Below are 115343 nucleotides of genomic sequence, written 5' to 3'. Positions count from 1 at the left end.
AATCTTATCAGCTGTTGCGCAGCCGAAAACCGGATAGAAACCATCCCTTCAATGAAGAACAGCATATTGATGGTTCAAATAATTCAGTACACCAAGCTATAGACGATCAACACAAGAGGCACTGTATTCAAACCGTTTTAAAAGCGATGAAGCCTGATGAAAGCCTCGCTCTGAGGTTATTTTATCTGTATGAGTACAGCATCAAAGAAGTTTGCGAAATAACCGGCTGGAGCAATTCAAATACAAAGGTAATTTTACACAGAGCAAGGAATAACATGAGAGAAAAACTATCCAAAAATTTCAACCTGAAACCGGAAGAGGTGTAGTGATGACGGAAGAGGATAAACTGTTTAAAGAGTTGTTATCGCACGGAGAGGAGAATTTACCTTTTCCCGATATTGAAGATGACGTGATGCTGAATATTGAACGCCTTGAGTTGGAAAAAAAGGCAATTCAGGAAGATTATCAAAGAGGAGTGGCCTTTTCATGGTTCTTTTTTATCGTTGGCATAGTCAGTGGCATTGTTCTGATGAGCTTGATTCCGCAGATGGAATTTCAGGTTTCACCAAAATACACAGATACAATCTTGTTGGTTTTCCAGGTTGGGTTTATTCTATTTGTATTGACACATTTCGAAAAGCTTATGAGTATGACCCGGAAAAATATCATGAAATTTTAGTATTGGATTGAAGGAAAGTTTGATGCTCTGAGCTACAACCTGTGCAACGGGGCGCCTATCTCTTTGATTTTTATGTTAATCAGGCATGGTATTTTTACTCTTCAAGCCTGTAACTAAATAGCTATAAAGAGAGACTTATAAAAATACCATATCTATCAACGCTGAGTATAACCGCCTCAAAATTCCATAAACTTCGAACAACGCTCTCTGTTCGGCGGAATCAATTTTGAGGTACATTTCTAACCCGGGGTTGAAACCCCGGGCTATGAGTGTTTCACCCCTACGGGGTTTAGGATTTATAGTCTGTCTATTCTCAGCTTATTTATGCATTATTTGATCTTATATACTCTACAAATGGCGTAGCCATGAGTTCACATTTTAGCCCACCATTTCAATGGTGGGTATCTCAAGGATAAAATAATGAAAAGCCCTGTAGGGGCGACCCACCCCCCTGCCCCTCCGCCGCAAAAGAACGCCGCAAGGAGGGGAGCAATCTTTACGTAATATTGTAAACCAAAAACCAGAAGAGTGCTCCTTATATAGATACCATGTCTCAGCCACCACCATTCATCTCGCATGGATTAAACATGGGTAGAGAATAGCTTTAACCATATATAGTTGCCGAACAGAAAGACTTTCTTGAGACGCTATTCAAAGATGAGGCGATATAAATTTAAATGTATTATCAGATTATATCTCAACCCCGAGTCGGGCGATTCACGGCACGTTTTAAAATACCATCTCTTTAATGTTATGAGTCCATCATCCCATCGGGATGAAACATGGGTAGATATTTAGCCTGAAACCTATCCGCCGTCGAACAGAGGGAGTTGCTTGAAGCGTTAATCAATGATGAGGCGGTTCCCAGCAAAATAAGTTTTGAAAATAGCCACCTTATAGAGTATTCATCACCCGAACCGGGCAATTCGGGGCGTGGTTATTTCTCTATCCGTTCTTCCAGCTCGTCGAGTAGGTTTTCGCAGCTTCGTTGAACCATATCAAACACATTGTTGAATCCGTCCATACCGCCGTAGTAGGGGTCGGGCACTTCGGCGTTGTTACCGGCTTTCGGGTCGAACTCGCGCATTAATTTAACCTTGTCGGAATAGCTGCCGTTACCGTCTAAAGCCAGAATGTTTTGGTAGTTCTCCCGGTCCATCGCTAGAATCAGGTCAAATTCGTACAGGTCTTCGGATTCAAATCGCCGGGCTCTGGATTTGAGCTCAAACCCTCGCTCATTTGCCACTTTTTGTGCCTTGCTGTTGGCAGGCTCCCCGATGTGGTAGGCGGACGTCCCGGCCGAATCGATATAGAAATAGGACTGAAGACCGCGCTCGTTCACCAAGTGCTGCATCACACCCTCGGCGGTCGGGCTGCGGCAGATATTACCGAGACAGACGAATACGATTTTGTATGGATTTTCTTTGGTGATGCGGTTTGAATCAGGCATAATTAGAATAGATGATGTTCTTTATAATTCAGACTCAATTATAAGGTCTTGACTCAATATTTTAAACAAAACTTTAACCTGACTTTCTCCGTCTTTTTCTCCTCCTCAATACAATTCCCAAACCCGTCATCAATCTGGCCCAGCGGGCAGAGCTTTTCGTCATCATCGGGGTCTTCACCCGGATCGCACGATTCGAAAGGGTCGGATGAACCGCCGGGTACAATGGGTTCCCACGGATTAGGATCAGATGGATCTTTCGGTGGAGCAGGAGGTATAGGTCAGTGTAAGTCCTAACCGCCACCGCCGTCGTCGCCTATGCATTCTTCAATTTATGAGATCACTTCCAGTTCCGGTCTTTCGACTCAGGTTACTAGTGAGAGATGATACCTGCTAAAGTATCATTACTTCCGTATATACGTACTCATTGAAAGTCCTACACCAATATTATATACAAGGATAAGTCTTTTTTCAGTCTGTGTATCGATTATATAATTTTTCTGATCATCAGGATTTTCAATATTGATCAGCACCAATTCACGTTTAGTTAATCCAGAAGGAGTAGAAACTTCTCGGATTGACCAGTTGTAGGTTTTATATACGTTGTTTTTATAATAAGTGGTAAGTGTATTTTCCGCATGATATACCCACCGATTTTCAAATGAGCTTCCTTCTGCCACCCATGTTCCAACTATTTCATCTGATTTATTAGAGGAGGTCAAAATGAGATTTCCGATAAGAAATAACAGTACTGATAACACAGGTTTAAACATATTCTCCAGTGCTCATATAGATGATTTCATTTTTAGGCCAAGTCTTGAGAGTAAGATTGTAAAGTGACGTGAAAAGCTGTTTTCCGACAAATGAATGATATGGATAAACAGTCAATGAAATTGACTATCGAATGAGTTGATGAGTATTCTGCGATTATTCTAATCCAAAATTGCTGTTTGTAAACTTCAGCCAAAAAGGACTTATTAAGTTGAATCTAAGGACTCACAAAGTATACAATTTCTGTTATAGTATTTGTGTTGGGATCTATTTCTAAAATCACTCCAGTATCCTTTTCAGTACATCTAAATGCTATAAAAGAATACGATACATATTGAGATTCACCGATAATAAGATCATTCCCGAAAGCCTGCTTAAGACTGTCAATTGTATCCCCGACTTTTACAGTATTGCCCTGGATAACGACTGGCCACTGGTTGCTGGTTATGGTAATTCGTGTAACATATGTTTGGATGTCATAGGTAAAACCTATTCGGAAATCTACATAGTTAAACGATCTGCTTCTATTCTCACTGAGCTCTTCTACAGAACTGTAGTTACCTAAAAGGCGCTGTACATTTTGGGATTCTGCATTTGTAGCATTTAACTGTTCTATGGTTTTTCCGTTGAATTTTATTGCTTCATAGTCGTCGCACGGAATGATGTTTACAGCATCTTGGGCTAGTGCGAGACCTGAAGATATCGAGATTAGTATAATAAACAGAGTTTTCAGAAGATGAACCATTTTAACTCCCTATCGAACTTTCTATTGCAGAATTTGCAATCCAAATCATTGTCTGTTTTGGCGCTGCTTTTTGTTCGACAGTATATTTAATATTGTTTTCAAACCAAATCAGTTTGGCTCTATTGCAGAAAGCATTACAGACAGATTCTATAAAATACCCTTCAATATTTTTCCTTAAAGATACTTTTTGGCTGTTTTCAGGCTGCTGTTCTTCCTCAACGTCTTCTCCATGAACTGCTCCAACAATGCAAAAGTTATTCCAGTTACATTCAGGCAGAACTGAAATTTGAATCGAATAGCGGTTTGCAGGTGTATCATCAACGAGTGCATAAAGTTGCTGAGGCTCAGTCAATTCATCGGCATCCAAAAAGGATGGCAAGCGAAGTGGGATGGTTTTGTCCCTAAGTTCTGGCATTATCGGTTCAAATACTTGATAGCCTGTATGAATCGTATCCTGATGAGCGGTTGCTTTTTCAGTAGCATAATTATCAGTCCAGTTTTCCCGATCAAAAATTAAAAGCCGCCCCTGAGGTATTGCCAGCAGTGTTAGAACCCCATTCAGTCCTTGGACTACGTAGCACTGATTTGGCACATTCTGACCACGACTTATTTCTAACATTGCAAAATCTTCTTCATTGTCAGCAGTTTCTCCCTCGCATTCATCCACGATTTGCCAAGCTCTTTCACTTACCAATTCATCATCTGAATAGGTGAAATGTTGACTACCTTCATTAAACTCCCAAATGTATGTTGAGTCATTCTCTGCATACCATTTTCCAAGAATCATTTCTTCTGGATCGTTGACGTTGAAATCAATAATTGAGCTGAAGAATATTGTTAAAAGGAGTAACATACCTGAGGTGGTTTTCCATCTATTTAACAACTTCAATAATTGATTCATAAAAGTAATTTCCGTTAGTGTTTTCACCATGCGACAGGAAGCGGCTGAACCCAATTCTGCAGATTTTAAATCAATTTCATACAATTCCTTGCTGAAATTAATGAATCTTTAACAGATCTGTTCCTACTCCCCTCACAAAACTTTAACCTGACTTTCTCCGTCTCTCCCTATATATTCACCCGCTGATGTAATCCGGGGAATAAATTAGGATGCAGTGAATGGTATATTCATTGCAAACCTTTTCGTATATTTAGTGCTTATAAAATTTTCACAGAATGAACGATGTCGTTCAATATGGCTAAAAAATTCGACGAAGTTAAACAGCTCGCTTACCCAAAAGCGGAAGTGGAGATCCTGAATTGGTGGAAAGAGAATAAGATTTTTAAGAAAAGTCTGACCTCCAGAGAGGATGGGATTCCGTTCACGTTCTATGAAGGACCTCCCACTGCTAACGGAAAACCGGGTATTCACCACGTAATGGCAAGAACCGTGAAGGATCTGTTCTGCCGCTACAAAACGCTGAAGGGTTTTAGGGTAGACCGCAAAGGCGGATGGGATACGCACGGACTCCCGGTAGAGATTGAAATTGAGAAAGAGCTGGGGCTCGAGGGGCGCGCTCAGGTTGAGGAGTACGGCATGGCAGAGTATAACGCCAAATGCCGAGAGAGTGTCCTTAAATATAAAGATCTCTGGGACGAGCTGACCAACCGAATGGCTTACTGGGTGGATCTGGATGATCCCTATGTGACGTTCGAGAACGACTATATCGAATCGGTCTGGTGGGCATTTAAGCAGCTCTATGATAAAGGACTGGTGTATCAGGGATATAAAATTCAGTGGTATTCGCCGGGCAGCGGAACCGTGCTCTCTTCGCACGAGGTTAGCCTGGGATATAAGGAGACGCAGGATCCTTCGATCTACGTGAAATTCCCGCTGGATGCCGATGAAAATGTTTTCTTCCTTGCCTGGACCACAACTCCGTGGACCATCATCTCCAATATGGCGCTGGCCGTGAACCCGAAACTGGAGTATGTAAAGGTGAAAGTGAGTGAGGGCGACCAAACTGAATTTTACATTCTGGCCAAAGACTGCCTGGAAGATGCCCTGAACCACGACTACGAAATTGTAGAGAGCTATAAAGGATCAGACCTGATCGGCTGGACTTACAAGCCGATTTTTGATTATGCTCTCAAAGAGTTTGAAAAAGAGGATGCCTGGAGAGTCATCGAGGCGGATTACGTAACAACAGAAGATGGTACCGGTGTGGTTCATACAGCCCCTGCATTTGGTGCAGATGACTATACCACGTGCCAGGATGCGGGAATTCCGATGTTCAACCCAATTAATGAAGAGGGGCGATTTACCGAGCAGGTCCCCGATTTTGAAGGGCAGTGGTTCAAGGACGCCGACAAAGAGATTAACCGCGCCATTAAGGAGAAGAACCGGATGTATCACCATGACGTGTACGTGCATAACTATCCGTTTGACTGGCGCAAAGGTACCCCGCTGATGTCGTACCCGGTGGAGTCGTGGTTTATCAGAACCACCGCCGTGAAGGATAAAATGGTGGAACTGAACAAAGATATTAACTGGAAGCCGGAGAGTACCGGAACCGGACGTTTTGGCACCTGGCTCGAAAACAATGTGGACTGGGCCGTTTCGCGGCAGCGCTATTGGGGAACACCGATTCCTCTCTGGGTGAGCGATAAAAATCCGGAACACATTGAGTGTGTGGGCAGCGTAGAGGAGCTTCGCAAAAAAGCGGGAATTTCCGAAGATGTGGAGATCGATCTTCACCGTCCGCACATTGATGAATTTACATGGGAAGGCCCTGATGGCGGAACCATGAGGCGAATTCCAGATCTGCTGGATGTCTGGTTCGATTCCGGTTCGATGCCGTGGGCTCAGTGGCACTACCCGTTTGAGAACAAGGACAAATTCAAGACCAACTTCCCGGCCGATTTTATTGCCGAAGGTGTGGATCAGACACGCGGTTGGTTCTATACGCTTCACGCGCTGGCTACCATGCTGTTTGATAAGCCTGCATATAAAAATGTAGTATCCAACGGACTGGTGCTCGACGCCAACGGCGAGAAGATGAGTAAGTCGAAAGGGAATTCTGTGGATCCGTTTGAAGTGATTCAGAAGTATGGAGCCGACACCGTTCGCTGGTATATGATGAGCAACTCCTCTCCGTGGGAGAATCTCAAGTTCAGCGAAGAGGGTTTGCAGGAGACACAGCGTAAGTTTTTTAATACCATTGTAAACACCTACTCATTCTTTGCGATGTATGCGAACATCGACGGATTTACCTACTCCGGATCACCGCTGCCAAAATCGGAGAGAACGGAGATGGACCGATGGGTCATTTCCAGGCTCAATACAACCGTTAAATCGGTTGATGAATTTTTGGATGAGTACGAACCGACCAAAGCCGCCCGTGAAGTGGAGCGGTTTGTGGAGGAATTAAGTAACTGGTACGTTCGCCGGAACCGGCGCCGTTTCTGGAAAGAGGGCAAGAGCCTGGATAAAACAGCCGCTTATCAGACTTTGTATGAGTGTCTGGTCAGCCTGGCGAAGATTGTCAGCCCCACTGCTCCGTATCTGGGTGAATGGCTCTATCAGAGATTGAATGAAGTAACCGGACAGGACGAACAGTCGGTTCACATCTCATTCTATCCAACCGTTGAGGAGACCGCTATTGACAAACAGCTCGAGCGCCGCATGGATATTGCACGAACCGTAAGCTCGATTGTGCTTCGCGTACGGAATCAGATCGATATTAACGTGCGCCAGCCGCTCTCAAAAATCATTCTTCCGATAGATAAAGAAGAAAGAGCTGTGGTTGAAGCTGTAAAAGATATTATATTAGATGAGGTAAACGTTAAGAATATTGAGTTTGTGGATGATGACTCTGGAATCGTCAGCAAATCGGCCAAGCCGAACTTCCCAGTTTTAGGGAAGCGACTCGGTAAAAAGATGAAGCCGGTGGCTGCGAGAATTCAGAATTTATCTACAGATGAAATATCTGAATTCGAGACGGAAGGTGTAATTGAGCTGGATCTGGAAGATGGCGATACGGTACGTATATCATCCGGAGAGATCGAAATTCAACGATCCGGTTTGAAGGGATGGTCGGTAGAAACCGAAGATGGCATAACCGTTGCCGTTGACACGGATATCACACCGGAACTTCAGAAAGAGGGACTTTCCCGAGAGTTTGTGAACCGAATTCAGAACATGCGTAAAGAGGCTGACTTTGATGTGACCGATCGAATTGTGATTGGATTTTCCGGAAACAAGGAGATCGAAGAAGCGGTGGAAGCAAACCGCAATACCATCATGTCGGAGACACTGGCCGGAGAGATTACCCCTGAACCACTAAAAGTATCTGATTTTGTAAAATCCTGGGATATCGAAGACCGGGATTGTGAAATTTCGATACGAAGAATTACTAACAAATAATCATCAGCATTATGGCATCTTCAAAGGATTCCAAGACAAAGGAACGAATCAGTCCGTATAACGACGAAGAACTGGAGTACTTCCGTGAAATTATTCTCAAAAAGCGAGACGAGGCTGAGCAGGAGCTGAACGCACTGCAGAGTACTCTGCGTGAAAGCATGGAAAACTCTTCCGACGAATCGGCTTACTCATTTCATATGGCAGATGCCGGCACGGATGCTCAGGAGCGTGAAAAGACGTATATGCTTTTCAACAGAACCAAGAAGTTTATCCGCTATCTGGATGACGCTTTGGTTCGAATCGACAATAAGACTTACGGCGTTTGTAAGGTTACCGGCAAAAAGATTGCCAAGGGCAGACTGGAAGCGGTACCTCACACTCAGTTGAGTATAGAGGCTAAACTAAAACGCAGGTAGAGTCTACATTTTGTCAGAAAAAGCAAAAAAGCTGCTTATTTTTTCAGTTCCGGCGGTTATTGTTCTGATTATTGATCAGATCACAAAACACATCGTTCGAACATCACCGGACCTTCACAGGGTTGATCTGATTGAGGGGTGGCTGGCTTTTAATTTTACTAAAAATCCAGGCATGGCGATGGGGATGGACTGGCTCTCCACTCCGGCGATCAGCGTCATTGCCATTACGGCCACGGTTGGGATAATCGGCTATATCATCTATACGTTGAACCGGGCAAATTATGCCTACTTGATCTGTATGGGGCTGATTATTGGTGGTGCGCTCGGCAACATCTACGACCGTATTTTTATGGGAATTGTTGGCGGTTACGGCGGGGTTCTCGATGGCCATGTGGTAGACTTTATCCACTTTAACCTGACTATAGGGGATACTCCTGTTTTTCCTTATATCTTTAATGTTGCTGATATTGCGATCAGTACTTCCATTATTGTTTTACTGCTCTTCCACAAGTGGATCATGCCGGTTGAGGATGAAGGGGAGAGTGATATGGAAATGATGAGTGAAACAAGAAGTGATGAGTCTCCAAAAATAGAGAGTGCAGATCAACAGTAACCAGTTGGCAGTTTGCGTTTGGCAATTAATGAGCCAGATTCGCTTCTGAGACCTGCTGTGTGTTTTTTCACAGTCCCGAGAATTCGGGAAGACCTGAATTTATTCCAGCATCAGCTTTTTAAGAAACCCTTCCTTCGATTGAGGTTTGTCCAGTTTTTCTTCCGGATGGTCCGTGTCGATATGATCGAGCGGAATGGCTACTTCATCTACCATTTCCAGGCCAAAGCTTTTTAGTCCAACCCGTTTAACCGGATTGTTGGTGAGCAGACGCAGCTTGCGAATTCCCAGCATGTGCAAAATCTGGGCTCCAACACCATAATCGCGCGAGTCCATTTTTGACCCTAGCTTAGACCGAATCTCTTCCTTGTTAAGCCCGTCATCCTGCAGACGAATAGCTGTGATTTGATCTACAATGTTAAACTCACGGCTCATCTGATCCATATATAGAACAACGCCGTGATCCGATTTAGCGACCATCTTCAGGCTCTCGTGGAGCAGGCCGGTTTTGTCACTTCGCTTGCTCCCAAAAATGTCGGCAAGAGGATTTGCAGAGTGTACACGAACCAGAACGGGATCCTCTTCGGTCCAGCTACCTTTTGTAAAGGCGAGATGATGTTCGCCGGTCAGCTTCTCTTCGAAAACGTGCAGATCAAAATCGCCATGGATTGTTGGCATGTCTACGGAAAGAACTTTTTTAACAAGCGATTCATGCTTCATGCGGTAAGCAATCAGATCTTTGATTGTTACCAGCTTCATATCAAACTTTTTGGAGAGCTCAATCAATTCGGGAAGCCGCGCCATCTCACCGTCGTCATGCATAATTTCACAAATGATTCCGGCCGGCGCACAATCTGCCAAACGGGCAAAATCTACGGCTGCTTCGGTATGACCTGCTCTTCTCAGAACTCCGCCTTCTACACTGATCAGGGGAAAAACGTGTCCGGGCCTGCGAAAATCGGAAGGGTGTGCCTTCGGGTTGATAATCTCCTTGATGGTATTGGCACGATCGGGTGCAGAAATCCCGGTTGTAGTAAGTTTCTTGTGATCTACCGAAATGGTGAATGCGGCTTCATCGGGATCAGCTCCCTCAGTTACCATGTAATCCAGATTCAGCTCATGCGCACGGTGGCGGGTAATGGGTACACAAACCAAGCCTCTGCCATGCTTCACCATAATATTAATGGCTTCGGGCGTGACCTGATCTGCAGCCATTAAAAAGTCTCCTTCATTTTCGCGGTCTTCATCATCTACTACAATGATCATCTTGCCCGCACGAATATCTTCAATAGCTTCTTCTATAGTATGGAAAGGAGACTGTGTCATGATAGAGTATGTTTCCGGATTACCCGGTTAAAATCAAATTACTTCTTATTTTTATTAGGATTTACATCCGTGATGGATCCTTTTTGGAAACGGGCTTTCACGCCACTGTCAATTTCAAGAAGTACGGTGTCTTCGTCAATAGTGTTAACCGTTCCAATCATTCCACCGGATGTTACCACTTTATCACCCTTTTTCAGTTCACTTACTTTTTTCTGAATCTCTTTCTGCCGTTTGCTTTGCGGGCGAATGATGAAGAAATAGAATACAAAGAAGAGGGCTCCCAGAAAGATCAGGTTAATCATTGCGCCGTCGCCACCGCCTTCGGGTGATCCCATCAGAAAAAATACATTCAAAAATGTCATATCAAAGTTAATTATTGGATTAAGATTTCAGCTTTGAAAGATACACTTTTTCCCATGGGTGAGCAATTCACTCTGAGAGTGTGATAAGTTTTATCAAATAGTAATTGGAAAAGAGAAATACCTCTTTATTCTTTTTTGGTAGACAAACCAAAGGGTAGATAAAGAGGGCATGTGCCCACAAGACTTGTTAAAATAAATACAGCTGCCAAAATACCGAGAATGATGGCTACGGTTCCGGATATTAGTCCGGTAAAATAAAGTACAGCCACAACCAGTGCGACAATTACTCTCAAACCGCGATCGATGTTACCCATATTTTTCTTCATAATAAGACTCCAGTGTTAGGTGTTGATAAGAAATTGAATTCCAAAACCGATAGCTGTGATGATCAAAATACAGATCACACAGACTGCAATGAATTTCAATATGTTTGATTTACCGGTTTTCATTACAGTGGATTACGTTTAATCGGATGAATGAAATACCGGAACGAACTCTTTCAGGGGCAAGGGTTCAGACTTTGATATGTCATTTTCTCCGCGTTCCAAAGTCATTTCGTACTTAACCTGATCGTTTCGGTAGTAGCGCTTTTGATAGTAAATTGGTTTTTCGCCTATTGTATATGTGATTCTGTCTATTAAAAAGAGTGGAGTTTTAACAGGTATATCCAACTCTTTGGAGAGTTCTTCATCGGCGACTGTGGCCGACATGCGATAACAGCCTTTGGTTATCTCAATATCGTAATCGTCCTCAAGAATTGAGTAGATCGTTTTCTCCTTTAAGGCTTCTTCCGAAAGCAGTTGTCCGTAAAAAATGGGAAGCCAGGAGATGTCGTATGCAATCGGTTCACCATCACCCAAGCGAAGTCGGTCAACGCGCAGAACCTTTATATTCTCTTCAATGTTGAGGCGTTCAGCCAGCCACTTGGGTGGATTGATAACTTCAAAAAGCTTAACAATGGAAGAGGCTTCAAGGCCTGCTTTCTTCATGTCTTCGTTAAAATCGGTCAGCTTAACCAGGTTGTGTTTTTTTCGGTCGTCACTGACAAATGACCCCAGGCCCTGGCAGCGATATATCAGTTCGTCATTTTCGAGGGATTGGAGGGCACGACGAATGGTAACGCGGCTGACATCAAACTTTTTGGCGAGTTCATTCTCAGACGGAAGCTTTTCATCCGGCTGATATTCACCCTTCTCTATCTGATCAATTAACCACTGCGTGATCTGCGCGTGGCGCGGTATTCCTTCTTTTAGAGTCATATCGAGTTTATTTCTTTAATACTAAATATAGTAAAATAAAAAGTATACATCAATACTTGTATTAACAAGTAATATTTTGTTAACTTAATGGTATACCAAAAAAATAAAATAAGAGCTATGGAAAAGTTAAAAACAGTTTCAGGAAAGAATGTTGAAACAATAAAAGCACGTCCTTACGCTAATCATCATCAGTTTTTAATAGTTGGTGGTGGAACAGCCGGAATTACAATAGCTGCTCAATTGCAGAAAAAGTTAAGCAAGCCGGATGTTGCAATTATTGAGCCTTCGGATGTGCACTACTATCAACCAATGTGGACATTTAATGGCGCCGGGGTATTTCATAAAGAGAAGTCGAAGAAACTGATGAAGGATGTAATGCCGTATGATGTGGCATGGATAAAAGATTATGTTGTTGCGTTTCATCCGGATCAAAATATTGTGGAAACAGACTGCGGAAAGTTTTTTTCCTATGAGTATTTAATTGTAGCACCGGGTATTCAGGTAGACTGGGATGCCATACCGGGACTTGCTGAGAATATCGGTACAAATGGTATTTGCAGTATCTACTCGTATAATCAGGTAGATTATGTGCACGAGTGCATCAATAATATGAAAAAAGGGCGTGCTCTTTTTACACAGCCGGCCACAAAATTTAAATGTGGCGGTGCCCCTCAAAAAATAATGTACCTCTCGTCCGATACCTGGAAGAGAAATAATATATTGGACGATATTGATGTGAAATTTACCAGTGCGGGATCGGTCATATTTGGGGTTGAAGAAATCAAGGATGCATTAGGTCCCGTTATTGAGCGGTACGGTATAGACGTTAAACTTCTGCATAACTTGAAAGAGATTAAAGCAGATGAAAAGATTGCTGTTTATGATATCCTGAAAGATGGCAAACCGGTAGATGAAGTGGAACTTGAATTTGATATGATCCACGTGACACCACCTATGAGCTCGCCTGACTTTATCAAGAATAGTCCGCTGGCTGATGCCGAGGGATGGGTAGATGTGGATAAAAGTTCACTTCAGCATAACAAGTATCCGAATATCTTTTCACTTGGAGATGCCGGGAGTACACCCAATGCTAAAACCGGGGCTGCCGTGCGTAAACAAGCTCCTGTAGTAGCAGGTAACCTGATATCCTTGTTACAGAAAGGAAAGATTAATGATAAACTCTCTTATGACGGCTACGGTTCGTGCCCGCTAATAACCGGATATAACAAACTGATACTCGCTGAATTTGACTACGACAACAATATGACACCTTCATTTCCAATTAATCAAGCAAAAGAACGGAGAAGTATGTACCACATGAAGAGAGACTTACTACCTTTAATGTACTGGCATGGAATGCTTAAAGGAAGAGCGTAATGCTTTTAGGTAATCATAAACAGGTGAATAGAAAAGATCTATTACACTTGTATTGACAAGTAAATACATTTGCAGTATATTTGAATTGTAACAATAAAAAACAGAGCAATTAATCATGTTAGACTTTTTATATCAACCGTGGCCCTGGTACGTGGCCGGCCCGATCATTGGGTTAACCGTTCCCATTTTACTGCTGCTGGGCGGCAAGATGTTTGGTGTATCGGCAAACCTTCGTCACGCCTGTGCAGCGTGTAACTTCGGGAATATTGAATTTTTTAATTACGACTGGAAATCAGCCGGCAGATGGAACATAACTTTCTTGGTAGGTACAGTGCTGGGAGGGTTCCTCGGCGGATATGTATTTGCAAATCCGGAGCCGATCCAGTTGGCAGCATCCACAATAACCGACCTTCAGGCATTGGGTATTCAGGACTTTAACGGACTTGTGCCAAATGACTTGTTTGCATGGGATATGCTTGGAACAGGTGTTGGTTTGACCGTATTGGTTCTTGGAGGATTTTTGGTAGGCTTTGGAGCCAGATATGCAGGAGGATGTACTTCAGGTCATGCCATATCAGGTTTATCTGATCTTCAGCTTGCATCACTCATTGCAGTGATCGGATTCTTTATCGGAGGCTTGATCATGACCTTCTTCATCTACCCAATTATACTTGGTTAATGAAGCTAAAGACCTGTCAGCGTCCCGACTGTTGTCGGGATCTGACAGCGTCAAGAAAAGCATAACGAAAAACAAGAAATTATATAACCGAACACTTTCAGGTTCCGACTGTTGTCGGAACGCTGAAAGGTTCTAAGACTTACAACACATGAAATTTTCAGAATATTTAAAATACTTATTAATCGGTACAGGTTTTGGCTTTGTACTGGTTAAATCAGAGGTTGTATCCTGGTTCAGAATTCAGGAGATGTTCCGGTTCGATTCCATTCATATGTACGGAATTATCGGACTGGCAGTGATCGTGGGCATCATATCCGTTCAGATTATCAAAAGAAAGAACATGAAAGATGCTGAAGGAAATCCAATATCGATTCCTCCTAAAGATGCATCGCAAGTAACCAGATACATCGTAGGTGGATCCATCTTTGGATTAGGCTGGGCGCTTTTGGGAGCCTGTCCGGGACCAATGTTTGCACTGCTTGGAAGCGGGTTGACCATTATGGTGATCCCAATTTTAGCAGCTTTAGCAGGTACATATACATACGGACTGCTAAGAGACAAAATTCCTCATTAAGTTGAAGAGGTAGTAAAGAAGTCCCCTCTTGAGAGGGGATTTAGGGGTGTGTTAGAAGATTTATTGATGAGCAAATAACAGAGATAACATCCCCCCGGAGCAATCGCTTAACGCGATTACTCATCCCCCCTTCAAAGGGGGAGGATTTTTAAGAATATTTAAAAACAAAACAATAAAGGTAGAACAACATGTATTTCAAACAATTCTTTGATGAAAAATTAGCACAATATGCGTACCTGGTAGGATGCCAGGCGAACGGTACTGCTGTAATCATCGATCCGATGAGAGATATCGATCAGTATATCGACCATGCAGCAAACCAGAATCTAACCATTACGGCTGCTGTGGATACACATATCCATGCCGACTACATTTCAGGTCTTCGCGAATTCGCAGAGCGTGGCGTAAAAGTATACGCTTCTGACGAGGGCGACAAAGACTGGAAATATGAGTGGTTGAAGGGAAGTGATTATGACTATGAATTCCTGAATGACGGCGATGAGTTCAAAATCGGAAACATCACAATCAAAGCGTGGCACACACCGGGACATACTCCTGAGCACCTCAGCTATTTTATAACAGATGGAGCCGCTGCGGGCGAACCGATGGGTGTGGCTACAGGCGACTTTGTATTTGTGGGTGATGTAGGACGTCCTGACCTGCTTGAATCTGCTGCGGGACAGGAAAATGTAATGGAGCCTTCTGCGCGAACGCTGTTTGGAACAGTAGAAGAGTTCAAAAAGCTGCCCGAGTATATGCAGGTATGGCCGGGACACGGAGCAGGCAGCGCATGCGGTAAAGCACTGGGTGCAATTCCTGAAACAACAGTAGGGTATGAGCTGAGATATAATAACTCTCTGAAATCAGCCAGCTCAGAAGATAGTTTTGTGAACTTTATTCTGGAAGGACAGCCCGAGCCGCCACTCTATTTTGCGCGCATGAAGCGTGACAACAAAATTGGTCCAGCTCTGATTGGCGGTCTGCCACAGCCAAAACGACTCACTCTTAACGAACTGAGAGGATTGGTAGGTAAAGAAGAGCCTATTATTCTCGACACAAGAGAAAAAGAAGACTATGTAGCCGGACATATTCCGGGATCACTGCTGTCGCCTTTAAACAAGCAGTTCAACACGGTAGCCGGATCATACATCACCGAAGACGATCAAATCTATCTGGTAGTTAGCGAACATCAGCTTACAGAAGCCGTTCGTGACCTCTACAGAATTGGATTGGATAACGTGGTAGGTTATGTAACTCCACGAGATATTCTGATGTACAAAGATCAGGGTGGCGACATGGAGAAACTGGATGTAGTGAAATTTGAAGATGTTGAAAATCTGGATAGCAACGAACTGGTTGTAGACGTAAGAAAAGCATCTGAATTTGAGGAGTCTCATGTTGACGGTGCTGTAAACTTTGCACACACCAGACTGCTTCCAAACAAAGAGAACATTCCTTCAGGTAAAAAACTCTATCTGCACTGCATGACAGGCGGAAGATCTGCTGTAGCTTCAGCATTCCTGAAGAGAAAAGGATTCGAAGTTGCTCTCATCGACGACGACTTCGAAAAATACATGAGCAAAGTTAAAGCATAAATAAGAAATCAAAGAACAGGCCGGCAGCGTAAAGTTGTCGGCCTTTTATACTCAAGTGGAGAATTTAAAAACACATATCAAAAATTTCGTACCGATAGTAGATACGCTTGGATCGTATAATAAAAGCGCATTTAAAGGAGACTTAAATGCCGGTGTAACCGTGGGTATCATGCTTATTCCTCAGGGAATGGCGTACGCGATACTGGCGGGTTTACCTCCGGTCTATGGGCTCTATGCTTCAATCATACCATTGGTTATTTATGCGCTGTTCGGCACATCGAGACAGCTGGCTGTAGGTCCTGTAGCCATGGTTTCACTTCTGGTAGTTGCGGGAGTCGGTGAATTTGCTGAAGTAGGGAGTGCACGTTTTATCCAGTTAGCGATATTAACTGCACTGGGTGTTGGCCTGGTTCAGTTTTTAATGGGCCTATTCCGGATGGGATTCCTGGTAAATTTTCTGTCTCATCCAGTACTAAGCGGGTTTACATCAGCTGCCGCTTTGATTATTGGTGCCAGCCAAATAAAAAATTTAACCGGACTCGAACTGACAAGGACAAAACAGGTTCAGGAGATTGTCATAGAAACGTTCAGACGATTCACGGAAATTGAGCCGATTACAGCTGCCATTGGTATCGGTTCAATAGCTGCGATTATTCTGATTAGAAAATGGAAACGGACATTCCCGTCAGCTTTGGTTGTTGTTGTGGTTGGTACGGTATTAACGGCTATGTTTGGGCTGAATCAGCACGGAGTGGCTATCGTAGGAGAAATCCCAAAAGGATTGCCGACGTTCAGTCTGGAATTTTTAAATCTATCTGACGCTCGAATTCTGATTCCAACTGTGCTGATCATTTCATTGGTGAGCTACATGGAATCGATTGCCGTGGCAAAAGCGATTGCCAACAAACACGGTTACAAAGTAGATGCCAATAAAGAGCTGATTGCGCTGGGAGCCGCAAATATCGGGGGTTCATTTTTCCAGGCATTTCCAACAACGGGAGGATTTTCAAGAACAGCAGTCAATGATCAATCCGGCGCCAATACAACGATCGCATCGATTATCAGTGCGGCAATTATTGCACTGACGGTTCTGTTTCTGACGCCCCTGTTTTACTATCTGCCAAGTGCAGTACTGGCCGCGATTATTATGGTGGCGGTAGCGGGACTGTTTGATATTTCGGAGATGAAGCACCTTTGGAAAACAGACAAACGTGATCTTGCAATGTTACTGGCAACGTTTATTGCAACGTTGGCACTCGGTATTGAAGAAGGAATCGCTATTGGTGTGGTACTCTCACTGGTACTGGTGATCTACAGCAGCACGAAGCCTCACAGTGCAGAACTTGGAAGGCTTGGCGATTCAAAAAATTATCGAAATATCAATCGATATACGGAAGCAGAAGTAGATGATGAAGTTCTGATCTATCGATACGACTCCTCACTCTACTTCGCCAACGTTGAACATTTCCAGGAGTCTCTCTTTCGGATAATTGAACAGCGGGGTGAACAACTGGAATTGGTTATCCTCGATGCCTCAGCCATCCACTCTGTCGATTCAACAGGAGTGCATATGCTGAGCGAGGTGATAAAGGATTTAAGACAGAGACGAATTGCGTTTTTTATAGCCGGAGCGATTGGCCCGGTGAGGGATAAACTGAAAAAATGCGGTATTCAGGAGGCGATGGGTGAAGAGAATTTTTTCTTTGACGTATCCGGAGCTGTGGCGTACTACAAAGATCAGCCGGAACGAATTAAAAAGACGTTTTCTCCCTGTCAGACAAACGTGTAACAAGCCGCTTTTATACTGAAATAATATGTAGCAAATAGACTATTCAGAGATATGGAGACAGAGATTATTATTGTGTTGACCATCATGGCCTTTACCATCTTCATGCTGGTTACGGAAATTATACGGATTGATGTTACTGCACTCATTACCATGCTGGCGCTCAGCTGGACCGGGATTTTAACAACAAATGAGGCGCTGGCAGGGTTTTCGAGTAATGCCGTTGTGGCAATGATTGCGGTTATGATACTTGGTGAGGGAATGGCCAAAACGGGCATGATGTCCCGATTTTCGAAATGGCTTTTGAAGCGGGTTGGTTCGAATAAATCATCCATTCTGGGTTCGCTCTCGCTGTCTGTCGGAACACTCTCGGGAGTGATTCAGAACATCGGAGCTGCGGCACTGTTCCTGCCCAGCATCATGGATATTTCCCGCCGAACAAAAATATCAGCATCTGTGCTGATCATGCCGATCGGTTTCGCTGCGATTATTGGTGGAACGCTCACCATGGTAGGATCCGGTCACCTGATTTTGACAAACGACCTATTGGCAAATGCAGACCTGGATCCATACGGTCTGTTTGCAGTAACCCCGGTGGGAATCGCGCTTTTGGTTGCGGCTGTTCTCTTTTTTGTGCTGCTGGGTAAATATTTTCTTCCTCAGGAGAGCACTGAAGGCGAGTCTAAATTAACAGAACAGGAGAAGATCATAGAGGCGTTTAGCCTGAATAAGGATATCCGATATTTCCGGGTTGAAAACAACTGCGAACTGACCGGAAAAACGATAGAACAGAGTGGGATATGGAGCGATTACAATATCAACCTGTTGGCTCTCCGTGATGGAAATAATACACAGTACTCTCCCTGGCGCGAAACGGTTTTAAAAGAGGGACAGGTAGTTGCGCTTTATGGTGAAGTGGATGATGTGAACCGTTTTACGGATGACAAGAAATTAAGCGCAACAGAAGATCACATTATTTTTGAAAGTATTGAAGATCCCGAAGAATCCGGATTTGTGGAAGTAATTGTTCCGCCGCGTTCAGATTTGGTCGGTCAAACGATTCGGGAATTCTCTATGAGAAAGCGATATGCTGTAGAGCCGATTATGTTGTTCAGCCAGGGGGAAAACGTTGATGATGATTTTTCAGACCATAAAATTAAGGCAGGCGACACATTCATCATATACGGAACATGGAAAAATATTAAAGAACTACAGAGCAGTGATCCGTTTATAGTGACTACACCGATTTCTGCCGAGATGAAGGACCCTTCTAAAACTTGGCAGGCCGCCGGAAGTTTTCTGCTGGCTATTGTATTGGCAATGAGTGGATTTTCCATCTCTATCGCATTTCTGACCGGCGCCGTGATGATGGTTCTGACCAATGTCATGTCCATTCAGCAGGCATACAAATCCATAGAGTGGAAAGTGGTATTTCTGCTGGTCGGTTTGATTCCGCTTGGTACAGCCATGCAAAACAGCGGCACGGCCCAGTTTCTGGCAGAAAATGTAATGAGCGTTATTGAGGGAAGTCATCTGTTGGTGCTGCTGTTTACCGTTGGAATACTTTCAACCGGATTTTCTCTGGTGATGTCGAATGTAGGAGCCGTGGTGGTATTGGCACCGCTGGTAGTAGGCATTGGCGCCCTTGCCGGTGTGGATCCGCGTCCATTGGTACTGCTTGCCGCTGTTAATGCCGGTAACTCATTTGTGCTGCCAACGCATCAGGTAAATGCTTTGATGATGTCGGCCGGAGGATATAAAACCAAAGACTACTTCAAAGCCGGAGGCGGAATGACGATTGTGTTTCTGGTGGTATCGGTACTGTTCTTTTACTACACCTTCTTTTAAAATTGAAGAAAGAACAGTAATGCATAATGAGCTATTAAGTTCTCCCTTTGAAGGGGGACAGGGGGATGAAAAGAAATACAGTTTGGGAAAAACCAAATTATGGTAAATGCCAAGTAGAAAATGAACACTGAAACCATCAAACTCGGTCTGAAAGAGAACTGGAAGCAGTTTTCTCTGCTGGTTATGATCAATGCGTTTGTGGGGGGGATGGTTGGCCTGGAGCGAACCATACTGCCTGAAATCGCAGAGACAGAATTCGGTATTGCAGCTCGCACGGCGATCTTTTCGTTCATTGTTGTATTTGGAATTACCAAGGCAGCATCGAACTATTTTGCCGGACGATTTGCACAGCAGTACGGCCGGAAGAAGATGCTTATAGTGGGCTGGCTTTTCGGTCTTCCGGTTCCATTTATATTGATGTTTGCGGGAAGCTGGAACTGGATTATTCTGGCCAATGTGCTGCTCGGGATAAACCAGGGACTGGCGTGGTCGGCCAATGTGATTATGAAAATCGACATTGCCGGTAAGAAAGACCGCGGTCTTGCGATGGGTTTGAATGAATTTGCGGGCTATCTGGCCGTTGGAGTCGTCGCCTTTTTGACAGGTTGGATCGCTTCCGAGTTTGGACTAAGACCGTATCCGTTCTATCTCGGTATCGGAATGGCAGTCATTGGGTTGATTATGTCGATCGTATTAGTGATTGACACCGAGCCGTGGGTGAATCTGGAAGCAAAAGGAGCTAAAACCAAGAAGAGTGAGGGCAGTCTTTTCTGGAAGGCATCGTTTGCCGACCGAAATTTGTTTGCTGTATCACAGGGCGGAATGGCCACCAACCTGAAGGATGGAATGGCTTGGGGAGCATTCCCGCTGTTTCTGGCTGCAGCTGATCTGAATATGGCTCAGATCGGAGTGGTTACAGCTATCTATCCTGCTTTCTGGGGGATTTTTCAGGTCGCAACAGGAAAACTTTCGGATTACACCGGGAGGAAGCAGATGTTGGTAGCCGGGATGCTTGTTCAGGCCGTGAGCTTGCTTATTTTTCAAATGTTGACCGGATTTTATCAATTTCTGGTGGTTGCGGCCCTTCTTGGAATCGGAACAGCGATGGTTTATCCTACATTTATCGCGGCAGTAGCCGATCTGGTTCATCCGCAGGATCGTGCCGAAAGTGTTGGAGTGTACAGGCTTTGGAGAGATGGCGGATATGCGGTAGGTGCTGTTGTAACCGGTGTAATTGCGGATGCATTTAATCTCTCACTGGCCATAACCGTTACCGGAGTTATCAGTTTGATGTCTGCGGGCTTTATTGCCTTTGGAATGAACAAATTGAACAGACCGATTAAGTCTGCTGAAGGATGATGAGTATTAAATGGATTTGATTGGCAAAGTTCTTAAGGAGCAGGAAGTTTAATCAACTGCTAAAAGAAATTTATGCAAAGAATATTAATCGTAACAATTGGAATCATAATAACAGGAATGATCATGTTTAGTTTTTTATCTCGATCGAATGGCATTGATATCAGTGCCCAGGAGTTCAAAGAGAAAGTAGAAGAGGAGAGAGGTGTGGTGATTGATGTCCGCTCTAAAATGGAGTATGACGAAGGCCACCTGAAATTAGCCGATGAGCTGATTGATTTTAACGCCGGTGAGTTTCACAACAAAGTGGACTCTCTCGATAAAGACAAAACCTACTACCTCTATTGCCGATCAGGAAATCGAAGCGGACAGGCCGCCCGACTCATGAAAAGCAAAGGGTTCGAAAATGTCTACAACGTCGGCGGATTCGATGACCTGGCTCGAAATGGATTAGATACCGAGTAATACTCAACGCTCCGTCAGATTGCTACCCGCGGTCAGCCGGATATATTATTAGGACACTCGTGGCACGACTTTGAGGCGTGCCACGAGTACGTCTTAAGCGGTATAACGGGTTGAACAGAAATCAAAAGCAGATAGATAAAACAATGGATTTAAGCATACCCAAAAAAGAACTGGAAGAGATCGAATCCGCCATTCAGAGTGAAGAGAGTGTAGTTGGTATCGATGCCAAGAAAACACACGTGATTATCATCCATATGCTCCATCAAATTCAGCAAAAGCTGGATGATCTGGAAAGCAGAATTGAGAAACTGGAGAAGTGAATAAATCCCCGTCAGACCGCTACAGTCGGTCAGACGGATAGACAAAAAATCAAGAATAATCCGTCTAACCACTTGGAGCGGTTAAAAGATTTTTTCTCAAGGCCGCGGAACGTATGTGAATTCCTGAAGGAATGAACATCTGCTCAACGTTCTGCGGCCTTTCTTATTCCGTACCTAACGGCACGGGGAATTGTGTTGGGTTTTTGGAATCTACCCATATTTCGTCCCAAATGGGACGATCCTAAGAAAGGATTTCTTGAGAATACGGGATTCATTGTACTATGAAAGACGGCACTAAAGTGGTGTTCAACCCACTGATTTGGTATAAAAAATGTGACTGATCATTCGATATCTAAATTTAACTTTGTCCCGTAGGGACTAAACATGGGTAGTAGAAATAGAGAGGAGTCATCTGAAAATAGCGTGCCTTTAGGTACGCAATACGAGTTTCTGGATCCATTACGGAATGAAGAATTGTGTTGGGTTTTTGAGCTCTTCCCATATTCCGTCCCCAATGGGATGGTTACCAAATCCTTCGTAATCAAAAAAAACTTTGAGTTCTTCCTATGTGTTAAAAACTTGTCCCTTAGGGACAAAACATAGGTAGATAAAATGAGGAAACATTTTAAAAAGCGTGCCGTCAGGTACGCAATATGAAGGGCTTATTTTGTTGGGAATATTGAATTTGTCTATCAATGAATATCATCGTGTGTTTTTAACCGGGTCATTGTTCTAAATAATAATGGTGTATTTCTTTTCAGAAATCTTCAACCACTCCTGCGCCCTCCTTGGAAAGGAGGGGAAATGACATCAAATACAAGCTTTCCTGGAACTCTATTTCTTGGTTGCAATCCCGCGAATGACAACTGCCTCACCGTGATGATATTTTCCTTCTATCAACTCAACCTTTTTCTCCTCAAACAGATCTACATTCACACCTTTCAATAGCGATCGAAGCTCATCGTAATCGAAAAGCAACTCCTTTGATTTTGGTCCGCCGGATTCTCTTCCAAGCTGTTTTTCAGAATAGAGCTCCAATATGAGAATTCCACCGCTTTTTAGACTGTTAATTACTTTATTGAGAAACGGTTTAAAAACGTCTTTTGGCAGATGAACAAAGATTAAAGCGGCAGCATCGTACTCATTTTCAGGCAGTAAGATATCCTCGGCAAAAGAGACCTCGTAGCGAATGTTCGCTCCACTTTCTGATGCCAAAGCGAGTGCTTTTTGTTTGGCTTCTTCACTATAGTCGAAAGCAAAAACATCCCATCCTTGCTTGGCGGCATAAACTGCATTTCTTCCCTCACCCTCGGCCGGAAGAAGTAACTTGCCGGGTGTCATTCTGTCTAGTGCTCGCTTGAAAAATAGATTGGGTTGTTTTCCGTACACGTACTCACTATCCGAGTATCGGTTGTTCCAAAAGTCTTTCATGATGAATGATTATTTATGAAATCGAGTAGTTATTAGACCTGACAGGTTTCGAAAACCTGTCAGGTCTGTCAGGTCTGTAAATCTAAAAATTACTTAGCTATGAAAACGATTACCAATCTTATCTCTTAACAAGTCTGCCGGCTTAAATCGATCCCCATGTTTGCTTTGAAGCTTCTCCATACGCTCAACCATTTTCGCAGGAGTTTCTCTGTCAATATACCGGAAAGGTCCTCCCAAAAATGGCGGGAAGCCCAACCCCATGATAGCGCCGAGATCACCGTCTGTCGGACTCTCCAGAATTCCTTCCTGAAGGCAAAGCACAGCCTCGTTCACCATCACCAGTGCAAGACGTTTCTGAATTTCATTTTGGTCAATTGATTTTCGGTCCTGTCCGCCAAAGAATCCATAAATCTCACGATTCACTTCTTTCTTTTTCGAGCCGTCTTCGTAAGTGTAAAATCCTTTTTTGTTCTTGCGGCCCTTATAGCCGGCATCCACAAGCTCTTTCGCCTTCTTGCTGGTTTTTGCGCCGCGGGATTCAAACTTATCACTGAGCACTTCCGCGACATGTGCGCCAACATCGATTCCTACCTCATCAAAAAGAGCCACCGGTCCGACCGGGAAGCCAAACTGTTTCATCGCCTTGTCCAGATCCTCAATTTTGGCACCCTCTTCAAGCAGTAAGAGCGCTTCATTCATAAATGGAGCCAAGATTCGGGTGGTATAAAATCCGGGGCCATCATTCACTACAATCACCGTTTTGCCCTGATTGAGTCCAACCTCGTACGCGGTAGCCGTGACCCAATCATCCGTTTTTTCGGTTTTGATGATTTCCAGGAGCGGCATTTTTTGAACGGGGGAAAAATAGTGCATCCCGATGATATTCTCCGGTCGGTCTGCTTTAGCAGCAATATCTGTAATCGGAAGGGATGATGTGTTGGAGGCGAATATGATATCCTTCGAACCATGGTTTTCAATCTCCTCGACAATACTCTGTTTCAGGTCGAGATCTTCGAAAACGGCTTCAATCACCAGGTCAATGTGTTCAAATCCATTGTAGGTTTCGGTCGGGTGAATCAGGCTGGCGATTTCATCCCGTTCAAACCTTGAAAGGATATGCTTGCTCACTTTCTTGTCGAGATTTTTCAGAATCTCAGCTTCTCCTTTCGCTGCATTTTCCACTGTTTGGTCTTTCAGCCAAACATGATATCCGTTGTCAACGCTCACCTCTGCGATACCTGAACCCATCAGGCCGGCGCCCAATACACCGATACGTTCTACTTCTTTTGCCTGATCTTTCAACGGATTCTTTTTGGCATCATTCATCGCAAAGAAGAGTTGAACCAATGCCCTCGATTCGGGAGTAACCGCAAGCTCACCAAATAATCGCGATTCATTTTTTAATCCCTTCTCTAAACCGTTTTTAAACCCAAACTCCACGCTGTCAATGATTTTGGGCGGAGCGGGATAGTTCCCTTTGGTCTGACCGTGGGTGCGTTTGCGGGCCTGACTAAAAATGATCTTTCGGCCGATTGGATTTCCTTCGAGAATCTTTTCAAAAAAGGATCGTTTATCAGGCTGCTTAGCCTTCCCATTAGAAAGTTTCTGTACAGCTTTAATCCCGGCCTTAACAAGAGCATGCTTGTGAACCACCTCGTTGGCAAACCCGGTTTTTTTGGCCTGATGGGTATACATGTTTTTACCCGTCAGCATGTAGGTGAGGGATTTCTGAATCCCAATTAGTCTTGGAAGTCGCTGCGTTCCTCCCATTCCCGGCAGCAGTCCGAGTTGAACCTCCGGAAGACCGATTTTCGTAGAGCTGTCGTCCGAGACAATTCGGTAGTGACTGGCCAGGGCCAGCTCAGTTCCTCCACCCATACACGATCCGTTGATTCCCACTACAAACGGCTTTTTCAGATTTTCGATTCGGAGCAAAATCTCATGGCCCGTCCAGCTCAGTTCTGAAAGCTCCTCTGCAGTCTCCCGCGTTTTGAACATCTCGATATCTGCACCGGCAATAAAATTCCCATCCTTTCCGCTGACAAGAACAGCTCCTTTCAGGGAATCATCAGACTCCAGCTGATCCAGAATATCGGAGATCTCATCAATCAACGCTTCATTGAGCTTGTTCACTTTCTCCCCGGGAGTGTCCATCGTGATAATAGCAACATCTTCTTTATTCTCGATCTCAAATATTTTTTGGCTGCTCATGTGTGTATGGGTTTTGAAATTTTAAAAGTCCCCTCTTGAGAGGGGATTTAGGGGTGTGTTAAAAATCTCGTCAGCAAATCATAACTTTTTATTTGGTCAAAGTGCTGAACACACCCCTTGCTCGTGATAATCGGCTTCGCCATTATCACTCACTTTTCCCCTCTCAAGAGGGGAAGTCTGACTTTCATTCTAGATAAACATTAGTAATCATTTTTCCGGATACCGTTCAATAATCATAGCATGCCCCTGACCACCGGCTGCGCAGGCTGCAATCAGAGCGTATTTGCCATTCTCTTTGATGAGCCGGTTTGTGGCTGTAGTAACCAATCGGATTCCGGTTGCGGCAAATGGGTGACCAATGGAAAGTGAGCCACCCCAGGCATTTAATTTTTCATCCGGAACTTCTCCAACCTTTTTATCCCGGTTTAAACGATTTTGGGCAAACTCATCACTTGCCAGAGCTTTGAGCACGGTTACCATTTGACCCGCAAACGCTTCATGAAATTCAAAAACATCGATGTCATCAAAGGTTAAATTCATTTCGTCCAGTACTCTGGGGACTGCAAATGCAGGGCCGATCAATAGCTCATCGCCGGGTCGCTGTGCCACATAACTGTAAGAATGTAAAATCGATTTCGGCTGGTACCCTCGTTCTTGCGCTTTCTCCTCACTCATCACCAAAGCTGCGGAGGCTCCGTCAGTCAGAAATGAAGCATTTCCGGCGGTAACGGTCCCATGCGGTTTGATAAATGCGGGACGAAGGGACTCCAGTTTTTCCATGGATGTATCGCCCCGGACCCCATTATCTGAGTCAATTAATTTCTCTCCATTTTTAATAGAAACCGGATAGATCTCTTCACGAAGTTGATCCTTAGCTTGGTCCGCGCGGTGATGAGATTGAAGAGCAAATTCATCCTGTTCACGTCGGGTTACGCCATATTTGGCGGCCATCTTATCACAACTTTCACCCATCGTTTCGCCGGTAGAGAATTCAGATATGGATGGAATTTCCGGAAGCAGATCACTCGGTCTTAGGCCTTTAAAAAATTTAAACCAATCGGTGGGTTTGCGGTATTTCTGAGTCTCCAGCAATTTCTGCCTGAATTTCTTTCTGAACCGGATCGGGATATCGCTCATCACTTCTACACCGCCAACAATGGCTCCATCGATTTGACTCAGCCTGATGGAATTCATGGCGGAGGTCAGTGCTACATTGGATGAGATACACGCCATGGAGACGGTCGTTGCCGGGATGTGATCGCCCAGGCCCGAAGCAAGAGAAACCTCCCGTGCCACATTGCTCGTATTTACATCCTGGATCACATTTCCATAGAAGAGGTGGTCGATGTGTTTGGGGTTCAGTTTAGTCTGATTGATGAGTCCTGTAACGGCAAAACGTCCCAGATCGTAGGCAGAAAATTTTTTGAAATCGGTTTGGGCGCGAAGAAAAGGTGTGCGTCCGCCATTGATGAAAACTACTTTCCGGGATTTTTTAGAATCAGTCATGGATCAGTGTAAAATTTTTCTGAATAGAAAAGAGGTAGATTAACAGTGTTAACCTGTACTATATATACAAAAAAGTTTGGGATGTCTCCACTTTCGGTTTCTCTTGCATGAACGTTAAATTGTACGCCGTACTTTACTATTTACTGCTTTTTTAATAGCGATCGCAAACGAGCAAAAGTAAGTGTAGTCGGGAGAGCCCTTCAACCCTCTATTAGAGCAATCTAATCTGCATAAAAAAGCCCAAATGAGTATATAGAAAATCACTTTAGAACCATTAGAGCAACCCGGTTACATATGCAAAAAAGGTTGTGAAAAGTTCTAGTTGGCGCAAACAAATGATTTAATGAAAAGGGAAGCTTTTCAAGGGGGCTTAGATGCGAAGGTTTTTATATGCTATTGTGATAATTGTAGCCATACTAATGTTCAGTTGTGATACTTCAACAGCACCTTTCGACGATACACTTCCAGACGAATTTACTTTAACCACAACTGCGTCACCTGAAAATGGGGGTACTGTTCAACCTGCAAACGGTGAGTTTGTGGATGGTGCCAGAATTGAACTTCAAGCTATTGAAAATGAAGGCTACCTGTTCGATGAGTGGCAAGGCGATCTGACCGGCTCCAATAATCCCACAGTGCTATTTATTCGTCGGGATCTGAATATTACAGCACTCTTTTCTGAAATTCAGTTTCAACTGAATACGAATGTAATAGGTGAAGGTACCATTACTCAGGAGATAATTGGCGAAGAAACTATCAAAGAAGCTGAACAACAGCAGTCCCCAGATGCTTCAGTTGAAAGTGAGAGGGAGATCGATACCGACAGAGACGATACCAAACTTCGAGAGAGTCTTTCCGGCGCTCTTAAGAGACAACAATCGGATGATGAACAGATATCTCAGGACCGGAACTCGTCACAATTAGAAAGCCTGGAGAGAATACAGCTGAACTCTCAGCTTTCAGCTAGTCAGGTTATAGCCAATTACAGGCTTACAGCAGTCCCGGAAGACGGATGGGTATTTGATCGATGGGAGGGAGATCTGACAGGTAATGAAAATCCGGTCGATATTGTAGTGGATGAAGACAAAGAGGTTACGGCAGTTTTTGTTCAGGATGATTTTGAGGGGTTTACTCTGCAGTTAGATATTTTAGGTAATGGTACTGTCGATATTGATCCGGAGAAGGAGTCGTACGAGGAGAATGAAGAGGTAACCCTTACTGCCACACCATCAGCCGGTTGGGAGTTTATACGCTGGGAAGGAGATTTGAGCGGGAACAATAATCCGGCCACTATTCTGATGGATGCTAATAAAGTCATCAGTTCAATTTTCGAAGAGGAAGGTTCACCTGAAATCGCTGTTCAAACCCAGCCGTCAGAGACAGTTGCAGGAAACCCAATCAACCCGGCTCCGTCTATAGAACTTTTAGATGGTAATGGTGAACCGTTATCAGGAGTGAATGTGTCGGTCAGCTTGAATAAGAGTTCGTTTGCAACGGGCAGCACAACTCAATCTTCAACTAACCAAAACGGTATAGCAGTTTTTGATGACCTTGTGATTCAAAATGCCGACTCCGGGTACCGGCTCACATTCAGTGCTGATATTGATGGTGTGTCTGACCTGCAGTCTTCTCTATTTGATATTATCGCAGCAGCCGGAGACCCCGGCAATACAAGTGCAACAGTTCCCGATGGTGTTGCCGGTGAACTTACCGTGATAGAAATTACGATCCGGGATGCATTCGGAAATAGTGTTGAGGGTGCTACTTCTGAACTATCCTTGGAAGTGATTTCCGGGGATAACACAGGAGCCTCATTTGAAACGATATCGGATGAAGGCAACGGAATTTATACCACAAGCTATACACCCACATCCAGTGGTTCTGATATCATTGAAATTCTGCTTGACGGCACCGAAATAGCAAAAAGTCCGTTTACAAGCAACGTGATCACCAGCTCTGTCAGCTCGGCCAATTCCTCAGCTTCAGTGGATCCCGAAGAGCTGCGGGCAGGTGAGACTTCGGTTTTGACCATAACATTGCGAGATAATCAGGATAATGAAGTTTCGGGAATTGAAGATGACATTCAGATTTCAGGATTAGGCAATGCAACTGCCGGACCCATCACGGAAGATGGAACCACGGGTATTTATTCAACGAGTATTAGCAGCACCACGGCCGAAACCATTACGCTGACCATAGTTGCGGATGCCGTGACGTTGTCAGAGAATCCGGAAATTACATTCCTGGCCGGTAATGCGGATGAGATTGCGATTCAGTCCGGCAACAACCAGACCGGAACCGTCACCCAGCCGCTGAATAACCCTTTTACGGTTCTTGTGACAGATGAATTTGGCAACCCTGTTGCAGGGCAAAATGTATCATTTGAAATAACAGATACGCCGCCGGCAGCGATTGGACAGAGCCTGAGTACAGAATCTGCTGTCACAAATAGTGATGGTCAGGCTTCATCCGTACTTACCCTTGGTTCAACACCCGGAACATATGAAGTAACTACCTCTGCCGGTACAGCGGGTGATGTGATTTTTAATGCCACAGCTGAATTAGGCCTTGTTTCAGCACTTTCCATACTGTTACAGCCCTCCGAAACCGAGGCCGGAACAGTAATCTCTCCTGCACTACAGGTAGAAGTAACCGATGAGGGAGGCAATCCAATTGAAGGCGTTGAAGTTACTGTTGCAGAACAGGGTGGCTATTCATTCGATTCAGGTACACTTACTAAGGTCAGTAACAGTAATGGTATTGCTGAATTTGATGATTTAGTGATTCAGACTAGCGGTAATTATACACTGGTATTCAGTACGGTTGAATCAGACGTGGATGATGTGTTATCTGATCCGTTTGATATTACGGCTGCTGCGGGAGACCCATTGAACACAGCTGTAAATGTTCCTGATGGAGCAGCGGGTGAACCAACCACAGTAACCATTAACGTTCAGGATAGTTTTGGTAATTCTGTGAGCGGTGCTGAAGCTGATCTGTCAGTTTTAGTGAACGGTGCCAATTCAGCGAATCCTGCCGTAACCGCCACCGGAACAACCGGTGAGTATACAGCTTCCTATACACCGGAGAATGCAGGTACGGATGAAATTTCAGTAGAATTACAGGGCACACCTGTTGCAGGCAGTCCGTTTGAAAGTGTGGTAACCGTAAGCGATATCAGTGCATCTGTATCAACTGTTTCGGTCAATCCGGATGAATTGGTTGTCGGTAATTCATCAGCGGTTACTGTAGAACTCCGCGATGGCAGTAATAATGCTATTAGCGGACTGGGTGATTCTGATTTCGATATCAGTGTGTCGGGAAGTGCATCAGCGGGCACCGTCAGTGAGACAACATCGGGAACCTACCTATTTAATGTGAGCAATACGACAGCCCAGCAGGTTACGGTTACGGTATCGGCTCAGGGTGTAACACTTGATGATACTCCTGCAATCGCATTTCTTACAGGAACACCGGATCAGATTACCATTACCTCGCAACCGGATCAGACCGTAGCCGGTGAACCTGTGGCGGGATCTCCGTCCATATTGCTGAGAGATTCATTTGATAATCCCGTGCCCGGAATAGAGGTTACCATCACCGAACAGGGAGGACAGGATTTTACAGGTGGTGATTTAACGGTGACAACCGATCAATCCGGTATCGCCGCGTTTGATAATGCGGTTATTTCGGAAGCCGGCAGATATAATCTTGTATTCACAGCAGAAGAAGGCCTTGTTATAACATCCAATGCGTTTGATGTAGTCCCGGCTGCGGCCGATCCGTCGTCCACAACGGCCTCGGTTCCCAACGGTGCCGCCGGTGATGTTACAAATATTACCATTACCGTTAGCGATGAATTCGGCAACCGCGTAAACAGCGAATCAGATAATCTGACTGTGTCTGTGAGTGGTGACAATGCAGGTGCAGCTGTAAATGCGATAACCGATGAAGGAAATGGTGAATACACCACCGGGTATACTCCTGAGAGTAATGGTACGGATCAAATCAACATTGAACTGAGTGGTACTGCTATCAGTGGCAGTCCATATACAAGTAATGTAATTACCAGTGATGCGGACAATGTTGCAGTGACGGCGCAGCCACAGCAAACAGTTGCCGGCCAGGTTATCGGCGGGCAACCGTCTGTATTGGTTGAGGATAATCTTGGGAACCCTGTTGATGATGTTGAAGTGGTTGTGACTCTTCAGGACGGAACTTTTGCGTCCGGGACCACCTCTGTATCTACAGATGCATCCGGAACAGCAGAGTTTAACGATCTGACGGTTAATGAATCCGGAAACTACACTCTTGAATTTAATGCCATCGGGGTTACTGAAAATGCCGTTTCTGACCCGTTTGATGTGGTGCCTGCGGCTGCATCATCCATAACTACTGTTTCAGGAAACAGCCAGTCTGACGTAGTTACCGAAACTCTCGGTGAACCGTTTGTCATTAGAGTGACAGACACTTTTGGAAATCCTGTACAGGGCGAAACCATAGAATTTGATATAACGAATACCCCTGCAGGATCAACAGGAGAAACCCTGAGCCAGACAACGGTTCAAACGGATGCATCGGGAGAAGCTACTTCTGTGTTAACACTGGGAACTATTGCCGGAACGTACTCCGTATCGGCTGCTCTGAGTGGAGTTGGTTCCGTTTCGTTTACAGCCGGTGCTGAAGCCGGGCCGGCAGACAGCTTTGAGTTTAATACCATCACCAGCCCGCAAACGGCGGGTCAGGCGTTCAGCATAACGATTACGGCGTTGGATGAATTTGACAACCGGGCAGAAAGTTACTCAGGCACGGCCACACTCAGTACCACGGCGGGCTCGGTAAATCCGGCTTCGGCCAGCTTTACCGATGGACAGGCAACCCTGGATGTCTCGGTCAGTGAGGCGGGACCCGGTCAGACCATCACGGCAGCGGACGGTGCGGTTACGGGAACCTCCAACACGTTTGATGTGCAGAGCGGCGGAGTGGATCCGGATAACTCGGCGGTTAGCGCAGACCCAACAAATTTACAGGCTGGAAATCCCTCAACCGTAACCATTGACCTCCGCGACGGCAGTAACAACCCCGTGAGCGGGCTGGCCGATACCGATTTTACCATCGGCCTGACGGGATCAGCAACAGCCGGAACTGTTACAGAAGGCACGGCAGGCTCTTATAATGTAGACATAGGTAATGAAACGGCAGAAACCATATCGGTGACGGTTACAGCAAATGGTGTAACGCTGACGGACAGTCCGTCTATCACCTATACGGCTGCGGACGCCGCTGACCTGGCTATCGTGTCAGGGAATAACCAAACCGGAACGGTAAGTGAAGCTCTTGCAGATCCGTTTGTGGTAGTGATTACCGATCAATTCGGCAATCCGGTGGAAGGGGAAACTGTGGACTTTGTTATTGATCAAACTCCGTCGGGAGCTTCAGGCCAGTCATTATCAACCACAAGTGCAACGACAGATGCCTCAGGCGAAGCTTCTTCAACACTTACACTCGGAGATACTCCGGGAACCTACACCACAAATGTAAGCTCGGGCAGCCTGACGCCGGTGAGCTTTACAGCGGAAGCCCAGATCGGGGATGCCTCACAAATGGCCGTAACCACCCAGCCGTCAGAAACCACGGCGGGTGAAGTAATCAGTCCGGCGCCTTCCGTTGAAGTAACAGATGACATTGGCAACCCGGTAGCAGGAGTTAATGTAACAGTCAGTGAACAGGGAGGATACACATTTGATGAAGGGACCACAACGGTTTCAACAAACAGTTCAGGAATTGCTTCCTTTGATGATCTTGTGATCCGGACAGCAGGAAGCTATACGCTAAACTTTAGTTCTGATGCTTCCGGGGTTGATGATGTTATTTCAGATCCATTTAATGTAACCGCTGCTGCTGCAAATCTTGCAAATACCGTTGCTGTTGTACCCGATGGCGTTGCCGGGAACTCCACGGAGATAACCATTACTCTTGAAGATGAATTTAACAATCCAGTAAGCGGAGCGGCAAGTCAGCTGACTGTAAATGTTAGCGGTGCCAACACTGCTTCTCCATCCGTAAGTGAAACGGGAACAACGGGTGAATATACTTCAAGTTATACCCCTACCAATACCGGAGCCGATGATATTGCGATTACCCTGAACGGATCTACAATTCCGGGAAGTCCGTTTACCAGCAACGTTACAACAAGTGATATCAGCGCATCCGTTTCAACCGTTACTGCAAGTCCGTCCGCACTGCAGGTTGGCAGTAATTCAACAGTTACAATTGAGCTTCGTGATGGCAGCAATAATCCGATCGGTGGCTTGACCAATTCAGACTTTACGATTAGTGAAAGCGGAGATGCTGTTTCGGGCGAAGTGAGTGAAATTAGTACGGGTACCTATCAGTTTACGGTACAAAATGAAACGGCAGAAACTGTAGCGGTAACCGTTGCGGCCGGTGGTGTTACACTTGATGATACCCCTGAAATCGTATTTGAAGCCGGCGATGTTGATATTGTGGCCATTCAAACCCAACCCGGAGAAACTGTTGCAGGTGAGCCGATTACAGGACCGCCGCTGGTACGTTTACTGGATGAATTTAATAACCGTGTTCCGGGTGTGGAAATAACCGTTTCAGAACAGAGCGGTCAATCATTCGCAAGCGGCACCCTTACTATAACTTCAAACTCTACTGGTCAGGCTGCGTTTAGTGACCTGGTAATTAATGAAGCCGGAAATTATGATCTTGTATTTACAGCATCCGGACAGGTTGGTTCTACCGTTGCTTTTGATGTTATACCCGCAGCACCTTTAGCCAGTGAAACCACGGCAAATGTGCCGAATGGAGCAGCCGGTGATCGTACTGCAATTACAATTACGGTGGAGGATGAATTTGGCAACCGCGTAGGCGGAGTGGCCGGCGACCTGGCGGTGAGCGTAAGCGGTGCTAATGATGGGGCTACCGTAGATCCAATCAGCGATGACGGCAACGGCATTTACACCACCGGCTATACGCCAACGTCCACCGGAACCGATGAGATTGCCATTACGCTGGACGGTACGGCTATTGCCGGAAGCCCGTATACAAGTGAAGTTGTAACCAGTGATGCAGAAAGTGTTGCCGTAGATACTCAGCCACAGCAGACCGTTGCCGGACAGTCGATAGCCGGTCCTCCGGCCGCATTGGTAACCGATAACCTTGCCAATCCGGTCTCAGGTGTTGAAGTAATTGCAGGGCTGCAGAGTGGAAACTTCGATAGCGGAACCACTTCTGTGGATTCCGACGGCAGCGGCGTTGCCACCTTCAGCGACCTGGTGGTCAACACGGCCGGTACCTACATCATGGAATTTAATGCCGTAGGCGTGACTGAAGATGCTGTTACACAGGAATTTGACGTGATTCCGGCAGCCGCTTCACAAACAGTTTCTGTTTCCGGAGATAATCAAACCGGTACGGTTGCCGCCGAATTGGCTGAACCATTTGTGGTCCGGGTTGAAGACACCTTCGGTAATCCGGTGAGCGGCCATACGGTAGATTTTTCAATTGATCAGGTTCCCACCGGGGCTACAGGCCAGTCATTATCTGCTGCAAGTGTAACCACTGACGCATTGGGTGAAGCCTCATCACTGCTTACACTGGGTACAATTTTGGGCGACTATACTGTAAATGCCGATGCAGGATCTGCCGGGCTGATTGTGTTTACAGCCAATGCTGAAGCCGGTCCGGCAGACAGCTTTGAGTTTAATACCATCACCAGCCCGCAAACGGCGGGTCAGGCGTTCAGCATAACGATTACGGCGCTGGATGAATTTGACAACCGGGCAGAGAGTTACTCAGGCACGGCCGCACTCAGTACCACGGCGGGCTCGATAAATCCGGCTTCGGCCAGCTTTACCGATGGACAGGCAACCCTGGATGTCTCGGTCAGTGAGGTGGGATCCGGTCAGACCATCACCGCAACAGACGGTGCGCTTACGGGAACCTCCAACACGTTTGATGTGCAGAGCGGCGGAGTGGATCCGGATAACTCGGCGGTTAGCGCAGACCCAACAAATTTACAGGCTGGAAATCCCTCAACAGTAACCATTGATCTCCGCGACGGCAGTAACAACCCCGTGAGCGGGCTGACCGATACCGATTTTACCATCGGCCTGACGGGATCAGCAACAGCCGGAACTGTTACAGAAGGCACGGCAGGCTCTTATAATGTGGACATAGGTAATGAAACGGCAGAAACCATATCGGTGACGGTTACAGCAAATGGTGTAACGCTGACGGACAGTCCGTCTATCACCTATACGGCTGCGGACGCCGCTGACCTGGTCATCTTAACCGGAAATAACCAAACCGGAACGGTGAGTGAAGCCCTTGCCAATCCATTTGTAGTGCAGATAACCGATCAATTCGGCAATCCGGTGGAAGGGGAAACTGTGGACTTTGCAATTGATCAAACTCCGTCGGGAGCTTCAGGCCAGTCATTATCAACCACAAGTGCAACGACAGATGCCTCAGGCGAAGCTTCTTCTACCCTTACACTTGGAGACACTCCGGGAACCTACACCACAAATGTAAGCTCGGGCAGCCTGACGGCGGTGAGCTTTACAGCGGAAGCCCAGATCGGGGATGCCTCACAAATGGCCGTAACCACCCAGCCGTCAGAAACCACGGCGGGTGAAGTAATCAGTCCGGCGCCTTCCGTTGAAGTTACGGATGATGTGGGCAACGGAGTCCAGGGAATCAGTGTATCGGTTTCTGAACAATCAGGAGAAGGTTTTGATTCAGGCACTCTCACACAGCAAACAGATGCTTCCGGTGTTGCTTCATTCCCTGACCTGATATTTAATACAGCTCAAAATTACACCTTAATATTTAATGCATCTGCAACCGGGGTTTCCAATGTAAGCTCAAATCCGTTTGATGTTATTTCGGCAACCGGTGATCCTCTCAGCACAACTGCTGACGTTCCAAACGGCGCGGCAGGTGAAGCTACTGACATCACAATAAGTGTACAGGATGAATTTAACAACGGGGTAACAGGTGCTGCAAGCGATTTATCAGTCAGCGTGACCAACGGGCCCAATAGCGGCGCTGCATTTGCTTCAATTACGGACAATGCGGACGGGACCTATTCAACATCTTACACACCTGAAACGATAGGAACGGACGAGATTAGTATCACACTGGGTACTGTCGATATATCCGGTAGTCCTTATTCAAGTAATGTGACAACGAGCGATGTGAGTGCATCCAATTCAACAGTGAATGCTGTTCCGGAAACACTTCAGGCAGGAACCAATTCTGAAGTGACTGTTGAGTTAAGAGATGGCAGCAACAATCCGATTTCCGGATTAAGCAGTAGTGACTTCAATATCAGCGTGAGCGGAAATGGTACTTCAAATGGGTTTACAGAAACTTCAACGAACGGCACCTATAGCTTCAATGTGACAAATACGACAGCGGAAGACGTTACGGTGACGGTTACAGCAACGGGAACCACATTAAATCAAGCACCACAAATTACATTTACAGCTGCCGACCCTGACCTGATGGTGATTACTACAGAACCGGGACAATCTGTTGCAGGACAGCCAATCGAAGGGCCTCCTGCTGTTCGTATCACAGATGAGTATAATAATCCTGTACCCGCATTTAATGTTGACGTGACGGAGCAGGGAGGAGCAACATTTACAGGGGGCAGTACAACAAGCGTAAACACAAATGATAGCGGATTGGCCATCTTTGATAATGTAGCCATTGAAACAGCAGGCCAGTACAACCTGGTATTTGCAGCAACAGGTGTAACGAACAGAACCAGTAACGCATTTGATGTAACAGCTGCTGCCGGTGATCCGTCCTCAACGACAGCCACGGTTCCCGATGGGACGGCCGGTCAGGAGACAATAATAACGATTGATGTGACCGATGAGTTTGGCAATGAGGTCAGCGGTGCGGCCACGGACCTGTCGGTATCAGTAAGCGGTGCAAACACGGCAACACCGGTGGTAAGTGAAACAGGCCCCCCGGGTGAATACACGGCCAGCTACACGCCGGTTATTACGGGCACCGATATCGTGGCGATTACGTTGGGCGGAGCTGACATCTCGGGCGGCCCCTACAGCAGTGATGTAAGTGCGGGAGCGGCGACCAGCTACAGTTTTGATACGATTACCACCCCGCAAACGGCCGGTGCACCTTTCGAAATCACGATCACGGCCTTGGACGGCAGTTCGAACACAGCGACAGGCTATAACGGAACCGCTAATCTGACCACCACGGCCGGGACCATTACACCGGGCACGGCTGAGTTCACCAACGGCGTAGCCACACTGAATGTGGAGGTAACCGATGCAGGTACCGGCCAGACGATCACGGCCGATGACGGAACGATCAGTGCCACCTCGAACACTTTTGATGTAGATCCGGGCCCAGTGAGCTCGACGGTATCCTCAGCGGGAGCAACGAGCCCGCATACAGCGGATGGAAGCGATTTCTCAACGGTAACCGTAACCCTGGCGGATGCCAGTGGCAATGGAATCAGCGGGTTGGGTGATGCAGACTTTGCCGTGAATGTGGGCTCTAACGCGGCGGCCGGAACGGTGAGTGAGACGACTACTGATGGCACTTATGAGTTTACGGTAACCAACAACACCGTCGAGACAGTGACGGTAGTGATCACCGCTGATGGAGTCACCCTGGATGATCAGCCTGAGATTCAATTTCAATGAGAATAAGCCATTGACAATTTTTTGAATTTTCTAGCGCGTTGTGGTTAACTAACCCAATCAGGAATACTATTGAAGCGCAAATTCATATTCTTGATTAAAAACCAATAGCCGCAATAAAGAAATTGAAATTTTAAGCAGAAAATATTTTTTAGAATTAAGATCTTTCATATATTTAGAGTCTTGATTCATTTAGATAACTGCTTTACAGTACCCCGAAGTATTACAAACGGGACGGTCATAAATCCGAATCAGTTTTATTGAAATTTTGGGCAATTAGCTCAGTTGGTTTAGAGCACCTCGTTTACACCGAGGGGGTCGGGGGTTCGAATCCCTCATTGCCCACATTTAAAAGCCTTGCAATGAAAATTGTAAGGCTTTTTCTATTTTTAGGATATGAGTTACTACGTTTACATACTCTACAGCGTAAGTGTAAACAGATATTATGTTGGTCAAATGTCCAATCTTGAAGACCGGCTAAAGCGTCACAATCAGGGACGTAGTAAATACACTAAACCCTGTATTCCTTGGACGTTAAAGTATAAAGAGAGATTTGAGTCGCGGTCAGAGGTAATGAAAATAGAGGAGAGGATTAAATCGTTGAAGAGTCGGAAGGAGCTTCATGGGTATATTGATTTGGAAGTCAATGAATTGAACACCCGGTAATATCCAGGCCGAACTTTGTCATTTCAACTAACTTACAATAAACTGCTTAGCACAGTTTAGAAGTTAATAAAATAAAAAAAAGCTTTGATGTTGCCATCAAAGCCTTTTTTTGAATTGATTATTAAATAAGGTGTTAATCCTCTAGGCTGCCATACACTACCGAGTGTGCGGCAATATAAATGTCACCGGTAATATCCACTTCATGAACCACTTCAGTAGGCGTTACAGAAGTGGCATTGCTATCATTGTACGGGTAATTGCCATATCCTGTGTTACTACCCGTAGGCATTTTATTGGATCCAATATAAAGATGTGTTTCTTTGAATGAAGATCCCGGTGCAGCGATATATTTGACAGTAACTTTACCATCTTGGTAGTCAATTTCTAAGTCACCGGCATACTGGCCACTGCTGAGAATACATCTTCCCGCACCTGCATAAATCGGGAAGGTATAACTGTTTCCTTCGGAAAGTTTACCGTTTGACCATCCCCATTGGTTTTCAGAAATTTCACCATCTAATGGGAAGCAGTGCGCATAGCCATCTATTGAGTTGTTATTTTGATCAACCTGCCCCGCTTGTTCTGTGCTGTTTGGACCTAACTCGCCACCGTAAGCAAAAGCAGTCTCATCGCACTCTGTTATTAAAGTCTGTGTATTTTCATCAGTTCCAATGACGCACGTGGGTTTGTCATCATCATGTCCACTATTCATTAAACCGGAAAATTCTTCAGTTTTTGCAGTGCTTCTATTTTGAACAGCATCCAGAATAAACTGAACTTTGTCTTTATCAAAGTTAACTTCTCCATTCGAACGAACCCGGGAAGGTAACTCATCAACCGGCATGTTCATGTCAAATTCCTGAAATGGAACTAAACTCCAGACTGCAACCTGAATTTCTCGCCAAGTAATTTCCGGATCTGCTTTTTGAAGAGCATTTTTCATGGTAAATAAACGGTTTACATCTGCAAACTGTTTGTCGCCGGCTGTCGAATAAACGCCTATGCCGTCATAGATTGAGTTGTCACTCGAAATAGGATCTTTCCATGCAATACAGTAGGCTTCACGTTCACCGTTCGAGATCAATGTATTCCACTCCACATTATCGATATCAATCGAAAAGAAGCTGTTTGAACCTTTGTTTACAGTAATAGAAGCGTTTTCAGCTCCCTTAATAGCAGTAACATTTGGTACTTTGTCAAGTGACTCATCAAGTCCCTTCTCAGAAATGACGTCACATGCTGAAAACGTCATAACTGTTGCAAAAATTAAAAATAGAGATGCGATTATACCCCTGGTTATCATAGATTTTCTCCCGTTTAAGATATCTTTTATTGATTGTTTTAACCTAAAGCAAACTTACTGTTCGCTTAGAACATAATTATAACTCAATGTTTGGCGATCAAAAAGTTAAATGTCTCTAATGAGATACCCTTAATATTTTAGGGTTTGTAAATAGTTTTGCAAAAGAAGTGGTTCAATTACCGGGTAAGCGTAAACATTTTACAGGAATAAGGGCAATCAAAAGGTCTGTTTTTGGCAAAAATACCCCTTTGATTTGGAATCAAAGGGGCATGGGTAGAATTTACTGCTGGATTATTTTTCAACAACGGTGATTACCGTTTGAACATCAACTGGAGTTTCTGCGATTACTGCAAATCTGGAATTATCTTCGTAGTTAAAATCTCGATAGTTGTCTTCTATCTTTTGCAGAGTTGCTGAGACAACTTCTTGGTTAAAGAGAATCTCCTCATTGGTATACATTCTGCTTGGCAGATCTGAAAGTTGTACTTGATTTAGATCAAACTCCGGATTACCGCGCAAAGACCAAATAACAAGCTGGATCTCAATATTGGTTAACCCCGGTATTTCATCTCTTAAATAATCTAAGTTATTGAAGAGGTAATTAATCGATTTCCAGCTCTCAACATTGTAAGTAGAATAGAGTTGGATGTCTTCATAAGTACCCCCGGATGAATCAATGGGTTTTTGCCAATCAATACACCATCCCTCTTTTTCCCCATTGGTAATAATGTCATTAGTATTGATACCGGAGAAATCTAATCTGAAAAAACTTTCATTACTTTTGTTAACTGTAATTATGGTATTTGAGGTTCCGGATATGACTGTGACTTCTTCAACTGTCTCAAGTGAATCATCAAGGTCGGACTGAGTCGAAACATCCTTACATGAAGTGAACAGGATAATGAATAAGGAAATAGATAGTAGATAATATAATTTTTTGCTTTCCATGATCTTTAATTTGCTTAGTGATTAAGCTCTCAATTGAGCTTTGTCTTTTATTTAAGATTAAAGACAATTGGATTAAGTTGTAGTTATGAATATCTAATCTATAGTCGGTGATAAACAACGGATATTTAGGTGGCGATAAGCTGAAAAAAGATGAGCAGATAATGAAGTTCGTAATTGTTCTACTTGTACATGATTTCAGTATTTATGAGTCTCATAAAAGTAGGGGGGGTATTCTGTATTAAGTGACTAAATTTCGATTAATGAGCAATAAGCACTGTTTATAGTATTTTTGTATTGATGAGAAGAATTAAAATCAGTTATTTTTAAAATGCCTAGTTAGTAAAAAAACGTATGTAAAAACAGGTTGAATAGTTCTGTATAAAAGAAAAATAATACTATTAATAAGCTTAGGTATTCTTCATTAAGAATTGCTAATTCTGTTTATATCTCTGTTATTTTTCGGCGCAATCGGGTATAATTGATTTCGCAGTACAGTAATAATGAATTGCCACGGAAATGAAGGTAATTCAGTTTGTTTCAAAAGATATTGAAGAGGTAACACGGTATGTCCGATATAATACGGAGCGATAGAGAAGGGAGGGGTCCAAATAATGGAAGTAAATTTGAGTTTGTACCGACCACTCCAATGTCAAATCAGGCTCAGGAAAACAGTTTAAACCCTAAATATTTAGTTTCGCTAATTTTAAAATATAAGTGGCTGATTCTGCTATTTGTAATTCTGGGTGGTACGGGTGCATGGTTTTATGCCGATACAGTAACGCCAACCTATGAAAGTACTGGAACAATACTTATTAACGCCGGGACATCCGGTGATGATGAACTTTCTAAAATCATTTCTCAAACGACCGGTGTGGGAACAAGCTCTACATTGGCAAATGAGGTTCAAGTGTTGCGTTCCAGGGATTTTGCCCGACAAATTGCCAGGTCATTGATAGAAGAGGAGCCCGGTGATTATCGTGACTTTCCTGTGCTTTGGAATGAAGATGAAAATGGGAATATAAGCAGAGCTTCAGAAGAGGCAGTTACCGGACGAATTAGAAGGAATTTGTCGATTGTCAGGCCTGAAAGGGATTCGGAATTACTAGAGGTTAGTTTTGAGAGTCCTTCACCCATCGAAACATCTCATATTTCGAATAAAGCGATGGAAATATATGTTGAAAGCTCAACACAGGAAAATCGAAGAGCGGCTGAATTGACGGCTGAATTTTTGGAAAGAGAGAAAAGAGATATAGAGCAGAAACTTCAAGAGTCTGAGCGTAGGTTACAAGAGTTTATGGACAATACCGGAATTGTCCAGATGGATGAACAGGCGTCTGGAATTGTGACCCGACAAACATCAATTGAGATGGAGCTTCAGCAGGTGAATCTGGAGCTAGAGTCTGTAAATCAGGCGATCCAAAATCATGAACAGAGAATGGAAAGTTTGAAGCCGGGATTATCGGAGCAGTTTTCTGAAGCAGTTGGCCCTCGAATTCGGAATTCACAGGAGCAGTTGGCAAGGTATGAAAGTGAACGAACACTCATATTGACCAAAAATCCGAATGTAAGAGAACGGGAAACGACCCCGCCGAGATTAAAATACCTGGATGAGGAAATTGAAAGAGTTAAAAATGAGATAAGAGAACTATCGGCTCAGCTTTTTACCGAAGATGAAGAGTATACGGGAATGGACAGCGAAGAGAGAGCCCAGATGATTGCGACCATTCAAACTCGGTTAACGGAACTTCGCATACAGCAAAATCAACTTCAGTCAAGAAGTCAAGCTTTGGCACAAAGTAAAGAGGAGATCGATCAGGATTTGAACTCTCTCCCGGAAGGAATGATGCAGTTGGCTCGCCTTCAAAGGGATGTAGCGTTAAATGAAGAGCTTTTTGTGAATGTTTCGGAGAACTACGCGGAAATGTCTGTACTCAAACAGTCACAATTTGGTTTTGGACGCATTGTTGACTCAGCTTTAACACCAACAATCCCGGTAAGCCCGAACAAAAAAATTCTTTTAATAATAGGTATAATGCTTGGGGGCATCGTTTCTGGCGGGTTTATTTTCATACGTGAGTTTATGGACAACAGTGTGAATAATTTAGAGATGCTGAAAACATCATATCTGCCTTTACTCGCTGCAGTTCCTGTACTCGACAAGGTTTCCAAAAAAAGTAAAAAATCCTTTAAGAACGGTAGCGGAAAAATCCCGGATGAATTGGTGCTACTCAGGGATCGCTCCAATCTTGCTTCAGAAGCAATAAGAAGACTTAAAAATAATTTGATCTATCAGAATGGTGATTATCCGCCTAAAACCATTGCGATTACGAGTGCAGAGAAAGGGGACGGAAAATCTACGGTCGTATCTAACTTGGCCGTCTCGTTTGCAGAAGATGGCTATAAAACACTATTAATTGATACAGATTTCAGACGTCCTAAACTGCATTCTTACTTTGGCCATGACAATGAAAGCGGTTTAACGGATTACTTATCGGGACGTATCAAGCTTGTGAAGTTGATGAAGGATACGGATATCAATATGCTCAAATTGATTACATCCGGTGGCAGACACGAAGCTCCGGATACCGTTGTGAATAGTAAGAAATTCAATGATTTCCTGAATCAGATGGAAGAAGTATTTGATATCATTATTTTGGATACACCTCCATTTGGCATTGTAAGTGATTCTACAGCGCTGCTTAAGAGAGCTAAATCTACAGTATTGGTTACAAAATACAGAAAGACCAATCGAGGAGTGTTTCAAAAAACGGTGGAAGATCTAGAACGGATTAATGCAAACATAAGTGGAATCGTGGTGAATGGATTTGACCATAAAAAAGAGACTTCAGGATACTATGGATCGGGCTATTATAAATCCATGTATGAAAGTTACGAGTCATATGTATAAAAGTAAGTCGCCTAGTGATCTTCGTAGAAATTCTATTTTAAAAATAATTTATATGCAAAACCTCATATCATACGCTGCTTTAGTAGTTGTATTATTTATAGCAATTCCGGCTCAAGCTCAATTACCCGAAACGTTAAGTGATCGTTACATTCGTGTGGCAGAAATGGGAGAGCTGGTTGATTCAGTAAACGTATGGGGCGATGTGAATAGTTCGGGGCGCTATTTGGTTCCGGAAGGAACAAATCTACCGGACTTAATTTCGTTCAGCTTTGGCTATGGGCAGGTAAGAGGCGGAGGTGGGCAAAGTAATGTTGATTGGACAAAAACTCAGGTTGAAATCAAGGTGTCTAGGTTTAATGAAAATCGGAGAGTGGTGGAAGTGGCCTACTTCAGGTATTTATACCACGATCCTGAACCGGTGGAAATGTGGGAATTTGATCTTCAGAACAACGATATCGTGACCGTAAGGGTACGGAATAAACCTTCTTTGACTGATTACGTGGGGGTGCTGGCTCCGGTTTTGAGTGTAATTACAACTACGTTGATTTTATGGGATCGATTTAGGGAGTAGATCTCTAAGAAGACATAGTCAATAGTTCCAATATTAGTTTTCAGGCTATCTTTGCAAGAAATTTAGAAATGAATATAGATACAAGAATATATATTGCGGGTCATAACGGGATGGTTGGTTCAGCGATCAAAAGAAAGCTTGAATCAGAGGGATATACCCGGCTCATTACAAGTTCCAGTCAAGACCTCGACCTCAGAAATCAGCAGGACGTCCGTAATTTTTTTGATGAAACCAAACCTGAAATAGTCATTGATGCGGCTGCCCGGGTTGGCGGCATATTAGCCAATCGGGATTATCCGTGGCAGTTTCTATATGAGAATTTAGAGATTCAGAATAACCTGATCTCTGCAGCTCACGAAAATGATATTCAGAAACTGATTTTTCTGGGTAGCTCCTGTATCTATCCAAAATTTGCGGATCAGCCACTGAAAGAGTACAGTCTTTTGACCGGCTCTTTAGAACCGACAAACGAGTGGTACGCGATTGCAAAAATTGCCGGAGTAAAAATGGTTGAGGCCTTGCGAAAGCAGTACGACAGAGATTACGTATCACTGATGCCAACGAATCTTTACGGACCAAATGATAATTTTGATTTAGAAACTTCTCATGTACTGCCGGCGATGATCCGAAAATTTCACGATGCGAAAGAAGCCGGGCACATACCTGTGGGACTTTGGGGGACAGGTTCGCCCAAACGAGAATTTCTGCATGTAGACGATGTTGCAGCTGCAGTACTTTTTTCACTTACTCACGATATGCAATATGATCTCTATAATGTGGGTACAGGAAAGGATATTACCATTAAAGAGCTGGCCTTAACCGTACAAAGTATTGTTGGACACAACGGAGAGATCGAGTGGGACACTTCCAAGCCGGACGGTACTCCCCGTAAACTAATGGACGTGTCACGATTGAAAGATGCCGGGTGGACTTATTCAATTGACCTGGAAGACGGAGTTCGATCAACATATGAGTGGTTCCTGGATAATATTGAGGATATAAAAGAAGTCAAGTTGTAGAACTGTGGAATTGTCGAATTGTTAGACTGTCGAAAAGAGATGATTTATCGAATAATTTAAAGGTTAAATGAAAAAGGGGAGGCGGTTATGGATGATAGATTTTATACTTACAGTTTTGAAAAATTAGAGGTGTGGCAAGCGGCACGAAATTTTAAGAAGACGATTTATCAGATAACCAGAAGTTTCCCAAAAGAGGAAATATTTGGATTAACATCTCAGATAAGAAGATCCGTAGGAAGCATAACCTCGAATCTGGCTGAAGGTTCAGGCAGAGCAAGTGATAAAGAGAGGGCACACTTCACGAATATTGCCTATTCCAGCGGTTTAGAAACAATCGATCACCTGATTACCGCATTTGATTTGAAATATGTATCTGATGAGATGTACGTTGAACTACGGATAAAGCTAGACGAAATTTTAAATAAGTTAAATTCTCTCTATAAGTATCAAATAGGAAGGGATGAGAATTTGAAAAATCTCGATAAATAACTTGAGAGCTTTTACGATTCGTCGATTCAACAGTTCAACAGATCGACAATCCGAACTCACAATTTTAAACGTATTTTATAACTCATGACCAACCAAAAAAACAAAACAGCACTTATTACCGGAATCACCGGACAAGACGGATCCTATCTCGCCGAGTTTCTTTTGGATAAAGGGTACACCGTTCACGGCATTAAACGTAGATCAAGCTCATTTAATACGGGACGTGTGGATCATCTCTATACCGACCCGCATTTTAACGGGCTGCCGTTTTACATGCACTATGGCGACATGACAGATGCCACCAACCTGATTCGGCTCATACAGGAGACCCAGCCGGATGAGATCTACAACCTGGCGGCTCAAAGTCACGTTCAGGTCTCGTTTGACTCACCGGAATACACAGCTGATGTAGACGGTTTGGGTACGATGCGAATGCTCGAGGCCATCCGGTTGCTCGGGATGGAGAAGAAAACAAAATTTTATCAGGCATCGACTTCTGAACTTTTCGGTAAAGTTCAGGAAGTGCCACAGTCTGAAACCACTCCATTTTACCCAAGATCACCATATGCGGTTGCTAAAATATATGCCTATTGGATCGTAGTGAACTACCGTGAGGCCTATAATATTTATGCCGTAAATGGTATTCTGTTTAACCACGAGTCGCCTCGCAGGGGGGAAACATTTGTGACCCGGAAAATTACCCGAGCGGCAGCACGAATTGCAGAGGGGATGCAGAAAAAGTTATTTCTTGGCAATATGGACGCCCAAAGAGACTGGGGACACGCCAAGGATTATGTGAAGGGAATGTGGCTGATGATGCAGCAGGATAAGCCGGACGATTTTGTATTGGCCACCGGGCAAACTCATACCGTTCGCAAAATGTGTGATCTTGCTTTTAAACATGCCGGCATTGAGCTGGCTTGGGAAGGCGAAGGTTTGAATGAAAAAGGGATCAACAAAACTAACGGTGATGTACTGGTCGAAGTTGATCCGCAGTACTTTCGCCCGACCGAAGTGGAGCTGCTGATCGGAGACCCAACCAAGGCAAGAGAAGAGCTGGGATGGGGGCACGAATATGATTTTGAAGCATTAGTGAAGGAGATGGTTGAGTCAGATCTGGCGGAAGTGCAGAGGGGTAGAACCGTAGAACCGTAGAACTGTTGAACTATTGAACTGAACCTGACAGCGTACGAAGCAGAGCGAAGTTCCTGTCAGCGTTGAGCATTTTACTCTGGAAAATTGTGTAACTGTTGAACCGGTGAAACCTGTAAGCGTCTCCGGGGAAAGGCGGGTCCTGTCAGCGTTGAGTCGTTTTGCTATGTTGTATCATTGTAGAACTGTAGAACTGTAGAACTGTAGAACTGTAGAACTGTTGAATTGTCGAACTGTCGAATTGAAATTATTAATTGACACATAAGGTAAAATCAATCACCTTCGATTCCACGATTCCACGATTCCACGATTCCACGATTCCACGATTCCACGATTCCACGATTCCACGATTCCACGATTCCACGATTCCACGGTCTACGGTTCCACAATTAAATCCAACTACATGAAAAAAACTTTCCTAACCATCATTCTGGGTATTGTCCTCAGCTCAGCCGCCAATGCACAGCTAAAAGAGGCGGCACAGCTGGCCACACTATCACCTACTATTCTTGTGATTCAAAGTGATATGGAGAACTATAAAAAGAGCCATTACATGCTGAGTACTATAACTTATATGGGGAGTTACATGATTTTGGACTCGAAGTGGAAGGCGGCGCTGCTTACAATACTGGTGGGAGCCACTAAGGAGCTGGTTTATGATTCTATGTTGGGTAAGGGAGAGCCTCTGTGGGTCGATATGAAGTGGAATACATTGGGTACAGCGCAGGGATTAACTTTTACATTTTCACTTTCTTTTTGATTAAATAGGCTGAAATTTTACTGTTGGGTATAATTGTATGGGCAGCAGAACCGAATACCCGAAAAAGAGAATGTCATGTTTATCTTCAGGAACAAAGAGACGACATGTTCAACAAGTTGAAAATTGTTTTTTTCATTGGTTTAATGGCACTCATTTTTATAGTGGGAATGGGGGTAGCACACTTTCAACTATTTCCCTATCAATACCTTTTGGGTTTGAGAACATCTCCAGTACTGGAACCGCTTAAAAATTTGGTTCGGTACACGGCCGGTTCACCGGATGCCATACCGGCTTATATTAAGAATACAGCGCTTCAGCGGCTTCTGATCAAAGAAGTACCATTGGAGAAATACCCGGTCTCGTCCTCTACGTACATCGTAGAAGCGGCCGGTATACTGCACGTTGTATCAACTCACGGTAAATTTATTTCGTTTGATTTGAACAGCTATGAAAGAGTGGAATCGGAACTGCCGCCCGTGCCGATGAACCTGGATAAACTGATTGATTCCCCGCTAGTTGGGGGCATTTCATTTGCTGAAAATCACTTCCGGGTGCTGGGAGTTTACACAGAAACAGACAATAAGGGGAAAGATCAACTCTATGTAACCCATCATCAGTATGACGATAAAGGTGACTGTGTGTCGCTTGCTGTAAGCCGGTTGGAGTTAAACGGCGAACCGGAAACCGGAGATTGGGAGACATTGTTCACGCCTGAACCCTGTATGCGTACAAGGGTAGGACAGGATGGTGAGACTCAGCGGTTTCACATTAGGCAGACAACCGGTGGGGCTATGACCTCATATGGAGAAGATAATATCCTTTTTTCAGTCGGTGACTACGGTTTTGACGGTATGATCCACGAATCATTGAGTAATCTGCCGGAAAGTATGTTTGGAAAAATTTACCGGCTAAATAAAAGAACCGGTGAAGCAACCGTATTTGCTGAGGGGTTCCGTAACCCGCAAGGATTATATACCGACAAAGAAGGTACTGTCTGGGCTACGGATCACGGACCGTATGGAGGGGATGAACTGAACATAATACGTGAGGAAGATAATTACGGTTGGCCTGAAGTGACCTATGGAATTGAATACGGAAATAAGGCCTGGCCACACAATCCTGAACAGGGGAAGCATGAAGGATTTCAGAAACCGGAGTTTGTATGGATGAATGCAATTGCACCCACGGATATCCTTCGATTGGAGTCGACTGATTCATTTAAAGAGTGGCTAGGCGATCTGTTGATAGTGTCCCTGCTGAACCGTAGCCTCCACAGGGTTCGCATCGGTGAAGATAATAGGGCAATTTACAGTGAGAGCATTGAAATCGGGCACCGCATTCGCAATATGCAGTTGCTTTCGAACGGGGCCGTAGCTTTGATGACCGATGGTAAAGTGCTTATTATTATACAAGATGGAGGAGCTGTTTATGAACCGGAAAGCGTACAAGTAAAAGATAGACTTGAAGATTTAAACAGGTATGACAGTTTTATGGAATAAGTAGACTTGAAATTAGTTTCAGTGTTAAAACGGTGCTGTAGTTGCAATTTGAGAATAAGCAGATGGTACGTCTTATTATGTGACTACCTTTAAAAATAAAAAAATAATATGATGGTAATAAGTGAAAAGATCTCTTTAATAATACCAATCTATAATGTGGAAAAGTATCTGGAAAAATGCCTTCTATCGGTAGCGAACCAGGAATATGAAAACCTTGAGGTCATTTTAGTAAATGACGGGTCAACGGATAGTAGTAGAGAAATTGCAAAAAAATTTACGGATGCGAATGACCATTTTAAATTGATAAATCAGAAAAATCGCGGCAGGTCCGGAGCGAGAAACCGCGGGCTGAAAGAAGCTTCGGGCAAATATGTGATTTTTTTAGATAGTGATGATTTCATTGACAGGCAGATGATCTCAAAGCTTTATCAACAAATAACAAAGCATAATGCAGATATCGCAAAGTGTGGTTATTTAATGTTTGAAAATCAAACCAAAAAAATTAAGAAATTTAGAATCGACATGCCTAAAGTTACCGTAATAGAAACCGGAAAAGACATGATGATGACCTATCTGAATGGTAAGATAGATATGGTTGTTTGGAACGCGATTTACAGACGTGGCCTATTTGATAAAATCAGGTTTCCCGAAGGCCTGGAGTATGAAGATCACTACATAACCCCCGAAATTCTTTCAAAGGCTCAAAAATTTGTTTACACACCGGAGATCTATTGTTACTACAGAAAAAGGAGGGGGGCAATTACGCTCGAATCTAAACCGAAAGATTTACATGATAAAGTAAGATCATTAAACAGAATTTATGAAGTTCTAGTAAAAATGGATCTGCTTGAACAAGCTTCTGGACTCTATTCTATATATTTTTATAAGTTGCTGAAAAATTATCACAATGCATTGGTGTATATTGCTCCTGGGAAGCTGAAGAAGGGTAAACTTGCAGTTAAAAGTTCAATATATGATGAAGCGTTTGATTTTGCAGTGGAAAGTGAACGTTTAACGGAGAAAGAAATAAGAATGATTCGACTGATGAAGAAATCTCACTATCTGTACTTTATTGTACAGAAATGGGATATATTGAAATCTGTTTTCAAAGAAAGTTGCAGTAGAAACAGCACTAATAGATATCCGGCGCCTAATGAAATACCGGAAAAACATATAAATAATTTATCAATGTATGCCTGATTAAATTAGATAAACATTGTGGAGCATCATTTCAGGTATGAGTATGAACATTGCATTGATCTTAATAGTATACTTTTTAGTCTGCTGCTCTAAAAATATTTTTTAGGTTTCTAGTGCGCTCTTTTATTTATCAAGATTTAATTTTTCTCCCAGAATATGATCCCATCGTTCTTCACTGAAGCGCTCCAATCCATTCCCCGGGTAGCAGGTTAATTCGCCTATATAAATTTTCCCATTTACGTTATACATATCCACTCGCAGAAAAGGTAATTCTTCAGATAAAACTGCGGCTATTTCAAACATTTTTTCTAAATTTCTCGGTTTTTCAGCCACCGTTTCTTCTAAAGGATATCCAATTGAAAAAGGCATTTTGTTCCATTCGGCATCATAAAAAGATCGGGTATGTTTTTCGAATCGCCCGTGATCTACCTGAACGTAAGTGGGTGTGCCGTTAAAACAAAAGAATTTATAATCTTCGGGCAGGGTTCCGTCTGCATTAAAAATCAACTCCTCACAGACAACCCGTGGCTGAATATGCTTGTAGGCCCACTCTTTTGACCCAATATAGTAGCTCTTTTTTAGCCAGTATCTGAAATAGTCCCGAATTTCCTTCTCTGAAATACTCTCTTTGCTGGTTTCAATAATATTCCATCCGGAACCATGTGTAGCTTTCAGCGCAAACTGTTCCGGAAGTTCACTATGGTTTATATCATCGGCACGATTGTAAACTTTAAAGGATGGGATTACATATTCAGGCCCCACCCTCTCTTTAACGATTTTTTTTGACTCTGCTTTATCCGCCATCCGAGTTAGCAGGGGATTTTTATAATATAATTTGAGCCACTGTATTTTTTCGCTGAACGTTTTAGGAGATGAAAGATTGAGCTTCTTACCCGTTCTCTTCCGATAGATACTTCTTATAAATAGACGGGGAGGCAACACCCTGCACTTCAGAGCCTCTGTTATTCTTTTGATATACTGTTTCATGAGTATTCTAATTAATACTATTTGGTGTACATGCAGTTTTCATTATTACAAAATCTGTTTTAAGCAGCCAAGATTTGCAGTTGCGAGTCCGATATACCTGTCCCAATTTGGTGGCTCTGCGTATGAATTAAAAGGTTTAAAAAAAAATTCATTTATTCTTTAATCTATTAACAAACACTTCCAAACCAGGCACACGATCTTCATTGGTTGGCCCTATAAGATTATACAATCCTGTTTTATATCTCTCAGAGTGATAAAATTCAATTATTTTGGACATTTCAAAGTGTTCCGGCTTTTTGATGCCGGGAACGATATCCCGCTGAATATACCCGTGAAAGTCAAAGTAGAGCTGGTCTAATCCTTTTAACTGAACAACCGGAACACCCATCATAATTAATTTTGCCTGGGCCTGTGTATTTCCGCAAACCGCTAATGAAATTCTTTCGGCGAACGACTCCAAGGGTTCACTTTTATCAGATATGCTAATTCCTTCCGGTAGTTCGGGTATAACCAATCTGGAATTTGGGTGAAACCGAACTTCACATGGAAGGCCGATTTCCTTTTGAATATTAATAATCGTATTCCAGGCTCCTTCATGGGCGTGTACGTTTAGGAGGATACCGGCCGGGCCACGGTGAATATTTTCTGTATCAACCGATTTAACCTCACCGATATCTCTCCAATAATATCGTTTATCCTTGTGTATTTTTGACAATCGTATACCGGCACTGTTCAGAATGACGGCAACATCTGCCTCAACCGGTAGATGCTTAAAATCTAACATAGAATACTGCCAATATACGACAGTATGTCCCGAATGCTTGCAGGCTGCGGATAGGCATATTAAATCTGGCGATAAATCTCCGATGATTATCCATGCAGACGACTGTTGCTTGGTTTGCAGCCACTTACATAAAGCGGTGTAAACAAACAATATTTCAAAATATTTCAAGGCATGCTCACCATTAAAATAGGCATTACCGGAAATGAAGCTTCTGAAAACAGTAATAAAGGCTACTATCCGCGCTCCGAATGTTGGAGAGTGGTCACTGGTCTTAGATATTTGATCTGAGTTAAGTCCTGCTGCAGTAAGTTCGTTTTCTACTTCGTCATATTTATGACCTTTTCTCGGAAAAATGATCTGTTTTGCTTCTAATGAGTTGAAATATGAAATCAAATGAAAAGCATTTCTCATACCTCTTAAAACAACCCAAAACTTGCCAAAGCCGGTTTTCTCGTAAGGTGATTCCCGGCCTGTTTGTTTATTCATGGCCAATACTGCGGGTGCATTACGGCGTTCCCGTTCACTCTGTATGATTGATAATAATCGTGTATTCAATGGAACAGCAATTCTTTAATTATAAGTAGTTTAATTCCCCAACCATCTGGGGCGGATAAAAATAAAAGTCCCCCTTTGAAGGGGAAACGAACGGAGTGAGCCGGGGGATGACTTTCTAAGTTTAGAACTGTCAATTACTAGTTTCTGATCCAAAATGAATCAACCCCCTATTGCCCCCCCTTCAAAGGGGGACACTCTTTATATTTCTACTGAATATCAAAAATCTGCACAACACCATGAATTTCATTATTGTCCTGCACGATTAAGGCAGATATTTTAAGCTCGTTCATCATCTGTTCTGCTTCACTTAGTTTAATATCCGGTTTAATGGTTTTAGCATTGGATGTCATGATATTCTCTGCCTTCAGTCTAAAGAACCGGTCTTCTTTGTTTTCCATGGCACGGCGCAGATCTCCGTCGGTAATAATACCAGTTGGGGATGAACCATTTTGCCTGACAATAACCAAACCCATTCGGCCATTCGACATGGCCTGAACCACCTCTTTGATTGGAGTATCGGCAGATACGATAGGTAAATTCTTGGAATGCATGATATCGGCAACTTTTGTGAGAAGTTTTCGGCCCAATGATCCACCGGGGTGATACCTGGCAAACTGTTCAGGTTTAAAGTTTCGCAATTCCATAACGGCTATAGCCAGGGCATCACCCATGGCAAGCGTAGCAGTGGTTGAGGCTGTGGGTGCAAGATTGTTAGGGCACGCCTCTTTAGCCACTTTTACGTCAATGTGAAGATTAGCGGCTCGTGCCAGTGTGGAGTTTGCATTCCCGGTCATGGCCACCAGGCCGGATGAGTAATCTTTTAAAAAAGGAACGATTTTCAGTAGTTCGTCTGTCTCACCTGAGTAGGAAAGAGCCAGTACAACATCATCGGGCTGCAGCATTCCCAGATCACCGTGAATGGCTTCTGCGGGATGGAGGAAAAAGGATGGCGTGCCTGTACTTGAAAAAGTAGCCGTCAGCTTCATCCCGATCACTCCCGATTTCCCCATGCCCGTGATAATAAGGCGACCTTTTGACTGAAAGATAAAAGAGACAGCATCATTAAAACTCTGATCCAATCGGTCAATCAGGCTTGTAATAGCGTCAGCTTCTATTGTTAAAGTGTTTATAGCTGAAACCTTCATGTCTTGTATGTTATTAGTATTACTTTTTTGCATTTAATGGCTCCTGAGTTTTTATTTGACATCCTGTTAGCTCTGTCTCGAGGTTATTCATTATCTTGAGTTTAAAATTAATTCTGCAAATTCCCTGAGAGCCCCGCTTCCTCCTTTGCTTTCACATACATAATCCGCAATATCCCTTATTTTTGCGGCTGCATCAGCCGGGCAGGCGGATAGACCTGCAATGCTGAACGCCGGCAGATCATTCACATCATCGCCGATATACGCGGTTTGTGCAGGGGAGATATCAAGAAGGTGGATAATTTCCGTAACGGTCTTCTCCTTATCTTTTATACCCTGATGCACGATTTCAATCCCCAACTCCGAGGCTCGTATGGTAACCATATCACTTTTTCGCCCCGTAACGATTCCAACTGTTATTCCGGACTTTTGCAATAGCTTAACACCCATCCCATCCTTAATATTGAAGGCCTTCATTGCTTCCCCCTCATGGGAGTAGTAGAGCTTGCCATCCGTAAGAACACCGTCTACGTCGGTGAGCAGTAGGGAAATTTCCCTGCATTTCTCTTGTATCGTCATGATTTGACCAACTCTTTAATCAAGGGTTCAAGCTTATCAAGAAAGAGCATGTTCGGCCCGTCCGATTTGGCTATTTCAGGATTGGGATGGGTCTCTATAAAAAATGCATTTGCTCCGAACGCTTTGGCAGCTTTTGCCATATATGGAACAAATTCTCTGTTTCCACCGGTTTTGCCACCCAGCCCCCCGGGACGCTGTACGCTGTGGGTACAATCCATTACTACGGGTACGCCATACTCTATCATGTCAGGGATATTTCGGAAATCTACCACCAGGTTGTTGTACCCGTGCATATTTCCCCGTTCAGTCAGCATCACCCGGTTATTTCCGGTGCTCTTCACTTTTTCAAGCGGATAGAGCATATCTTCTCCGGAGAGAAACTGTGCTTTTTTGATATTCACGATTTTTCCGGTCTCTGCAGCCGCGAGCAGCAGGTCCGTTTGCCGGCACAGAAATGCCGGAATCTGAAGGATATCTGCTACTTGACCCGCCTTTTCTGCTTGGTACGGTTCATGAATGTCAGTCGTAATGTAAAGGCCGTATTCTTCTTTGACCTCCGCCAGCATCTCAAGGCCTTTTTCAAGACCCGGTCCGCGAAATGAAGTCACGGCCGTTCGGTTCGCTTTGTCGAAAGAGGATTTAAAAATGAAGACGGCGTCTGTTTCATCTTGAAGCTTATTTACCTGCTTTGCTACGGTATGCAGCAACTCGATGCTTTCGATGACGCATGGCCCCAGTATAAAGGTTGTTTTACTCTCTATTTGATTGTAGAGGTTGTTACTCTGTGTACTCATTCTTCTTTATTATATAGTGTATAGTTATCGATTAATCCCATCTCTTGTGCCTTTTCAAGATCTTCCAAGGTATTGATTTCCGGTACCATTTTATCATAGGTTGAAACATAAATGGATAGACCCTCCTCCAAAGCCCGCATCTGTTCAAGTCCTTCGGCAAGTTCCAATTTGGATGCGTTTAGTCTGCTTATTTTCTGTAGCGCAGCAGCGCTGTACGCGTAGAGGCCCACATGCTGGTAGACAGGCAGGTCTTCAACTTGATTTCTAAAATATGGGATGGGGGAGCGCGTAAAAAACATCGCAATATTCTTCCGGTTCACGGCAACCTTCACCGTGTTTGGGTTGCCGATCTCCTGCTGGTCAAGCGGGCAGGCCAGTGTTGCCATGTCCGGCTCTAACCCCAGTCGATAAGGTTCAATGAGTTTTTCAATCATAGATGATTCTAAGAATGGCTGATCGCCCTGTACATTTACGAATACATCCGCATCGGGAAATTTTTCTGCAGCTTCAGCAATTCTGTCTGTGCCGCTTTGATGGTCTGCAGAGGTCATCATTGCGGTTGCACCAAATCGCTCAGCTTCTTCCTGGATCAGCTCATGGTCTGTCGCTATGACTACTTCATCTATTCCTTCTGATTGAGACGCACGTTCATGCACCCATTGAAGCATCGATTTCCCGTCAAGTTTATGAAGGATTTTATAGGGCAGGCGTGATGATTGATATCGGGCGGGAATTATAGCAGTTATATGAAATAAGTTCATTTAAAACAGAAATACATTTGTGATTTTTTTGGGTTTATACAGGCGCATATTTATTGATTAGAAAAAAAATTAGAAATTTAAAATAGATCTTCTAACTCTATAATACGACGATCGCGCTCTTTCTTTAATAAACGGGTACCCTGAGATACTTTAGATTTTGCGACCCTACTCGCTTGTAAATGTTCAATATAGATGTCTTCATTAAAACTACCATCAAAGGGAAAAATGTGAAGCATGGATGGTGGTAATCTTTGAATTTTATACCTAGCCAAATTATTGTTTTCAATTACAATTTCTGTAAGAATGACCTGGTCACTTGGAGATGGTTTAACATTTGGCCAGGATTTAAAAATTTCCGCACGCTTTTCAAGGCATTTTTTTTCCCATAATTTTAAAAAATCTTTCGCTCCTTCGGTATCATTAATCCAGATTGTACCAGAGTTTATATCACCATTTCGTCGGGAAAAAACTGCCATATCTCCCTCATAAAGGTGTAAGTATTCCCATGGATTTTTATGGATAAAAGCATCTACATCGCAATAGAGAAGCGCTCCTCGTATTTGTTGCCGTTTTTTCCTCAGCCATGTTGGTTTATAATATCTGGCAAGTTTTTGGATAAACCAATCAGGGTAGTTTTCAGGATCTTCAACTCCCGCAATTTTGTCTACACCCGGTAGCTCATCAACAGAATGTTTAATACCAAGCCGATCAAGAGATGCCCTCATTCGTTTTGCTTCGTTAGTATAAACTTTGTCGGGAGTGTGCATAGCGACTAAAGTCCCATTATTTATGTTTGTATCTGTACGTACTTGATCGTTTACTTTTTCATCTATTGGGTAATTGTGTTTTTTTATATACTCAAGAATATCGGGGAACAACTTAGATAATCTGTTTAATCGTTCGGCATGTTCTGTGCTTTTCCATGCTTTAGATATTTGATCTGTTTTTTTCTGTATGAAGCCAAAATTAGTGTTGTCGAATTTGTCTGTATTTGTTAAGCAATCTGAAAAAGATTTTGAAAATTCAATATCGGCAAATTCGGAGATTTCATCCTGTATATCGTCAGGTTTTTCTAAAAAATCTTCATAGCGAATAATCTTAAATTGAAATTTACCAGCTTCTTTAAGCCTTTCTATCTCATTAAAAGCTTTCCCTACTCCGGGTCTTGTAAAACTCTGATTGGGCTCTATATAAAAACCATAATCCCAAGACTGAAAATACTGCCATGGGATATCTGGATGAACTTCAGTTAGTAAGCTTCTTGGGTCTCTGATTATTACAATAAACTTAAGGTTCCTAAACTTACTTAACAGATCATCTATTTCATTTACAGAAAAAAGATCTGTGGGTTCATAGGTTAGAATGCTTTTCTTGAAAAGACTTTGCGTATCAAGAGCTGAAATATTTTTTTTACTGCTGAAGTTTATACTTGAAGTACAATTTCTGATGACGTCATGCAGAATGGACGAACCTCTTAAATCAGGCCCGCATATGATGATGTGGTCAGATTTATGGCCTTTTCTAAGAGTCTTTCTGAGTACTTGGAGATTATGATACCCGTGAAACCGCAAGTACTTAGTAATTTTTGTTAATTCTTTTTTAGCTCTACCAGTGATTCTTTTTATGATTTTTAACATTTAATATCGTATTTGAGGCTTTTGCCAAATTATAGCTCGGTTATATAATTATAAAATTGTGTTAGTATTTTGATTCAACCTGCATCTATACATGATTTTACATATTATTAACGCTAATATATCTGGCATGTAGCCAGTGTTGTAAAGCTTAAATAGGAACATAAATTAATGTATTGTAAAAAACCACTCAGCTGACTGAACTACCTTAACTGATGAAGTTTAATAATGCATTTACTAGCAAAAAAACAAGCAAAACATTTTTTATATAGTCAACCCGTAGTAGTCAAAAACATCTTTCAGTTGCTTCACATTTTTTGACATATTGTATTGAGCCAAAGGATCAATACGCTCAGATTCCAGTTGTGTAAACTGACTTCTAATAACAGGGTAAGCGCCTGTGATAATACAACTCACATTGTTTTTGTGGTGCATTGCTTTAAACCAAATATCATCTGCTTTAGGTGCTAAAATTTTTATATTTTTGAAATTAAACACTTCTGAATCAAAACACCCCGGAAAGTACAAAACTCCGTTTACACCAAGTGGCAGCAATTCATTAGAACAATATTCTTTCGAGTGCAACTTGTCCCACTTGGTGTATGGACTGTAATCATCGTTATCATTTTTCGTAATTCTTCGTGCCACATTACAACATATAGTTCGTGGATGTTTTTTGTGAGTCATTATGAGGTTTTCAAGCATATCCATAGGGTAGATATGATCGTCATCAATTGTAACAATAAGATCATCAGGATAATCTTTTAGTGCATGTATCAATTTAGTGTGTGGGCCGAGATCCTGGCAATATTTAACTTTCAACCCCCTTCTCATCAATCGTTTCAAAGATAGGGGCAAGTTTTCGTTGCTGAATTTGGTCTGATCCAACCAGAGTACTATCTCATCCGGTTTAAATGACTGTTGACCAATACTTTCAATTGGTAGATAAGCTGATTTTATCCTTCCGCCAAAGGTAGTCAATGATACAACCAATTTCTGTTTACGCGAATCATTGTTGAGAAGTTTTTCACTGTTACACAAAAACTTTTGCTTTAAAAGTTCTTGTGTAACAACATCTTTTGTTCTTTTAGTAACATGATTTAATAGATCAGATTCACGATGCTTTCTAAAGTGGGAGTAAAATTTCTTGATAAGTTTTTTCATTCAAGGTCATTTTTTTATTAATTATAAATGCTATTGGAACACTGACACAAATTTTAAGCATGCAGGAAAAAATTGATATCAAATAAAATGATATCTAAGGAGTAGGCACATGAGAATTCATATCATTTTACAAAGGGCCATTTTTAAGACAAAAAATTAGACATCAAAGACGCAATAACAAAAATAGTACATTCTAATTATAGCGGAAGGAAACACTCCTGCTAGATGTGAGATCAGATAATTTTGTATTAAGGTATGGATAAATTATTCAGTCCTCTGAATATATCAAGTAATCTAGTATGTTGCCTTTAGTAATAGTTTGGTTTTTCAGTTTCCAGGTCAGTTTATATAAGGGGGGATTGCTTTTCATCGGTCAGTCTTGGTTGCGGTTAACATTCCGTCTCAGCCAAACTTCCGCTGCCGGTCTTCGAAACTGGCCCAGGTTTCGGGAGCTATGATCATTCCAGTAGCTGCAGAGCTCCCTATAAAATTTGACCAATAATGGATTGCCTGGCCCAGATGCAATGAAACAGTTGGAAATAATGCGGACGCGCCCGGGCCGGTGAAGCATAAACAGACCGGCGTCCATATAGATTGGTAGCCTCTCCTCCAGCGGCTGCAAGCAAAAGCAGGTTGGGACAGCCCTACGCCTCCATAACTGATCAGTAATTTGGTGCAGATCAGATCGGAAATGTGAAGTAATCGAATTTTATGATGATCGTCTTCGGAAAGATCGATGCCGTCTATATGCTCCCATACAGAATCATTATCTAGCAGGTGGATTTTCCGTCAGGATGGTGTTTTTTGCCATGAGGAAATGCAGTATAGATTGATCTCAGAGGCCTAGCCAAAATTTTTATGACCATTTGTCAATATCATCAGAAAAAATTCATTACAATAATTTATGACAATAATTAGAAACCAATTATTTGCAAGGCACCACAATTAAGAAATTTAAATTGAATTATAAGGTTTTCAGGTCTTACCTTGAGAGACGGATAAAATTAGTGCATGTAAGTGCTCTCAAAAACAGGTATTTAAAGGACTATTTTGCTGAACTTAATTAAAAAGCTGTTCTACATACTGCCCAAGGGAGACCCGTTTAAAGTTGCGATTCTGTTTGTGATGATGTTGGTTGCTGCCGGCCTTGAGGTGATTGGGATTGGTATGATTCCGGCGTTTGTATCCATTGTGGCCTCTCCGGAACAGGTGTTGGGTTATGAGCCTTTACAGTTTCTATGGTCTGCCCTTGATATTACAACGGACCGGGATCTGCTAATATGGGGTTCAGTGGCACTGGTGGGAATTTTCATACTCAAGAGTATATATATCGTCTTCTTCAACTATGTAGAAGCAAGGTTTATCTTTAATCGGCGGTATATGATCAGTCATCGGTTAATGAGCTCCTATATGCAAGCTCCGTATACCTTTCATCTGGGCATAAATACCTCTGAACTACTGCGGAATCTGACGAGTGAAGTGAACATCATTGTCAATCACATCATGACAAACCTTCTGAAAATGAGCCGGGAAGGGTTGATGGCTGTCTCCATTCTGCTGTTCCTGTTTACCATGGAGCCCTTAATAACCATGGTGGTAATGCTTTTTTCAGGGATTGGTGCCGGCAGCTTTCTGTTTCTGACACAGAAAAAAATGAAGGCCTATGGAGAGCAGGAGCAGGGTCATCGTAGAAAAATGATCCAGGCGATCAACCAGGGGCTGGGTGGCATAAAAGATGCACGGGTACTGAATCGGGAACAGTATTTTATAGAAAAATTCAGAACAGAAGTGTACGACAGCACAAGGTTACTTGCCTGGATTCGATATATTCAGCAAATTCCAAAGCCGGTAGTGGAAACAACAGCGGTTCTCGGAATGATGATGATTTCTGCGCTGATGGTTTGGCAGGGCCGGGCGATGAGTACAATAATCCCAATCCTCACGCTTTTTGCAATGGCAACCGTAAGATTAATGCCTGCTATCCAGCAGCTTAGTTCAATGTATACTGCGGTTCGATATAATCTTGTAGCGATTGATCCGATCTATGATGATTTGACAAAGCTTGCCGAATATAGAAAGCAGTTTCTTGAAGACCGAAAGAGCGGTAAAAAGATGACTCTTGAAAAGCAGATTAAAGCAGATAGTGTAAGCTATAGCTATCCGGGAAGTGATGAATTAGCGCTAAGCAAAGTGTCTTTTGAAATTCCGCGGGGAAAGGCGGTCGCATTTGTAGGTGAGTCCGGTGCGGGAAAAACCACCATTGTGGATCTTTTGCTTGGACTGCTGGAACCGACTGGCGGAGAAATAATGGTGGATGGAAGGAATATTCATGAAAAACTTTCTGCCTGGCAGATCAATGTTGGGTATATCCCACAATCCATATATCTGGCAGATGAAACGCTTCGAAATAATATCGCTTTTGGTGTACAGGATGACGAGATCGATGATAAAAAAGTAATGGAGGCCATTGAGTCTGCATCACTTAGCGAAATGGTGAGTCGCCTGCCGAATGGTCTGGACACGATGATCGGAGAAAACGGAACCCGAATATCGGGTGGCCAGCGACAACGTGTGGGTATTGCAAGGGCGCTCTATCACAATCCGCAGGTACTGGTGATGGATGAAGCGACCTCCGCGCTGGACAATATAACGGAGAAAGAGATTACCCGGGCTATTGAAACCCTGAAGGGGGAACGTACAATTATCATGATTGCCCACAGGCTGACTACGGTTGAAAATTGCGATAGGCTCTATCTAATGAAGGATGGAAAAATTGTGGATGAGGGAAGTTATGGGGAGCTAGTGGAGAAAAATAAGGAGTTTAGAAAAATGGCGCTGGTTGAGTAGTTGAAATGAATATTAGTTAATAAGGGAATTAGAGTCTGATAGGAGTTTTTAGTTATGAATGTTAAGTTTTTAGTTGGTGGCACAATCTTCTTTATGTCAATAATATTTCATTTGAATAAATGACCTTTCGGGCGTGAACCGGACAACCGGTAACCAAAAACCGTAAACCAATAACGTCAATAGTGAACAGAGCAGAGAGAATACAACGAATTGATTATTTAGTCAGAGAAGAATCTGATTTAGGATCATTTACGGCCGAACGGATGGAGTTCAGCGAGCTACTGTTTACTGAGTTGCAACTGGTGTTAAATGAGGTGCACGGTATGAACGCGTCTCTTCGATTCTGGAAGCTCATTGTTGAAGATCATCTGCTGGCTGAAGTACTGCGAAAAGATAATTTAAGAGATACAAACTGGACAGGTAATCCGGAGTGGTACGCCGTTGTGAACTTTTCGAACTACCCAACCTTTAAAGAGAAAATAAGAAATTTGGGAGGTCATTTAATCAGGTCTCTAAAAACGAGGAAGGTTAAAGCAGAGATAAATCGTTTACTACAGAAAAAAAGTGAGATATACATAGGATTTAATGGACTACCTGTACCGGAAGTCAATAATAATGCAGCAATATTCGCACGCAGCTATCCATTTATTTTTGGAAACGGGGATAGTAAAAAAAGAGAAATTCTGAATAAGATTGCCGAAAAATATACAAGTCAGTTCCTTAGAAATATTATCCGTCGTATCCCAAAAATTTATATAGAGAACTTTAACAAGTTGTACAATAGTGTGGAGCTATATGAACCAGAGAGGAAAACGTTCCATGTACATTTGACCGATTCCCTTTCTGAAACGATGATGATTGCAAAATACAGTGAGGAGGGGGCTAAGCTGGTATGGTACCAGCACGGCTGTTACTATGGAGAGGTGGTTCATAAATACCGGGGATATTTTGAACACTCTACCGGCGATCAGTTTAGAACCTGGGGCTACAAAGAACATCCTATTGATGAACCATGGAGTGCCTACAGGCTGGAAGTATTCAGACAAAAACTTCCGCAAAATGCCGAAGAGCCAACTTATGACCTGATGCTCTGTTACGCTGCTATGGATGAGCGTAATAAGAATCGGTTTATAAGAAATACCGGCTATCTTTTGGATGAATTAGATTCGGTAAAGTATAAAAAAATTCTGGCTAGGCCGCGCCCGGTGAATAGCCGTGTATCCGCCTCAGACCAGTTTAGTTTCATATCCGACGCTCGTGTAGTTGTAGCTCCGGACGGCAGCTCTATTGCCAGGCAGGTATCGAAAAGTCGTATTGTGCTGCAGATGCGGGTTCCCTCAACCAATTTTCTGGAGTGTATATACTGCGATCATCCGGTAATTGGTTTGTTAGATAATGATCAGCCGACTGAAATCGTGACGCCATTTTATGAGCATTTTTTGAAAAGAGGTCTTCTTCACCGGGACATGGAGTCTGCCGTGCAATTTCTCAATGAGGTAAATCTGGAAAATTGGTGGACTGAGATTACCCAAAGCCGGGAATATCAGGCCTATAAGCAAACATTTACAAATTCAGACCAATTCAAAGAAACTATTGTGAGATGATCAATTGGTTGGTAAAAAAAATTACCGGAAAGCAGATCGTATTTGTTCATCGCCACAGAAATACGATTCCCATCATTGAGGATAATCAAAACAGATATATTTTTTTTGATCCCGGTTTTATATGGAAATCTATGGGCATTGTGGGAAAGCAAAATAAACTTAGATACCGGTTGATGTACCTGTTTTTGTCACTTGTGAAACCTGTTTGGATAATAAGTTTTAACTGGCTGGATAAACTTGAATCGCTCTACCTGGTTTGGGCTAATGATCATCAGAGACAGTTTATTGTAGTTCAGCACGGGATCTATTACGGCGGTATAATGCGAGATATCCAGGAAAAATATATTAAATGCAATATTATGCTGGTGTGGAGCGACTATTTCAGGAAAATGTTTCTTAAGAATAATCCGAAAAAAGAATTTCGCTGTATTTCTTTCGGTAATCCGGTTTATAATCAATATAACAGAAAATGTATTGAATATTCTGAGAATCCGGGAGACAGAATTTTATTGGTGCCGTCATTGACGAAAGGCCATCGGCTGGAAATACTTAATAAGCTTATTGAAAACTTATTGCATCTGGATTTTGAAGTTACAATCAAAGAGCACTATTTGCAGTCTCGGGAGACTAAACCGATTCTCACGGAGGGATGCATCAAAACGGAAGGGGATGACTTTCATCTGTATCGGCTGGTGCGGTCTCAAAAGTATGATGTAGTGATCACGGATGTGTCAACGGCTATGACCGATAGTATCTTTTTTAAAAACCGTGTGATCTATTTTTCTCCGGAATTTGATGGAATAGATTACAATGATAATGTGTATGAGGAGTATCTTCCCAACATAGCACATTCATTTGATCAACTGAGAAGCCGAAGTGAATTATTTTCACATATAGATCTGGAAGCGCAGGAACAGCTTCTCAAAAGGCTTGTAAAGACGGAGCACTTGTCTAACGATTTGGCACAACTGACAGAAAACCGTGATATAAAAGATTATAAATTAAATAATTTGGAAATTGATTAACTATGAAACCGACACTCTATTTACATTGCGGAATTTATAAAACAGGAAGTTCTTTTTTGCAAACTATGTTTGTCAGGAATAGAGATCTGCTGAAGAGTAGGAGTATACACTACCCAAAATCTGAGAAAGAAATGGATATGTATGAAGGGAGAATTACGGCCGGGAACGGTATTCATCTTTCCAGAAAACTGAGCGAAAAAGAGACGTCAGTGGCTGAATTGTTTTCACGGGATTTAGCGGATGCAAGAAAAATGAACTTGACGGCTGTTCTCTATTCAAGTGAACTATTATTTAATCGGTTTGCAGAGAAAGATTCATTTGAAAAATTGTGTAGTGCGGCAGATACTGTCGGTTTCGGGGGCATACACGCCCTGATTTATTTCAGAGACCCTGTTTCTCATGCTCTCTCCACCTATAAACATCGGGCTAAATATGGGGATCACCCTGATTTTAAAGAATGGTTGCAAAAAGAGTATGAAATTTATGGTTTGATTCAGGCCTTTCTCAAATATTCCGATGACTCACGGGTTCAATGGTCATGCAGAAAATATGATCGGGATTCAATCTATATGGTGCGATCTTCGTTTGTGGATTGGTTGGAAACAGAGACTCCTGAAATTCCCCGGGATGATCGGGTTAATGCTTCACTGCAGCTGAATGAAATACGTGTACTGCAGTCAATAAAAAAGAAGTGTCCCGGGTGTGAAGATTTCCTGAGAGAATCTCTTTTGACTGTAAAAACCGAAGAGAAAGAGAGTGAGAGAGGGCTTAAAGAGGAGTATACATCTTTGATTGCGGAAAGGTGGCGAGATTACGAGTTGTTGTTGCAGGCGTTAAATGCTAAAATGAGAGAGAGTGAAAAACTGACGATACAAGCAGTTGACACACCTAAGAATAAAGAACCTTTTGTAGCTCTCTCTGAAAAACAGCTGGAGGCCATAGCGGAGGGGATGACAGTTTATTGGGACGCTCAAAAGCTAACCTCCAGAATAGGGGATATTTGGGATAGAGGATTAAATAAAGTCAGGCGAAAGTGGACAGCTTCCAGGTTTTACAATAATTACCCTTCATGAGAGAGATTACTGAACATATTACCGAAGTCGGGAATCTGTACTGTAGCAATACGTATGATGGGTTTGTGAAAGACCGCACACTCTTTCCATATTTCCTGATACTTTTTATGATTAGTCCGGTGCTGGCTTTGATCTCGGGGATGTTCAGCTTCAGACAAAGAGGGGCGAAACTCATAATGATTCTTTTTTTCGGGGTTTTGGGTTACTCATGGATTATAAATCCGGGAATGGATTCGCATTCAATTATTGAAAATTTTCAGGATAGATACCTGGTGATGTCGTTCAGTCAATTCTTATACGAGACTGAAATGTTAATAACACTCAAGGGAGATGATAATATTGCCAATGATGCGTATCAGCATTTTCTGCTCTATTCTATTTCGATGATCACTGAACAGGGGAAATGGGTCATGTTCAGTCTGGCCTCAATTTTTGGATTCTTCTATGTAAAAAATGCCTGGATGGTCTACAAAGAAAGAAAAGAAGAGTGGGATTTAGTCAGTTTACTACTATTTATATTTTTTATTTCATGGATTAGTGTTATTGGAATTAATGCTCCCCGGAACTACACGGGAGGGATGGTGTTTTTTTTCGGTGCTTATTCTTACTTGAGAACCGGCAAAGCAAGCTACTTAGTATTAGTGGCAATGACACCATTATTTCACTTTATGTATTTCGCAATTGCACCATGCTTTTTTGTCTATGTATTCCTAAAAGATCGAAAATACCTATATCTGGGAATATTGGCTGTATCATTCGTTGGAACTTTAGGCTTGGCGCAGCTTGATCCAATCTTAACCTCAACTGAGTTAACTGAAAGTAGAGCTGAAATTTACACCGGAGAAAATTGGGAGGATGGCCCGCCGGGAACGTTCGAAACGAATAAAAGTTTTCATGCTCAGTACTATCGAGAAGCCGGAGAATGGGCAATAACAGGAATCTTTTTTGGGGTTCTGTTTTTGGGTGGGTATCTGAAAGATAAAAACCACGATCAGTTACAAAACGGATTGGCGGGAACCGCTTTACTTATTCTCTCCTTTTCAAATTTTATGACGGCGATTCCGGCCTTGAGCGGCAGGTCCCATATCTACTTTGGGCTGTTTGCCCTGGCATACCTGGTTCGTTTTTTCAGTTCAAATAAAATTGAAAATAAAAAACTCTATTGGTTGGTATACCTGTTCCTGCCGGCGATACTTCTTTTCCTGTTTACACAATTCAGTCGAATCGGCGACTATGCAGATTTTCGGGTTTTAGTCAGCCCCTTGCTTTACCCGTTCATTGGAGATGATCCGATTTCCATGAAGGAGTTTATCCGGACGATATTAGAATTGTAGCGGTTCATGAAATTAGCAGTACACTAAAGTGTCCAGAATTGACTGTTTACAACAAAAACAAGCAGATTTAAATGGTAAATGGTAAATGGTAAATGGTAAATGGTAAATGGTAAATGGTAAATGGTAAATGGTAAATGGTAAATGGTAAATGGTAAATGGTGTAAGGATTATGTTAAAGAAATTAGTTCTTTTAAAATTTTAAAGAGTTTCAAATTTTGAAACATTCTTTTTGAAGGGTGCAAACTCATTAATTTTTCAGATATGAAATATAGAATCGTTTTTGTTTTAACTCCTGCATTTGACCCGAATGCGGGTGGGGTGCAGCGAACAACCTTTAAGCTGGGCAATTATTTCACTAATCAAGGACACGAAGTAGCCTATTACTCCTTTTCGGTGGGTGGGCATACAGAGTGTCAATATGGAGAACTCTTTCACAGCCGGCAACCCGGTGGATGTTCGAACAGAGAAAACCTAAACTACCTGGAAGAGGTGTGTGTCAGCTTTAACCCTGACTTTGTGATTAATCAGATGCCCTACGACTACCCGATCACGGAACGGCTGGGCAAACTCAAAAAAACGCATGATTTTATCCTGCTGGGCTGTCTTCGAAACTCACTTTTCAGTGTTGTCAATAATCTGGAGAAAACCATGCAGGAGATGTTGCCGGATTCACTGTTCAAGCTTTTCAATAATCCTGTCGGCAGAAAAATGGCTTTAGAACGTCATAAATACCTTCACCGGAAATCGCTGAAACATATTTTGAGCAACCACGACCGCTATATTCTGCTTTCCCCTCCCAATAATAAAGAGTTGAAGTACTTCGTAGGGGACTTTATGCAGGAAAAAGTACTGGCCATTCCGAACAGCATACCCGAAGTACAGGATGAACCCGGTGAAAAAGAGAAGATCATTTTACATGTGGGTCGGCTAAACGATGATCAAAAAAGGTCGGATCTGCTTCTTCCGTTTTGGAAAGCATGTAAAGACCGGCTACTCGGCTGGAAATTTGTTGTGGTAGGAGATGGTCCCTACATGGCTGAAATGAAAGAACAGATCAGTCAACAGAAGATCGACAGGATTACACTGAAGGGTTTTCAAAAACCGGAATCGTACTACAAAAAAGCATCCATCTTTATGATGCCGTCTGCCTATGAGGGGTTTCCAAATACGATTTTGGAGGCCCAGAGCTATGGGTGCCCGGTTTTGGCTTACAAGAGTTATGATGCACTAAGCTGGATAGTAAACGATGGAACAGACGCGTTTTTAACAGATCCTTACAGGGTAGATGAGATGGCTGATAGTGCAGTTGCGCTTGCTACAAACGAGAAAGAGCGCATGAAAGCACAGAGTGCGGCTTTAGTAAATGCGGCTCGTTTTACGATCGATAAAGTGGGTGAACAGTGGGAAGAGCTCTTTGGTCATTTAGCTGATGTGTAAAGTAAAAAGACCAACCAATTGAATAGAAAAACGGATATAAAGTCTGATGCTAAAAAAAATTAAAAAAATTGCCCGTGATCACTTAACGAATAGCAGAGGCTGGAGAACTGATCGTAAAATTATCGTTATAGAATCGGATGATTGGGGGGCAATTCGTCTTCCGAAAGCTTCGTTGCTACATAAATTAAGTGACTGGGGGATTAAGACTGAAAATGACCCCATGCTTAGAAATGACGCAATGGCGTCTGAAGAAGATCTGGAGGCACTATTTAATACTTTGAGGGGTGTAAGAGAAAAGGGTTCGCCGGTACTTACCGCAAATACAATTGTTGCCAATCCGGATTTTAAGAGAATTGAGGCAGACGGTTTTCAGCAATATTATTATGAGCCTTTTACCGATACACTGGCAGAGTATCCGTCACATACAAATGCATTTGGACTATGGAAAAAGGGAATGGAAGAGGGCCTTTTCCATCCACAATTCCACGGAAGAGAGCATCTGCACGTTAGCCGCTGGATGAAAGGGCTTCAAAATAGAACTTCGGAAACAGCCCGGCTTTTTGATGAGAGAATATATGCGGTATGTGGTTCCGCATCGACTGAAACTCGCAAAAGCTTTCTTGCCGCCTATGAGTGGGATATAGAGGGCGATCGTACGTTTACGGCACAGTCGATCCGGGAAGGGCTACAGCTGTTTGAGTCAATTTTCGGCTATTCATCTAAAACTGCTATTGCCCCTAACTACACGTGGAATAAAGAGCTGGAGCAGGTATACGCGGAGGGCGGCGTAAAATATTTGCAAGGGAGTACCGCACAGCGCTCACCTGATATTGGAACTGAAGGCAATAAGCTTATTCGTCACTATATGGGAGAAAAAAATGAGCTGAACCAGTTTTATTTAGTACGAAACTGCCGGTTTGAGCCTACTCTTGACCCCGATATTGACAATGTTGCACGATGTTTGGAGCAAATCAGCACTGCTTTTTTATGGAAGAAACCTGCCATAATCGAATCTCACAGAGTAAATTATATCGGTTATATTGATCCGAAAACCCGGGATAAAAATTTAAAATTATTAGATATACTCCTTCGTAAAACTGTCGAAAAATGGCCGGATGTAGAGTTTATGACTTCTGACAGGTTGGGGGAGTTGATGGATGAGTCGTTATAACTCACCCCTGTCCCCTCTCTATGATTAGAGAGGGAGAACTCCATTGTTGGTTAAGATATGTTTAATACGAGAGGGGGTGATTGAATCCAATAAAAAAGAGATGTCTCGCCTGCCACCCGAAGCTTTAGCGTAGGTTGGACTACGGCCTGAACGGCATAGGCCTTCCTACCAGTGAAAGATGTGATAATTGGCTTAAATCAACGTTTTTGCCTGCTCGAACACACCCCTAAATCCCCTCTCAAGAGGGGACTTTCGGATTGTCACATCCTCAACAGTGTTGCCCGCTTTTTGGGCAAATTAGTGGCTCAACGTGACAAAGGATCTTTTTAGATAAGAAAAACCGACGTATCGGGATTGGATCAATTCAACATTCAGGTTAACGCCGGTACAATTCGGACTCACCCCCTGTCCCCCTCTCTGCGAGCAAAGAGGTAAGACTCCTTTGTTGGTTAGGATGTAAAAAATTTGGGTTACTCGATATCGCGTAATAAAAAGCCCCGGCGGGGGCTTAATATGATTAGCCCCGTACAAGCAACGTGCTTTTTCGGTGCGCAGTGCGGGGTTAGATGGTTGCGTAATCGGACCCCGAGGCGCAGTGTGATGAAAAAGCAATGAGTACATACGAGGGGTTGTTCCTCTGTACCGTGAAAGGTGACCCTTCGACTCCGATCTTCGGTTTACTCCTAACTGTGGACCGGAGTCACCCAAATCTGCGCAGAAGCTTCGGACTCACCCCTGCCTGCACTAAAGCTTCTGCAGGCAGGCCCTGCCTCCTCTCTGCGAGCAAAGAGGGGGAACCCATTCGTTGATTTGATATGACAAATACAGGTTACGCGATTTTGCATAACAAAATACCCATGGATGCCTCCTGTTCGTAACCTTGGTTTAGAATTTGTTAATTGATGCCGGTATAGTTGTAAATCAGCATCTATTCAGTTATCGTTTAATTCAAGAATAAAACAGCTTGAGCAAATGGCAGGTAGTAAGTTGATTCGGACAGATAAAGTTAGCGATTCGTGAGGGTAACCGGTTATGGGTGAGCAAAAGAAAGATGTAGTAAGAATAGTAATTACAGGGGATACTCATCTTGGGGGCGGAAGAGTAACAGAGCTTGCTCGTAAAGGTAATGTGAACTCACTGTTTGGCGAGTATGCTGACCTGATAAAAACAAGCGACCTGGCCATTTCCAACCTGGAATCACCGGTAATAAATGATGGAACCCCAATCCCGAAAACCGGCCCCAGCCTGAAAAGCCCTGCCAACGCAATGCCGGTTTTGAAAAAGGCCGGCTTTGATCTGGTAACCCTTTCCAATAATCATATTATGGATTATGGGGAGGAGGGGCTTTACTCAACGATAAAAGAGTGCAAAGCAAACGGTCTGGCAACTGTGGGCGCGGGAGGTAGCTTTGAAGAAGCATCTAAGCCTTATTTTTGTGAAATAAGCGGCTTAAAAATAGCGATTCTCAATATTGCAGAAAATGAATTTGGTACTACACGAAACGATCAGGCCGGGGGGTATGGAATGGACCCCGTACAAAATTACTATTCTATCCGGGAATGTCGGAAAGATGCGGACCATGTAATTGTGATTGTACACGGAGGACACGAACACTACGAGCTGCCGAGCCCCCGCATGAAAAAAACCTATCGCTTTTTTGCGGATGCAGGTGCTTCGGCCGTAATCTCTCACCATACGCATTGCCCGAGTGGTTATGAAGAATACAACGGTGTGCCCATTTGTTATAGCCTGGGTAATTTTTTGTTTGATCAGCCTGAAAGGGATCGTTCAACGGTATCTTCCTGGCATGAAGGGTTGATCGCCGAGCTATTGGTTTCTCAAAATAAGCTTGAAGTCAGGTATCACCCCTACATTCAGAATTACAGCACACCCGGTTTGAGAAAGATGAACCAGGATGAAAAGGATGCATTTTTTAATAAAATGGAACGCTTAAACAATATTATCAGCGATGATGGCAGGCTGGAGGCTGAATTTAAAAATTACTGCGAAAGGTCATACCGTATGTACAGCGGCTTTTTAGAGCCGCACTCAAACCGTTTACTTCATGCAATGAGGAATAGGAACCTGGCTCCCTCGATGCTCTCGGATAAGAAAAAGAGGCTGCTGCTGAACTTAACACGCTGTGAGTCACACAGGGACGTATTAATTAAAACACTTACACCATGAAAATAGCTATTCATCCAAGAAAAGAAAGTTTTAGCAAGCGATGGATTGAATACTGTGAAAAGATCGGTATTCCATATAAAATCGTAAACTGTTACGATTCTGATATTGTTCAACAGCTTGAAGACTGTGATGCACTGATGTGGCATTTCCACCAGGCAAATTCCAAAGATGCAATTTTCGCGAAGCAGTTGATGTACTCTTTAGAAACAGCCGGTAAAAAAGTATTTCCTGATTTCCATACGTGTTGGCACTTTGATGATAAAGTAGGGCAAAAATATCTTCTTGAAGCAGTAGATGCCCCTCTTGTGCCAACGTATGTATTTTATGAAAAAGAGAAGGCGATGAAGTGGGTGGAAGAGACCACTTTTCCCAAGGTATTTAAACTGAGAAGGGGATCAGGATCCGATCATGTACGTTTGGTAAAAGACAAACGTCAGGCAAGGCAACTTGTAAGACGTGCATTCGGTTCAGGTTTTAGTCAATACGATGCACCTACAAATTTAAGAGAGCGCTTTCGTCTATTTCGCCATGGTAAAACCGGTATAAAAAATGTGATCAAAGGAATTATTCGCCTTGGCTATACAACTGAATTCTCAAAGATTGTAGGCCCGGAAAAAGGTTACGTCTATTTTCAGGACTTTATTCCCGATAACAATCATGATACAAGAATTAATGTTGTTGATGGAAAAGCCTTCGCGGTGCGAAGAGATGTGAGAGTCGGAGATTTTCGCGCGTCGGGAAGTGGATTTAAACGGTATGAAAAAAAATATTTTTCTGACGAAGTTGTGGAAATTTCACAGCAATTAGCAAAAAGGTTAAACCTTCAGGCCGTTGCTTTTGACTATGTGCAGCGTGACGGCGAATACCTCATTGCAGAACTCAGCTATGGATTTTGTGATATGACAGAGGATTGTACCGGGTATTGGGATGAAAATATGAACTGGATAGAAGGCAAGTTTCACGAGCAGGACTGGATGGTGGATATGATGATGAATAAGAAATTTGAAAAAGATAGAAAGCAACAGAATCTGGATTATCAGATTCACAAAAATTGAGCATGAAGCATGCTATTTAAAAAAACAAATATCTTTGGGGGCTCCGGTGTGAAAGTTACAAATGTGTTGATATTACAGGTTAGAAATAAGTAAAATTCAGTACAATTGATATGTGTCATAAATACGAGAGACTAAAGAGGTACAAGGATAAATCAGGACTATGAAAATTGCCATTCACCACAGAAAAGACGGTTTCAGTAGCCACTGGATTGAGTATTGTGAAAAAAACAGTATTCCATATAAAATCGTAGACTGCTATAGCACATCCATTATTGATGATGTAAGGGACTGTGATATAGTGATGTGGCACTTCCATCAAACAAATTGTAAAGACATTCTTTTTGCCAAACAGCTGGTCTATTCACTGCAAACTGCCGGGAAAAAAGTATTCCCTGATTTTCATACCGGCTGGCATTTTGATGACAAGGTAGGACAAACCTATCTATTGGAGGCTATGGGGGCACCAATTGTTCCTTCTTATCTGTTTTACGAGAAGGATAAGGCATTGAATTGGGCTGATTCTACTGAATTTCCGAAAGTGTTTAAGCTTCGCAGAGGCGCGGGCTCTTCTCAGGTCCGATTGATAAGAGATCGACGTACTGCTCGTAAAATGATTAAGAAAGCATTTGGTAAAGGATTTAGCCAGTATGAACCCGGTTCAAATTTAAAGGAGAGATGGCGTTTATACAGAATAGGAAAAAACTCACTATGGAATGTTTTTAAAGGAGTTGTAAGGCTTGGTTATACAACTGAATTTGACAGGATTGCAGGCAATGAAAGAGGCTATGTCTATTTTCAGGATTTCATACCTGAAAATGACTCCGACACACGTATAATTGTAATCGATGAAAAGGCGTTCGCTATCAAACGTCTTGTAAGGAAAAATGATTTCCGGGCATCCGGCAGTGGTGAGGTGGAGTACAGGAAAGAGCTTTTTGATGAGGAGACCATACGGCTATCATTCCAGCTTGCGGAAAAACTGAACAGCCAGTCTCTTGCACTGGATTATGTATACAGTAACGGGAAGCCGATGATTGTTGAGATTAGTTTTGGTTTTACCACCCAAGTGTATGAATCTTGTGAAGGGTATTGGGATGAAATGATGAATTGGCACCCGGGACCTTTTAACCCTCAGCATTGGATGGTTGAATCTTGCCTGAAAAGCCTGGTAAAATCGAATGTATAGCACGATTGTAAGGGGGATGCAAAAGTTTAAGCGAAAGCTTGGACCATACATCACTAATCTGGGAGGATGGACAACAGACCGTAAAATTATTGTGATTGAATCGGACGATTGGGGCAGTATCCGAATGCCGTCAAAACAGGTCTTCAATAAATGCTTGAAAGCGGGTTACAGGGTTGATCGAATCGCCTACGAAAAATATGACAGCCTGGCGAGTGAGAACGATCTTGAACTGCTTTTTGAATTGCTGTCAGGGTTTAAGGACTTTAATGGTAACCATCCGGTCATTACAGCGAACTCACTCGTGGCAAATCCGGATTTTGGAAAAATAGAGGCGTCCGGATTTAAGGAGTATCACTATGAACCGATCACGGAGACTTTCAAGCGGTATCCCGAACACGGCCGATGTTTTAATCTTTGGAAAGAAGGGTTGGAGCAGAAACTATTCTACCCACAATCGCATGGAAGAGAACATCTGAATGTTTCGATGTTCATGAACGCACTGCGACGGGGCGATCGCGACGCAATATTCGGTTTTAAGCATGGTATCCCCGGATCGATTCCCCGTGGTGTAAAAGGGGGAAATAGGTACGTTGAAACGCTGAACTACAGTAGTGTTGAGGATAAAGAGGAGAAGCTGGAAATTATCCTGGAGGGGCTCGATCTTTTTGAGGAGCTTTTTGGGTACCGGTCGGATTCATTTATCCCGCCCAACTACCTATGGAGCTCAGATTATGATGAAAAGATGAACAGGTATGGAGTGAAATACTACCAGGGGAACCGCAAAATGAAGGAGCCGATACCCCAAGGTGGAGTAAAACTGCATCCCCGTACGCTGGGTGAGAGAAACAAGTATGGACAGATTTACTTGGTCAGAAATGTACTTTTTGAACCTTCGCTGTTTAAAAACGGGATTGATGATCCTGTAGAACGTTGTTTAAAACAGGTGCAGGCAGCATTTCGGATGAATAAGCCGGCTGTAATCTGCAGCCATCGGATTAATTATGTTGGATATCTTGACCCCAAAAACAGGGACCGATCTTTGAAGATGTTACAAGAGGTGCTTGAAGGGATATTGAAAACATGGCCGGAGGTTGAATTTATGACATCGGTACATATTGGTCGATTGATAACGGGTGAAGATGATTAAGAGAATACTATCCGGAAACATGTCGTTGAAAGAGCATGTTAAAAGTGCTTTTAACTACAGCACAAGAAGCAGAGGAGCAAAAAAAGCGTGGAAAAAGAGACATGGTATTGTGTTTGACAAACACCCGGAGTATAGAGAAGAAGCAACAAAAGTAAAAGAGAAGGCTCACCGGGAATACTGGTCGGATTTCCAATCCACCTTCAGGCCTGATACGCTGCGAATCTGCGAGGCGATTTCTGGTGACGCCGATCCCAAAATTATTCCGGAAGAGATCTTTCAGGCCGATATAGAGCCAAGCCTGAACAGGATACCCGAAGCGCACTATTTGGGGAACAAGAGCCTCTATAACCGTTGGTTTTCAGAAGGGATTTTTCCCAAAGATTACCTTCACAACATTGACGGAGAGCTTCTGGATACAAACTACAACAGCGTGAAACCGGAAAATCTAAAAGAGCTGGCGGAGCAGTTTCACTACCCGGCTATTCTGAAGCCGAATATGGACTCCTGGGGCGGGAATGCCATACACTTTGTTGAGAACAGTGAAGAGCTGCTCACTAAAATTAAAGAGAAAAAAAACTTTGTGGTGCAGGAAAGGATTACGCAGAACGAAATCCAAAGCAGATTACACCCCCCGAGTCTCAACACGGTACGGGTCTATCTATATAAGTCTGTAATCGATAATAAGACACATATTGTGAATATTGCACAGCGAATGGGTAACGGGGGTGCGCTGGACAACGTGGCCTCCGGGGGGCTGATCTCCCTTGTCAGGGAGAATGGGAGGCTACACGGATACGCGCTCGACCGGTACGGGCAAAAATTTAAAACTCATCCCGTTACGGGTCTGGCTTTCGACCAGGCACTGCCTGAATTTAAAAAATTGAAAAACCTTGCATTGGAAGTCGGATCCAAAATGTTCCAGCTCCGAGTGGTTGGCCTTGACCTCTGCTACGATAGCAGCGGATCATGGAGGATTATTGAGATCAACACCAAAGGGCACAGTATCCGGTTTTCACAGTATCCGGGCCAGCCTTTTTTCGGAGAGTTTATGGATGAGGTAAAGCAATATTGCATAGAACGACATTGGTCAAGAAAATAGACATGGATAGATACGATTTTTTAGCGAGATCGATTAGCAGAGTAAAAATTTCTATCGGCTCAGTTTGTACAGGGGTTCAGAATACATTAAGCCATAAGATTTCAAGGGTTAATGCAAACCACCTTCGGAGCGAGGTTGTGAAGTTTCGCAATGGAAAACAAATTATAAATACTAAATTAAAGAAAAGAATAAAGGAATACTCATCAAGCCAATTTGGAACACCCGACTACTGGCCGTGGCTGGCATATTATACAGAAATGAGAGGGGAGTTTTTGGAAGGGTGGTTACCGATTGACTACTATCGGTTTCGTTTGCTTCCCAAATGGAATCAATTAAGTGAAGTAAGTTTGTACAAAACCTTTGATTATCAGCTGTTCGGTGATTTCGCGGTAAAGCCGATTGCGGTAAAAATTTCAGGGCAGTGGTACAATTCTGACTATGAACCGCTTTCTAAAGATCATTTATCTGAAAGATTAAAGGATTACGGACATGAAGTTGTCATAAAAACCGATGGAGGCCGGGGCGGGCACGATACACAATTTGTGTCCACAGATGAATTTAACACGGATCTATTGGATGTAAACTCTAACTTTGTTATACAGCCGGCCATTAAACAGCATGAAGAGATGGCACTATTTTCGGGCAATTCTGTAAACACGATCAGGATTATCACTTTCAGGACAGATGAGGGCCCTTTGAAACCTGTTTTGACTTATATAAGGTTTGGGCGGGGTGAATCAAGAGTGGATAATACCAGTTCGGGAGGTTTATATGCAAATATTGACTCTTCCGGTTACATCTGTTCTGATGCCTACCGAGGAATGGGACTTATTACAGAAGCGAAACATCCCGAACATGGTTTTACCTATCAGGGGATGAAAATTCCCGGTTTTGCCAAAGCCGTGGAGAGTTGTGTGGCCGCCCACAAAAAGTTCCCATTCACAAGAATCATAGGGTGGGATGTATGTGTAGAAGCCACGGGTGAAGTACGGTTACTTGAGTGGAATGCGAGGAGGCCATTGATCTGGACTCTGGAACCACTCTTTGGCCCGCACTTTAAAGGCTTAATTTGAATATTAAAAACAGATGATAATGGGTATGTATATTGTGAAAAAGTTATCTCCCTTAAAGAAAAGGTTGCTAAAAAAGTATCGGCTAAAACAGTATACAAAGAAGGCGCATGGAATTCGGCAAAGTGTCATAGAGAGAACAGGCAGTGAGGTCGTTACTAAAAAAGTAAAAGATGAGATTAAAGAGTACTCAAATGACGTGTTTGGAACCCCTTCACTTTGGCCATGGCTCGCGGTTTATACTGAGATAAAAGGTGAGTTTATCCCCGGGTGGCTGCCTAATGATTACTTTCAAATTACGCTATTGGATGATTGGAATATCAAGAGGTTTTCTGAAGTAAGTGATATGAAAACGTTTTACCATATGTACTTTGATGATTTTGCAGTAAAACCATTAGCCTTAAAAGTATCAGGAATCTATTATGACCAAGACTGGAATATTATATCCATGGATAAATTGATTGACAGAATTAGGGCAGAAGCTCAAGAGGTAGTCGTGAAAAAAGATGGTGGTTTTGCAGGAAGAGATATTCGATTCTTAAAAACCAATGATCTGGGCATTAATGAATTGGAAAAAGACAAGGATAATTTTGTTATTCAGCCAGTCGTCAAACAGCATCCTGTATTATCGAAATTCCATAAACATTCATTGAACACGCTTAGAATTGCAACTTTTCTTGAATCAGACGGTTCTGTTTCATTTAAATTTGTTTTATGTCGTTTTGGCACTGGTGGGAATCGGCTTGATAATACTAATGCGGGAGGCAGATACTGTTTTTTAAATGTTGAAGGTAAGCCAGTAAGCGGTATTTTAGATTCGGTAGGATTAAATGTTGATCAGGAAAATCTTAGCCTCGCCAATTCACTCAAGACTATAAAAGTTCCATCTGTAAAATACGCAATTGAAAAATGTACCCAACATCACAGTTATTTTCCATATGTGAGATACATAGCTTGGGATGTGTGCATAGACTTGGACTCAGAACCAAGAATGATTGAGTGGAACGCAATTCGTCCGGGTATGTGGCAAGCAGAGCCTCATGTAGGGCCGATTTGGGATCTAAAATCAATAATTAATAAAACATAAATTTGAATTGCTCATTACGCTATATTCTTTGCAGGCCCCCTTTTAATCATAGATGGTTTATTTCCCGAAATTTTGGATCGAAATAGTAAAAATTCAGACGCTATGGGTTCTTCTATAACTGTTCTTTGGATAAGATAACTATGAATTTCATCGAAGGTGAATTTGTACAACATTGTAGTATCTCATTTTTTGATGAGTTTATTAAGGAGGTTATCGATTATTGCAAAATGAATCACTGGTCCTTAATTGAATAAATATGTATGATCTGATATCTAGGTTTCTATTTCGCATCAAGCGTGCTTTAATAGTACTTAATGATCGATTTGAACGATTTGCAATGTATCGTGTCTCCAGAAATGAGGCCCGAAACTTAAGGAAGCGTTTAATTAAAATCAGGGGATATAAGATTGTTAATCGTCCACTCAAGGCAGAGATTAAACGGTACTGTCGGGAAACGTTTGGCAGTTCTGCATACTGGCCGTGGCTGGCACTTTATACTGAGATGCGCGGTGAATTTATAGAGGGCTGGATTCCGGATGATGTGTACCGGTTTGAAATCCTGCCCAAGGTAAACCCGGAAATATTTGCTTCATTGAGTGATGCTAAATCAATGGATCATAAGCTTTTTCCCGGGATAACCGTTGAACCCCATCTGACGCGCATAAGGGGTGAATATATTGACAGAAGGGGGAACGTCCTTGATGAGGATCAGGTGCGGGAATATCTTATCAATTTGAATCGGGAAATTGTGATTAAACCGGACAACGGAAGGCAAGGGAAAGGAATTCTGTTTTTACACTCAAGACATATAAGAATAGATGAACTTCCTGCAGACTCTGATTTGGTATTTCAGGAAGTGGCTCGTCAGCATAAATCTCTGAGGGAAGTTTATCCGCATTCAGTAAATACTTTTCGGGTTTTAACACATATGGAAAAGAGAGGCGAAGTTGCCGTCAAGTTCATAAACTTAAGATTCGGCACAGAAAAAAATAGAGTGGATAACGTATCGTGTGGTGGAATATGGATATCTGTTAAAATGAATGGAGAGGTGAGCAGCAGTGCTTATGACGAATTTGGACTGGAAGCCGGAGAGCATCATCCGGATACAGGATACCGGTTTAAAGAATTAAGGATTCCTTTTGTTGACGATATAATTGCATGTTGTAAAGTGGCTCACAAGTCATATCCCTACGTAGGCTTGGTGGGCTGGGACGTTTATGTGAATGAAAGTGGAAGACCCATTATTTTAGAATGGAATGCTAAGAATCCATGGTTTTGGGATATTGATGCACAATTTGGCCCCCTTTTTTTGGGAAAATGAGTGACAGATCTAATTGGACATAAAAGCTATGTCACTACGTTCTGATGTATACCTCTATTTATGCAACTTCACACGTTGGTAGTCAGCGGCAGCCTACTACCTTTACTGATGATCCCTGGAAAGGAGTGAATTATAATTGTTTAGTTTTTCAAGACTAATATGTTGGGAATTATCCCGATAAGGGACGGACTGGATACTTTTTTGATGTGCTCGTGTAAAACTTTTCTTACTGAGTGGAATTGATAAAAAACAGTAAAGAGAGATTAACTCATTCTATTGAGATTTCCCAACATCTGTATTTAAGTATCATGAAAGATAATCATTACACAGAAACGCATAAGCGTTTCATTTAATAATTTTTTAAATCGAGAGATTTATATTGGAACATTCTAATCCTGTGTTAGTAAGATCTTTTTTGAATGGTTTTTAAAAAACCTTTACAGACCAAAGATTAATTATAACTAATATTTCCCTGTTAAAATCTGTAACAAATAAGTCTTTTGCAGCTCTTTATAAAACAAGTTGCCGGCAAAGTGGTATTCACTGGAACTGGACTTTTGTAGATTTTAATGAACAAACAGACTTCTATCAGATGCTCAATCCGCTTAAGAATCAGAAACGTATGAGATCCTTGAAACTATTTTTACTACTGATATCGTCAATTATAATAATACCCATCACGACCCTCTCACAGAATAAAGACAGCTTAGAGGGAGATTTCGAAGCTCTTCAGGATATCTATGAAGTGACGAACGGTCATGACTGGACGAATAATTCGGGGTGGGAAACCATGACACCTGAAAATATGGGTTCTGCATACGGTGTTACTGTAAACAATAGTGGTCGAGTTACAGAACTCCGATTATTTAATAATAACCTTAGAAATTATATTACTGACAGTAAAAATGAGCCAGTTCTTAGCGAGGATGGTAGGTATCAATTAATAGATGGATACGCACTTAAAGAGTCGATTGGTAATTTAAAAAAATTAGAATATATAGATATTCGTCTCAATAAACTTACTGGTGATATTCCTTTATCTTTTTGGGAGCTCTCTAATTTACGTGTCGCATCACTTGGGTACAGACAAGTAAATGTTGTTGATCTTGAAACAACCAAATGGCCCTATCCTGAAAAGGATGATTATATTGGAAATAAGTTTACAGGAGGTATTCCTTCTTCAATTTCAAATATGGTAAACCTTGAGCGGTTATTTTTAGAAAGGAATTATTTTTATGATACGACTATACCATCAGAGTTATTTTCTTTACCCAAAATTGAATTTATTGCGTTAAATCATAACGGACACACTGGTAATATTGATAACGTAGGAAATGCAAAAACTCTAAAAAACTTGCAAATTCGGGGTAGTGATCCTCATCATAGTAGAGGAGATAATCCAATTAATGAAATATTAACTGGCCCATTACCTGAAAGTTTGGGGGGATTACAGAACTTGCAGACAGTAAGATTTGGTGGGCAAGGTTTTACAGGTGAAATACCTCAGTCATGGTCTAATTTGCCAAGCTTAGTGTTATTGCTATTAGGTGGAAACCCCTTAAGTGGTGATTTTCCAAGTCATATTAATAATAGAAACTTACCGAAGTTGCATACATTTTCAATCAAGAATACAAATATTAAAAGTTCAATTGACCCTGAATATGATTCAAATAAGTTCAGTTATTATGTTATCAGCCAAACAGAAGTAAGTGGTAGCCTGCCTGATACATGGAAAAATTCATCAAGCCCTGGTTTTTTTAATGGAATGAAAATAATTGAGATGCAAGACCTTGGTTTAAATGGAGAATTTATTGATGATTTAAGCAGTATGTACCAACTAAGACATATTTTTGCTCATGGAAATAATTTTACAGGTAGCCTACCCTCGGATTGGCCGAGTGCAACATCTGTAGCAAGAATTTATTTATCAGATAACGACTTTTCAGGTGCTATACCTGCTACACTTGGAAACATGACAAGTACGACTTACATTCTATTTGGTGATAATAGATTAAACTCTTATGAAGTTGGTGCAATTAGTCCCGTTAATTTGGATGGCGATGGTAATTATGTAAGTGGTATGCGTGGAATCAAGACATTTAAAGTGGAAAATAATTCACTTTCTCAATCAGATCTTGACCAAATCATTCTTGATATGTGGGCAAATGTTCAATCCCGTTTGGGGACGGAATGGGAAAATTGGGGCACAAACGGAATCTTGGATATAAGTAATCAATCGACGGGGGCCGGGCCGTCCAATACGAATGAGGTAAATAATGCCATTCAGAAGTTGGAGAGCGCCGGCTGGAGTGTGAAATTTGATGGAGACAGAACGCCACAGGATAATAGTGGCGATGGTGATACTTCACCCACCATTCCCACATTAAACTCACCCTCAAACGGGTCCACTAATATTTCATTATCTCCGGAATTCACCTGGTCTAACGAGCGGGCAGATTCCTACCGGCTCCGTGTGAAAATAGCGGGGAGCTCTTCTTATGTTATCGATCAAAATGTAGATGGCACCTCCTTTACGCCATCTGTTCAGCTTCAGCACAATACGCAATACCAATGGCAGGTGCGTTCGATACAGGATGGCAACAGCAGTAGCTGGAGTTCTTCCCGTCAATTTACAACAGTTCTGGATGAAGAAAACGGGGGGGGTGACGGTTCAGGTGATGATGAAGGCAAAGAAGAACCCGGTCAAATTGATGCGCCGGTTCAGATTTCACCACAGAACAAAGCCACAAATGTACCCAACTCAATTCGCTTGAAATGGGACCCTGTTGCAGATGCAGAACACTACATTATTCATGTAACACGGGAGAATGAGAAGGGGGAGCACGAAGAGTTTTTCTATTCAGATGCTGAGGGAGTTGTGATCACAGAAACGGAGTACACCATAAACAGATCTACTCTGCCCAACCGTGTACACTCCTGGAGGGTGCAGGCCGTTATTAGAGATACAAAAGGCAGCTGGAGTCCGGTATGGCAGTTTACTACGGCCAATACAGACGAAGCTTCGGAATTCAGAACGGAATTAGGGCAAAACTACCCAAACCCATTTAATCCCACCACACAGATCCGTTTTACTATTGCCGAATCACAGCAGGTGTCCCTCAAAGTGTATAATATGGCCGGTCAGCTGGTGACAAACCTTGTTGATAATGTTGATTATTCTGCAGGTACACATGAAGTAAATTTCAATGCAAGTAATCTCGCCAGCGGGATCTACTTCTACCGGTTTATCACCGGTAGTGAGATTGTAACACGGAAAATGACGCTCATGAAATAGTTCATGGAGGGTTTAACGCGGAGACGCTAAGGCCGCGGTGATGATTTGGGTAGGTGGTAATGAAACATCTGTCTTTTTATCCTGACTTATAACATCCAAAAGCATTAGCCCGGTAATTGAGAATTGCTCATATCCCACAACACCCTGTCCCTGCGTCTAAACGCCTCCGCGGTGAACTTTTAGAATGAATATTTAGTGGGCTTGGGACTTTATTAGAAAACCAATGACTCAATAGTATTAAGAGAAATTTTTCAAGTAGAAATCAAATCATTGTATTCGAAGCCTTTCTATTGGTAGTGTGATTTCTATAGCATCTGCCGACTTTCAATTCACTCATTCTCCAATCTACCCTGAAAGTTATTAATTATATAACTGAGTGCTCATATCTGTTAAATATAACCGATAAAATCAATTCGGATATAGAAATACAATTTGATCAGACGAAGTAAAAGTTTGACAAATGCATCCTTAGAAAGGATTAATGCAATTGTTGGATGTAATCTATATTATGTTAATGTTAGTAAATTGTTACCTAAACATTAAGCGTATCAAATATAGTGACTAACGAAAGTGAATACGGCGCTATTTATAGTTCAACATAATTTCAGAAAGAGATGGTCAATTACAAGGGAAAAAATTTTAAAGACTTCATCAGAGATGGGTCAATTAAGTTAAAATTGCTTATTGGGAAACACCTTATGGCTCCTCTCCAAAAAAAAATAAATTCAGTTAGATACAATCACTTAGCTCCAACTGATAAAACGATTTACATAAACATTGACGACATTTATGGATGGTGTCCTGGGTCATTAAAAGGCTTAAGCTATCAGGGGCAAGTTTTATCCGGAGATTGGGATTTAAATATTATACCAAAAAATGAAAGATTAAAAACGTTCTCGAAATATATTGGGATCTATGAAAGATATATTGAGCAGAAAGAGTGGATTGAAACAACGTTATTTCAGCATTATAAAAGTTTGTTAAAGAAGAACAGGCAGGTCCTGGGCCGAAATTCAATAAAAGAGATTGAGGCATACTACGAAGAAAATATTGATTCTCTTTTTACTGCAATAAAAACAATTGGAATATTGCCGGCCGGAAACGGTGACCCAGGGATTGATCCCCTGTATGTGCACATAGGCAGAAACGGGGAGTTTTTCTATACGGTTGAGGGAAATCACAGATTGTCAATGGCAATTGTTCTAAATATTGAGAAGATACCTGTGCAAGTCTGGAAAAGACATAAATTATGGCAAGAGAAGAGAGAGAAAATATTGGGAGATAGATTAATACCAAAAAATCTGAAAAAATACTTAAATCATCCTGATATTATAAGTGAATTAAATTCATCAGATAATGTGCTATACACAAAAAAATTGGCGGAAGAGATTGCCTAAGTTAAGGTAAATTGTGTTGAAGATTATAAACTCAATTCTTCTATCTAACCCTTAAGACGACATCTTCTCATTAATTTAGTGCTAAAATTTAAATGAAAGATCCGGATTTATGCGATTGGAGCTAAAAGAAAATATAAAAAATTTTTTGGTTGATAAGAGGCATCAATTGCTAAAAAGTGAACTGAAAATTATAGTTAATCCAAACTTGATCCATCAATATGGGATGCCATTTAAAAAAGGAGATAACCTTCGTAAGTTTATTTTGAGGAGGGATAAACCGTACTATTTGACGTTGAGAAAGCCATTGTTATTATCAGGTAATTGGGATTTGGACGTGATGCTATTTAAAAACTACAGCACATCTATTTTTATTCAAGAGCTTGTTGAAAATGATCTAGATTATACAAGATGCAGGCGCTATCAAGATATGATCGAAAGAGTCAACCGAGGCGAAGTGAAGGAATTGAAAGGCAAAAAAGTAGTTTTAGATTCAGTGGAAAGCGTTAATATGCATATGCAATATTATGTTGAAATTATTAAAAGTATGAGTAAGAATGGTTTTATAGAAGGACTTGCAAAGGATTCAGTAAAGGTAATGATAGGGAGAGACGGGAGTCTAATAAAAGAAGAGCATGGTCGTCACCGTTTAGCAATAGCACAAGTTTTAGATCTTAATGAAATAACTGTTAAAATAACTCATATCCATCCGGAATGGGTTAAAAAATATCAAATTAACGGAATGTCTAGTTCTGATATTAAAGTAATAAAGTGGGCACTTAATAATTTGAAAAAAATGGAAACAGTTGTTTAACTAGTTTTTTACAAAAGGACTGATTCTAAATGCGCAAAAAATTTAATGTTGGCAGGATAGGGTGCCAATGAGACGGAGAGTAAAATCGGTACAAAAAAGTCACTAAAATAACACAGACGAGATTGTACCTTTAATAGTTTTACAGGTATTATGTTGACGTATTGTTTTAAGCCTTAATAATTTCCTACATAACACTGATATTGACATTAAATAAAAACAGACATTTAAAACATTGATGAGAAGTTGAATAGTAAGCAATTCAAAAAGGAAATCTCTCGACACCTAAACAATTGGCGGGGCTGGCGAACAGAACGGAAAATTATTGTTATAGAATCTGACGACTGGGGGAGTATCTGCATGCCCTCTAAAAAGGTGTTTGATTCGTTGTTGGCAAATGGGATTCGGGTTGACCTGTGCCCGTATGCTACCTACGACTCACTGGCAAACGAGGATGACTTTGATGCACTTTTTTCGGTCTTGTCGGGAGTTCGCGACTCGCGCGGCCGGCCGGCCGTGATTACTGCGAACACCATTATGACGAATCCCGATTTTCAGAAAATAGAGGAGTCAGAATTCAGAGAGTACGGCTTTGAAGTGTTTACGGAATCATATCAAAAATATCGATCTTCATTTAATCCATTGGAGTACTATCAACAGGGAATGAAAGCCGGCATTTTCTATCCACAATTTCATGGAAGGGAACACTTGAATATCAAAGAGTGGATGAAACAGCTTAGAGATCCGGGATCCAAGTACAGAAAAGCTTTCAATGAAGGCGTGAACTGGCTGGGTTCTAAGTATAATCCCCGTAGTGGCATTAATTTAAGAGCAACATATGATACAAATAATTCTTCTGATCTTGATACCCAAAAGGCGGAACTGAAAGAGGGGCTTGATCTCTTTAAAGAAATATTTAAAATGAACTCTGAGAGTTTCATCGCACCCAATTATATTATTCATTCTGATCTGAATGGTACTCTGAAAGAAAATGGTGTTCAATTCATACAGGGTATGAAATACCAAGTTTTTCCAAAACTGGGAGCAAATAAACATGAGATGAAACGACGAATCCAGGGGGGGATGAACAGTTCTCAGCAGATAAATCTGGTTAGAAATTGTGAGTTTGAACCGTCTCAATATTCACAAACATATGATAGCGTTGGTGAGTGTATGAAAGGAATTAATAATGCATTTCTCTGGAAAAAACCGGCGATAATTAGTGCGCACCGCCTCAACTTTATTGGTAATATTCATCCGGAGAACCGGACGAGAAACCTGAAAAAGTTCAAGGAGCTTCTATCTCGTGCTACAAAAAAATGGCCGGATATTGAGTTTATGACATCCGTGGAATTAGGCAAGCTAATGAGTGACCGGTAAAATGAGTGATGTTGGATCATTATAATTTGCCTGATTCAGTCATAAAATACTATTCTTATTGTTTATAAATGTAGCGCTATGCACATTTAATTATATTTAGGAAATTTCAGTTTTGTCTTCATTATATGTTGCGTTGTAGAACTGTAGAACTGTAGAACTGTAGAACTGTAGAACTGTAGAACTGTAGAACTGTAGAACTGTAGAACTGTAGAACTGTAGAACTGTAGAACTGTAGAACTGTTTGATTTACAGGCAAGAATTGCATAGGTGTGACGGAAAATTATTGCAAAATATATTATAAAGCTCTTCAAAGGGTATAAATAAGGGGATGAGATAAATTCAACATGATGGCCGGGAAACGAAATATTTTAATATTGATGCCGTCACTTCGGGCCGGAGGGGCTGAACGGACACTTATTAATTTACTGCATAAAATCGATTCAAATCGTTTTAATGTGGACCTGTTTGTTGTTTCCAAAAAAGGACCATACATAAAAGATATTCCTGACTATGTAAACACAACATTTTTTTTTAAGAATGATTTTATTGCACGGGTATTCGGTTTCATCCACAGGCAGTATAGCATTGATTGGTTTTTCAAGAGAAAAATGCAGGCAATTGAAAAGTCCTATGATGTGGGCATCTCCTATTTGGATGCGAATTTTACTGATCTGCTCTTTTACTCGGAAAACATAGAGAAGAGAGTAGCTTTTATTCATAGTTCATATAAAACACATGATAACTACGATCGGTTCTATAGCAAGGAAAGCTATAACCGAAAATTGAGGAAGAATCGTTATTCTATGCTTGATGCGATTTACTTCGTTTCTGAAGATGCCATGGAAGAATTTATAGAGGTTTTCGGTAAGTATCCGAAAATGGATGTGATTTATAATATGGTAGATCGTGAATCTATCATAAGTAAATCCAAAATTAATGATGGGGAAGAAACAGAGGGCTCATTTCGCTTTTCAGCAGTGGGAAGTCTTATGGAGGTAAAAGGGTTTGACCGGTTGATAAGGGCAGCAGGTATATTAAAAGATGAAGGTTACCGGTTTACAATTGAGCTGGCCGGAACAGGAGAGGAGGAAACGAACATTCGCAGATTGATAAAAAGTCTGAAGCTTGAAGATACAGTAATATTGCATGGGTTTTTACCCAACCCGTACCCTTTAATAAAAAAAAGCGATGTATTTGTGATGAGCTCTATCTCTGAAGCATTACCCACGGTTCTTTGTGAAGCAATGATTTTGGGTGTACCTACCGTTGTGACAAATTGTTCAGGATGCCGGGGACTGGTCAATAGCGGTGAGTATGGATTGATGGCAGAACAGGATGACGCTGACTTGGCAGAAAAAATGAAACAATATTTAGAAAACCCTCACCTTTTGGAGCACTATCGAAAGAAATCTATTGAGCGTTCAAAACTTTTTGATGATGAACGAGTCTTAAACTCATATCATGAGATATTTGAGGGGAATATTTAATTTTTGATTAAAGTATTTGGAACCTTGTTTTAAATATAAAAAAAGATTGAAAGAATTTGATTGCCGCCTTGAGTTCAGAGTGTAAATAACCATAATTTATAAAAGTAAAATTGGGTGTAGATAGTAAATTTTGGTTTGAAAAATTGTTGAAAATTGGTTTTTTGAAATTTATTAATACCTCTGAATACCCTATTAAAATATAGAATTAATCAATTCGTGAATAGAAAAAAAGTAATATGTCTTGTTATTCCAACACTGCAATCCGGAGGAATGGAGCGTGTAATGAGTGAACTTGCTGGCTTTTTTTCTGCAAAGCATGATACTAAAGTACATTTAGTACTGTACGGAAAAGAACGAGAACTTTTTTATGAAGTGCCTGACGGTGTTCAAATACATCGGCCAGATTGGACATTTAGTGATAGATGGAGAACACTTCACACGTTGAAAACTTTAATGTTTCTTCGGCAAAGGGTTAAAAGTGTTGATCCTGATGTAGTATTGAGTTTCGGTGAATATTGGAACAGTTTTGTTATAATCTCACTTTTAGGGTTAAAAGTGCCCTTGTTTATTTCTGATCGGTGCAGCCCTGCTAAAAATCTCAACACCCCCCACGAACTCCTCAGAAAAATATTATACCCTGGTGTTTCGGGAATTATATCACAAACTTCAAAAGCAGAGGTTATCTACAGAGAGAAAGGCTATAATAAAAATATACGTACTATTGGTAATCCCGTACGTGAGGTTGATAAGAAAGGCAAGGTACCCGACAAAGAGAATATTGTCTTAACTGTGGGGCGATTAATCTCTACGAAACATCATGAACGGTTACTAACCATATTCCGGAATGCAAACCCGGGAAATTGGAAGCTCGTCATCGTTGGAGGAAATGCAAATAAAGAAGATGGAATGACTCGCTTAAAAAAAGTGATTGAAGACAATGGTTTGCAGGAGCAGGTTATTTTAACGGGGAAAATATCGGATGTTGATACATATTTTCTTAAAAGTAAGATTTTTGCATTCACCTCCAGTTCGGAAGGATTCCCGAATGTGATCGGTGAGGCCATGTCAGCCGGATTGCCTGTTATTTCATACAACTGCATAGCAGGTCCATCGGATATGATTGAAAATGGTGTGACCGGCTATCTTGTGGATCTTTTTGATGATAAAACATTTAAGGATAACCTTGAAAAGCTGATGAATAATGAATCTCTGCGACAGCAGATGGGTGAAGCTGGTGAAAAAAAAATACAGGCTAATTCAGTAAGTGGAATCGGACAACAAATCTACAGATTTATTACAACTACGCCAGAGCCATCATAATATGATTATATTACAAATCAATACGTCTGTAAATACGGGCAGTACCGGTCGAATCACGGAGCAGATTGGCCGAAAAGCAATTCAAAACGGCCATATTAGTAGTATTGCTTATGGTGTATCAGGCAGCGAGGATAGTCGATCAAAATTAATCAAGGTAGGCTCGAGGCCTGAAATGATGCTTCATGGTCTTAAAACCCGGATGTTTGACCTTCACGGTTTTGGGTCAAAAAATGCAACATTGGCTTTAATTGACAAGATAAAAATAATTAAGCCTGATGTAATAGGGTTGCACAATCTTCACGGTTACTATCTAAATATAGAGGTGCTCTTTAATTTTCTGAAAGAGTCTCAAAAGTCGGTGGTTTGGACTTTTCATGACTGCTGGCCATTTACCGGTCACTGTACATATTTCGACTCAGTAGGCTGCAAAAAATGGATCAATGGGTGTTATGATTGTCCCAAAACAAGGTTTTATCCTGCGAGTTATGGTCTCGATAACTCAAAATGGAACTATGAAAAAAAGAAGGAACTATTTAACGGCCTGGAAAATCTGCGGATAGTAACTCCATCTCAATGGCTGGCAGGGCTTGTAAAGAAATCATTCTTAAAAAAATATCCAGTAGATGTGATCCATAATGGAGTAGACATTGATATTTTTACACCGCAGGCAAAAGAACTGCCTTCAGGTTTTGAGCAGGATGAAAGGAAAATAGTGCTTGGTGTAGCCAGCGTCTGGGATAAAAGAAAAGGTCTCGAGGATTTTAAGAAGCTGCGACAGATTTTGGACAAAAGCTTCCGGATCGTACTAGTTGGGCTAAATAATGAGCAGCTCAGCGACTTGCCATCCGGAATTACAGGTATAGCCAGGACTGAGAATGTTCATCAGCTTGCGGCTCTATATGGGTTAGCCGAGGTATTTGTAAACCCTACCTGGCAGGATAATTTTCCGACTACAAACATTGAATCACTGGCTTGTGGAACTCCTGTTATTACTTACGATACAGGCGGAAGTCCGGAGTCTATTAATAGGCAAACGGGAAAAAAAGTTGATCAAGGAGATATTACAGGGATAAAAAATGCTATCGTTGAAATTGCAGAGAAAGGGAAAAGCTTCTATAAAGATAAATGCAGAGAACAAGCTATCAGTCATTATGATAAGAATGATAGATTTCAGGACTACGTGAATCTTTATGAGGAATTAGTGACAATTCAGATTAAATGATTGAAATTATGAATGGTTTTTCTCGCAAAAGGGCACTGCAATAATGCATTATATATTGTTACCTTCTGTAATTCAATTTTCTAAGTATAAAAGTCACTGGAGTTTCAGAATTTAGTATTTGCAATCCAAACTATGCTTCGGAGTCTAAATTTGAAGTATATACAACCATCAGCTTGAACCAAGAATATTTTATAATCATGACTTTTATATTTTTATAAATACTATTCCTAATTAATAATCTATCTTGTGGTTCCAGAACTTTTTTATCCACCAATACTTCTCGTTTAAATGATTGCAGTCATATTAAAAAATAATAAACATAAATAGACTCCTTACAGTACTTCATGGTCATTGTTTAAGACATTATAATTTAAGACAAAGTTAAAATCTATGATCTTAAATAGGATGAAGTAATTGAGTGGAAAAAACTGAATAGAGATCTTGGTCTGATGGGACTCCTGCTTCTTTTTAGAAATGATTGCATAATAAATTTCACAATTAGAATGCTAAATTAAATTCGCAAAAAGAAAAATACAAATGAACTTCTGGACAATATCACTTTTTGACCCCACACCTTACGACCAAGTGGGTGAGCTTCGATTTATTCAGATTGCTAAAGCGGCGAACAGGGCGGGCCACAGTGTAACCCATTTTACCAGCACTTTCCACCATCCCTCCAAAGAGCACCGATTTAAACAGAATACAACCATTGAGGAGAATCCCGGCTACAGCATAGAGTATATATTCTCAAAAGGATACAAAAAAAACATTTCACTTGAACGGGTACGTGCACACGCGGACTTTGCGGATCGATTGATGGAAACACTGAAAAAAAAGCCTCGACCTGATGCCATCTTTATCAGTATGCCACCTCTCAGCTCTGCGGAAGCAGTAACAGAGTGGGGAAAGGCGACAGGGATTCCGGTTTTTGTGGATATTATAGATCCTTGGCCCGATTCATTTATCAAGGATGTACCGTCATTTTTAAAACCTCTTAGCCGGTTTTTTATCCGGCCATTTTTCAAAAAGCTTGAGAGAATTTTGCAAAACAGCACGGTGGTTACATCGATCTCTAATGGATATCTTGATTGGGCGAGATCCCGCTATGATGGAGTTAGGAAAACGGCTTGCTTTTATCCCGCCTTAGAGCTCGATAAGATTCAAGACCAATTGTTGAAGCTCTCCGGGAAAGAGGTTAGAAATGAAGATGTACTGAGAATGGTCTACGTGGGCAGCCTTGGGAGCTCTTACGATATTCCCGCAATTGTAAAAGCGGCGGCGGTATTGGATAAAAAACATCCGGGAAAAACTGAGTTTACTTTAGCCGGGTCGGGACCACAGGCGGAGATTGCGAAAGAGTATGAGAAGAAATTGACCAACCTGAAGTACCTGGGAAGAATTTCTGACGAAGAGCTGCTGAGGCAGTATTACTTATCAGATCTTGGGCTTTTGCAACATAAAAATAATCTGACGCAGACGGTGACTTATAAGCTGTTCAGCTATCTTAGTGCAGGTCTCCCGATTCTGAATTCGCTTCAGAGCGAGATGGTAGAGATTATTGATTCCAATAGTGTGGGGATGAATAATATGAACGGAAATGTGGAAGAGTTGGTGGCCAATATCGAGAGTTTTCTGTTTGACAGAGATAAACTGAACCGGTATAAGAAAAATGCTATAGATTTAACACGGGAAAAAGGAGATTCAGGTAAAGTATATTCCGAGCTGATCGAAATGCTGGAATCTGCCACAATAAAGACATGCAAACCATCGGTTAAGGTTGTTAAGTGATATGAAAATACTGATTACTGATGCAGACTCAAGAAAGGCATATGATATTATCAATATTTTAAAAAATGTTTATAATTATGATCTAATCCTATTTTCATCCAGTGGAATTCGCTTTCCGCTTCCACTTATTTATGGTCAAAAAGTGTATAAACTTCGGAGCGATAACAGTGATGAGTTTACCAGGGATCTTAATAGTGCACTCGATGAAGAGAGAGAGACAGATGGGAATTTTTGCTATATGGCGGTTTCGGAAACGCCTACACTGCAATTGTACGGCTACCTGGAAAGAAAGGAAAAGTATTCAGCCGCGATTAACTCACTGCTTCCCGATATCGATTCGTTTCAGCTTGCCCGGAATAAAAAAATTTTTCAGGAGTACTGTGAAACTCATTCTCTCCCGGTTCCCAGATCATATAATGGGAAGATAATATCAGATCTGCAGAAGGAGTTCAGGCCGGTTATTGCCAAGCTGAATATCGGAGCAGGTTCGGTTGGAATGAAGTATGTGGAGGAGAAAGAACAGCTTTATCTGCTGGAGGACATTGATCACAGCGAATACCTGGTGCAGGAGAAAATTGAAAGCGACAGGAAAATCTACGGCGCTTTCTATCTCTGTAAAAATGGTGAGCTGATTTCCTATCACGGCCACCGGCGTATTCGCACCTTTCCTGAAAAGGGAGGAGTAACGGTTTACTCCAAAGCGGATTACAATCCGGAAATAAGGGATGCGGGTGCTGATCTTTTAAAGAGACTGAACTGGAACGGCTTTGCGATGATTGAATTTATGTACGACCTAAGGGATCACACCTGGAAGATCATTGAGCTGAATCCAAGATTATGGGGATCTGTCATGCTCTCAGAGTTTTGCAATGCATCCCTGCTTGAAAACTATGTGAGACTTTGTAGTGGGGAGCAACCTGTTCAGGAACCGATAGAAACGGAACGCTTTATCCGCTGGATCTTTCCATTTGACCTGCTCAATTTGATAAAAGGAAAAATAAGAGTGGCTGAATTTTTTCGCTTGAACCGTCACAATACCTGCTATATTAACTTTACATACGGGAAATGGCACAAAAATCTGATTTTTCTGCTCTTTTTCACATTTAATAGTCGGTCGATTACGCGCTATTTTAAAAAAGTTTTCTCATGAAAGAGCAGATGATTGTTTTTGATTTTGATAAAACCCTTACTGAGAAAGATACATTGTTTGGGTTTTATCGATCTGTACACAAAGAAAATTTTTCATTTTTAATCAGAAGAACTATTCACTTAGGGGCAGCTTTTATTTACAAACTTGGAATAATAAACAATGATCAACTAAAAAAAATTGGAGTTAGTCTGTTTCTCAGCGGCATGCCTGTTTCTAAGCTGAAAATAATGGCAAAAGAGTATATTGGTGATATTAAGTTAAATCAGGTCTATTATCATGATTTCCTGAATGCCCCAAAACAAAAACGAGTCATCATCTCTGCATCATTTGAAATTTATTTGAAAGAATTATTTCCAGAAGAGATTGTAGTCGGTTCATTATTAAAAATTAAAAAAGGAACGATAGTGGGGCTAGATAGGAATATGTATGGTATTCGTAAGAGAAATTATCTTATGAGTATTGGAATTAATGAAATTGACTGCCTCTATACGGATTCATATTCAGATTTGCCATTAATGAAAATGTCAAAAAAAATATTTTTAGTTAAAAATGATGAAGTTAATGAAATCCATCATGATAAAATCATATAAATATGAATAAGATGCTTGTTTTTTCTCATATGATGAAAACTGCAGGTACTAGTCTTAGCAAGCAGTTGATTGCACACTACGGAAGCAAAATGCATATTGTGCCGGGTGGACTCCTGATGAATGATGATTATTATAATAAGGAGAAGTTTATAAATGATTATAAAAAACTACATCAGAGGCTAAAACTAATTAGTGGCCACCCGATGAGACCGTACATAGATTTTGGAGAGCATGAAAAAAATATGGTTTGGTTTACTTTTTTCAGAGAACCGACCAAACGGTTTGTTTCACATTATCTTCATGACTATAAATGGACTAATCATTTTTCTCATAATAGTCACAAAGTAATGAAGGATTCAACAATTATTGAATGGGATAAGTTTTATAATTTTTCAAATTATCAAACAAGGTTTATCGCAGGAGAAAATAATTTTGATAAGGCTGTGGAGCTACTAGAAAAAAAGATAGAATGGGTTGGCCTTACTGAAGAGTATGAAGAAAGCTTATACTCATTTAAATCACACTTTAATTTAAATAACTTCTATTTTGAAATAGAAAGAAGCAATAAAAATCTTGCTGACCAAGAAGTAAAAAAAAATGTGTATAAAAATCATTTAGATTTTATTCATGAAAAGAATGAAAACGACATAAAACTATATAAGTATGTCAGAGATAATATTTGGCCAAAGTTTAAGGTTAAGGAATTTGTTAAAATTGACAAAAGCAGAGGGAAGAGTAAGTTATCGAGGAGTATGAACACATTGTCATTTCACATTAATCGGCAATTGAAGTTTAGAACGTCTGAAATAAATATATCTAACATAAAAAAATTTTATAGGCGATGGTATAAATAGAAATAGTGAATTTATCGTTTAAAAAATAAAAAGGAACATAATATTATCTCTAGTAAAATTAAATATCTTTGTTCAATATAAATGAAGATGAGTATTAAGGTATATTTAAACTTATGATAATTAACGAATTTAAACGACACGTTAGCAATTTTCCGGGTTGGCGTACAAAACGTAAATTGCTAGTGATTGAGTCAGACGATTGGGGCAGCATACGAATGCCCACCTCAATAGACCGTGCACAGCTTCTTGAAAAAGGAATTATAGATGAAGGTAATCGCTATAATCGTTACGATACGCTCGCTAAAGCTGATGACCTGGAAGAGTTATTTGAGGTATTGAGCAGGTACATAGGTGGAGATGGAAATCCTGCAGTGATGACTCCTGTAACCATTACAGGCAATCCCGATTTTGAAAAGATTAAAGAGGAAAATTTTGAGAAGTACTATGCAGAGCCTTTTCCTGAAACACTGAAAAGATATTATGGTGAGAACAACAATATCATGGAAACGTGGAAGCAGGGAATGAAAGCCGGTGTATTTAAACCTCAGTTTCACGGCCGGGAACATTTGAACGTGGCAGAGTGGATGCGCTCACTGCAAAACAGTGATAAAACCAATTGTATAGCATTTGACCATGGTTTTTGGGGATTAAGATTGGGTGATGGAGATAATACAAGAATTAGCAGTTTTCAGGCAGCATTCGACCTGTATGACCCGAAAGATTTGCAGGTGCAGGAGCAGTCCATTATCGAGGGCCTGCATATGTTTGAAACGATATTCGGATACAGAGCCATATTCTTTGTCCCGCCAAACGGCCCATTTAATAATTCGCTTGAAAAAACAGCTTACGAATATGGCATTAAATATATATCTAAAGCTAAGAGGCAGATAGAGCCCTTAGGGTGGGGGGAAACGCGAACAGTTTTCCATATTCCCGGTAGGCAAAATGAACACGGCCAATTAATCCTTACACGGAATTGTGTTTTTGAACCGAGTGAGGAGGGTAAAGATTGGGTGTCTTCTTGTCTAAGTGATATAAAAATTGCATTCAGAATGAGAAAACCGGCCGTTATCAGTACTCATCGGGTAAACTACATTGGGGCACTTGAGGAGAGCAACCGGAAACGAGGTTTAAAACAACTGGATGAATTGCTATCAGCAATAATGAAGAACTGGCCGGATGTGGAGTTTATAACATCTGATCAACTCGGTGATATTATCGCTGGAGAGAAGAAAATGTCGAAATGAGTCATTTAGATACAAATATCGCATCTTTTACTGTTGATGTAGAAGATGGTATAAGCATCGCCATGAGGGATGCGTTTGGAGTTAAAATGGATCCAACTGACAGGGTCTTTGAGCATACTGAGAGAATATTGGAGATATTTTCAGAGAAAAGTTTTAAAGGGACATTTTTCATACTGGGAATTATTGCAGAACACTACCCTGAACTTGTAAAAAGAATAGGTAGTGAAGGCCATGAATTGGCTGTGCATGGCTACAATCATCTTATTTTTTCAAAAATGACGCCGGAGAAAGCCTTCCAAGAGTTGGACAGTGCAAAAAAGCTAATAGAAGATCTTTCTGGGCAAGAAGTATACGGGCACCGGGCTCCTGCGTTTTCTATAAATCCGAAGACGAGTTGGGGGCTGGATGTCATTGCAAAATGCGGATTTACGTACGACAGCAGTATTATGCCCTGCAAAGGCCTTCGTTATGGATGGCCGGAGTTTAGTAAAAATATTGTGATGGTAAATACTGCAAATGGAAATAGGATTATTGAAGTTCCAATGTCCACAACTAAGTTCTTGAGCAGAGAAATCCCGACATGCGGCGGGAGTTATTTACGGTTACTTCCATACAATATGACAAAAAAATTTTTCAAAAAGGTTCAAAAGGAAAAACCTGTTGTAGTTTATATCCATCCTTATGAATTGGATAATCAAAGATATCCGGAGTATTTCTTCACTGAACTTAAAAAAGCGTCGATTAAAAAGAATCTTTCCCTTCGTTCAAATTGGTTGTTCAGGAATACAGTTGAAGAGAAGTTTAGAAAGCTTATGGCATTATCCGGATCAAAACCGATCATTGATATTATTAAGGAAAAGCAGGAGGCTGCAGAGTTACCGGTTTTTGAGATTTCGGATTAAGAAACATGGTATGTCTGTCTCTCGCCATTCATGGTTCAGTACAAAAGCCGGTCTGTAGGGAGATCTTTGAATTTAGTTTAAACAGACATACCATGTTTATGTTCAATCCACATTAAAAAATATCACATGTTTGACGCATCTTATTATCACTTTCTAATTGCATACGCAACAGAATGTTGATAAGATTGTAATGAACAACCATAAACATATTTAATAAATCTATGGAAGAAAAAATATTTGACGCATTCAGAGAGGCAATGGATAATGAAGATCTTGAAATCAATCTTTCAGATAACTTTCGGGAGTACGAGGATTGGGATTCATTGGCCTACCTCTCTATGATTGCAACTTTGGATGAGGAATTTGGTGTAGAAATTGAGAATGAAGAGTTTCGAAAGCTCGAAACAGTTAAAGATCTTCTGGAAGCTGTGAAGGCAAAGGCATAGTGAGGAGTGACCAAATTCCAAAAGTCCTAAAGCAGCTATCAGGTAGATTTTCGGAAGATACTCTCTATATTGGAATTTAAAATTAATAAGAAAGCAGGGAAGAGATGGCAAATTTAACGTTTGAGAACATTGGTATAAAAGCGATGGCGGCGGCTGTACCTGCAAATATAATTGATAATCTGACATACACTGAGCACTTTCCGGCCGAGGATGTGAAGGAGATTGTAGAAAAGACGGGTATTAAAGAGCGCCGTTTTGTAACAGAGGGGATGACTGCATCAGACCTCTGTTTTCATGCCGCTAAAAAGCTGATGGAAGATAATGAAGTTAAAGCTGAAGATATAGATGCCCTCATTTTTGTTTCTCAAACTCCCGATTACCGGATGCCTGCAAGCTCAGTGATTCTGCAGGACCGGCTTGGTCTTCCAAAGTCTACTCTGGCGTTTGATATGAATCTGGGTTGTTCAGCATTTGTATACGGTATGTCGGTTGCATACTCTTTTATGCAGCAGCAGGGTTTTAAAAATGTGCTATTGTTAGATGGTGAAACACGCTCGAAGGTGTATCATCCAAAAGATCGGAAAACGGCTTTTCTTTTCGGAGACGGCGGTGTTGCGGCGTTGATTTCACGGGATGAAGCATACGGCAAAAGCTATTTTTCTCTTAATTCAGACGGAAGCCGTCAGGATCTGATAAAAATGGACGCCGGGGGTTACAGAAACCCAAGTACGCCGGAAACGCTAAAGGAAAAGGTAGTGGATGAGTACGGGAATATCCGAACCGATGAACACGGATACATGAACGGAGCGGATGTATTTAATTTTGCCATACGGGAAATCCCGAAAGATATCAGGCATACACTGGAATATGCAGGAGCTGATAAGGAAGACATTGACTTTTTTGTTCTGCACCAGGCCAATATCTATATGAATAACTATCTGGGAAAAAAGCTGAAGCTGGATAGTGATAAAATGCCCATATCTCTTGATCGTTTTGGGAATACCTCCTCCGTATCCATTCCTCTCACAATCGTTTCAGAATTAAAAGACGAATTGAAGGGTGAAAAACAGAAAAAACTTCTGCTGTGCGGATTTGGAGTTGGGATGTCCTGGGCTTCAGCTGTTATCAATACAAGTAAGGTACATATATCCAGTCTCGTTGAAGTTTAACAGGTTTACATGAGTTTGAAAATTCAAAATAATTCACTGTCCGTTAATCCCGGAAAAAGAGAGTTTTAAAATATATCCTGTTGGTTCATGTTGAATAGAGAAGATGTTGTTATTCATTTCAAATCGAGTATTGATTCTGGCTATAGGCCTGAATTGGACAGTATGTTCTACTTTAACCGCAATCAGTCGCGTTATGTAGACCGTATTAATCAGTCCATAAAAGAGTATTCAAAACCGATTGTTGTAGAAGAAAACGGAGAAGTTGCGCTCGTCTTTAAAGAAAGGGAGATTGGCCAGACCCTGCATATTTTTGACGGAGATTATGAGGGTGCCGCTTTAATTGGTGCGGTCATGTACGTTCGTGATTCAGAAGAGAGAATCACGATTGTTCATATGGCGCTTCATGAAGAGTGCAGCCGTATTTATAAAGAGGAAGGGGTGAATATTGTTGGAATTGTTATGCATGAGGTCCTGTCAATATTTAAGAAAATGAAGGGGGTCAGTACGGTGCGCATCTATTATATTGACAAAGAGTTTCCATTGGGTAAGCTGCTTAAAGAAAACAGTGAGGTTTAGCTTCTATGATCTTAACAAAATACATTTCATCTTCTTATGAGATTTTTACGCCATGAATAGCCCATTCTCATTAGCCAGCAGTACAATACTCATAACCGGCGCATCGTCCGGTATTGGACGGGCATGTGCTGTGGCGTGCAGTGAAGCGGGTGCGAGAATTATTGCGCTGGGCAGGGATGAAGAAAGGCTTCATCAAACCCTGAAACTACTGGATAATAAAAAAAAACATATATCCTATAGTGTTGAGCTTACGGATTTTAATCAGGTAGACCGTATGATGGAGTCCTTCGAAGCAGAAGGGATAAAGATAAACGGAATTATAAATAGCGCAGGTATTTCTACCACTCTACCTCTCAGGGCTTTTAACCCGGAAAAGATTCAAACATTTGTAGATGTGAATGTTACCGCAGCGATCTATCTGTGTAAGTGGATAACACGGAAGAAAATGCTGCCTGAAAGCGGTTCGAGTATCGTTTTTCTCTCATCGGTGATGGGAAGTGTGGGTGAATCGGGAAAATTTATCTACAGTTTGACAAAGGGAGCCCTATTGGCTGCCTCCCGGTCACTTGCTGTTGAACTGGCTTCGAAGAAGGTTCGCGTAAACTGTATTTCTCCGGGTGTTGTAGAAACACCGATGACCGATAGTGCCGTATACAGCCGGAATGAAGAAGCGCGTGGTAAGATTGAAGCGCTTCACCCATTAGGCCTTGGCAAGCCTGAAGACGTAGCCCATGCCGCTGTGTATCTGTTGAGCGATGCATCCGCATGGGTTACCGGAACAAACTTGTTTGTAGACGGCGGCTACACCGCCAGATGATGGTTTATAGTGATAAGAATTCGATATTCAATTTCTAACTTAATGTGAGTTCGGTGTAAGTTTTTATTAAAGAGTGTCCCCCTTTGAAGGGGGGCAATGGGGGATGAACTGTAGTGAAATTAAGGGTAAAATTTAATTATTAGAGTCAAATTAACACTCAGCGTGTCATCCCCCTCGGCTCTTGCGAGCCTCATCCCCCCTTCGAAGGGGGACTTTTTCTGTTCAATTCCTTATGTAAAACTGACGTTATATTACGATATTTATTTCGTTAAAGAGTCCCCCTCTCTATCAGAATAGAGAGGGGACAGGGGTGAGTCCAATAAAAAGAGCAATGAACTCAAAAATTTTACAAAGCCTAAACCAAAAATGAAAAACATCATCATCGTAGGATCCGGCGGCCATGGAGCAGAGCTTGATGATTACATCCGCTATGGCAATAAATCCGGCAAGGATGATCCAATAAAAATTCTGGGATACCTGGATGATAATCCGGATAACTATCATCGCTACATGTTTTCGGCACCCCTGCTCGGTTCGATAAAAGGCCATGAGATTCGCTCCGATTGCGAATATCTGATCGGGATAGCCAATCTGACATATCGCAGAAAGATAGTGGAAGAGTTTCTTGGAAAAGGCGCAAAGTTTATCACCTATATCCATCCTGAGAGTTTTGTCTCCGAGTCTGCGGAGATCGGTACGGGTTCTGTAATTTCATACCACTGCAATATTGGTCCGAATGCAAAGATTGGAAGATACAGTCTGATAAATGCGCGGGCCAGCGTTTCACATGACTGCGAAATAGGCGACTTTAATTTTATTGGGCCGAATGTTTGTCTTTCCGGGTTTACGAAGGTTGGAGATGAAAATATGTTTGGTATAAACAGTGCTACAATTCCCGGACTCTCAGTCGGGAGTAGAAACAAAATAGCGGCGGGTATGACTCTGGATAAAAATGTGGAAGATGATTCAACTGTTTTTTATAAGATAAAAGAGAGAGTTATCGCTATACCCAAATCGAACTGATGAGTCTCGGAAAATGATTTACAGGAATTATTTGAAACGCTTATTCGATATTGCAGCAGCTTTTGTCCTACTGACTATCACTTTTCCGATTTTATTACTTGTGGCCCTATTACTGTCAATCCAAAACCGGGGAAGTGCTTTTTTTTATCAAAAACGACCGGGATATATGGAAGAGCCTTTCTATATTGTGAAGTTTAAAACGATGACGGATGAAAAAGATGCTGAGGGAAACCTGCTTCCGGACAGTGAGCGCATTACCTGGCTTGGGCAAGGGGTTCGGAAGCTGTCTTTGGACGAACTACCTCAACTTATCAATGTATTAAAAGGAGAGATGAGTATGATTGGGCCCCGCCCACTTCTTTTTAAATATATTCCACTATATAGCGATGAGCAGAGAAAGCGGCACAATGTGCGACCCGGTATAACAGGATGGGCCCAGGTAAATGGAAGGAATGCAATAAGTTGGTCAAAAAAGTTTAAACTGGATGTTTACTATATTGAAAATCTCACCTTTTTGCTGGATATGAAAATAATGTGGCTCACGATTTTGAAAGTAATAAAACGGGAAGGGATTAATCAATCTGAAGAGAAAACGATGGTACCTTTCGATGGCACAAACTAGTCTGATTGAAGTGATAACATTGGTTTTATTGTGCAATCAAGATGTTAGTACTGTGATTGTACGATCAGAATTAATAATATTATATGTCGACTGAAGCCATAAAGTTTATACTGAACCCTTTCACCGTATTTTGGTTACTTCTCGTAGTGTCGTTGGTTTTCTTTTTCCTTAAGAAGCACAAAACGGGTCTGAGAATACTCATTGTGTCAACCGTATGGTTTTTTATTATATCTACCCCAATGGTTCCAAAATTTTTGCTTACCTCTCTTGAGGATCAATATGATCCGATTATCAACGAAGAGGAAACACTAAATTTGGATTTGGAGTATCATGTAGTGGTGCTTGCGGCAGGCTACAGGAGAAACAATAATCGGTTTCCGCCGAATTCGATTCTTTTAGATAAAACGCTTATAAGATTAATAGAAGGCATTCGTCTGCATAACTCCTTGCCAAACAGTAAACTGATTACGTCCGGACGTGATGCGTTTTCAAAAGGTATCTCTCAGGCAGAAATATCTAAAAAAACGGCAGTTGAGCTTGGAGTGGATCCAGAGTCCATAATAACACTTACTGAGACTCTTACCACTTATCACGAAGCGCAGCAATACTATGAAAAAATTTATGCAGGTCAGCAGGTGATTATTGTGACTGATGCAGCTCATATGCCAAGAGCTATGTATGAGTTTAGTAAATTTGTAAGTGAACCTTTGGCATCACCGACAAATTTTACTTATAGGTCTAAGGGAATATCATATTTTGATTTTTCACTTATACCGTCTTATAACAATATTGGTTATTTAACAAAAGCTATTCACGAACATGCTGCAATAGTTCGAAATTGGTTTCGTGATAATGTGTTTGAATAATTGATTTTACGGTCTTTTTTGTGGGTGGATCAGGTAAACCTATAGTAAAAGAGATCAGTAATAATTAGAGTTCGGATAAATGAAAGGGAATCGGCAATGGATTACATCATTAAATAGATTTATTATGGTCTCCTTTACTTTAATTGTATCTATTGATTAATTAAAAGTCTGTTAAGTACCTTTAGTAAGTATAAAGAGTATGTGTTGTGCCTCAGTAACATTTCAAAGAACTATGAAAGAGTTGCTTTTTCATGAATCGGTGAATCATTGTTAACTGTGTAGGATCATTTTTCCTGTCAGCCTCTAATGTCTCGTATAGAACCTGAACAGGAAATGAAGATGGAGAGCCTTTTTGCAAAAATCAATTCTGCTAGCTGAATAAAAAAACATATATAGGGGAAGATGAAAAAAAAACTTCCGATAATAGCCGTATTTCTGTTCATTCAATTTACTGCATGGGGAGAACTGAATGCGCAAAGTGTAGAACTGGAGGATGCCTTTAGCGAGACATTCAATCGGCCATTGGGCCTGGAATTTCCGGATGACGAAAGTAATCAAGGATACATTGTAAGCAAATTTGGCATGGTGTTTCGAAAAGATTTTAACAACCCCGAGACGCCGTCAACCACTTTCATTGATATATCTGACCGGGTATATGCGGTAGAAGGCGAGCAGGGTTTGCTTGGGATGGCGTTCAGCCCGAATTATGAACAGGATGAGACCTTTTTCCTTTATTATACGTTTGAGGAGAACGGTGAGTACTACAGTACCCTGGCTAGATACAAGGCGCCGGGGGGGATTGCCGACCGGAAAAGTGAAGAGCGACTGCTGACCATATTTCAGCCTGCTGACAATCACAACGGTGGGAAACTGGTATTTGGCCCTGACGGATTCCTTTATGTTGCTGTAGGTGATGGCGGTCGGGGTGCGGGTTCGAATGCACAGAATACGCTCACGCTGAATGGCTCCATCCTCAGAATAGATGTAAGCCCCGAAACAGGCTACAATATCCCGCCGGACAACCCCTTTGTAGGCAATCCCGATGGAATGAATGAGATCTTTGCATGGGGTTTTCGAAACCCCTGGAGAATCAGCTTTGATCCGGTTACAGGGTATCTGTGGGTGGCAGATGTGGGGCAAAAATCCTGGGAGACGATCTATATTGTGGAAAATGGGAAGAATTACGGATGGCCTGTTATCGAAGGCACAGATTGTTACCCCATAGGCACGGAATGTGATAAAACAGGACTGGAAAAGCCTCTCTATCTATATCCATGGGATGAGGAGGATACCGGAAAATCCATTACGGGTGGGTATGTTTATCGCGGTAGTAATAATCCATCGTTATATGGCAAATATATTTATGGGGATTTTATTTCGAAAAGAATCTGGGCTTTGGAAATTGATCATGATACGAAGGAAGTGCTTTCTAATACTGAGATTGCCCAGTCGCCGATGCTTATCCCGTCATTTGGCAGTGACAACTCAAATGAACTGTACGTAGTGGGGTGGGGGCCAGTAGCAAGAATCTTTAGGTTCCTGGAAGAGGAATCTCCGGCCGTTCCCGGGAAAACCGTGTTAAATGCACCTGCAGATGGAGCTACGGATGTAAGCCTGGATCCGACACTAAGGTGGGAGCCGGTGGATCAGGGGGCAAGGTACAAGGTGCAGGTTTCTTCGAGCGAGAATTTTGCTACTATGTTTGTGGATGAGTCTGATGTGGTGCAGATTGAGTTTGAGTTGTCGGGCCTGGATTATGAAACGCAGTATTATTGGCGGGTTCGTGCCGTCAATGCTGCGGGTGATGGAGAGTGGAGCCAGGTGTGGAGTTTTACGACTATCCCGCCGCCGGTTCCTGATATAAGTATTGTCGCCATTGAGGCAGAGGGTGAGGATCTAGTTCTATCCTGGAACTCTGAAACACCCGAACTTATTGATGAATTTATTATATACAGGGGTGAGGAACCTGCAGAACTGACCCTGACCGCGATCGAAAATTTATCCGGAGACCAGTACAGTTATACGGACACAGAGATCCTCCAGGGATCCTCTTTTTATGCAGTCGGGGCAGTGGATGCCTCGGGTGTTGAGAGTAGTCTGTCCGATATCGTTTCGTTCTATAACGGAGAGCTCGCGATTACAAATGAGTGGGAAATGGTTAGCATACCGGTTTTTAATGAAGAACCGGCACCCGAAAATACGCAGCTGTTCAGTTTTAGCGGATCGTACCAAGATGAAAACTCAATCATTCCTTTAAAGGGATACTGGACACGCAGCAATACAGAAGAGAGTATTTCACTGCGCGGAAGTGGGCTTGTAAACGCGGTTCTGAACCTGGAAAGCGGGTGGAACATGGTTGGCGGGTTAACCGGAACTATTGAAAAAGAGGCCATTCAGGATATAGACGGAGTGCTCACCAATGCACCCATCTACCTCTACAATGGAGCGGCCTACGAACCTGTAACTACAATTGAACCGGGCAGGGGGTATTGGATCTATGCGGAAAATGAGGGTTCTGTCAGTTTGGATATCATGCAAACCAGTAGCGATAAACGAAGTGAAATCTCTGATGATATCTCAGGTCCGGATTTGAATAATATCATTTTCAAATATCTGGGCACAGAATCGAAGTTTGCCGTATCACCGATGCCGTTGCCTGATGATCAGAAAAGTCACTTCCTTGTCCCACCAATGCCGCCTGAACCAACACTTGACGTACGGACAAATAAAGGATACAGTGTATCAGACAGACAATCTGAAGAGCTTCTGCTTTCAACTCCAGGATATCCGGTAACAATCCGCACTCAATTTTCTGTAAGCACAAATGATCAGTATAGAATCATTGCATTGGATGAGACAGGCAATGAAATACATTTCAACCTTACTCCCGGAAGTACTTATTCTCTTGAACAGCCATATGACGTTCTTATTCTGGAACGGGTTGCAACGGATGAGCTGATCTTGGAAACAGTTATCGATCCGGCCTATCCCAATCCATTTAACCCGGCTGCTAAAATTCGATATAGATTGGATCAACGCTCAGACGTATTACTGGAAGTATTTGACGTAACCGGTAGGAGAATGGCCACGCTGGTAAATGGTGAGCAGAATGCAGGTATCTATACGGAAACGTTTAACGGGGCAGGCTTGGCAACAGGAATATACATAGTTCGTCTGCGGGCAGGTTCTCATCAAAGCTTTCAGAAGATGACGCTTATAAAGTGAAATTTAGCAACTCAATTTTCATAAGACCCTTGTTAAAAGGATCATAAATATTTAGAACTAGTGCTAAATAATATTTTTAGTTATTTGTAATCAATGATGTTGAAAATCAAAAATGTAGCGTGTGAAAAAATCCACGTTCATCATTGGTCCCCAGCCCAATATTTTTCACTGTATCCATCGGGAAGGTGTGTTCATCAAATACATAGCTCCACGTTCTAAAATGTTTTTGAAAGTCGAAATTGTCATGATGAAATCTGCCATCTTTCGTTTCAACAGCGAGAAACGGTTGCGGTCCGAAGGTGTTTTCGGATGCTTCTACAGTCAGTTTCCATTGCCCAGCCACTTTTGTCTGATCAAGTGAACCTGATAGGATGTTTTTTTCGGGTGGATTGTAATCACCAAATATCACCCGGTTAAAGGCTTCCCGCGCATCGCAGTATTTAAATTTCACATCGGGATAATCACTCTTCGCTTTAGATAACAGTTTTTGAACTAATTCAACATCGGCCTGCATATCCCGGAAATCATGGTTGGTAAAACCCATGAGTGCAGTTCCTTGACGATCTGCCAGATCGAAAGCCTTTCTAACTTCCATTTCATTGATGCATCGCATTCGGGTTCCCACATTCAGGCAGCGGCCAATATATCTTCGGCAATTGCCCGGAACTTGATAGTCATCATGGGATGGCCGATAGATCGACCAATCATCCGGTGAACGCCTCCAGTCTCCAAAACGACCTTCGATCAGATCTGCCTGTTCATCCTCTTCCGGAAATGCCTGATTTGAAAGGTCAAAAGGCATCCACTGTTCCAGAAACCAATGGCTGTCGGGGCGCTCCACATGAAAGCCGGCCCGGTTAACAGATGGAAACCAGTTCCGCTCAATAATCCGTCTTGCAAGAATTTCAAAAATCTTATTGTCCCGCAAGTAGGTGTTGACGTTGAGATGTGAAATATTTCTGTGATGGGTGGGATGGAAATGCCAGTGTATTTTATCCGGGGCACCGGTGTCGCGTATAAACTCCCGATAAAAGTCAAAAATGTTGTGAAAGCCTATGTCCTTCTTTCGGGGGTTTACATCATATCCCACATGGTCCACACAGTGCCAGTTGTAGATCCAGCCGCTACCATAACTGTCGGGCATTCTGTTGCGGAACTTTTTGCTGCCAATTCGTTCGAGCATTTTCCGGATTTTGCCATAATCATCATTGTAATTGATCAGCTGGGGAGCGACCACCCTGGCGGCCTGTTCTTCCAACCCTCCTAAATCCAATTTTTGATTCTGTATCTTCCGCAGATTTTCGCTGGTAGGTTCAATTTGCAGGCCAAAAATCTTCTCAAGGCGTTCAAAAGTCGCTTCCAGGCTTTCATAGAGTGGTCCTTCTGTATCAATAGAGTGAACTACGTATACAACTTTTTCTTTGGCTTGGGTAGACATAGGTGGATATATAATTAATAACTGTCAAGGATTTGAATGGCTTTCTGCGCATTCTCAAAATCTTCATGTTTACCTATATCCAGCCAATACCCCCAAAAAGGAAATGATGTAACTTTCTTTCCGTTGGAAATTTGCTGCTCAATAAAATCAGTAATATCCAAAGGCTGATTTTTTGGAATCTGATTGATCAGTTCTCTTTTAATAAGATAGATTCCGGCGTTTGAGTAGTAAGTGTATTCAGGCTTTTCTTTGAGTGCAGCAATATGATCACCATTCATTTCAAATACACCGTAAGGAACTTTTACGCGATAAGGTATAGTAACGATGGATATGTCAGCGCCTCGATTTACAAAATCGAGATAAAACTCTTCGTAGTCCAGCGTAGTTAATATGTCTGAATTTGTAAGAAGTATTGTTTCGGCATGAAAAGAATCGATAAGACTCAGGCTGCCGGCAGTTCCCAGCGGATTTTCCTCACGAATATATCTGATATTAACATCTTTTTGTTCTCCATTTCCGAAATAGGATGTAATTTGTTCACCTAAGTAACGAATAGAAATTGTAAGGTTTTCAATTCCATAGGATATTAGCCGGTTCATGTTTCTTTCCAGTATGGGTTTATCACCCACATGCAGCATAGGTTTGGGGGTATCATATGTAAGTGGTCTGAGTCTGGTTCCTTCACCGCCGGCCATGATAACAGCCTCAATGGGCAGTATCGATTTGATTTCACTTAAGTCATAAACTTTTACAATCTGGTTTTTGTCATTCAACATTGGAATAAGTTGAATTCCTTCTTCTACGTATTTTTTTACATTGTAATGGTTTAATCCATTTTTCTTGATGAAAGTATAGTCTTTGTTCATAAATGACGATACTGAATCTTTCATGGCTGTACCGGCAAGGAGAGTCCTCCTGATATCCCCGTCTGTTAAAGTTCCAAACAACCGGTTATCGCTATTTACAACCAAGAGAGTCAGAGGCTGGTTAGGAAGATTATCTGAAATGTGATTTAATAGTCTTATAGCATCTTCCAGAGATGAATCTTTATTTATAAGATTGGTTTCAAAATTTTTCATAAGCCACCCGTATTTTGAAATAGAATCAATTCATTCAAAGAGCTGAAATGAATTGATTGTATGTGCATTTCCGTATTTTAAATTTAACCCGTTTCGTAGAAGTTTTAAGAAGGAAATTTCAGTAATGTATTTAACGTGAACTCGATATAAAAAGAATGTAAAGGCATTGAAAAAATCCCCACCTTTTTCGATGATGGGATTTAGAGGTAGTTCAAATCAAATTCAGATTCGATTTGAAGCCTGAAATCATCAAAGCAACCTCCCCCAACCCCTCCTTACACAGGAGGGGAGAGTCAAATTCAAGATTCTTATGTCGAACTCACGTTATTTAATCTACAAAATTTACTATCTGCTGTATTTAATGTTATGGAATTAAGCTATAAGGTGCAGTTAGTTACCCTTAATTTTGTTGAGTTTAAGTTAGAATGTCAAAAGAAATCAGTAGTATAACCTATGATTAAACTCAGGCAACAGATTTCTATTTACTAAGGAGAAACTCGGCGAAATCAAAATCAAGTTGAGAGTCAATATCAACGGATCTCTCTGCCGGCATGATATAGGGATAAGTTCGGCTGAAATAGTATCTGTATTTATCTTTAAGTAAACTATATTTAAAAATAAAAATTGCACCGTTAGGCATGTATGCGGGTTCAATTTCCTGTCGGTTTGCGTTTGTTGAATACTCGGGAAAATAGTCTGAAAGGGTACCTTCGGGGGTTATTTTTTTCGCCCATACCGGTGGGTGGGAGGCTTCGGTCACAGAAATGACGGAATCTGCTTTTTTTTGCCTGAACAATTGTATGGATGCATCAATGTCTTCTTTTAGGCGCAAGGGGGAGGTTGGCTGAAGTACAATAAAATCGTGTACTTCAATAGCCTTTTCTTTTTTGAGTCTTTCGATGGTGTATATGTAAACATCGATCGCTTTGCTTTTATCTCCGGCAAGCTCAGTTGGTCGCATAAACGGAATAGTTGCACCGGCTTCTTGGGCAACTGAGGCTATTTCATCACTATCTGTAGTAAGGATTACTTCAGAAATGTAGTCTGATGTGAGTGCTGCCTCTATTGTGTATACAATGAGTGGTTTTCCGTTCAAGGGTTTAATGTTTTTACCCGGTAAACCTTTTGATCCACCTCTGGCCGGTATTATCGCAATCATAATGGTTTAATTTTTGGTCATAATGTAATTACATTTGTTCTGAAAAATCGTGAGTCTTTACTAAGGCTAACCGATCAATCTTCGGAGCCAATGTTATACGATTATTTTTTATTCAAAATCATCCCATCTCAATACAACATCTTGGTCTATATTTCTGATTACTTTTCTGCCCACCACAATAGATTCTTGATCGGGTGCTATGCCTGTACCGGGACGTTTGAATAAAATGTCATTAGCCTGAATAATTTCTCCTTTTTTGAGACTTCGGGAAGTCACAATACTTCGGCGCATTTTCGGCATTTTCTCTTTCTCAGCTTCTGAAATTACCCTGCGGGTTGAACCGAGTGAGGTAACGATGTTTTCTGATTCTGATGTGATTACCTTCATTTCATCCGGGTCAGCTGAAATCATGTGATCCCATCCCGGCAGGTCTTTATCTATGGTGAAGTGCTTTTCAATGAGGCAGGCTCCAAGTGCAATAGATGCCAGGGGGATAGCTGAACCGATGGTGTGATCCGAAAATCCGACCGGGTAACCAAATGCCTGCTGCAGTGTGGTGATATTTCTCAGATTGATCGTTTCCATTTCAGGAGGATAGACCGATACACAGTGTAGTAGCACGATGTTTTTATTACCTGTTTCTTCAACAGTAAGTATGGCCTGCTCAATTTCTCCCATTGTTGCCATCCCGGTTGATAAGATCACCGGTTTGCCGGTGTTGCCAAGGTAACGAAGCAGCCTCAGGTTATTGATATCCATCGATGCAACTTTGAAAAAGGGGACGTCCAACTCCATGAGCAGATCGGCCTCCTCTTCAGAAAAAGGAGTGGAGCAGAAATCAACTCCCTTGCTCTTACAGTACTCATTCAGTTCTGCGTGTTGTTCTTCACGGAGGTAGTACTCCTCAACCATCTCACGAAGTGAACCCCAATGCTTTTTTGGATCGTCCGTGTAAACGGTGTTCGCCTTATACTCCTCTTTCGCAATAAGAGATTGAGGAGTCCAGGATTGAAACTTAACAGCATGAACACCGGTTTTCACAGCCGCATCAATAATTTTACGGGCAAGGTCCATATCACCATTATGATTGGATCCAATTTCTGCTATGATGTATGGATTGGTGAAGTTATCTACGGTAAAGCCGGGTGTGAGTTGAATGTTCATGAGTTCTGTATGATTTCGTTTAAGTATTTAATCTCTTCCCACCACAGCGGATACTGAGGCAGCATCAATTCTAGATTATTTATATAGTCGTCTTTAATATATCCGTTTTGAGTAATGGTGGATTGTAGTTTAACAAGTTTTTTATGCCACTTAAGATGGCTTTTCGACTCTTCTCTAAAATAGGAAGCATTTTGTAACTGTACTTTGAGGGAGTGCTCCAGTCTCTCGGGCGACAGTTTTTTGAAGCCTGCCGTATTTTCTTCGTGTTGACGGTAGAATGTAGTTGTGTCGTTGGTGAAAATAGCTTTTTGTCCACGATGCAGCATCTCAGTAAACAGCAGCCAGTCAACAGCAATGGTATCATGCGGGATTTTTATTTTTCGCAGAGCTGTTTTTCTTACAGAGGTATTGCCCAAACCAATGATATTTTTTTGAAGAATAAAGTCTGAGGTAATCTCGAACCTACTGCCGAGCCGGTGAGAGAAGTAGGTTTTTGTCAGAATTTGTTCATATTTGTCAACAGTAGTCAAATCGTTAACATAAACATCACACTGTTCCAGCTTCCCAATCGCTATTTCGATTCGATTTTGTGCAGGGTAATCATCTGCATCAGCGAAAATAATCACATCATAGTCGCTTTCAGCAAGCATAGCTATACCCTTTTCACGAACGGCTGCAATACTTCCGCTAACAGCAACTGAGCGAACCGGTCTTTCTGTTTTCTTTGCAAAGTGATCAAAATTTTGAAGCCCGTCATTCAAAACCAGTAGCTCGAACTCCTTATAATCCTGTTCCTCCACAGCCTGCATGAACCGGTCGAGATAAGGCTCACATCCCGGATAAACTACTGTAAAAAGGCAAACAGATTCAGACATTGTTTAGAATGAAATTAAAAGTGAGTTCATATCAAATTGAGTTGCGAAAAGGTTGCTAAAATTAAGATATATACCGTTTCAATGCTCATTCTGTGAATGAACCTTTTTTGTAGGTGAACCAACATAGACACCCGTTTCACTTAGATCTTCAATCACCGTACTGTTTGCGCCTACTATAATATCATCACCGATGCTAACCTGCTGCAAAACTACACAACCGCTTCCTATCAACGTGCGGCTCCCAACAGTGGAGTGGCCGTTCACAACTGCTCCCGTGGAGATGTGTGTATGATCGCCGATCTTTGCATCATGCTCTATAATGGCATTTGTATTGATGATACAATTTTCTCCAACTGATGCTCCGGCGTTTACGATAGCACCATGCATTATCACAGTACCTTTTCCGATCTCTGCATTCTTTGAAATATATGCTCGTGTTGAGGAGATAACAGGAAGCTTTGCGCCTGATTCATTTACAAATTGGAAGAGCTTCGTTTTTAGTTTGGCACTCTTTAATTGGCCCACGGTCACAACGCAGTGTTTATATTTTTTGATCAGTTCGGGAAGACGTTCATCCTCTGCGAAGATCTTATAGCCACTAACAATTTCGCCGATCTTTTCCTGTTTGTCGGTAATACCAACGATGCTGTAATTCCCTGCCTCTTCGATTATATCGATTACGGACCTGCAGTGACCGCCTCCACCGACCAATATGATTGGTTTCTGCTTCATACCCTAACGCTGCTAGGGATATTTACAATGCGGTCTTCAAGCCATTCGGCATGTTCAAGATCTCCTGTCATACAATCACGGTACATCTTCAATTTATTCATGAGTTGCCAGATCGGTCTTGTCATTACTCCTTGCTCGTTGGTGAAAGCCAGAAATTGATCGCGTTCCTCCCGGTTTTTAAGGTAAACGGCATTGAGCCAATAGTTACTGAATCCACCTTCAATTTCGGTGACAAAGCCGATTCCGGTGTTGTTGAAAAAATCCCGGTAACTCTTGGCTAGTTCGCGCTTGTTTTCGATATAATAGTCGAGCTGTTCGAGCTGTGCACACGCCAGTGCTGCGTTCAGATTGGGCATCCGATAGTTATAACCAACATGATCATGTATATATTCCCACTTATGAGGTTTTTTGGCGGTTGTTGTAATGTGCTTAGCCAGTTTTGCGAGCTCTTCGTTATCTGTAACAATGGCACCGCCCCCGCCTGAGGTTACCGTTTTGTTCCCGTTAAAGCTGAATACTCCGAGTTTTCCAAAAGTTCCTGTATGCCTTCCTTTGTATGTACTTCCAAGTGATTCGGCAGAATCTTCAATCAGCGGAATTCCCCACTCTTCACAGATATGTTGAATTTTATCGATACGGCAAGGCAGACCAAACGTGTGCATAGGCACACAGGCTGCGACTCTGTTTCCACTCTTATTGTGGAATGCCCCACCATCTTTTTTGGAATAGTTTTCTTGCAGATACGTTTGGAGTTTGGCAGGTGAAAGACCCATTGTGTCTCGGTCTACATCGGTAAATACAGGCTTTGCCCCGGTATAGGCAATGGCGTTGGCTGTGGCTACAAATGTGAGCGGCTGGGTTATTACTTCGTCTTCCGGTTTCACACCTGCTACAATCAGGGCAGCATGAAGAGCCGAGGTACCGTTCACTGTGGCCACCGCATACTGTGCCCCTGTAATCTCACACATCATTTTTTCAAATTTATCCACATAAGCCCCTACTGAAGATACAAATGTAGAGTCGATGGCATCTATTAAATATTTACGCTCTTTACCTTTAAACCGGGGTTCGTGGAGTGGGATAAAGGCTTCAGGAGTTTTGAATTGATCCCGTATAAAGGAAACTGTATTATTGAATTTGTTCATAGATGCGATAAAATTGTTGATAGAAGAAAATCGAAATTCTAAGGGTGAAATTCTAAATAACAAGTACCAAATTCCAATGGGTCAGTTCTATTCATTTAGTTCTTTGAACCATTTGCTGGTAATGTTTAGCAAATCAAACTTGGCGTTTTGTCTGTTTCAATCTGACTCAAATATTGCTGAACCTTGAATCATCAGGATCATGGAAGAAACCATCGACCACAGCCTGTTTGATATTTTTAATTCCATCAGGTACCCGTTTTGTTATTTTAAAACCCAGTCGATCCTTGATCTTATCAAATGAGACCCTGTAGTCGCGGGGATCTTCATCTTTCTGAACGTATTTAATGTTACCATCGGGAATGACCTTCAAAATTTCGTTCACAATCATTTCTTTCTGATAATTTTCGTCTGTATCGCCCACATTGAACACATCATAAGCCACTGCTTCATCATCAGCCTCAAACACTTCAATAACAGAGCGAGACAGGTCAACAACATGGCAGTAAGGACGCCAGAATTGCTCCCCGAAAATTACAAGTTCTCGACCCAGTGCAAGCTCTCGTGTAAACTCATTAACGGTAAGGTCAAACCGAGGGCGGGGTGAGAGCCCGTACACTGTTGAAAAGCGGAGACTTGTCGGTTTGCAATTATTCGTTTTTGGCTGGTTCAATAAATACTTTTCAACAGCAACTTTGGTTTCTGCATAGAGTGAAACAGGCGCCAGCTTCGAATCCTCATTTACATAAGCTTCAGGATCATCCATCTTTCCATAATTGCTGCATGTGGATGCAAAGACAAATTTTTTCACACCGGCTTCATTGGCAATGGAGTAGAGACTTTTGGAACCCTCAAGATTTATTGCTTTTGCATCTTCCGGAAATTTACGGCAAGCCGGATCACCTACAATCGCTGCAAGATGTGCAATGTAGTCGATGCCATCTACTGCTTTTTTTAAATCATCTTCATTTCTCATATCTCCTTTGAGAAACTCAAAACGATCGTGATTCAGAAGATCTACAATCGACTCCCCGCCGAAACTTAAATTGTCAAATACTCTAACGTTGTACCCCTTTTCGAGCAGCAATCGAACCAAAACTGATCCAATATATCCTGCTCCACCTGTAACTAAAACTTTTTCCATACCCCTGAATTTTTAATTTTCGATTTAACTCCAATCTAAATGATAAAATGGATTAGGGTGAAATTATTATTCTCTAACTTACAGCTTACATTTACTGTATTTAAACTGTTGTATAGATTGTGGTTAATGGTTTTTGTAATTACTGTAGGTTCATATTGAAATAACTACAAACTCAGAACGAAATTTTCAATCTTGCATAATTAGAAAGAATTGGTAACTCAAGAAAACTTTAAAGAGTGTAAAGAGATGATAAAAAGGGACCTCAACGATAATAAAAGTGACATTAGACTGAGTGCTGGTGATATAGAAGAAATATTTGACGAATTATGGCCTATATGCAGGAGCATAACCGGTGATGGATTGAGGGATTCATTCAGGATTCTCCAAAAAATCATTCCTCTGCAATTGCATGAAATTACAAGCGGTACAAAAGTTTTTGACTGGGAGGTGCCGGATGAGTGGAATATCAAAGATGCATATATAATTACGCCGGAAGGAAAAAAAATTGCTGACTTTCATAAAAATAACCTTCATGTAGTAAATTATTCAGTACCGGTGGATAGAGAAGTTTCTTATGATGAGTTAGTAAATCATTTGCACTATAAGAAAGATTTACCCAAGGCGATTCCATATATAGCTTCTTATTATAAAGAAAGATGGGGGTTTTGTGTTACGTACGAAACATTTAAAAACCTGCCAAGAGAAGGAAAGTATAAAGTCAAAATCGATTCGAGTCTCAAAAAAGGGAGCCTGACCTATGGAGATCTAGTATTGCCGGGTGAATTGGATGAAGAAATCCTGTTTAGCAGCTACTTATGTCACCCGAGTATGGCAAACAATGAGCTTTCAGGACCTTTAACATTGGCGTTTCTTTATAATGAGTTGAAAAAAATAAAGAATAGAAAATATAGTATCCGATTTGTGATCGCTCCTGAAACGATTGGGGCTATTTGTTATCTGCATCAGAATAAAGAGAAATTGCAGAATAAACTTAAGGCCGGATTTGTACTTACTTGCTGTGGAGACG

General features: G+C 41.9%; 90 protein-coding genes and 1 tRNA gene (2 of these 91 cut by a window edge). 62 read left to right on the top strand and 29 right to left on the bottom strand.

The features are described from left to right. Both CWD77_RS11915 and CWD77_RS11910 read left to right on the top strand, forming a co-directional pair. Positions 1-326, top strand: partial view of an RNA polymerase sigma factor gene (locus CWD77_RS11915; RefSeq protein WP_101073788.1) — the 3' portion only. It extends 229 nt beyond the left edge of the window; 326 of the gene's 555 nt are visible here — the last part of the coding sequence; its start codon lies beyond the left edge, outside the window; the stop codon is at positions 324-326. Between the two features lie 2 nt (positions 327-328). Then, positions 329-679 carry a hypothetical protein gene (locus CWD77_RS11910; protein WP_101073787.1) on the top strand — a complete coding sequence of 117 codons (351 nt, stop codon included), beginning with the start codon at positions 329-331 and terminating at the stop codon, positions 677-679. A 937-nt stretch (positions 680-1616) separates the two neighbouring features. On the opposite strand, the gene CWD77_RS11900 is transcribed toward CWD77_RS11910, so the two are convergent. The 4 genes from CWD77_RS11900 to CWD77_RS11885 form a co-directional block, all read right to left on the bottom strand. Next, complete coding sequence (locus CWD77_RS11900; RefSeq protein ID WP_101073785.1) at positions 1617-2129, bottom strand: low molecular weight protein-tyrosine-phosphatase; 513 nt, start codon at positions 2127-2129, stop codon at positions 1617-1619. 401 nt (positions 2130-2530) lie between these two features. After that, complete coding sequence (locus CWD77_RS11895; protein ID WP_133120227.1) at positions 2531-2848, bottom strand: hypothetical protein; 318 nt, start codon at positions 2846-2848, stop codon at positions 2531-2533. 266 nt (positions 2849-3114) lie between these two features. Next, entirely contained in the window at positions 3115-3642 is a 528-nt protein-coding gene (locus CWD77_RS11890; RefSeq protein WP_101073783.1) for a hypothetical protein, read from the bottom strand. Between the two features lies 1 nt (position 3643). Further along, entirely contained in the window at positions 3644-4627 is a 984-nt protein-coding gene (locus tag CWD77_RS11885) for a hypothetical protein (RefSeq protein ID WP_101073782.1), read from the bottom strand. A gap of 210 nt (positions 4628-4837) precedes the next feature. Here CWD77_RS11885 and ileS point away from each other — a divergent pair, with 210 nt between their 5' ends. From ileS to CWD77_RS11870, 3 genes are read left to right on the top strand one after another with little or no spacing between them, the layout of a single operon-like run. Further along, on the top strand, positions 4838-8008 hold the full coding sequence (gene ileS, locus CWD77_RS11880; RefSeq protein WP_101073781.1) for an isoleucine--tRNA ligase: 3171 nt from the start codon (positions 4838-4840) through the stop codon (positions 8006-8008). A gap of 11 nt (positions 8009-8019) precedes the next feature. After that, positions 8020-8424: a TraR/DksA family transcriptional regulator gene (locus CWD77_RS11875; protein WP_101073780.1), complete on the top strand. Its 405-nt coding sequence runs from the start codon at positions 8020-8022 to the stop codon at positions 8422-8424. Positions 8425-8434: 10 nt separating this feature from the next. Continuing rightward, complete coding sequence (locus tag CWD77_RS11870) at positions 8435-9037, top strand: signal peptidase II (protein WP_101073779.1); 603 nt, start codon at positions 8435-8437, stop codon at positions 9035-9037. A 99-nt stretch (positions 9038-9136) separates the two neighbouring features. Here the strand turns inward: CWD77_RS11870 and ribB are convergent, their stop codons facing one another. The 4 genes from ribB to CWD77_RS11850 all read right to left on the bottom strand — a co-directional run bounded on the left by ribB (position 9137) and on the right by CWD77_RS11850 (position 11981). Continuing rightward, positions 9137-10360: a 3,4-dihydroxy-2-butanone-4-phosphate synthase gene (ribB, locus tag CWD77_RS11865; protein ID WP_101073778.1), complete on the bottom strand. Its 1224-nt coding sequence runs from the start codon at positions 10358-10360 to the stop codon at positions 9137-9139. 38 nt (positions 10361-10398) lie between these two features. After that, a complete protein-coding gene (gene yajC, locus CWD77_RS11860) occupies positions 10399-10722 on the bottom strand; it encodes a preprotein translocase subunit YajC (protein ID WP_101073777.1) in 324 nt (107 codons plus the stop codon). A gap of 125 nt (positions 10723-10847) precedes the next feature. Beyond that, complete coding sequence (locus CWD77_RS11855) at positions 10848-11048, bottom strand: YgaP family membrane protein (protein WP_101073776.1); 201 nt, start codon at positions 11046-11048, stop codon at positions 10848-10850. Between the two features lie 138 nt (positions 11049-11186). Further along, positions 11187-11981, bottom strand: coding sequence for a GntR family transcriptional regulator (locus tag CWD77_RS11850; RefSeq protein ID WP_101073775.1), 795 nt, complete (start codon positions 11979-11981; stop codon positions 11187-11189). A gap of 117 nt (positions 11982-12098) precedes the next feature. Between CWD77_RS11850 and CWD77_RS11845 the strand changes: the two genes are divergently transcribed. From CWD77_RS11845 to CWD77_RS15490, 9 genes are all read left to right on the top strand, one after another. Next, positions 12099-13358: an NAD(P)/FAD-dependent oxidoreductase gene (locus CWD77_RS11845; protein WP_101073910.1), complete on the top strand. Its 1260-nt coding sequence runs from the start codon at positions 12099-12101 to the stop codon at positions 13356-13358. A gap of 115 nt (positions 13359-13473) precedes the next feature. Next, positions 13474-14037, top strand: a complete 564-nt coding sequence (locus CWD77_RS11840; RefSeq protein WP_101073774.1) for a YeeE/YedE family protein — start codon at positions 13474-13476, stop codon at positions 14035-14037. Between the two features lie 148 nt (positions 14038-14185). Next, positions 14186-14611, top strand: a complete 426-nt coding sequence (locus tag CWD77_RS11835; RefSeq protein ID WP_101073773.1) for a DUF6691 family protein — start codon at positions 14186-14188, stop codon at positions 14609-14611. Between the two features lie 188 nt (positions 14612-14799). Continuing rightward, on the top strand, positions 14800-16206 hold the full coding sequence (locus tag CWD77_RS11830; protein ID WP_101073772.1) for an MBL fold metallo-hydrolase: 1407 nt from the start codon (positions 14800-14802) through the stop codon (positions 16204-16206). Positions 16207-16261: 55 nt separating this feature from the next. After that, positions 16262-17995 (top strand): SulP family inorganic anion transporter, encoded by a 1734-nt coding sequence (locus CWD77_RS11825; RefSeq protein WP_206018007.1) that lies wholly within the window; start codon positions 16262-16264, stop codon positions 17993-17995. A gap of 51 nt (positions 17996-18046) precedes the next feature. Continuing rightward, complete coding sequence (locus tag CWD77_RS11820; protein ID WP_101073771.1) at positions 18047-19840, top strand: SLC13 family permease; 1794 nt, start codon at positions 18047-18049, stop codon at positions 19838-19840. A 120-nt stretch (positions 19841-19960) separates the two neighbouring features. Then, positions 19961-21199: an MFS transporter gene (locus CWD77_RS11815; protein WP_101073770.1), complete on the top strand. Its 1239-nt coding sequence runs from the start codon at positions 19961-19963 to the stop codon at positions 21197-21199. A 72-nt stretch (positions 21200-21271) separates the two neighbouring features. Then, positions 21272-21661, top strand: a complete 390-nt coding sequence (locus tag CWD77_RS11810) for a rhodanese-like domain-containing protein (protein ID WP_206018006.1) — start codon at positions 21272-21274, stop codon at positions 21659-21661. Positions 21662-21771: 110 nt separating this feature from the next. Further along, complete coding sequence (locus CWD77_RS15490) at positions 21772-21981, top strand: hypothetical protein (protein ID WP_133120226.1); 210 nt, start codon at positions 21772-21774, stop codon at positions 21979-21981. Positions 21982-22815: 834 nt separating this feature from the next. On the opposite strand, the gene CWD77_RS11800 is transcribed toward CWD77_RS15490, so the two are convergent. The 3 genes from CWD77_RS11800 to CWD77_RS11790 form a co-directional block, all read right to left on the bottom strand. Beyond that, positions 22816-23412: a class I SAM-dependent methyltransferase gene (locus tag CWD77_RS11800; RefSeq protein ID WP_101073768.1), complete on the bottom strand. Its 597-nt coding sequence runs from the start codon at positions 23410-23412 to the stop codon at positions 22816-22818. A 93-nt stretch (positions 23413-23505) separates the two neighbouring features. Then, entirely contained in the window at positions 23506-25623 is a 2118-nt protein-coding gene (fadJ, locus tag CWD77_RS11795; protein WP_101073767.1) for a fatty acid oxidation complex subunit alpha FadJ, read from the bottom strand. Between the two features lie 207 nt (positions 25624-25830). Continuing rightward, positions 25831-27129 (bottom strand): acetyl-CoA C-acyltransferase, encoded by a 1299-nt coding sequence (locus CWD77_RS11790; protein WP_101073766.1) that lies wholly within the window; start codon positions 27127-27129, stop codon positions 25831-25833. 374 nt (positions 27130-27503) lie between these two features. Here CWD77_RS11790 and CWD77_RS11785 point away from each other — a divergent pair, with 374 nt between their 5' ends. The 3 genes from CWD77_RS11785 (at position 27504) to CWD77_RS15810 (ending at position 38507) form a co-directional block, all read left to right on the top strand. After that, the gene (locus CWD77_RS11785) at positions 27504-37844 is read left to right on the top strand and encodes an invasin domain 3-containing protein (protein ID WP_101073765.1); all 10341 of its coding nucleotides are present in this window, start codon (positions 27504-27506) and stop codon (positions 37842-37844) included. A 267-nt stretch (positions 37845-38111) separates the two neighbouring features. Then, positions 38112-38186: transfer RNA gene (locus CWD77_RS11780), tRNA-Val, on the top strand. 51 nt (positions 38187-38237) lie between these two features. Beyond that, complete coding sequence (locus tag CWD77_RS15810; RefSeq protein ID WP_101073764.1) at positions 38238-38507, top strand: GIY-YIG nuclease family protein; 270 nt, start codon at positions 38238-38240, stop codon at positions 38505-38507. A gap of 133 nt (positions 38508-38640) precedes the next feature. On the opposite strand, the gene CWD77_RS11770 is transcribed toward CWD77_RS15810, so the two are convergent. Both CWD77_RS11770 and CWD77_RS11765 read right to left on the bottom strand, forming a co-directional pair. Further along, positions 38641-39759 carry a hypothetical protein gene (locus tag CWD77_RS11770; protein ID WP_133120225.1) on the bottom strand — a complete coding sequence of 373 codons (1119 nt, stop codon included), beginning with the start codon at positions 39757-39759 and terminating at the stop codon, positions 38641-38643. 342 nt (positions 39760-40101) lie between these two features. Continuing rightward, positions 40102-40758 (bottom strand): hypothetical protein, encoded by a 657-nt coding sequence (locus CWD77_RS11765; protein ID WP_101073762.1) that lies wholly within the window; start codon positions 40756-40758, stop codon positions 40102-40104. Between the two features lie 565 nt (positions 40759-41323). Here CWD77_RS11765 and CWD77_RS11760 point away from each other — a divergent pair. The 8 genes from CWD77_RS11760 (at position 41324) to CWD77_RS11725 (ending at position 50356) form a co-directional block, all read left to right on the top strand. Continuing rightward, positions 41324-43666, top strand: a complete 2343-nt coding sequence (locus tag CWD77_RS11760) for a GumC family protein (RefSeq protein ID WP_101073761.1) — start codon at positions 41324-41326, stop codon at positions 43664-43666. A gap of 52 nt (positions 43667-43718) precedes the next feature. Further along, entirely contained in the window at positions 43719-44237 is a 519-nt protein-coding gene (locus tag CWD77_RS11755; protein WP_101073760.1) for a hypothetical protein, read from the top strand. Between the two features lie 68 nt (positions 44238-44305). Further along, complete coding sequence (locus CWD77_RS11750) at positions 44306-45256, top strand: GDP-L-fucose synthase family protein (protein WP_101073759.1); 951 nt, start codon at positions 44306-44308, stop codon at positions 45254-45256. Between the two features lie 87 nt (positions 45257-45343). After that, entirely contained in the window at positions 45344-45745 is a 402-nt protein-coding gene (locus CWD77_RS11745) for a four helix bundle protein (protein WP_101073758.1), read from the top strand. 84 nt (positions 45746-45829) lie between these two features. Next, entirely contained in the window at positions 45830-46900 is a 1071-nt protein-coding gene (gene gmd / locus CWD77_RS11740; protein ID WP_101073757.1) for a GDP-mannose 4,6-dehydratase, read from the top strand. Positions 46901-47300: 400 nt separating this feature from the next. After that, positions 47301-47657 carry a hypothetical protein gene (locus CWD77_RS11735; RefSeq protein WP_101073756.1) on the top strand — a complete coding sequence of 119 codons (357 nt, stop codon included), beginning with the start codon at positions 47301-47303 and terminating at the stop codon, positions 47655-47657. Positions 47658-47680: 23 nt separating this feature from the next. Beyond that, positions 47681-49156: a PQQ-dependent sugar dehydrogenase gene (locus tag CWD77_RS11730; RefSeq protein WP_101073755.1), complete on the top strand. Its 1476-nt coding sequence runs from the start codon at positions 47681-47683 to the stop codon at positions 49154-49156. 108 nt (positions 49157-49264) lie between these two features. Continuing rightward, complete coding sequence (locus CWD77_RS11725) at positions 49265-50356, top strand: glycosyltransferase (protein WP_101073754.1); 1092 nt, start codon at positions 49265-49267, stop codon at positions 50354-50356. 123 nt (positions 50357-50479) lie between these two features. On the opposite strand, the gene CWD77_RS11720 is transcribed toward CWD77_RS11725, so the two are convergent. The 8 genes from CWD77_RS11720 to CWD77_RS11685 form a co-directional block, all read right to left on the bottom strand. Further along, positions 50480-51343 carry an ATP-grasp fold amidoligase family protein gene (locus CWD77_RS11720; RefSeq protein WP_101073753.1) on the bottom strand — a complete coding sequence of 288 codons (864 nt, stop codon included), beginning with the start codon at positions 51341-51343 and terminating at the stop codon, positions 50480-50482. Positions 51344-51491: 148 nt separating this feature from the next. Beyond that, entirely contained in the window at positions 51492-52682 is a 1191-nt protein-coding gene (locus CWD77_RS11715) for a hypothetical protein (protein ID WP_101073752.1), read from the bottom strand. 206 nt (positions 52683-52888) lie between these two features. Further along, the gene (locus CWD77_RS11710; protein WP_206018005.1) at positions 52889-53827 is read right to left on the bottom strand and encodes a KpsF/GutQ family sugar-phosphate isomerase; all 939 of its coding nucleotides are present in this window, start codon (positions 53825-53827) and stop codon (positions 52889-52891) included. A gap of 90 nt (positions 53828-53917) precedes the next feature. Continuing rightward, positions 53918-54403: a KdsC family phosphatase gene (locus CWD77_RS11705; protein ID WP_101073750.1), complete on the bottom strand. Its 486-nt coding sequence runs from the start codon at positions 54401-54403 to the stop codon at positions 53918-53920. Further along, positions 54400-55197: a 3-deoxy-8-phosphooctulonate synthase gene (gene kdsA / locus CWD77_RS11700; protein ID WP_101073749.1), complete on the bottom strand. Its 798-nt coding sequence runs from the start codon at positions 55195-55197 to the stop codon at positions 54400-54402. Before kdsA ends, CWD77_RS11705 begins: the two co-directional genes overlap by 4 nt. Further along, positions 55194-55958: a 3-deoxy-manno-octulosonate cytidylyltransferase gene (kdsB, locus tag CWD77_RS11695; RefSeq protein WP_101073748.1), complete on the bottom strand. Its 765-nt coding sequence runs from the start codon at positions 55956-55958 to the stop codon at positions 55194-55196. Before kdsB ends, kdsA begins: the two co-directional genes overlap by 4 nt. Positions 55959-56035: 77 nt before the next feature. Beyond that, positions 56036-57595, bottom strand: coding sequence for a putative nucleotide-diphospho-sugar transferase (locus tag CWD77_RS11690; RefSeq protein ID WP_101073747.1), 1560 nt, complete (start codon positions 57593-57595; stop codon positions 56036-56038). A 261-nt stretch (positions 57596-57856) separates the two neighbouring features. After that, complete coding sequence (locus CWD77_RS11685; RefSeq protein ID WP_101073746.1) at positions 57857-58756, bottom strand: glycosyltransferase; 900 nt, start codon at positions 58754-58756, stop codon at positions 57857-57859. A 1050-nt stretch (positions 58757-59806) separates the two neighbouring features. Here CWD77_RS11685 and CWD77_RS11680 point away from each other — a divergent pair. The 36 genes from CWD77_RS11680 to CWD77_RS11505 all read left to right on the top strand — a co-directional run bounded on the left by CWD77_RS11680 (position 59807) and on the right by CWD77_RS11505 (position 105583). Then, entirely contained in the window at positions 59807-61603 is a 1797-nt protein-coding gene (locus CWD77_RS11680; protein ID WP_101073745.1) for an ABC transporter ATP-binding protein, read from the top strand. Between the two features lie 182 nt (positions 61604-61785). Beyond that, complete coding sequence (locus CWD77_RS11675) at positions 61786-63207, top strand: hypothetical protein (RefSeq protein WP_101073744.1); 1422 nt, start codon at positions 61786-61788, stop codon at positions 63205-63207. Continuing rightward, on the top strand, positions 63204-64232 hold the full coding sequence (locus CWD77_RS11670; RefSeq protein ID WP_101073743.1) for a hypothetical protein: 1029 nt from the start codon (positions 63204-63206) through the stop codon (positions 64230-64232). The genes CWD77_RS11675 and CWD77_RS11670 overlap by 4 nt, the downstream gene beginning before the upstream one ends. A gap of 131 nt (positions 64233-64363) precedes the next feature. Continuing rightward, entirely contained in the window at positions 64364-65305 is a 942-nt protein-coding gene (locus CWD77_RS11665) for a hypothetical protein (RefSeq protein WP_133120224.1), read from the top strand. Beyond that, positions 65302-66639, top strand: coding sequence for an EpsG family protein (locus tag CWD77_RS11660; RefSeq protein ID WP_101073741.1), 1338 nt, complete (start codon positions 65302-65304; stop codon positions 66637-66639). Before CWD77_RS11665 ends, CWD77_RS11660 begins: the two co-directional genes overlap by 4 nt. A 261-nt stretch (positions 66640-66900) precedes the next feature. Then, positions 66901-68076, top strand: coding sequence for a glycosyltransferase (locus tag CWD77_RS11655; RefSeq protein WP_101073740.1), 1176 nt, complete (start codon positions 66901-66903; stop codon positions 68074-68076). A 46-nt stretch (positions 68077-68122) separates the two neighbouring features. Beyond that, positions 68123-69247, top strand: coding sequence for a polysaccharide deacetylase family protein (locus CWD77_RS11650; protein ID WP_101073739.1), 1125 nt, complete (start codon positions 68123-68125; stop codon positions 69245-69247). 1032 nt (positions 69248-70279) lie between these two features. Then, complete coding sequence (locus CWD77_RS11645; RefSeq protein ID WP_101073738.1) at positions 70280-71434, top strand: CapA family protein; 1155 nt, start codon at positions 70280-70282, stop codon at positions 71432-71434. Continuing rightward, positions 71431-72489 carry an ATP-grasp domain-containing protein gene (locus CWD77_RS11640; RefSeq protein ID WP_101073737.1) on the top strand — a complete coding sequence of 353 codons (1059 nt, stop codon included), beginning with the start codon at positions 71431-71433 and terminating at the stop codon, positions 72487-72489. Before CWD77_RS11645 ends, CWD77_RS11640 begins: the two co-directional genes overlap by 4 nt. Before the next feature lie 160 nt (positions 72490-72649). Beyond that, entirely contained in the window at positions 72650-73675 is a 1026-nt protein-coding gene (locus CWD77_RS11635; RefSeq protein ID WP_101073736.1) for an ATP-grasp domain-containing protein, read from the top strand. Beyond that, positions 73668-74822, top strand: coding sequence for a hypothetical protein (locus tag CWD77_RS11630; protein ID WP_101073735.1), 1155 nt, complete (start codon positions 73668-73670; stop codon positions 74820-74822). The genes CWD77_RS11635 and CWD77_RS11630 overlap by 8 nt, the downstream gene beginning before the upstream one ends. Then, the gene (locus CWD77_RS11625; RefSeq protein WP_101073734.1) at positions 74815-75921 is read left to right on the top strand and encodes a sugar-transfer associated ATP-grasp domain-containing protein; all 1107 of its coding nucleotides are present in this window, start codon (positions 74815-74817) and stop codon (positions 75919-75921) included. The genes CWD77_RS11630 and CWD77_RS11625 overlap by 8 nt, the downstream gene beginning before the upstream one ends. Positions 75922-75923: 2 nt before the next feature. Continuing rightward, positions 75924-76994 (top strand): sugar-transfer associated ATP-grasp domain-containing protein, encoded by a 1071-nt coding sequence (locus CWD77_RS11620; protein ID WP_101073733.1) that lies wholly within the window; start codon positions 75924-75926, stop codon positions 76992-76994. Positions 76995-77013: 19 nt separating this feature from the next. Then, positions 77014-78078 (top strand): sugar-transfer associated ATP-grasp domain-containing protein, encoded by a 1065-nt coding sequence (locus CWD77_RS11615; RefSeq protein ID WP_165779144.1) that lies wholly within the window; start codon positions 77014-77016, stop codon positions 78076-78078. A gap of 256 nt (positions 78079-78334) precedes the next feature. After that, complete coding sequence (locus CWD77_RS11610) at positions 78335-79399, top strand: sugar-transfer associated ATP-grasp domain-containing protein (protein ID WP_101073731.1); 1065 nt, start codon at positions 78335-78337, stop codon at positions 79397-79399. 622 nt (positions 79400-80021) lie between these two features. After that, entirely contained in the window at positions 80022-82694 is a 2673-nt protein-coding gene (locus tag CWD77_RS11605; RefSeq protein ID WP_165779143.1) for a T9SS type A sorting domain-containing protein, read from the top strand. Positions 82695-83308: 614 nt separating this feature from the next. Next, positions 83309-84091, top strand: coding sequence for a hypothetical protein (locus CWD77_RS11600; protein ID WP_101073729.1), 783 nt, complete (start codon positions 83309-83311; stop codon positions 84089-84091). Positions 84092-84200: 109 nt separating this feature from the next. Next, entirely contained in the window at positions 84201-84902 is a 702-nt protein-coding gene (locus CWD77_RS11595) for a hypothetical protein (protein WP_101073728.1), read from the top strand. A gap of 357 nt (positions 84903-85259) precedes the next feature. Beyond that, positions 85260-86279 carry a hypothetical protein gene (locus tag CWD77_RS11590; protein ID WP_133120223.1) on the top strand — a complete coding sequence of 340 codons (1020 nt, stop codon included), beginning with the start codon at positions 85260-85262 and terminating at the stop codon, positions 86277-86279. Positions 86280-86623: 344 nt separating this feature from the next. Beyond that, positions 86624-87766 (top strand): glycosyltransferase, encoded by a 1143-nt coding sequence (locus CWD77_RS11585; RefSeq protein ID WP_101073726.1) that lies wholly within the window; start codon positions 86624-86626, stop codon positions 87764-87766. A gap of 216 nt (positions 87767-87982) precedes the next feature. Next, a complete protein-coding gene (locus CWD77_RS11580; protein ID WP_101073725.1) occupies positions 87983-89086 on the top strand; it encodes a glycosyltransferase in 1104 nt (367 codons plus the stop codon). Position 89087: 1 nt separating this feature from the next. Continuing rightward, the gene (locus CWD77_RS11575; RefSeq protein ID WP_101073724.1) at positions 89088-90308 is read left to right on the top strand and encodes a glycosyltransferase; all 1221 of its coding nucleotides are present in this window, start codon (positions 89088-89090) and stop codon (positions 90306-90308) included. Positions 90309-90845: 537 nt separating this feature from the next. Continuing rightward, positions 90846-92096 carry a glycosyltransferase family 4 protein gene (locus tag CWD77_RS11570; protein ID WP_101073723.1) on the top strand — a complete coding sequence of 417 codons (1251 nt, stop codon included), beginning with the start codon at positions 90846-90848 and terminating at the stop codon, positions 92094-92096. Position 92097: 1 nt separating this feature from the next. Further along, complete coding sequence (locus tag CWD77_RS11565) at positions 92098-93246, top strand: ATP-grasp domain-containing protein (RefSeq protein ID WP_101073722.1); 1149 nt, start codon at positions 92098-92100, stop codon at positions 93244-93246. Beyond that, positions 93243-93836, top strand: a complete 594-nt coding sequence (locus CWD77_RS11560) for a haloacid dehalogenase-like hydrolase (protein WP_101073721.1) — start codon at positions 93243-93245, stop codon at positions 93834-93836. The genes CWD77_RS11565 and CWD77_RS11560 overlap by 4 nt, the downstream gene beginning before the upstream one ends. 2 nt (positions 93837-93838) lie before the next feature. After that, complete coding sequence (locus CWD77_RS11555; protein ID WP_101073720.1) at positions 93839-94690, top strand: sulfotransferase family 2 domain-containing protein; 852 nt, start codon at positions 93839-93841, stop codon at positions 94688-94690. Between the two features lie 215 nt (positions 94691-94905). Continuing rightward, a complete protein-coding gene (locus tag CWD77_RS11550) occupies positions 94906-95937 on the top strand; it encodes a polysaccharide deacetylase family protein (RefSeq protein ID WP_206018004.1) in 1032 nt (343 codons plus the stop codon). Between the two features lie 62 nt (positions 95938-95999). Next, positions 96000-96839, top strand: coding sequence for a polysaccharide deacetylase family protein (locus CWD77_RS11545; RefSeq protein WP_165779142.1), 840 nt, complete (start codon positions 96000-96002; stop codon positions 96837-96839). Between the two features lie 221 nt (positions 96840-97060). Next, entirely contained in the window at positions 97061-97285 is a 225-nt protein-coding gene (locus CWD77_RS11540; RefSeq protein ID WP_101073717.1) for an acyl carrier protein, read from the top strand. A gap of 104 nt (positions 97286-97389) precedes the next feature. After that, a complete protein-coding gene (locus CWD77_RS11535) occupies positions 97390-98454 on the top strand; it encodes a ketoacyl-ACP synthase III (RefSeq protein ID WP_101073716.1) in 1065 nt (354 codons plus the stop codon). A gap of 162 nt (positions 98455-98616) precedes the next feature. Then, positions 98617-99030 carry a hypothetical protein gene (locus CWD77_RS11530; RefSeq protein WP_133120222.1) on the top strand — a complete coding sequence of 138 codons (414 nt, stop codon included), beginning with the start codon at positions 98617-98619 and terminating at the stop codon, positions 99028-99030. A 52-nt stretch (positions 99031-99082) separates the two neighbouring features. After that, on the top strand, positions 99083-99847 hold the full coding sequence (locus CWD77_RS11525) for an SDR family NAD(P)-dependent oxidoreductase (protein WP_101073714.1): 765 nt from the start codon (positions 99083-99085) through the stop codon (positions 99845-99847). Between the two features lie 366 nt (positions 99848-100213). Beyond that, positions 100214-100870 carry an acetyltransferase gene (locus CWD77_RS11520; protein ID WP_101073713.1) on the top strand — a complete coding sequence of 219 codons (657 nt, stop codon included), beginning with the start codon at positions 100214-100216 and terminating at the stop codon, positions 100868-100870. Positions 100871-100883: 13 nt separating this feature from the next. After that, positions 100884-101492 carry a sugar transferase gene (locus tag CWD77_RS11515; RefSeq protein ID WP_101073712.1) on the top strand — a complete coding sequence of 203 codons (609 nt, stop codon included), beginning with the start codon at positions 100884-100886 and terminating at the stop codon, positions 101490-101492. 83 nt (positions 101493-101575) lie between these two features. Then, positions 101576-102358: a YdcF family protein gene (locus CWD77_RS11510; RefSeq protein WP_101073711.1), complete on the top strand. Its 783-nt coding sequence runs from the start codon at positions 101576-101578 to the stop codon at positions 102356-102358. Positions 102359-102760: 402 nt separating this feature from the next. Beyond that, positions 102761-105583: a PQQ-dependent sugar dehydrogenase gene (locus tag CWD77_RS11505; RefSeq protein ID WP_101073710.1), complete on the top strand. Its 2823-nt coding sequence runs from the start codon at positions 102761-102763 to the stop codon at positions 105581-105583. A gap of 106 nt (positions 105584-105689) precedes the next feature. Here the strand turns inward: CWD77_RS11505 and CWD77_RS11500 are convergent, their stop codons facing one another. From CWD77_RS11500 to CWD77_RS11465, 8 genes are all read right to left on the bottom strand, one after another. After that, on the bottom strand, positions 105690-107021 hold the full coding sequence (locus tag CWD77_RS11500) for a hypothetical protein (RefSeq protein ID WP_101073709.1): 1332 nt from the start codon (positions 107019-107021) through the stop codon (positions 105690-105692). 14 nt (positions 107022-107035) lie between these two features. Next, positions 107036-108100 (bottom strand): nucleotidyltransferase family protein, encoded by a 1065-nt coding sequence (locus CWD77_RS11495; protein ID WP_101073708.1) that lies wholly within the window; start codon positions 108098-108100, stop codon positions 107036-107038. Between the two features lie 478 nt (positions 108101-108578). Continuing rightward, positions 108579-109259: an acylneuraminate cytidylyltransferase family protein gene (locus CWD77_RS11490; protein WP_101073707.1), complete on the bottom strand. Its 681-nt coding sequence runs from the start codon at positions 109257-109259 to the stop codon at positions 108579-108581. Between the two features lie 108 nt (positions 109260-109367). Further along, positions 109368-110423, bottom strand: a complete 1056-nt coding sequence (locus CWD77_RS11485; protein WP_101073706.1) for an N-acetylneuraminate synthase family protein — start codon at positions 110421-110423, stop codon at positions 109368-109370. Further along, a complete protein-coding gene (locus CWD77_RS11480; RefSeq protein ID WP_101073705.1) occupies positions 110420-111298 on the bottom strand; it encodes a glycosyltransferase in 879 nt (292 codons plus the stop codon). The genes CWD77_RS11485 and CWD77_RS11480 overlap by 4 nt, the downstream gene beginning before the upstream one ends. 78 nt (positions 111299-111376) lie before the next feature. Further along, entirely contained in the window at positions 111377-112030 is a 654-nt protein-coding gene (locus tag CWD77_RS11475; protein ID WP_101073704.1) for an acetyltransferase, read from the bottom strand. After that, positions 112027-113175 carry a LegC family aminotransferase gene (locus CWD77_RS11470; protein WP_101073703.1) on the bottom strand — a complete coding sequence of 383 codons (1149 nt, stop codon included), beginning with the start codon at positions 113173-113175 and terminating at the stop codon, positions 112027-112029. The genes CWD77_RS11475 and CWD77_RS11470 overlap by 4 nt, the downstream gene beginning before the upstream one ends. Before the next feature lie 166 nt (positions 113176-113341). Next, positions 113342-114316, bottom strand: coding sequence for an NAD-dependent epimerase/dehydratase family protein (locus CWD77_RS11465; protein WP_101073702.1), 975 nt, complete (start codon positions 114314-114316; stop codon positions 113342-113344). 246 nt (positions 114317-114562) lie between these two features. On the opposite strand from CWD77_RS11465, the gene CWD77_RS11460 reads away from it, so the two are divergent. Continuing rightward, positions 114563-115343 carry the 5' portion of a DUF4910 domain-containing protein gene (locus CWD77_RS11460; RefSeq protein WP_101073701.1) on the top strand. The gene runs 548 nt beyond the window's last position, so 781 of the gene's 1329 nt are visible here — the first part of the coding sequence; its start codon is at positions 114563-114565; its stop codon lies off the right edge, out of view.

This window comes from Rhodohalobacter barkolensis, from assembly GCF_002834295.1.
Classification (GTDB): Bacteria; Bacteroidota; Rhodothermia; order Balneolales; family Balneolaceae; genus Rhodohalobacter; species Rhodohalobacter barkolensis.
The sequence above is the reverse complement of the archived record's forward strand: the minus strand, read 5'-3'. Positions and strand labels throughout refer to the sequence as shown.

Bases quoted from the DNA above. Each gene is read 5' to 3' on its own strand.
- CWD77_RS11485 (WP_101073706.1), bottom strand. From the start codon at position 110,423: ATGAACATTCAACTCACACCCGGCTTTACCGTAGATAACTTCACCAAT.
- CWD77_RS11815 (WP_101073770.1), top strand. From the start codon at position 19,961: ATGAACACTGAAACCATCAAACTCGGTCTGAAAGAGAACTGGAAGCAG.
- CWD77_RS11720 (WP_101073753.1), bottom strand. From the start codon at position 51,343: ATGAAACAGTATATCAAAAGAATAACAGAGGCTCTGAAGTGCAGGGTG.
- yajC (WP_101073777.1), bottom strand. From the start codon at position 10,722: ATGACATTTTTGAATGTATTTTTTCTGATGGGATCACCCGAAGGCGGT.
- CWD77_RS11665 (WP_133120224.1), top strand. From the start codon at position 64,364: ATGGATATGTATGAAGGGAGAATTACGGCCGGGAACGGTATTCATCTT.
- CWD77_RS11575 (WP_101073724.1), top strand. From the start codon at position 89,088: ATGATTATATTACAAATCAATACGTCTGTAAATACGGGCAGTACCGGT.
- CWD77_RS11620 (WP_101073733.1), top strand. From the start codon at position 75,924: ATGGATAGATACGATTTTTTAGCGAGATCGATTAGCAGAGTAAAAATT.
- CWD77_RS11725 (WP_101073754.1), top strand. From the start codon at position 49,265: ATGATGGTAATAAGTGAAAAGATCTCTTTAATAATACCAATCTATAAT.
- CWD77_RS11875 (WP_101073780.1), top strand. From the start codon at position 8,020: ATGGCATCTTCAAAGGATTCCAAGACAAAGGAACGAATCAGTCCGTAT.
- CWD77_RS11910 (WP_101073787.1), top strand. From the start codon at position 329: ATGACGGAAGAGGATAAACTGTTTAAAGAGTTGTTATCGCACGGAGAG.
- CWD77_RS11630 (WP_101073735.1), top strand. From the start codon at position 73,668: ATGTATAGCACGATTGTAAGGGGGATGCAAAAGTTTAAGCGAAAGCTT.
- CWD77_RS11660 (WP_101073741.1), top strand. From the start codon at position 65,302: ATGAGAGAGATTACTGAACATATTACCGAAGTCGGGAATCTGTACTGT.
- CWD77_RS11610 (WP_101073731.1), top strand. From the start codon at position 78,335: ATGTATGATCTGATATCTAGGTTTCTATTTCGCATCAAGCGTGCTTTA.
- CWD77_RS11520 (WP_101073713.1), top strand. From the start codon at position 100,214: ATGAAAAACATCATCATCGTAGGATCCGGCGGCCATGGAGCAGAGCTT.
- CWD77_RS11820 (WP_101073771.1), top strand. From the start codon at position 18,047: ATGGAGACAGAGATTATTATTGTGTTGACCATCATGGCCTTTACCATC.
- CWD77_RS11590 (WP_133120223.1), top strand. From the start codon at position 85,260: ATGCCCTCTAAAAAGGTGTTTGATTCGTTGTTGGCAAATGGGATTCGG.
- CWD77_RS11765 (WP_101073762.1), bottom strand. From the start codon at position 40,758: ATGGAAAGCAAAAAATTATATTATCTACTATCTATTTCCTTATTCATT.
- ribB (WP_101073778.1), bottom strand. From the start codon at position 10,360: ATGACACAGTCTCCTTTCCATACTATAGAAGAAGCTATTGAAGATATT.
- CWD77_RS11490 (WP_101073707.1), bottom strand. From the start codon at position 109,259: ATGATTGCGATAATACCGGCCAGAGGTGGATCAAAAGGTTTACCGGGT.
- CWD77_RS11900 (WP_101073785.1), bottom strand. From the start codon at position 2,129: ATGCCTGATTCAAACCGCATCACCAAAGAAAATCCATACAAAATCGTA.
- CWD77_RS11655 (WP_101073740.1), top strand. From the start codon at position 66,901: ATGAAATATAGAATCGTTTTTGTTTTAACTCCTGCATTTGACCCGAAT.
- CWD77_RS11670 (WP_101073743.1), top strand. From the start codon at position 63,204: ATGATCAATTGGTTGGTAAAAAAAATTACCGGAAAGCAGATCGTATTT.
- CWD77_RS11785 (WP_101073765.1), top strand. From the start codon at position 27,504: ATGCGAAGGTTTTTATATGCTATTGTGATAATTGTAGCCATACTAATG.
- CWD77_RS11710 (WP_206018005.1), bottom strand. From the start codon at position 53,827: ATGAAGGTTTCAGCTATAAACACTTTAACAATAGAAGCTGACGCTATT.
- CWD77_RS11540 (WP_101073717.1), top strand. From the start codon at position 97,061: ATGGAAGAAAAAATATTTGACGCATTCAGAGAGGCAATGGATAATGAA.
- CWD77_RS11650 (WP_101073739.1), top strand. From the start codon at position 68,123: ATGCTAAAAAAAATTAAAAAAATTGCCCGTGATCACTTAACGAATAGC.
- CWD77_RS11635 (WP_101073736.1), top strand. From the start codon at position 72,650: ATGAAAATTGCCATTCACCACAGAAAAGACGGTTTCAGTAGCCACTGG.
- CWD77_RS11605 (WP_165779143.1), top strand. From the start codon at position 80,022: ATGAGATCCTTGAAACTATTTTTACTACTGATATCGTCAATTATAATA.
- gmd (WP_101073757.1), top strand. From the start codon at position 45,830: ATGACCAACCAAAAAAACAAAACAGCACTTATTACCGGAATCACCGGA.
- CWD77_RS11890 (WP_101073783.1), bottom strand. From the start codon at position 3,642: ATGGTTCATCTTCTGAAAACTCTGTTTATTATACTAATCTCGATATCT.
- CWD77_RS11760 (WP_101073761.1), top strand. From the start codon at position 41,324: ATGTCCGATATAATACGGAGCGATAGAGAAGGGAGGGGTCCAAATAAT.
- CWD77_RS11480 (WP_101073705.1), bottom strand. From the start codon at position 111,298: ATGTCTGAATCTGTTTGCCTTTTTACAGTAGTTTATCCGGGATGTGAG.
- CWD77_RS15810 (WP_101073764.1), top strand. From the start codon at position 38,238: ATGAGTTACTACGTTTACATACTCTACAGCGTAAGTGTAAACAGATAT.
- CWD77_RS11565 (WP_101073722.1), top strand. From the start codon at position 92,098: ATGAAAATACTGATTACTGATGCAGACTCAAGAAAGGCATATGATATT.
- CWD77_RS11735 (WP_101073756.1), top strand. From the start codon at position 47,301: ATGAAAAAAACTTTCCTAACCATCATTCTGGGTATTGTCCTCAGCTCA.
- ileS (WP_101073781.1), top strand. From the start codon at position 4,838: ATGGCTAAAAAATTCGACGAAGTTAAACAGCTCGCTTACCCAAAAGCG.
- CWD77_RS11535 (WP_101073716.1), top strand. From the start codon at position 97,390: ATGGCAAATTTAACGTTTGAGAACATTGGTATAAAAGCGATGGCGGCG.
- CWD77_RS11690 (WP_101073747.1), bottom strand. From the start codon at position 57,595: ATGTTAAAAATCATAAAAAGAATCACTGGTAGAGCTAAAAAAGAATTA.
- CWD77_RS11790 (WP_101073766.1), bottom strand. From the start codon at position 27,129: ATGACTGATTCTAAAAAATCCCGGAAAGTAGTTTTCATCAATGGCGGA.
- CWD77_RS11845 (WP_101073910.1), top strand. From the start codon at position 12,099: ATGGAAAAGTTAAAAACAGTTTCAGGAAAGAATGTTGAAACAATAAAA.
- CWD77_RS11810 (WP_206018006.1), top strand. From the start codon at position 21,272: ATGCAAAGAATATTAATCGTAACAATTGGAATCATAATAACAGGAATG.
- CWD77_RS11745 (WP_101073758.1), top strand. From the start codon at position 45,344: ATGGATGATAGATTTTATACTTACAGTTTTGAAAAATTAGAGGTGTGG.
- CWD77_RS11525 (WP_101073714.1), top strand. From the start codon at position 99,083: ATGAATAGCCCATTCTCATTAGCCAGCAGTACAATACTCATAACCGGC.
- CWD77_RS11685 (WP_101073746.1), bottom strand. From the start codon at position 58,756: ATGAAAAAACTTATCAAGAAATTTTACTCCCACTTTAGAAAGCATCGT.
- CWD77_RS11510 (WP_101073711.1), top strand. From the start codon at position 101,576: ATGTCGACTGAAGCCATAAAGTTTATACTGAACCCTTTCACCGTATTT.
- CWD77_RS11475 (WP_101073704.1), bottom strand. From the start codon at position 112,030: ATGAAGCAGAAACCAATCATATTGGTCGGTGGAGGCGGTCACTGCAGG.
- CWD77_RS11840 (WP_101073774.1), top strand. From the start codon at position 13,474: ATGTTAGACTTTTTATATCAACCGTGGCCCTGGTACGTGGCCGGCCCG.
- CWD77_RS11600 (WP_101073729.1), top strand. From the start codon at position 83,309: ATGGTCAATTACAAGGGAAAAAATTTTAAAGACTTCATCAGAGATGGG.
- CWD77_RS11705 (WP_101073750.1), bottom strand. From the start codon at position 54,403: ATGACGATACAAGAGAAATGCAGGGAAATTTCCCTACTGCTCACCGAC.
- CWD77_RS11585 (WP_101073726.1), top strand. From the start codon at position 86,624: ATGATGGCCGGGAAACGAAATATTTTAATATTGATGCCGTCACTTCGG.
- CWD77_RS11555 (WP_101073720.1), top strand. From the start codon at position 93,839: ATGAATAAGATGCTTGTTTTTTCTCATATGATGAAAACTGCAGGTACT.
- CWD77_RS11570 (WP_101073723.1), top strand. From the start codon at position 90,846: ATGAACTTCTGGACAATATCACTTTTTGACCCCACACCTTACGACCAA.
- CWD77_RS11465 (WP_101073702.1), bottom strand. From the start codon at position 114,316: ATGGAAAAAGTTTTAGTTACAGGTGGAGCAGGATATATTGGATCAGTT.
- CWD77_RS11615 (WP_165779144.1), top strand. From the start codon at position 77,014: ATGGGTATGTATATTGTGAAAAAGTTATCTCCCTTAAAGAAAAGGTTG.
- CWD77_RS11500 (WP_101073709.1), bottom strand. From the start codon at position 107,021: ATGTCTACCCAAGCCAAAGAAAAAGTTGTATACGTAGTTCACTCTATT.
- CWD77_RS11755 (WP_101073760.1), top strand. From the start codon at position 43,719: ATGCAAAACCTCATATCATACGCTGCTTTAGTAGTTGTATTATTTATA.
- CWD77_RS11835 (WP_101073773.1), top strand. From the start codon at position 14,186: ATGAAATTTTCAGAATATTTAAAATACTTATTAATCGGTACAGGTTTT.
- CWD77_RS11625 (WP_101073734.1), top strand. From the start codon at position 74,815: ATGATTAAGAGAATACTATCCGGAAACATGTCGTTGAAAGAGCATGTT.
- CWD77_RS11645 (WP_101073738.1), top strand. From the start codon at position 70,280: ATGGGTGAGCAAAAGAAAGATGTAGTAAGAATAGTAATTACAGGGGAT.
- CWD77_RS11640 (WP_101073737.1), top strand. From the start codon at position 71,431: ATGAAAATAGCTATTCATCCAAGAAAAGAAAGTTTTAGCAAGCGATGG.
- CWD77_RS11550 (WP_206018004.1), top strand. From the start codon at position 94,906: ATGCCCACCTCAATAGACCGTGCACAGCTTCTTGAAAAAGGAATTATA.
- CWD77_RS11750 (WP_101073759.1), top strand. From the start codon at position 44,306: ATGAATATAGATACAAGAATATATATTGCGGGTCATAACGGGATGGTT.
- CWD77_RS11595 (WP_101073728.1), top strand. From the start codon at position 84,201: ATGCGATTGGAGCTAAAAGAAAATATAAAAAATTTTTTGGTTGATAAG.
- CWD77_RS11800 (WP_101073768.1), bottom strand. From the start codon at position 23,412: ATGAAAGACTTTTGGAACAACCGATACTCGGATAGTGAGTACGTGTAC.
- CWD77_RS11855 (WP_101073776.1), bottom strand. From the start codon at position 11,048: ATGAAGAAAAATATGGGTAACATCGATCGCGGTTTGAGAGTAATTGTC.
- kdsB (WP_101073748.1), bottom strand. From the start codon at position 55,958: ATGAACTTATTTCATATAACTGCTATAATTCCCGCCCGATATCAATCA.
- CWD77_RS11515 (WP_101073712.1), top strand. From the start codon at position 100,884: ATGATTTACAGGAATTATTTGAAACGCTTATTCGATATTGCAGCAGCT.
- CWD77_RS11470 (WP_101073703.1), bottom strand. From the start codon at position 113,175: ATGAACAAATTCAATAATACAGTTTCCTTTATACGGGATCAATTCAAA.
- CWD77_RS11545 (WP_165779142.1), top strand. From the start codon at position 96,000: ATGAGGGATGCGTTTGGAGTTAAAATGGATCCAACTGACAGGGTCTTT.
- kdsA (WP_101073749.1), bottom strand. From the start codon at position 55,197: ATGAGTACACAGAGTAACAACCTCTACAATCAAATAGAGAGTAAAACA.
- CWD77_RS11530 (WP_133120222.1), top strand. From the start codon at position 98,617: ATGTTCTACTTTAACCGCAATCAGTCGCGTTATGTAGACCGTATTAAT.
- CWD77_RS11770 (WP_133120225.1), bottom strand. From the start codon at position 39,759: ATGACGTTTTCAGCATGTGACGTCATTTCTGAGAAGGGACTTGATGAG.
- CWD77_RS11560 (WP_101073721.1), top strand. From the start codon at position 93,243: ATGAAAGAGCAGATGATTGTTTTTGATTTTGATAAAACCCTTACTGAG.
- CWD77_RS11505 (WP_101073710.1), top strand. From the start codon at position 102,761: ATGAAAAAAAAACTTCCGATAATAGCCGTATTTCTGTTCATTCAATTT.
- CWD77_RS11495 (WP_101073708.1), bottom strand. From the start codon at position 108,100: ATGAAAAATTTTGAAACCAATCTTATAAATAAAGATTCATCTCTGGAA.
- CWD77_RS11850 (WP_101073775.1), bottom strand. From the start codon at position 11,981: ATGACTCTAAAAGAAGGAATACCGCGCCACGCGCAGATCACGCAGTGG.
- fadJ (WP_101073767.1), bottom strand. From the start codon at position 25,623: ATGAGCAGCCAAAAAATATTTGAGATCGAGAATAAAGAAGATGTTGCT.
- CWD77_RS11830 (WP_101073772.1), top strand. From the start codon at position 14,800: ATGTATTTCAAACAATTCTTTGATGAAAAATTAGCACAATATGCGTAC.